Genomic DNA, 115,343 nt, shown 5'->3' on the forward strand with positions numbered 1-115,343 from the left:
TTGTCCGACACGCTTCCTGTTATCGTAACTTCCTTCAGCTTGCTCACATCTGGCGCTTTCACTTGCAGCACAGGAGCCCCGACACTGAATTCGATGCTCTTCGTCACCTTAGAAGACTTGCCAGCTTTATTAGTCGCGCGAATCGTAAATGTATTCACACCCTCCTTAAGCTTAACCTCTTGGGAGAATGCACCGTTGTAGCTCGCTACGTACAGCTTCTCATCGTTCAAGTATACCGTTGGATAGCTGTCATTCTTGTCTGTAACCGTACCGCTGATCGTGATCGTCTCGTTCGTTGATACTGCCGGAAGATCATTCACACGCAGTACAGGACCATCGGCGTTGAATGTAACCCTCTTAGTAACAACCGTCTCTTTGCCATTTTTGTTGACCGCTTTGAATACGAATGTATTCTCGCCGTTACGGAGCGTGTACTCTTCTGAGAAGCTGCCATTGTAACTGCTGACAGATACCTTTTGATCATTAATATAGAGCGTTGGATAGCCATCGTTCTTATCCGTTACCGTACCAGAAACCGTCAGCTTCTCATTCGCCGTTTGCTCTGGTATGGAGTTCACTTGGAGGTTAGGACCTCCCGCATTGAACGTGATCGTCTTCGTCACAACAGTGGACTTGTCCTGCTTATTAACTGCGCGAACAACGATCTTATTCACGCCTTCTTGCAGCTTTACTTCCTCCGAGAAGGAACCGTTGTAGCTGGATACAGACACCTTCTCATCGTTCAAATATACTACTGGATAGCTGTCATTCTTATCCGTTACGGTACCGCTGATCGTAATCGTTTCTTTTGTGGTTGTCTCTGGCACATCATTCACTCTCAATTGAGGGCCATCGATCTGATAAACGATCGTCTTCGTTACGCTCTTCTCTTGACCACTCGGCAGCTTCGCTGTAATCGTGATGGTATGACGACCTTCTTCATCCAGCTTGTACAGCTCTTTAAAGCGGCCATCGTCCACCTTTACAGCTGAACCGTTAATGGTCACCTTCGCATTGCGGCTAGTCGATCCTTCAACCGAGAAGGTTCCGGTCGTAGTCTTCTCAGGTACACTCACTTCCAGCTTCAAGCCTTCTCCTTGATCATGAGAAGAATCCTTGATTACTCGATAGAGGAGCGTGGCTACTTCCGCACGCGTAATCGGATTCTCAGGACGGAATGTGCCGTCTTCATAGCCTTGGATGAGTCGATTTTCAGTCGCAATAGCTACATAGTCTCTTAGGTTATAGGAAATGCTGTCTACATCACTAAAATTGCGGTCGAGTATGTATGGATCTTGTAAATCATCAGGCGTATAGCCCAACACCTTTACGAGCGCCACTGCTACATCTTCACGAGTAGCTTTCGTAGCAGGACTAAAGAATGGCTTTCCTTTAGGCGGATAGTAGCCTGTAAGAAATTCCTTCGCTGCCTCGACATATTTAAAGGACCAACGATCTCGCTGCACATCCGAGAATGACGGAGTATCCACATCCACCAGATCCAACGAAAACGTGACAGAGATCAGCTTAGCGAATTCCTCCCGCGTGATTGGTTTCTCTGGTTTAAATGAATTATCTTGATACCCGCTGATATACCCCTTCTGAGCCATATCATAAATAGCATCATTCGCCCAGTGGTTCTGGACATCAATAAACACGATGTTCTGATTAATAACGCTGCCGTTATCCGCAATTGCCGCATTGCCCGCCGCATATACTTGCGGAGCAGCTGTCATCATCAAGACAACAAGCATGAACATGACTAATTTTTTCATTGCTCTCATCACAGTATCCCCTTCTAGTAGGTTATAAGTCCTATATATGAGTATAATAGAATACTTTCATATATTCTACAGCGATTCAATATTTAGGGTGGAGGAAATAGAGAACAGGAAAGCCCCTCTTCAGCGGACTCTGCCGGAAGACGGGCCTTCCTGATCAACGTTCTATAGAATCATAGCTTTAATAATCGCAATTCCTCGTCAGTAAAGACTCGCGAACGAGTAAGAAACCGCCGTCCCTCAGGTCCCTCCAGCGAGAACATGCCTCCTCGGCCTGGCACTACATCAATAATAAGCTGAGTATACCGCCAATACTCGTACTGCGCTGCGCTCATGTAGAAGGGGGATCCTCCAATCTCACCAAGAAGTACATCATGTTCACCGAGCATGAACTCTCCTTGAGGATAGCACATCGGGGAGCTGCCATCGCAGCAGCCTCCTGATTGATGAAACATGACTGGACCGTGCTTCGTCTTCAGCATCTCGATCAGCTCTAAAGCAGCGTCAGTGGCAAGCACCTTCTGAACATCGTTCGTCATACATCCGGCAGCCTCTTAAAAGAATCCGAGAGCATTAGGGCTGTAGCTGACTAGCAGGTTCTTCGTCTGCTGATAGTGCGCGAGCATCATCTTGTGGTTCTCGCGGCCGATACCGGAGGACTTATAGCCGCCGAATGCCGCGTGAGCCGGGTAAGCATGATAGCAGTTCGTCCATACGCGGCCAGCTTGAATGTTGCGCCCCATACGATATGCGGTTGTCATATCGCGTGACCATACGCCTGCGCCTAAGCCATAGAGCGTATCGTTCGCGATAGCCAAAGCTTCCTCTTGATCCTTGAAAGTTGTAACGGCAACGACTGGGCCGAAGATCTCCTCTTGGAAGATACGCATCTTGTTATGACCCTTGAGCACGGTCGGTTGAACATAATAGCCGTCTTCGAAATCGCCCTCCAAGATCGCTCTACCCCCGCCAATCAGGCATTCTGCGCCTTCCTGCTTGCCGATATTCAAGTAGCTCAAGATCTTCTCCAGCTGCTCCGTCGATACCTGCGCACCGATCATCGTCTCGGTGTCGAGTGGATTGCCCTGCTTAATCGCCGCTACCCGCTTCAAAGCTCTGTCCATGAATTGATCATAGATCGACTCTTGGATCAGCGCGCGCGACGGGCACGTGCACACTTCACCTTGATTCAAGGCAAACATAACAAAGCCTTCGATTGCCTTATCGAAGAACGCATCATCCTGAGCGCATACATTCTCAAAGAAGATGTTCGGCGATTTGCCGCCTAGCTCCAATGTAACCGGAATGATGTTCTGGGAAGCATACTGCATGATTAAGCGGCCTGTCGTCGTCTCTCCGGTAAAGGCAATCTTCGCAATTCGGTTGCTGGAAGCGAGCGGCTTGCCTGCCTCAAGTCCGAAGCCGTTCACGATGTTCACGACACCTGGCGGGAGCAGATCTTCGATCAGCTCCATTAGCACCATGATCGATGCAGGTGTCTGCTCAGCCGGCTTCAACACTACGCAGTTGCCTGCGGCAAGCGCAGGAGCAAGCTTCCACGTTGCCATCAGGATCGGGAAGTTCCATGGGATGATCTGCCCAACAACGCCAAGCGGCTCGTTGAAATGGTACGCGACCGTATCATGGTCGATCTGGCTGAGCGCGCCTTCCTGCGCGCGAATGCAGCCAGCGAAGTAACGGAAATGATCCACCGCGAGCGGCAGATCCGCTGCCATCGTTTCTCGTACTGGCTTGCCGTTGTCCCATGTCTCCGCAACGGCAAGCACTTCTAGATTGGCTTCGATCCGATCGGCAATCTTGTTCAGAATCAGGGCGCGCTCAGCAACAGAAGTGCGTCCCCATGCGTCCTTCGCTGCATGTGCAGCATCTAAAGCAAGTTCAATATCTTCTGAAGTAGAACGAGGAACCTCACAGAAAGGACGATTGTTTACAGGTGAGACGTTCTCGAAGTACTGTCCATTAACCGGCGCCAGCCATTGACCGCCTATAAAGTTCTCATAGCGCTTCTTGAATGTGATCTTTGATCCAATCTGTCCGGGTTGTGCATAGATCATGAATCGCAGCCTCCTTAGAAATGGTTTCACATATAGTACATAGCAATAACCATGCCATACCCGTACATGTGGCTGCGCCCAGCTTGCCTTTGAGCGCTTTATATCTATTGTGCTGTTCTGGAACGACAGCAGTGTTTCATATTGGAACACAATGGATCGTATAAATGAATAACTGGGGAAATAGGAGGCCCTTAATGTACTTAATTTAAGTTGATCATGGGGGTGTTCATGTTGCTGGAGCTCGGTTCATACGATCTGTCCGCATATGCCGAGAAGTCTCGGAGGCGTTGTCATACCTATGGTATGAAGACAAATGACCCATTCGATGACCGCATCCTATCAGGCAATCAAATCCTAGAAATTGTGAAGCAGCATCAGGTTATGGTAAAGCATGCAGAGCAAATATTGGAGAAGATGCATCATGCTATTAAGCAGACGGGACAAATCGCCCTGCTCATAGATGCTGAAGGGCATATTATACACGTCGCAGGCGACCCCGCCTTTGCCAACCGTGCCGAGATGGTGCAGCTTCAAGTAGGCGCCAACTGGAACGAGCGAAGGAAGGGTACGAACGCGATTGGCGTTGCGTTGATAGAGCAAGTGCCGGTAAGCGTGCATGCGGAGGAGCATTACTTCGAGGCTAATCACTTTCTAACCTGCGCTTCCGCCCCGATCTTCAGTCCGACCGGTGAATTGCTGGGTGTGATCAACATTAGCGGCAAGCAGGAAAATTACAGCCCACATACGTTACTGCTCGCCACTATGGCATCAGACTCTATTCAGAATAGACTCCTCCTCGAACAATCTAAGCACTCGCATCTCATCACGTTGAAAGAGTTAGACTATACCGTACAGCAATATCCGCTGCCGCTGCTCTCACTCGATTCTGATAATCGAATCATTCGTGCCAATCAGGCTGCGCTTCGTATTGTCGGAAAAGATGCGGTTGGCAAACCATTTAACGGCGCTAAAGGCTTTACGATCGACACGATCAACGACTCTCAGCATAAGGTATGGCGTTCCATCGCCATTCAGAGGCGGATATCGAATGAGCATAACTTGTACACCTTCCAAGATATTGCCGGAACATGCCCAGCACTTCTGCAGAAGAAGGGGTTGTCGCAGAAGGCAGCGTTGACCGATTATCCCGTGCTGCTGCTTGGTGAGAGCGGAACAGGCAAGGAATTGTTTGCCCAATCTATACATACGTCCAGTTCTCGATTAGCGCAGCCCTTTATCGCCTTGAATTGCGGTGCAATTCCGGACAACTTAGTCGAGAGTGAGTTGTTCGGCTATGAACGCGGTGCGTTTACAGGCGCCAATCGAGAGGGCAGCATTGGCAAGTTCGAGGCCGCCCATAAGGGGACTCTATTCCTCGACGAGATAGGCAACATGTCGCTGCGTGCGCAGGCTTCCCTGCTAAGAGTACTGCAGGAAGGCACCATCACGCCGGTCGGCAGCACGAAAAGCAAGCGAATTGACGTGCGTATTATAGCAGCGACTAATAAGAATCTGCAGGAGGAGATTAAGGCGGGTACGTTCCGAGCCGATCTATACTATCGGCTGAAAGGAATATTGATTACCCTGCCGTCACTCCGCGAGAGAAGCGATATCATGACGATAGTCGCACATCTCCTGCAGAGGCAGCAATATCCGTCGCTCTCGCTGACGACCGCGGCTGAAGCCAAGCTAAGGAGCTATGCTTGGCCAGGCAACATTCGCGAGCTTAGCAGCGTCCTCCTGCAAGCCTCATTTCTTGCCGAAGGCGGCCCTATCGGAGCCGAGCATCTGCTGTTGGAACATGAGGAGCAAGTCCCGGAGCAAGCTCCATTGAAACAAGCAGCCCCCTCCATTAAAGAGGCGGAGATAGCCGCGATCAAACAGGCGCTGCATCTAACCGGCTGGAATCTGAGCAGGGCTGCCAGCCTATTGAAGATTGGCCGAACGACGTTGTACCGTAAGCTGGAGGAGTACGGGATCGCATTGATGTAATAAAGTGATGGATAAGCGGTGTAATTTGTTGAAACGGACAGAGGAGCCCTTATTCCTTAAAAAAAGCAGCATATTGGAGGTTTGGCGGACACAGATGCCGTTATTTGCTTCGGTTCGATCGAAAATAGGCTGATTTGTCACAAATAACGGACGTACGGTCCGCGAGGATGGCAAAATAGCCGTGTTGGCTGCAAATAGCGGATCGTGTGTCCGCAGCCCTATCATCATCTGGTAGAGGCGATGGAAATATGCAATGTAATCCGCTGAACGGACAGAGGGGCCGTTATTTTCTAAGAAAAGCAGCATATTGGGAGTTTAGCGGACACAGAAGCCGTTATTTGCTTCGGTTCTATCAAAAATAGGCCGATTTGTCACAAATAACGGACGTACGGTCCGTGGGGATGGCAAAATAGCGGTTTTGGCGGCAAATAGCGGATCGTGTGTCCGCAGTCCTAGCATCATCTTGTGTTTGAGGAGAAGTATACTTCGTTATAACAAACAGACTACCTCCTAATTATAGGAAGTAGTCTGTTTTTGAATAGATTAAACTGGGTTTACTCATTATGCCAAATGACGGCCAGAGTGCCTTCGCCCGCGTGGACAGCAATAGTAGAGCTTATCTCGCCGATTACGATATCCAGGCTTGGGAAGCGGCTTTTCATTTCTTGCTTGAATGCTTCTGCTTTCTCTTTCACATTGCCATGCATAATTTGCAATTGACGAATTGTGTTCCGTTGATACGCTTCTGCGAACAATTCAATCATTCTCAAGTACGCTTTCTTCTCTGAGCGAACTCGTTCGAACAGTTCGAATGCTCCTTCGGAGTTAACTCGAATAACGGGTTTAATTCGAAGCAGAGACCCTAGCAGGTACTGAGTGCCTGTCATTCTACCGCCTTTATAGAACTGCTCCAGACTGCCTAACACGATATAATTTTCCGACTTATTAGCCTCTTGACGCAATACACCTGCAATTTCCTGGCAATCCATTCCTTCCTTGGCCATCGCGATGCCCTTGTACAGCAATGTTGTGATCGCATAAGACATCGACTTCGAATCAACGACCTCAACCTGGAAGGAACCCATCTCTGCGGCGGATTGGCAGCAAGCTAGTGTTCCACTTAGCTTCTCAGATACGTGAATAGCGATTGCACAATCATAATCAACACTTAGACGTTCGAATAATTCAGCAAATCTACCAATAGGCGGCTGCGACGTCTTAGGTATGACTGTCTCTTCTCGAATGCGTCGATACAATTGCTCTGTAGTTAGATCAATACCATCTTCGTATGCATGGTTGCCAAATATAATCCCTAGGGGCATAACGAAAACATCTGGGTTATCCTTTAAATCAGCAGGAATATAAGCCGTACTATCTGTGATCCAAGCAATCTTTTTTGTCATTGAGCTCCCATTTCTATTGATTTGACATATGATGTATGCTGAGAAGGCTCACATAAGCTATAAACACTTCATACACTTGATAAGCGTTATAGATCTCAACACAATTGCTCACCATTATATCATTCGCCATAGTAAAGATAAACGCAAATTATCCATGCTGCTAGAAAGTAACTATGCCGCTGCAATATACCAAAAAGAGCGAACACCCCGAGAGGCGTCCGCTCCTTGCAGCCTAAGCTATTATTCAATTCTGAGACACTACCTACTTTTTGTGCGGCATTGCCGATGCAACTACATTGACCTATGACTGACTGACGGCAGTTGATTTGTTTTTCTTCGCGATGCCGATAAAGACAACTAGAGCAATCATCAGTATCTCAAATCCATATTTAATGACCGGGTTAGTGAAGAACTGATCCAGTAACGGTTCGTTTACAAACATCTTGGCGGATGTCCAGCCTAATACACCAGATCCAACAAAAATGACCCAAGGAAATCTTTCGATCAGCTTCAGCACCAACGTGCTGCCCCATACAACGACAGGAACAGAGATCATCAATCCTATGATCACGAGTACAATATGTCCTTCTGCCGCACCTGCTACTGCAAGCACGTTATCAAGTCCCATGGCAGCGTCAGCGAAGATGATTGTTCCAATGGCTGCCCATATATTGTTCTTTGCCTCAATATTATGTTCTTCATGATCTTCGGTAACGAGTTTAATCGCGATCCAGAGCAGCATCAAGCCGCCTATAATGAGCAATCCAGGAATCTTGAGCAGATAAACTACACATACCGTGGCAATGATACGAATGATGACTGCACCCGCCATCCCCCATATGATTACTTTCTTCTGATCTTTCTTCGGAATATTGCGTGCGGCCAGCCCGATTACAATCGCATTATCACCCGCCAACACTAAATCAATAATGACGATTGACAATAGGCCAGTCCAGAATTCAATACTGAATATATCCAATCTAAACATCTCCTTGATATGGTATAACGTTATATAAGTTCTGTGACCTATAACTTAAAACTTCTTGTTTAAAGATCATACTCTCAATATAAAGAGACCTCAACCCAAGATGGACTGAGGTTTCTTATTCAATATGAAGCTATCATGCCATAATGTACGCTATACAAGAAAATACGCCTTTGAATCAAGTTATCCTAGGTTTTTTCAGAGACATACTATTATATTACAAATCTTCTATCTCCTCAATACTCCCTATTATATCTTATGCCAAGTGCATGGACAAGGTTTTCGGAATGATTAATCCGCTAGAGCGGTTCACCATCATTTACTAGCTGCCAAGCAGCCTAATATAACCTGGCCCCTATAACTTATAGAGCTTCTGGTGTATCCAGCGGCTCAGATCTTGACACTTTGACGGCCGTGATCCGCATATCATCAACATTTTCCACTTTAAAATGGAACCCGCTGTACTCCATGACAGGCTGCTCATCTTCATTCGGGATCCGATCCAATAGACCAATCAAGAAGCCGCTTAATGTATCATACTCATCCAGTGGAAACTCCACATCCAGATAGTCCTTGAGATCGCGCAGATTCGTTCCCCCATTGATCAAGAACGTATCTTCATCAAGCTGTTCAATCGACTTCTCTTCTTCATCATGCTCGTCAAATATGTTGCCCACGATCTCTTCGACTAAGTCTTCTATCGTCACGATACCCGCCATGTCGCCATATTCATCGATCGCAACTGCCATATAGACTTTGTCTTTTTGCATCTCTTTATACAGGTCGTCTATGTGCTTCGACGCCGGAATAAAGTAAGGTTTACGAATAATATCCTTCAGCGCGAAGTCGTTCTCACTACTCACGCTCGCATCCATAAATTGAAACATATCCTTAACATGCAAAATACCTTCAATATGATCTGCATCATCTACGTATATCGGGTATCGGGAATATTTTTCAATATTAATAATCTTCACGACTTCCTGCAGCGAAAGGTCAATCGGAATGCTGACTACAGCGCTGCGATGTGTCATGATATCGTCTACTGTCTTATTGTCGAACTCAAAGATGTTGTTGATCACCATCTTCTCCGTCTCTTGAATCGTACCGTTCTCGTTACCGACATCGACCATCATCCGAATCTCTTCCTCGGTTATTTCTTCCTTATTATCATAAGGGTCGACTCCGAACAATCGGACAATCAAGTTCGTCGAATTGGTCAGCAATTTAACGAACGGAGCGGCAATCTTCAATAGGATCGTTAATGGCAACGCGACAAACATCGCGATCGGCTCTGACTTCTTCATCGCCAAACGCTTAGGTACAAGTTCGCCTAACACTAACGTGAAATAAGACAGGATAAGTGTAATGACAATAACCGCGATCGACTCCAGAACGCCCAGTGCGATAGGCACTCCTGCCTCATAGAGCATCATCGCGATCTCGCTTGCAAAGCTCTGGGCTGCAAAGGCGCTCGCCAGAAATCCCGCAAGAGTAATACCAATTTGTATAGTGGCTAAGAAACGGCTCGGTTCGCTCAGAAGGTTGTGCAGCAGCCGGGCTTTCTTGTGCCCTGATTCCGCCATCGCCTTAATCTTATTATCATTCAATGAGATCAACGCGATCTCAGAAGCCGCAAAAAACGCATTCAGCAATATGAGTATCATTAGTATCAATATTTCTGTAAACAAGTTATTCATCCTCCATCGTAATTTTAGGTCATCGTTATTTCCAACTCGCTGTTAATTACTTAACTGATAGAGGATCTAATTCCGTCGATAATAGCTCGTTTTCCAGACATATTTGATCGTACGCCAACCGCATAATGCCAATAGCCTATCGCCCGCATCCTCTGGCCCATCGTCCATCGTCTTAGTCACCTCCTTGAATGATCCATTCCTTACATAAATCATTATATGTTCAGATAACGCTGTAAGTAAAACCACCTATTACGCTATATTTACCCCTATTATTCGAAAATGTAACTTCCATGTCCGCAGCACTTCTTCGAACGCGTTAAAACGGGAAGAACAGAGGCAGCACAGCAACCATAGCTATGCCCATCACCAGCTGCAGCGGCAGCCCGACCTTCAGGTAATGGCTGAACTTATATCGGCCAGCCGACATGACCAGCGCATTAGGCGGCGTCGAGAACGGAGAAGCGAAGCACATGCTCGCTCCGATCGATACCGCGAACAGGAATGGATACGGACTGACTCCAAGCTGTATCGCAGCGTTAAGCGCAATGGGCGCGAATAGTACAGCACAAGCTGTATTGCTGATGAACATCGTGAGTATTGACGTCGTGAAGTACACACCTGCGAGTAGAGCGAGCGGCCCATAACTGCCCAGTGAATTGACAAGTCCTTCTGACAGCAGTGCGGCCGCCCCTGTCTTCTCAATCGCGATTGACATCGGGATCATTCCGCCGATAAGCACGATGCTTTCCCAGTTGACCGTCTTATACGCTTCGTCCATACTGCGGACGCAGCCGAATATAACCATCAATACAGCCGCGATCATGACCGAAGCCACCGCAGGGACGATCTCGGTAACGAGCAATAGGACCATCAGCAGCATAATGCCGGCTGCTATCGGCGCCTTATTGTCCATCGTTACCTTGCGCGATTCTTCAAGCGGCTGTCCAACGACGACGACATCAGCCTGCTCCGCAGCCAGTAAGGCGATATCCTTCCACGTCCCCTGAATGAGCAGAGCATCGCCGAAGCGCATCTTCTCCTCTTTCAAATTATGCAGCAGGTACTGCTCCTTCCGCTGAATCCCCAGAATGTTGATACTATACTTTTCACGAAAGCCGGAGTGCTTAATGAGTTGACCAATCAGCCTCGAGTTAGGCGTCAGCATAACCTCTGCGATACCTACGTCGCTGGTAGCATACTGCTCCGCATTGGCTAGCTGCTTCTTCTCTGAGGCCTGGCGATCGAGCAGCTCCAGCTCATACTGTTCAATAAACGGCTCTAACTGTTCATAGGACCCGTTAATATATAAAATATCTTCTTCCTGAATCACGGTGTCCGGTCCGGCTATTTCTTGATTAATCGTCTTGAAGAACTGGTTCTTGGTCGATATCTTGCGGCGAATCTCGATGACGTTCAACCCGAATTGTGCGGGGATATCGAGCTCTAGCAGCGTCTTCGAGCGAATAGGGGATTCTGCTCCCACTTGAACACGAAATAGATTCTGCGACAGCTGATACTTTCGTGCAAGTTCCTTAAGCGAATGTCCGGTGCGCTTCTTGCTGCCGCCTTCTTCATTCTTAGGTAGAAATCGGCGCAGAAATATGAGCGAAACAATGCCAACAGCGAGACAGACTAGTCCAATCGGTGTAAACGAGAAGAAGGACAGCGGCTCGTAACCCGCATTGATCAGCGTATCCTGGATCACCAGGTTAGGCGGTGTTCCGATTAAGGTCAGCATGCCGCCAAGGCTGCTGGCGAAAGCAAGCGGCATCAGCAAGCGGCCGGGATTAATCTCTGCATTCATAGCTAAACTGACGACGATCGGCATCATAACGGCCACCGTTCCTGTATTACTGACGAACGTGCCGAGCGCCGCCGTAACCAGCATCACCATGATCAGCAAGCGCGTTTCATTCTTCCCTGCGAGCTGCAGCAGCTTACGGCTCGCCATCTTGGCCAAGCCAGTCTGAAATATGCCTCCTCCAACTACAAACAAGCCGACCATCATAATGACAACCGAACTGGAGAAGCCTGACAGCGCCTCGCTGGGCGTCAATATATTCGTCAGCATCATCACGATTAAGGCGCCAATCGCAACAAGATCCGATCGTACTTTACCTGAAATAAACAATGCTGACGCTGCTGCTAATATGATCAGCGTCAACAGCATTGGTCCGTTCACAGTTAATTCCCCCTCTACGATGTAACAGACTATGTTCTATGTTACGATACCTGGATCACGTTATCCTGTAACATGGATTACATGGAAAGAGCCAGCCGCTGCATATGCTAAAGGCTGGCTCTTCTCTATTCAGGAACGAGATTGCTTATTCTTCGGATCCAGCGCATCACGAAGCGCATCGCCGATAAAGTTGATAGACAACACAGCCAATATAATCATTATACCAGGTGGAATCCATAGCCATGGCTGTGACGTCAGCACAGTGAGCGACTGGGCGCTTGACAGCATATTCCCCCAGCTCGGCGTCGGAGGCTGGACTCCCAAACCGAGAAAGCTAAGCGCCGCTTCATCCAATATCGCCCCAGCGACTCCTGATGTGGCATAGACCAAGATCGGCGCCATCGTATTCGGAAGGATATGGCGGAACAAGATGATGTGCGTTCGCAAGCCGAGCACCGTTCCCGCCGTAATATACTCCTGTTCCTTAATCGAGAGCACATTGCCCCGAACTAAGCGCGCCACGCCGGGCCATCCGAGAACACCTAAGATGAGTATGATATTTAATAAGCCTGGCCCCACGATACTAGCAACGACAAGGATCAACATAATATACGGAAACGACATGAACACATCCGTAATCCTCATAATAACATGATCAACCCAGCCGCCGAAGTAGCCCGAGAGCAGTCCAAGGATCGTTCCGATGACGGCCGAGATGGCAACTGCCCCGATCCCTACGGATAACGATACTCTCGCGGCATATATAAGACGAGTAAATTGATCTCTGCCGACTTGATCCGTACCAAGCAGATGCTCCATAGATGGAGGAGCACTGAAATTCTCCGTAATTTCAGTAGGCTCATAAGGCGTAATAATAGGCGCGAATATGGCGCATAGAGTAAGGATCACAATGACGACAAGCCCCGCAACAGCAAGCTTGTGCCGTTTGAATCGCTCTACAACCGTCCCATTGGGGCTATCCACGCTATTCAGCTTCATCATACCCGCAGCCTCTTGCCGTCCGCTGCGGCCCGTGAAGTATCTTCTCATTAGATTCATTAGACCGCCGCTTTCTTCTTATTACTTAATTTAATTCTTGGATCAACCAAGACATAGGCGATATCTGTTACTAGATTCGCAACAATAACTACGACAGCTGCCACCAGATTGAGCCCCATGATCGTGGAGTAATCACGATTCATAATCGATGACATCGTCAGTTGTCCTAATCCCGGCCAAGAAAATATTTGTTCCACCACTACAGCTCCGCCAAATAGAATCGGAATCTCCAGCCCAAGCACGGTGATGATCGGAATTAAGGCATTCTTCATCGCGTGTTTATTGACAACTAGAAATTCTCGCAGGCCCTTAGCTCGTGCCGTTCGCAAATAATCATGCTCCAAGATTTCAAGCATACTTGAGCGGACATATCTAATATTGCGACCTGCCACATTGGCTGTAAGCACGATAACAGGCATGATCATATGTATGAGCACATCGGCGAAGCCGCCTCCGCCCCCTAGCTCTATCATGCCTCCGGATGGCAGAATTCCTAACCAGATCGAGAAGATATAGATAAGTCCTAGTCCAAGGAAAAAGTTAGGTACAGAAATACCGAGAAAAGCACCCGTAACCGCTGTATAATCCAGCTTCGAATACTGCTTGGTCGCGCTTAAGATACCCAATGGAATCGCAATAGCTAAGCCCAGCAGCAATGAAGTACCCATGAGCAGCAAGGTCGGTCCCAAGTGCGCCCCTATCATTTCCGATACAGGTTGATACGTTATCATGGAATACCCTAGATCGCCCTGTAACAGAAGCTTGAGCCAATTCCAATATTGGATATAAATCGGTGCGTTAAGACCTAGCTCTACTCTCTTTGCTTCTAACGCCTCTGCTGGAATGGTTGGGCTAATGAGCATATCCACGGGATTGCCCGGCGCCATATTCATAATAATGAAGTTAATGACGGTCACTCCGAACAGCACGGGAATCGCAATGAGAATTCGCCGCAGTACATAATTAAACAAATAACAACACCTCGGATCTTCATCTTAACAGCAGAAACAGGCTCATTGAATACAATAAGCCTTGTCCTCAACAGTTTAGGATTACGATATCAATTGTCTGCTTCTGCTCTGCAATGGTCATATAGAAAGCGGTTCTCGTACTTTATCTATCACGTTTATTGCTTGATATCCCACTCATGCACATTTATAAACATACCGAAATCAGTCGGCTTAGCTCCTATTACTCTCTTATTAACAGCACCTAAAGCTCGAGTAGCATAGATGGACGGCATAGGAACGTCTTGAGCGGTAATCTTCTGAATCTCGCTGTAATACTGCTTGATCTTCGCCTCATCTGTTTCAGCTCTCAAAGAAGCAAGGAGCGTGTCGATGTCTTTGTTGCTGTAGCCGTTAGGATTGCCTTCTCCTAAGAAATAAGCAATGTCCGGCAGCGGATTGATTGGCGTCATCGAAACCGTCAGAATCGCCAAGTCATATTCCATCTTCACGATAGAATCGATAAGTGTTGCTAGATCCAGCATCTGAATCTTAACGTTGATGCCTGCACCCTTGAGGTTCTCAGCTATAATATTAGCTGCTTGCTCCAACGTGCTGTCCCCAGATAAGACGGACAAGGAAAGTGTCTTAGAAGTGTCCCATCCCGATTCCGCCAGTAGAGCCTTAGCCTTCTCCGGATCATAACCGACAGGCTTCACGCTGGAATCGATATATGGGCTGATGCTCGTAAAGAAGCCGTCGACAACTTCGCCAGACCCTTTAAGCAGCTTCTCTACGATGAGTTCACGGTTCATCGCATATGAGATGGCTTGTCTTTGCTTCGCGTCAGGCACTGTTTGTTCATTAATGTACATAAATTGAGTTGCGATTGGTGCCCCGTCTACAGTCGTGATTCCTTCCATACTCTTAATCTTGTCATGCTCATCAATTGGAATCACGCCAACCGAAGGAATGTTCATATCAATCTCGCCGCTCTGCAGCTGCATAGAGATCGCATTTGGCTGCAGCACCTTGAAATTCAGCTGCTCCAGCTTCGGAGCGCCCTTGAAATAGTCTTTGTTCGCTTCCATCTGCACAAAATGATCACGGTTGTACGCTACGAGCTTGAACGGACCATTCGTTACCGTAGGCTTCTGCATAAATTCACTTTTGCTCAGATTTTCAGGAGCTATATCCTTCAGTACTGACTGAGGAACAGTGAGCAAGTATCTGCCGATCGTATCGCAAAAAATATTTATCGTAGTAGGAGCCTTCGTCTTTAATTCCAACGTATGTTCATCTAATTTCTTAACGCCGGATATATCTTCTTTACCCTCTGGCAAGTAACCCGCATCATCCAGCCCTTCCAAAATGCCAAACATATAAGTATAGATGGATGCTACTTTAGGGTTAGCCATTAGCTTCAACGTAAAGATGACATCATCTGCCGTAACTGGCGTGCCGTCCGTCCACTTCGCGTTCGGATTCAGCTTGATCGTGAAGGTTGTATGATCCTTAGTCTCTATAGAATCAGCCAGCATAGGCTTAAAGGTTAGATCTTCGTCAATCTCAACCAGCGGCAGAAACATCAAGCCTGCAACGTAGGTAGACGCCAAGCCGACTGGTGACAGCGGGTTCAAGCTGCCGGGAGAGTGCGTTATCCCAATATTGACCGTTTTCTTGTTATTTGAAGGTTGACTCCCTGCTCCGCCGCATGCTGACAGAACCAGCAAGACTCCAACTAATAGAAACACGAACGATTTTCTACTAAACTGCTTATATTTCACGTAAATTAGCCCCCTAACGCTCCAAAATATCCATATTATTCTTAAATGTATAACCTACTATTATATGTTTTTAAAAGTTTGTCAACTAAAATAATTGTTCGCCGTTCTTTGTCGGAACCTCGTTGCATCGCCCGCAACCAAACAGCCGCACAACCAGCGCTGTGCGGCTAACGAATCTATTATCTATGATGGCTAGTGCCTATTTGGATTCACGAGCTTATAAGCACTCTTAGCAGCCTAAGAGCGGACTGAAACCGCGGGCGCCTTAGATGCTTCTCTACGTAGCGGTAATCCGTTAAGATGACACCCGCATCGCGCATCGCATAGGCGAAGTCGTCATCGAAGGGCAGGCGATATTCCCATACCCGCTTCTCATAGTCCGGAATGTTCGCCAGCATCCAAGAGTCTTCCGCGCCCGGATGGATGTAGGTTTCACACACACCATCCGGCAGCTTGTACAGCTTGGCGATGATGGATCGCTTGAAGCTGTTATAGGTCTCCCCTTCCTGCAGGTGGAAGGGGTGCGACAGCAAGTAATCGGGAATCGGCACGCCGAACGTATCCGCGAGCGCTGAGGCAAGCGCGACTGGACGCTCGATTCCCTTCAACGAGCCAAGAAGCGGATCTTCCGGATGAATGTACCGGAAGAGACGCACTGGCAGCCGCCAGCGCGCCGCCTTCCACAGCATGTGCGGGATCAGACTTCGCCCTGTTTCTATTCCATACAGGCTGCCCATGTGGTTGTCGAGGTGGCTGATCTTAATACCCGACTTCTTCGCCCGTTCATATTGCGCATCGATCTCTTTCAGCACGGCCTTCGTGTCGGCGCCCTGCTCGAATTCCTTCACAGTCTTGTACTGCTTGCCGCTCTCATCGTGCAGCGAGGGATGACCTGTCAGGCTGCTCCACCGCAAGGCATCGAATTCACTTGTCATCGTCAGATGAAGCCCTACATTTCGCTGCCGCCTGCGGGCAGTCCAGGAAGCCGCCTCCTCGTACCCCGGCGCAACAGCCATGATCGTGGCCGAAGATACCTTGCCTTCCTCCAGCAGATGCATAATTGCCTTATTCATGGCGGGACTTTGCCCGAAATCATCACAATTGATGATTAGCCTTTTGACTGTGTCCTTGGTCATGACCATGCTCATTCCTCCGATTCCAAATAACCTCATAGTGTATCCTATTCATGGATTGGTTCATATAACCTTCTCCAGCATCACTGGGCTCCATCTACGAATGTCCGCAGGCAGCGAAATCATCATTTCTTCATATCTTCTTCATACTTCTTAACAATTTCTTGGAAATTGCTTCAGCTCTTGTCCCTATAATCGACTGTATCTTAATGAATAGGAACAGGAGAGACCACTCATGAAAATGAAAAATGTAGCCGTATTGTTCGGCGGTTGCTCGACTGAATATGATGTGTCTTTGCAATCGGCAGCCTCTGTTATCGATCATCTAGACCGCTCTGTTTATCATATTATTTTGATTGGGATTACAAGAGAAGGAGCATGGCTTCGCTACAATGGCACTACAGAGGATATACGAAATGATCTCTGGCATACTCACCCTAGCTGCATCCCCGCCTTCATCTCGCCAAGCAAGAAGATCGGCGGGATCGTAGAGTTGGTAGGCACAGAGTATCGCGTCACGGCTGTAGATGCCGTATTCCCCGTTCTTCACGGTAAGAACGGCGAGGACGGTACTGTGCAAGGACTTTTGGAGCTTTCCGGCATTCCCTATGTCGGATGCGACACCTTGTCATCAGCGATCTGTATGGACAAGGCCATTGCGAGCCAGATCGTCCGAGCAGCAGGCGTTGAAACTGCGCTATCAATTACTGTATTCGAGGGCGATCGTCTCGATCATACTGTTCAAGACGCAGAGAAGCTTGGCTTTCCGTTGTATATTAAGCCAGCGAAGTCAGGCTCATCATTCGGCATCACGAAGGCATACAACAAGCTGGAGTTTATGAATGGGATTCAAGCCGCCTTCTTGCATGACAGGAAGGTGGTAATCGAGCAGAATGTGAGCGGATTTGAAGTAGGCTGCGCGGTTATGGGTCATTCAGAAGACCCCATTATCGCTGAAGTAGATGAGATTGAGCTGACAGGTGAATTCTTCGACTATGAAGAGAAATATTCACTGCGCTCTTCCAAGATCCATTTGCCTGCGAGAATAGATGCGGCTGTTGCTGATAAGATCAAGGATACCGCTCGTCTGATCTATAAAACACTAGGCTGTACGGGGCTCGCTCGGGTAGACATGTTCCTTACTGTGGATGGGCGCATCGTATTTAATGAGGTGAATACGATGCCTGGATTCACCTCTGCAAGTCGATATCCGAACATGATGCGCTGCAGCGGTATATCGTATCCGCAATTAATGAATCGGCTTATTGAGCTCTCGCTAGATGCTGCGAAGGAGGTGAACTCATGCCACTAACAGATGCAGTAGTCAGTCTGAAGCGTGAGATGATTCATCATGGACACTTAATATTAGTGAATCGGGATTGGTCCTTAGCGGCGCAGCCTCAAGATGGCAGCATCATACCTGTGACAGCAATTCCGCAAGCAGGCACAGAAGAACAAGAGCTGCGTCTCGAGCGAACTTGCTGCCTGCAGCTGCGTGCATGGCTGAAAGCTTGTCATGCTGAAGACAGCATCGGTATCGTGAGCGGATATCGCACACAGGCGCAGCAGAAGCATATATACGATACCTCGCTGATGGAGCATGGAGCCGAGTTCACGGCCAAGTATGTAGCTCGTCCAAATGAAAGTGAGCACCAAACAGGGCTCGCCGTTGATGTCGGAGAGCTGGTCGAGGAAGTGGACTATCTCTGTCCTTCGCTTCCTCACGATGGGGTATTCGCGACTTTCAGGCAGCTTGCGGCGGAGTATGGATTTGTCCAGAGATATAAGGAAGGCAAAGAATCGATCACGAACATTGCGTGTGAGCCGTGGCATTACCGCTATGTCGGCGTTCCCCACGCGATTATAATGGAGCAGCATGATCTGTGCTTAGAAGAATATATCGACTTTATCAAACAATTCCCCTATAAGGGTTCGCATCTATATATGAAGTACAAGCGCCACCTCATAGAGATGTATTATGTTAGGGCCGAGGAATGCGAGACATCGATCATGATGAAGAGCGACTGTGAGTATGAATGGTCAGGAAATAACTGCGATGGGTTTATCGTTACGATCTATCATGATCACGAGTGGGTGTTCAAGTGAATCAGCCTAACTTTTACCGAGTAGATGGGTTTAGGATTATCGCTGCCTTGCTTGTGATCGCTATTCATACAGGGCCTCTGATGTCTTATAGTCCATATGCTGACTTTCTCCTTACTGGCATCGCGGCGAGAATAGCCGTACCGTTCTTCTTTATCACTTCAGGCTATTTCTTCTTCCGCAAGCTTACAGGCAATCCGATTAACGATCGAAGAGCTCTGCACCGTTACACCCGTAAGATCGGTAAGCTGTACATCATTGCTATCGTTTTGTATATCCCGCTAAATCTATACAGCGGATACTTCTCGGCTGAATTCAGCTTCGTCCGATTTATTCAGGATATAGCGTTTAACGGAACCTTCTATCATCTCTGGTATATGCCGGCGCTATTTCTAGGCATGTATGTGACTTACGCTTTGTATAGAACGACCTCAATGAATGTCATGTTGATCCTAGCTGCCGCTCTGTACATCATGGGATTGCTAGGCGACAGCTACTACGGACTAACCGTTCATTTGCCAGCGTTGAAACAGCTCTATGATGGAATGTTCATCCTATTCGACTACACGCGGAACGGCATCTTCTTCGCCCCTATGTTTATTGCTTTGGGCGCATTTGCTGCCAAGCAGTCTGCGAAACCGGCATCATTAACGTTCAACCTTGTCGGTCTGACTATTTCGGTGATTATGCTATTTGCAGAAGGCATCCTTCTTCATAGCTTGGAATGGCCTCGTCATGACAGCATGTATGTATTCCTCGTCCCTGCCGTTTACTTTCTATTGCAGTCGTTGTTGGTGGGAGCTCATAGTGAGCGGAGAGGCAATCGAACGGGAGAAACGGGAGAGAAGGGAGCTTACTTAAGACAAGTCAGCACATGGATCTATATTCTGCATCCAGCCGCCATCGTGATGATTCGCGGCTTGGCCAAAGTGACAGGACTCACCACCCTGCTCGTAACCAATAGTCTCATTCATTATATTGCTGTTTCCGTTCTATCTATCCTATTAGCTATGCTAGTCGCTCGTGTGCTGTTGCGTTCGAAGAGCAGCCCTGCGAAGGCTTCATCGCATCGAGCTTGGGCGGAGATTAGTCTGAGGAATCTGGAGCATAACGTACTGGAGTTACAGCGAGCACTTCCTGCTGCCTGCCGAATCATGGCAGTCGTCAAGGCTAATGCTTATGGACACGGAAGCATACGGATTGCGCAGGCTCTGAATAAGATCGGTGTATCACAATTTGCAGTTGCCGAGATTGAAGAAGGAATTAGCTTACGCCAGCATGGTGTAACCGGCGATATTCTGATCTTAGGCTATACATCGCCTGACCGTGTCCATGATCTCTGGCGTTATAAGCTGACGCAAACGATCGTCAACGCTGATTACGCCCTTGCCTTGGATCGATATGGACTAAAGCTAAAGGGGCACATGAAGATTGACACCGGCATGAACCGTCTAGGCGAGCCCTATCAGAACATCGATCGGATCCTATCCTGCTATAAGCTCCAACATGTGCAGGTTACAGGGACGTTCAGTCACATGTCCGTATCCGACAGTCTGGATCAAGAGCGTATCGCTTATTCGAGCATGCAAGCGGATCGGTTAAACAGCGTAGTGCAGCAGATTAGAGAGGCTGGTCTAGATCCTGGCGCTGTTCATCTTCAGAGCAGCTATGGAATATTGAATCATCCATCGATGGAGTATGATCTGGCGCGACCTGGCATTGCGTTATACGGATTACTGAGCCATGATGAGGATCCGATTATGGCGCAAGCAGAGCTGCGCCCCGTGCTTACCCTGAAGGCGACAGTCGCGCAGGTTAAGGACATAAGCGCCCAGTCTCCGATCGGATATGGGCATAACTGTATGGCTTCGCGTGATATGCGGATCGCCATCATTACGATTGGCTATGCCGACGGTATTCCGAAGACGTTGGGAGACCACGGCGGGTATGTGCTTATCCGTGGTCAACGGGCAAGCATCGTAGGAAGTATCTGCATGGATCAATTCATGGCAGATGTCAGCTCGATCGAAGGTATACAGCAAGGAGATACGGCGACATTAATTGGACAAGACGGTACGGAAGCTATTACTGCAGGTCAGATCGCCGCACGATGCGGGACGCTGACGAATGAGATCATGAGCCGTATCGGAAGTCGGGTGGAGCATGTATATACGTCCAAAGGGTATCCATATGTAAAGCAATATATACAATAATTTACTTGTCTGAGACGATGTGAAAAATAAATTAAGCTGTGCTACAATATTAGAATTGCACAGGCCATCATCTCAGGGAGGTTATTTGAATCGCCATGCTAATCATTGGTATCGCCGGGGGCACCGGCTCCGGCAAGACAACTGTGGCTCGTACTGTCATTGATCGTCTTGGATCAGATAATGTAACGTTTATCTCACAAGACAATTACTATAAGAACCACGCTCATCTCAGCTTGGATGAACGCACTACGATCAATTATGATCACCCGTTCGCATTTGACAATGAGCTGTTAATTGAAAATGTGAACCAGTTGAGAGCAGGCCAGATCGCATATGCTCCGGTATATGACTTCACAACTCATTCTCGGTTTGAGAATAAGAAGATTGAACTTCAGCCGAACAATATCGTGATCATTGAGGGGCTTCATGTGTTGTCCGACGAGAACCTCCGTCAAATGCTCGACATCAAGGTATTTGTAGATACAGACCCTGATGTGCGCATTCTGCGTCGAGTCGTACGGGATATTGAGGAGCGCGGACGGTCCATCCAGTCCGTTCACAACCAATATCTAAGTACGGTTAAGCCTATGCACGAGGCGTTTATTGAGCCTTCGAAGAAGTACGCTGACGTGATCATTCCAGAAGGCGGTCATAATGCGGTCGGTATTCAATTGCTGACCATCCTTACGGAGAAGTATCTGACCAGCGAATGGACATGCCCTGAAGCGTAATTGCAACAGTTACAAGATAAAGTCTGTATAGACCAACAAGGGGCTGGGAAGCTGAGATGTCATTATTCAGCATCTCAGCCTTATTTCGGGCTGATTTCGGAGCTGAGATGCATGTTTTCGACGTCTCAGCTTTGTTTTTCGGCTCGCCGAGGGGCTTCTGCCGGCTGAGACGTCAATTTTGTGCATCTCAGCCCTATTTCGGGCTGATTTCGGAGCTGAGATGCATGTTTTCGACGTCTCAGCTTTGTTTTTCGGCTCGCCGAGGGGCTTCTGCTGGCTGAGACGTCAATTTTGGGCATCTCAGCCCTTTTTCGAGCCGATTTTGGGGCTGAGATGCATGTTTTCGACGTCTCAGCTTTGTTTTTTGGCTCATCGAGGCGCTTCTACCGGCTGAGACGTCAATTTTGTGCATCTCAGCCCTTTTTCGAGCCGATTCTGGAGCTGAGATGCATGTTTTCGACGTCTCAGCTTTGTTTTTTGGCTCATCGAGGCGCTTCTACCGGCTGAGACGTCAATTTTGTGCATCTCAGCCCTATATCAGGCTGATTTTGGAACTGAGATGCATGTTTTCGACGTCTCAGCTATATTTTCGGCCCGCCGAGGCGCTTCTGCCGGCTGAGACGTCAATTTTGTCCATCTCAGCCCTTTTTTTGGGCTGATTCTGAGGCTGAGATGCATATTTTCAACGTCTCAGCTTTGTTTTCGGCTCGCCAAGGCGCTTCTGCCGGCCGAGACGTCAATTTTGGGCATCTCAGCCCTATTTCAGGCTGATTTTGGGGCTGAGATGCATGTTTTCGACGTCCCAACTGAGATAGACCATTCCAAGATGGTGGGCTAAATGTTGCTGTACCTAGTTGACCCATTTGTGTTGAAAGGCGGCTATAGCATGGTACTCCTCTTCCAGCAGTCGAGAAACGCGAAGGAAGATCGGAACCAGCTCTCGGTATACATTTACGTTAGATGGAATCGGTTGATGCACATGAGTAGTTCCTATCCATTCGGACACAATGGAGAAATCCTCGATCTCTCCCATTGCGTACATGCCCAGCACTACCGCCCCTAAGCAGGAGCTTTCAAAGCTCTCTGGAACATGGATCTCCTGATTGAAAATGTCGGCCATCATCTGACGCCATAGATCAGATCGCGCGAATCCGCCAGTCGCCTGGATCTTACTCGGAACGCCAATGATCTCTTCGAGCGCCAGCATGACGGAGTAAAGATTCAAGATAACGCCTTCGAGCACGGAACGAATCATATGCTCCCGCTTATGATGCAGGCCAAGTCCGAAGAAGGACCCCCGCGCATCCGCGTTCCACAGCGGCGCGCGCTCCCCTGCCATATACGGGTGGAAGAGCAACCCGTCCGCACCAGCAGGTACCCTGGATGCAATCTTAGTCAGAACCTCATACGGGTCGATACCTAGACGTTTCGCGGTCTCCATTTCAGAAGGTGCCAGCTCATCGCGAACCCAACGAAAGATCATCCCGCCGCTGTTAACAGGACCGCCAACTACCCAATGGCGCTCGGTTAGCGCGTAGCAGAAGGTTCTGCCCTTCGGATCTGTCACAGGCTTATCTGTGACTGCGCGAATCGCTCCGCTCGTTCCGATCGTAACAGCTGCTGTACCCGGCTCGATCGCATTGACGCCAAGATTGGATAAAACGCCATCGCTCGCACCGATGATGAACGGCGTCTCAGGGGAGATGCCGAGCTCCTGAGCGTACGCCTCATCCAACTTCGTGAAGATGGTAGTCGTAGGAACAGGCTCCGACAGCTTCTCTGGCGTTATGCCCGCGACTTCTAGAGCGCCTTCATCCCACTTCAACTCTTTCAGGTTGAACAGCCCCGTAGCAGAAGCAAGCGAATGATCGATCACGTAGCGACCGAACAATTTATAAAAGATATATTCCTTAATGCCAATAAATTTATATGCCCTTAAGAACAGGTCCGGATTCTCCTCACGTATCCAAGCAATCTTCGTAAGCGGCGACATGGGATGAATCGGAGTCCCCGTTCTGCTGTAGATCTCTAGTCCGTTCATTTCCGTGCGAATTCGATCCGCCATCTTGCTCGAACAGCTGTCCGCCCATGTAATGCAGCGTGTCAGCAGGTTCCCCCTATCGTCTATCACAATCACACTGTGCATCGCCGAACTGAAGGATACCAATGCCACATGATCAGCCGCATTATGATGCCCCTCCTGCTGTTGAAGCACCGCCTTAATCGTTCCGATTACGGCTTGCAAGATTTCATCAGGATCTTGTTCGGCAATGGATGGAGCAGGACTGAACAGAGCGTATTCGATATGATGTGTACGGATAACTTTGCCTTGTTCCCCGTAGAGAACGGCTTTGGTGCTTGTTGTCCCGATATCGACTCCTATGTAATAGGATCCATGCGCCTTCATGTGCTTCTCTCCTTATCATAAGCATTGACGGTTTTGATTCTTCCGATTGTAAGCTCTATACCCTTAATGGTAACGGAAAATGATTGCACATTCCAAGTTATATTTCACGATGAGCGATCATCATAGCATGTTCGCCACATGGTAGGGTTCTGCCTTCATCGACTGCGGCAGACTTGTGAAGCAGCTATTAGATGTGCCTTATGAAGGTTAGCTCTATAACCAGCCGCTTCAAGGCTCCATTGCAAATGAGCGCTTCTCGCGCAGGGGCATCCTCAAGCTCGCTAATGCCTGTTACCAACTTCTGATTTGGGACTTCGCTTCAAAATTACTGTCTAAAAAGTTTGACGCAACCTCTCCTACTATACCTGAAAACTGCAATAGCGCCATCACCGAAAAGTCATGCCTTATTTATAGACTGCTTTCGTTTTGTCTTGTTTGGTGATTTTTCCTTGTTTTGAACTCAGGTTTTTCAAAATCTCTTACCCTTCTTTTAATTGGTGATAGTGAGGAAATACTAAAATGTGCAGGGAAAGCCTCTACATAAAAACTGCACCTCCAATTATTAGATGTATCTAACAATTGGAGGTGCAATTCAAATCGACTGCCTTTACTGTTTTGTGCGAACGCATAACAGACCTGTATTTGTTGAATGACACTTCTGAATAGCCTGTTCAGCCGTTTGGATGTCTGCTCCCCAATTCACCATAAAGCGGAACTCGTAGTAACCGCCTAATGTCGCTTTAAAGTTCGTCTCCCAATAATTCGTTAGCACCCATGCATATAATTGGTCGTATTCCCCTGTTTGCTGTTGACCGTTTACTTTTCTCGTTCCATATGCAAGCGGACCAACCTGCATAAGCGGAGTATCTGGCGTTGCGATGGATAGGCCATAATCATCCGAAATATAAGCCAAGCCTTCCTGGATACTATAATAATCGAGCAATGTACCTGGCAACTGATCGATCCCTGGGCGTATAAGCGCCCCTGCTTTCTCCAGCCATAGCTGCTCTTGTGCCTTGCCTGTTCGAAGCGGCAATGCAATGTATACGTTCTCAGGTTCCCAGACACTTTCCTTATGCATTCGTACAGATACATCGACACGTGGGCTGTTCGTATATACCTTCAAGAATAAGGAGAAATAGCTCATCCCTTCGATCTTATACGTCAGTTCCACTACACCGTATAATTTGCCGTTCGTCACTTCTTTCACACCGCACAAGCAGCCGCTCGAACGTTTAACATCGATTCCTTTGCGGTTGCGTCCCATCTTGCGTCGAACTTCAGCCATCTGGCCGACGCTAGGTACAGGCGTGACTTCATATATAGGCGTGAAAGCGCCATGTTCACTGCCTTCGCACATCATCTCGCGATTCACCTGCTTATCGTACCATGAAGTAATACCTTGACCATCTTTCCACGAAATACGGACGTACGATGATTCGATGGATGACTCTGTAATCTGCAGCCCTTGCTTCTGCTCGGGAACGAGCACGATGAGATCATTCATGTCGTATACGCCGTCATTCCCTTTCAAGCGGCTGCTTTTTGTCGTAGCGCCTTCCTGATGCTCCGTCTGACGAAGATATACGACCTTCTCCTCCTTCGGATCCAGCTTAATCTGGATCGCAATCTGGAATCCACGGCTTACCCAGTCAACTTGATGTTCATATACTTCAGAGGTCTCCGCATCGATTACTTCAACCCCTTCATTAAACATCGGAGGCTCCCAACCGTCCAGATATATATACGCCATATCCTCCACCGCATGACCGAATGGGTTGATGGCTTTGAAGCGAAACGGTCGTCCTGGTGCGAGCAGCAGCTCTCCATGCTGATGCAGCACCTCATCCAACGCAGTAAACGCAAGTCGGTTTGCCATAGCAGCATACGACTCTTTGCGAACTGCCGAGGCTTGCACCAACGGATGCCATGGCTCATAGACCGATGAATGATAGCCCCATGTATGTTCGGCATACATCGTCAGCTGATGTTCCGCTTCATCAATTACGTCTGGTCTGATTACTTCACACTTAGGGTCAAGCTGCTTGACTAATCGAAGCGTTCTTTGCGCATCTCGGAATATTTGCGTATGCATGGCGGTCGAAGCCACGCCGTCTGTCCACCAATCCGGCCAATCTCCTCGATAGACTGGGATGCTGCCTGGATCGGCCTGTTGCTTCACATGGCTGAAAAATCTGCTTAATGTTGTCATCTCAATCTCAACGACATCACCGAACTTAGCATTCCATTCATGGATAAATTCCATGATCGAGCCGTTCGGAGAGGCATTGTCACGAAGCAGCCCCATCACATTCACTAATGCAAAGTCGTACGGATAATTCTCCTTCTCCAGCTGACGGAAGTAGCGCATAATCCGATTCTCAGCCAATTCCCAATGGTTGTCCGGTACAGCGCTTCCGATAAATTCATCCCTAATGGTATAGGAAAGCACCGCTCCCGGTAAAAGACCCAAGTCGTTGCCGAGCATATAATGTTCTCCGTTCCATACGAGCAGTCGATCTCCTGATGGGGTCTCCCAATAAAATGGATACTGCTTACGGCCTGTCGCATACATGCCATGGTGTGTATGGATGCAGGACAATAGATGTTCTACGCCTGCATCAACGAGCGTCTGTGCATATCCCCAGCTATAACCGTTAATATCTGCTGTCATGGCGGAATTCAGAAGAACTCCGTGCTCTTTCGCGAACGTCGCCGCCTTCATGTGATTCTTGGTTAAGATGTCGTGATCGAGCAGCTCCGTCATATTCAGATAGGTGCCGGACAACTCAATATCTCCTCGTTTCAGCGCTGCAATGAAATGCTCTTTAAGCTCATCTGATGCTCGCGACCAGAAATTTTCGACCGCCCAAAACGTTTCACACGTCCATCTAAATCCCTTCCAGTCTTGCTTGTCCCCTGTATGTATCGCATTCGCCGTTTCAATCGCTTGGCGAACATAATCAACTTGAAATTGTTCAATCTTCTCTTGTCTCTCGGTATAACCAATGTCCGTATGAGAATGATGAATCACATACATCTTCCAGCGTTTCTGTGGTCTATTCACTATACTCATCTCGTTCTTCCCTTCCATCCATGAAATGTGTACTGCACCGAAGGCTTAATTTCATTGTAGAAGATGTGGAATAGGGGAGATATCATAATCTTTTTAGAAACATATCACATTCTTTATTTTATGGATGTTGGTATCCGCACCTGTACTCTCGTCCCTCGACCGAGCTCGCTTTGAATCGTAATTCCATACCCTTCACCGAAGTACGTTCTGATTCGCTCCTGCGCATTGAACAAGCCATAGGACTTTGATTGCTTGCTAAGCACTATAGCAGTAACCTCCTCTGCGATGCCGGGACCGTTGTCTTCTACAGTAAATACGATATCATCTTCAATAAGATCAACATCAATTCGTAATATACCGCGCCCTTCGCGCTTGTTATCAATGCCGTGCTCAATCGCATTTTCAACGATGGGCTGCAGGATCAATTTGATCATGTCATACTGCATCACTTGCGGATTAGCTTCATAAATAAATTCAAAGCTGCTGTCATGCATAATAAGCTGTAGTTCCACATAAGACTTGGTGTTCTCGAGTTCATCTTGAACACGGATAACATCCTGCCCTCTGTTGAGCGTAGTTCGATAGAATTTGGATAAGGTCGTCGTGATTCGGCTGATATCATAGGCTTCAATATTTATAGCCTTCCAATTGATGAGAGATAGGGAATTATATAAAAAGTGCGGGTTGATCTGCGCCTGCAGCGCCTTAAGCTCTGCCTCTTTCTGCACAACCTTGCTGCGATACACTTCATTAATGAGCTCATTAATGCTCTGCAGCATATCTTTAAACCTTCCGGTCAATTCACCGATCTCATCCTTAGAATCTACCATGATATAGGCCGATAGATCACCGTGAGCGATCTGTTTCATCGTCATATTCAAACGATAGATTCGTTTGACAAATGTCGCGGATAATATCCAAATCACCAGCACCAGCACCAGGAGGCATATGCCGATAGCCAGCATGGTAGCCTGTAATATACGGTTAGCATCTATGACTATGGCATCCTTTGGCACATAGAACATCATTGTCCAGCTTGTAGCTGCAATAGTCTTATTAATGACGATGTAATGGTCATCATCAATGGGATTTACTCCAGAATCAAGCCCGGGCTGATACTCAAAGACAGTCTCGTTATCTTGGTCCTTGATCATCACCCCGTAATCATCAATTGTCAGCTCTTTCAAGCTGTCGAAAGTCTTCTTACTGTCAAGTTCGATAACAGCTAGATTCTTGAGGCTGGCAATGTCGTCACCGACAATCGAGCGTACGCCAAGAAGTCGACCCTCTTCCTTGATCCAATTCGTTTGACCGTTCATCATCACCTCATCAAACCAAGGCTTATCTGTCACATGGTTGATGGACATGATCGAATATCTGCGTTCCGTTATCTCATTCTCCGTATAGACTGTCAACTGATTGATCTCATCATTTAAGAACAGGATCGTATTGAACAAAGGATCAACTATGGTATTCAGATCGTCATACATATAATAGTAGTTAGAATAGTGGTTGTTAAAGATCTCCTTAATGCTGGAGTTGGATACGATGGATTCGATAGCGGCGTTGTACTTATTAAATTTGTAATCGAGATTATTTGCCAATTCAGCAACATTGTCTGTTAGAGCCATCTTCGCTTGCTGCAGCAATAGATTCTTGGATTGTGCATAGGAATATCCTCCGAGTACAATAAGAGGTATAATGATGACAAACAAGTAGGAAATGAATAATTTATGCTTAAATCTCACGTTTGCGAAAAATTGAGTCAAATAGTGCATCCTTCGTCCACAATCCCTTCATATGACATCCCTGCACTCGTCCACTCTAAACGTAGCATTCTCGCTTTCCTAAGACAACAGAAATTGGATCGCCTTGTATACGTTTCGATAGAAAAAGCCCGAAATCTCCATAAAACGGAGATTCGAGCTTTAGACCCCTCCCTTGCCTTAAGGGGAGCATTATTCCTTAACTGCACCAAGCACTATTCCACTAACAAAATATCGTTGTAGGAACGGATAGATAATCAGAATCGGAACCATCGACACCATGACTTTTGCTGCATTCAACGTTCGATTCGATATCGAAGATAAGCGGCGCAGTTCCTCCGGATCCGTCGTATTCATAATCGAGTTCAATGATACAACCAGCTGCTGGATATAAGTCTGCAGCGGCCAATTCTCTTTATGGTTCATTAGGATCATGCCATCGAAGAACGAATTCCAATGACCGACGATTGAGAATAGCGTAACTGTCGCAAGCGCAGGCAGCGCTGTTGGTATGTACACCGAAAGCAACGTTCTCCACGGGCCTGCTCCATCGATATGGGCTGCTTCTTCTAATTCCTTCGGTACGCCACGGAAGAAGTTCATCAGAAGGATGACGTTAAATACTGGCACTGCTGTTGGAAGCACAAGCGCCCATATCGTATCGAGCAGCCCATAGCTGCTGATCGTCATATACCACGGAATAAGCCCCCCGCTGAACAGCATCGTAAAGACGACGAACCACATATAGATGTTCCTGCCAGGAAACACTCTAGTTGTCTTAGATAGAGGATACGCCATCATCACTGTAATAACGAAGTTGATCAGCCCACCGAGAAGTACTCTTATAATGGAAACACCAAATGATGTGAAGAAGGCATGATCCTCCAATACCTTCTGGTAGGAAGCCAGGCTAAAATCTACAGGCCAGAAGAATACTTCCCCGGCATTCGCAGCCGCACTGCCACTGAAAGATATCGCTATCGTATTAATGATCGGAACAAGACATGCGAATGCTGTTAGGGCAAGAATTCCGTATATAATATAGTCTGCGATATGAAACTTTCTCACCATATAAAATCACACTCACTTAGAAGATTCGGTAGTTCGCATACCTGTACGCTAATCTATAAGAACACACGATTAAGATAAAGCTTATTACCGACTTCAACAAACCGACAGCCGTCGCCAGTCCGTATTGCATCTCTTGTAAGCCAATCCGATACACATACGTATCAATAATATCCACTGAGGAATAAACCATAGGGTTATACATATTCAGTATTTGCTCGAATCCAGCATTCAGCACGTTACCTAGGCTGAGAGTAGTCAGTAATATAACAATCGGCAGCATACCCGGAACCGTAATGTACAGCAGCTGCTGAAACCGATTCGCGCCGTCAATCGCAGCAGCCTCATACAATGTCGTATTTATTGATGTTATCGCCGCTAGATAAACAATCGTATTGAAGCCGAATTCTTTCCACACGTCACTCACGACCAATATCGGCCTAAACCAAAAGTTACTCGTTAAGAACATAATAGGTTCAAAGCCGAAAAATTCTAATATCCCATTAATGAATCCGTTTAAGGTAAAGAAATTGATCAAGATACCGGACAAGATTACCCATGATAAAAAATGAGGCAGGTAGACGATCGTCTGGATACTCCGTTTGAACAGTACATGTCTCGCTTCATTTAACAGTAAGGAGAAACAAAATGGCACAATCAACCCAAGCACAATTTTACTGATTGCGATAATGATCGTATTCTTAAAGATTTGCAAGCTATCAGGCAGTAAGAACATGTATTTGAAGTTATCCAAGCCCACCCACGGGGATCCCCATACCCCTTTTGCTGGAATAAAGTCCTGGAATGCGATCACAATACCGAACATCGGAACGATACTGAACATAATCAACAGAATAATTCCTGGTATGAGCATGAGGTGATAATTGACAATGAATCGTGTATGCTTCAAGTGCTCCACCCGCCTAAGAAATAATGAATAAGGTATTCCAACATCCGATGGATATGCAATACCTTATTCGATTGGCCTCAACTAATCTAGACTCGTTATGGGTTTACTTCTATTTATGCGGATCTACTTGTTCACTTCTGTAATGACTTCTTCTCTGATCGTGTCTCCGCCAAGATTCTTCCAGTTCTCGACGAATGTATCGAAGCTATCCAATGGTTCTACTCCCGTAATAATCTTCAGGAACGTTTCGCTCTCCATCTTGGCCAGGTTCGTGCCTTTCGTAACCATAGAAGGCGTCTGTCCGTAGAATACTGGCTCAATCTTGTTCAATTTCTCTGATTCTACTTCTTGGCCGCCGATATAAAATGCAAGCTTGTTCGCATAGTGAGCAATATCCTTTTTCGGTGCCTTCTCGTCAATGACGAGCGAATCATATTTGGTTACTTGATCCGGTGCCAAGCTGGAAGAATCATGTTTTTCCAATGCAACTTTCAATGCTTCCGCATCACGATACACAGCATCCTCATAGTTCAATTGAAGATTGAACGGCCAGTTCAGCCAGCTAACACCCAAGCCCTCGTAAAGCGACTTGGCTGATTCATCCTTTAGGCGATGACCCTCGTACTGTACGCTCAGTGCTTTTACGACAGCTTCTGGATGCTCGTAGCCTTTACGTACTACCAGATACTGCCCAGAAGGTTTGGACAATAGCAGGTTTCGCTTGCCGTTCTCATCCATAGGCGCTGTTAGCGGAATCCATTCAGCGGTCGGATCGTTCTTCACCGAATCAGACAACATCCAGCCCGCGAACCAAGGAGCAAATACCATACCTGTCTTGCCGCTTGCAACAAGGGTAGCGTTATCATTCCATTTCCGTGTTACGAACTCTTTATCAATCAAGCCTTCAGCGTACATTTCGCGGAGCTTGCCAAGCGCTTCTTTCGTCTCCGGCATGATGGAACCGTTTGTAATCTCACCAGAGGAGTCCTTAACCCATTGCTGTGGGAAAGATCCATACACTGCGAATATAGGATCTAGCGTAAAGAACGCGCCATCCATATATAAGTTCGGGTCCCCCGTCAAACCAACCGTGCCTTCTCCACCCAGCTGCTGATCAACGAAGGCTTTCGCTGCCGCAGTAACTTCATCTAAGGTGGAAGGCGGCTGCATGCCAACTTTGTCCAGCCAATCTTTACGCACCCACAGCAATTGATGATTGCCCGCGAGATTCGTATCTGGCAGCGCCATCAGCTTTCCATCGATCTTGACGGAATCGAGTACCCGTCCATCAAATGAATTATAGTATTCTTTAATGAGCGGCGATGCGCTCTTCTCATAGGCTTCTGTCAAGTCTTCCAGCATATCGGATTCAGTTAGTTTCCTGAACTGTGTTTCATCTACGACCATCACGTCAGGAATGGAAGTGCTTGTAATCGCCAGATTGACTTTCTGTTTATATGCTTCTCCATCATCTACTGAAAACTCGTACTTAATCTTCACATTAAGTTTATCTTCTACGTACTTGAGGAACTGATTGTTCTCCAATGTGTCTCCAGCAGGCAAGTTATTGCCTGCGACACCTTGTCGGCCAAGTGTGATGGTTACCTGATCCTTATATGGAGTGAAGGTATCCCAATTCTTTTCTGGCGCAGCAGCCTCTGTTGAAGGCGAGCCTTCCTTATCAGCCGGTTCGGCTGCTTTATTCTCTTTCCCCCCGCAAGCTGATAGAACAACGGACAACATAAGAACTGAGATCAATAATGCTATAAATTTGCGTTTCATGCGTGACCTCCTCATTGATTTGTAGTGTTCTTCCTTCTATACAAAATTGTAGAAAATAATGTGCTATTACGAAATAATAAGTTCTTTTGAATCATATGACTATTTTTAGAGTTTCTCCGCGATCCATCAATAAACTTCAATTTCAGATAAGCCCACATGCGATCCAGTGCCTTCCTTTACTAATAGCTTCACCCAGGTCACTTCCTTAGCCGGGAACGTGATATCTTTCATCTCCCCGTCAATTGGAAGGCTGTCCACCTGGACTTCCGTACCATCGCTGAATAGAAGGATACCTCTGTTCGCGTTGTCATGTAGATTCGATCGATCGGAAAGCTTAATACGACTAATTCTTACCTTTTGACCCCAATCCAGCTGAATCCAAGGATTCAACTCCCCATTCGAAGCCCATTCACCAGTGCCGTGAGCGCCTACAATGCCGTCGACCGCTTTATTCGCATCATAGTCATCATTGTATTGCGACGAGACGCTTACCTTTGCCGATCGTGCCAGGTTTGGCGCTTCGTACACCTGTATCTCGGATAGTCCGACATTAGCCCCGCTGCCTTTCGTCACTTCGAACTTTACCCAGTTCACTTGCTTCGTATCGAACGTGACTCTTTTATCCAATCCATCATTCGGGATATCGTTAACCTCTATTGTTGTTCCATCACTGAATATCAGCTTCCCTTGCATCGCATGATCATCCAGATTGATCCGGTCATATATCACCACTTGATTGATAATGACCTTATTCGGCCAGTCTAATCGTACCCAAAGCTCTGCTTCACCCTTGGATGCCCACTCGCCTTTGCCATGAACGCCGTATAGGCCATCGTTTACGTTAGAAGCACCATAGTCAGCATTATACTGTGACGACGCCGTGACAGTGGCCAGCCCAGCTATATTGCCATCTACTACAAGCGTAGGCTTAGTCGTTACGGTCACCACGTTACAAGGCAGAGACAAATTGCCCGCATAATCATAAGCCTTAATCGTGTATTCGTACTGCTCGCCGCCCTTTGCTCCTGTATCCAGGTAGCTGTTGTAGAAAGCCGACACATCACGAATTTCATTGCCATCACGATAAATCTTGTATCCTTTCACCTTCACATTGTCGAGAGAGCGACTCCAGACGAGCGATACACGTGTGTCGCTCTGAGCATATCCGTTAGCTTGTTCCGGCTTACTAGGTGCTTGATGATCAGCAATCTCCTTGTTCACTGCAGCAACCGATTTCCCATAATCGCTCTTAATGCCACTTTTCACTGCTCGGACCTTATAGTAATACTCATGCTCACGTTCAGGCTTAACTTGTATGTCAAAGTAGTGATTTGAACTGACCGATGTCAAATAATTACCTGAACCCGGCTCAAAGTCAGCGACCGTGTCACGAAACAGCTCATAATGCACAGCATCGGAATGCTTATCTGCATTCCAACTTACCAATGTTCCGGTGTCGTCTGTAACAGCTGACAATTCGCTCACTTTTTGCGGCTTATTCCCTTTACGCTCTACACGAATAGTCTTCCATCCGTGACCCTCTATAGGAAATTTCACTTTTCCTTGATTAAGCTTAAGAGATTGCCGATCATTTTCTACCAGATCCGTTTCCGTTACTTCTTTCGGATTCAGAAGGCTTAAATCGACGGTGACCTCTGTATCGATACCAAGCGTTTCGTTAAAGCGAAGAATAATTCCGTCATCATTGGACTCAGCAGGCTTCGCTGCGGTTAACACAACATGATCCTTGTCAATCGATAGGAACTGGCCTTGATTGGCTTTTAAGGTTCGGTTCTTCTGCTCCTCCGAGATCACGGATGCTCGAAGTACATTATTGACCTCCATCCCGAACTGATCTGCTCTTCCTTGCTTCCAGTCGCCTCCCTCATGGGAAGTGAGCGAATACTTGAAGGTCACCGGTCCAGGCTGTGTTTTTTGGAAGTTAACATGCCATTTGTTATTGAATACAAAGCTATAGATCCATGGCTTCTCCATGTTGTAATCCCAAGGACCGAGCGCAGATCTCCGCTCTCCATACTGCACGATTGGATTCGATAACAGCGACATGGTGATACCATAGTCCTCCTGGTTAGATGCATTGATCCAGCGGTTCACGGTATAGTAGGCTGTGCTGGATGAGTAGAACTGCTCATTTTCAGGATTATGGATATCCGAATTCACATAAGGTCTTAAATCACCTGTCGGCATCTCATGCCGGACCATAAAGTCGGGCATGTTGAGCGGGAAGACGAAGAACGCTTCCTCATCCTGTGTCTGATAAGACGGTGCGTCAGACTTATCAACCTCGTTAATGATATCGATGCGAGGAAGCTCATCATACAGAACAACATTACGTTTCATATCATTCACGCCTACTGCGCTGCCTGTAGCCGTTATCGTACCTGATACAGATCCAACACGGTGTGTCATTTCCGAAGACTCCACTTGATGCGTTGACAGTACATCATGGCTCATCTTCTTCGTTGTGAAATAAACATATTCGTTCATCTGATAAGGAGCGGTTACATCAACCATCTCTTTATTGCCATGCAACTTATCCAAGATACTGACAATTGCTCCTGTCTCGTCAAACGTCACCTTATAAAAATCATTTTCTAACGTGTTGGACGTTGCGATCACATTGGATTGAAACACAGGATCATCGTTTCGCTCCTTAATGCTATACATCTTATATCCCAACCCTGGTACATTAGCAGCGACAAACACTACTGTGCCGTCTTCCCTTTTTTCGTACTCAACCGGTTGTCCTGTTTCCTTATCTACTATGTCAAAGTGATTGGGCAATTGTCCTGGTTCAACTGCGACGACATCAGAACGCTCCCACGACAGCGCATTATACACAGCGATCTCTGGTCCGTCTGTCGAAATGGCCTTCCCTAGAGCAGTAAGCGAGCTCTTCATAACTTGATCGGATAACTGATTGGCAGATATGGCATTATTCCGCTTCCAACGCCATTGATCATCAGGCTGAGGAAATTCACTGCCCCAGGAATGCTCATCGTAAATAATCATATTTTTGTAAGCGTTTGCGATATCTTCATATGGATAATAGGAGTCGGCAAAGAGATTCGCCATCGTCGCATAGAATTCTGCTGCAGGCAGTTTATCGTGATTCTCCTTGTTTATAGCCGTTTCCGCTGATGTCGATGATACCCCATAATTCCACCAATCTTCCATATTGCCTGTAAATGTCGGAATCTGCTCTTTATAGTTTTCTTCTACATAACTGAAATAATCACTCACTGTTGAGCTGATAAATTGAGGGTATACATAATCGCGGCCTTTGCTGTCCGTCTTTGCATTTAAAAATTTGATATTGTCCTTTACAGAAGTTGTGATACCTTGATTATCATAAGGTGTTGTGAAGTTAGTGACGATCGCGTCATAAGGATAGATTTCATTATGGTACTCCATGATCTTCTCTGTCGCCTTTGCAAGTGTCACATTGCTATTTTCATTACGGAAGTCCATCTCATCGGTGCTGTAGTGGCCATAATTATAGGTTAATAGCTTATTATCAGCGTTCTTCCCCTGATAATAGAATAGCTTAGGATAAGGAGCGAGCGGATCCGGATTCTGGCGCAGCATGGCATATTTCACCCCGGAATCTACCATCGAATCAACTGCTGCCCAAGAGAATCCAGGGCTGTCTGTCATATGAAGAACATCATTAGGACCTACACCCAACTGATCTTTCAAGTAACGGGATGAAAAATAATTGATCCGCGCTAACTCTTCCGTTCCGAGTCCGCCATACACCGTATTTACGTAGCTTCTCGGATAACTTATCATTCCATCTTTCAGATTCCGCTTTAATGTCTCGAACCAGTCCGCATCTCTCGAATAACGAGCGGAATCGTACAGCATATAGGAAGACTCGATTGGATATTTGAATCGATCCGACTCGTCCCATGATTCAGTCTCTTCAATATACCGGAAGGCATCATCTAAGTAGCCTGGAAAGATCTCGTTGTTTAATTGCTGCTGATCGTTCGTATACCCGATATCCAAGTGCATATCATGTGCAACGAACACCTTCCAATGGCGAATCTTCTTTTGAGGCTTTGATACTTCTATCACAGGCGCGCCTGTCCCCTCATCGTTGTCGTAGATCTGAAAGTGAACCGTATCTCCATCCTCATTCAGCTCTTCTACATCGACAATGACGGAGTTTTGCCCTTTGTTTAATGTGCCTAACGATTGAATGTAAGGCGGTTTTCCTTCAACAGTTATCATCGCCCATGCATCGAAGACTTCTCCACGATTATCAATCCTCAGTTCGGTCTCCGACTTCAACTGATCGCCATCTTTGATCATCCACGGCTTTTGAACAACATCCGTGATCTTGCTGGAAGTTGAGGCCGACGCCGATGGTGGAAGCGGTCCCAAAATACTCCATAACATGCTTAGTACTAGCACATAGGCTAACTTTGTCCTCATGAAATCATCCAACCTTTCGAAAGATATAGATTTCAGAATAATCGTAGCACTCCCATAAACTCAGCTAAACGCTAAATATTTTAGAAACATATCAAATAATTGAGATTGCACAAAAAAACAGCCGGTCCCAAGACCGACAGTTTTAGTATATAGCATCTATTCACCCTATCATTTCTCGATATTTCTGCGGACTAACACCATGGTATTTCTTGAACGTCAGACAAAAGTAAGATGAATTCCAGTACCCGACGCTCTCGCAAATATCGACAATCTTCATGTTCGTCTTTTGCAGCATGACCTTAGCCTGCTCCAACCGATACATCGTAATATACTTAATTAAGCTCTGCCCTGTCTCCTTCTTGAACAAGTGACTCAGATAGCTAGGATTCAATGATACTCGTCTCGCGATAATCTCCAGGCTGATATCGTTCATGAATTCTTTCTCAATCATCCGAATCACCTGCAGCACGATATGGCTCTTCGTCTCATTCGCATCGGAATAGACATTATCTCCAATTATTTCGTTTAGAGCATGAAGAACCACTTCTTTCACTTGAAGAATGGAATCACTCTTAAATATGCGTTCGACCGTTTGCTTAAAATCGACATCTTGGTTCTTGACAGCCTTATCGCAAGCCTTCTTCACCATATCCGAGCATAAATATTTCACATAGATAGCAGAAGAGTTTCCTTTGAGGCTTAAATGATTGAATAGAAGTTCAATACTCTTTGTTGCTTCCGTGTAATCATCATCATCGATATATTGATATATATTCGCCAGAATCGTATCTACGCTATCAAGGGTTGGAATGCAATCTATAAAGTCATCACCCGTATACAAGATCACATTGTCTTCAAAGAAAAATTTGTATCCTGCTGTCTGTTCAATCTGAGCAAACGAATCTCCGATAAGCTTCCAATCAGATACGACAGAGCCGTATACGATGCAGCAATACCGCTGAAAATGCCTTGAGATCCTATCTGTTAACGCCTCGCTGTATGCCTTGATCGGGATATCTTCCTGCTTGTCTGAAACATGAATAAATAGCACACTTTGACGCTCATTTATGTTCAGCCACTCATATTCGCGGTCAATCACTTCATTGACGATGTCTGCGAACGCCTCATTATGCTTATCGAATATTCGTTCTGTGAACTCGATCAGCATTAATACGACAGGCTTGCCTGCAATCGGGATATCTTGCTCAGCAAGCTTGGTCTCATGATCTGATGCCGTCCCGCTCAATAGCTCAATCAGCCACTTTTCCTTCTCGTATTCGATGCCTTTCTGATAGCCTTCCAATAGTTTAGCTGCTTTCATCTGTTCTTGCTGCTTCATCGCGCACTTCTCTATTACACTTGTCATAATGTCATTGAATTCATGTATATCGATAGGCTTTAATATATAGCTTGAAGCATTATAGTGAAGCGCTCTCCTCGCATAATCGAATTCGCCGTAAGCACTATAGATAATGATTTCCGTCGCAGGCGCCATACGGCTTACTTCTTCCGCCAACTCCAAGCCGCCTATAAATGGCATCTTGATATCTGTGAACAATATATCAACAGGATATGAACGAATATACTCCAAAGCCTTTTCGCCATTCTCCGCCTCTATCACTTGCAGATCATACTTATACTTCTCGATTAATAATTTGATTCCGTCTCTTTCGATCTTTTCATCATCAACTATTAATATCGTGAACATAGTGATCCCCCTTGGAGTAGTGGATAGCGTTTACAAGATATCAATATTCTATATTCGTTAATCATACTCATCTAGGATAACATCGTCTAGTAAGCTTCTTGTCTTTTTCTGTATGATTGTTGGTAAAAATTACCTATACCCCTATCTGACGAAGTATAGCTTATGCCCATATACGGCTCATCGTCGTCTACAAGCGTCCAAAATATTCGTACAATCGTTCCAGACACATTCCATTCACATCTTCTGTGAACAGCCGGTGGAACAGCCGAACGTTCATTTTGACCTTATCCACACGGTTCGCAGTGCAAAGACACTTGTTACATTCAAATCCTATCAGCAGATGGAGCAGGAAGAAAGAGAAATGTTCTATGAGGATCTTTTATCTGGGTCTGACTTCAACTTGCCTAATATAGTCCTGCGGAAGGATAGATCAAGAGGATAAACAATTCTCTTGAGATAAACCAACGACCTGAACACATCGTATGGACATCAAAAAGAGGCCAGAGACGGTTTAATCGTCCCTGACCTCGACCCTAACCATTTATATTAAGATGCTAATGCTGCTACATTATACGTAAGACTTGAAATGCATCTTGAATCGGAACAGCGCGTCCTCCTCGTACCATACCGGGAAGTTGGTTCCCCAAGTATTGTTGTGCAGATTAACATGCATGCCGCCAGTCAAGGAGGCGAAGGAATGATCGAACTGAAGCAATCTTCGTTCGCCTGGACATACCAATGCAGCATCCAGCATCTCGATCTGCACCTCACCGTCAGCACCTCGATACGTGATGCCTCTGTTGACGGCGTGCATGTTGCGATTGCCGCCCTTCACTACCTCGAGCGGTGATATGAGCTGTCCTAGCTTATCCATTTTCCATAGATTCGGATTGTCTACAGCAGGGTTGAAGGTGATCCAAGAAGCCTCCGGCAATCGGTTTGCATCCTTATCGAACCACATAAGCTTATATTCAACCGTGTCGGAATCCACTGAGAATCTGTATTCAACTTCGAGCTCTCTAGGCGCTCCCCGACGATCTGCCGCTTCTTTAGGCATCCGCAGCTTAAGCTTTACGATATCCTGGCCTTCCGCATGATGGTGAAGGATAGCGCTCAGTTTAGGCGTTACCGTCTGATGAGTAATCCACTCAGAAGTCAGCTCCATCCCCGGCTTGCCGAAATCCCCGATCACCCAGAAGTGCGTATTCTTCCATCTGACATGATATTCGCGATACCAGCGATCATAATCTTCTTGGGAATAGGTTTCGTAGGAAAACAGACCAATCGGATTAGAAGGGCCTGCCCATTCCTTGACGTTCTTGTCGCGAAGCTCGACGATAGAGCCATCATCAGCAAACTTAACCTTGAAATTGCCTAGTGCGTATGACTGATCGGCTTGCAATACTGCAGCTTCTGCTGAGCTTGCCGTATCACGTCTTGGCTTGAGCCCCTCCAGCGCAGCTGTCGCTTCTGCTTGTCGCTCCGGATGAAGAGCCGCAACAGCTCTCAAGATATAGTCCCGCTGCTCCTGCCAAGATCGTTCCATCATACTGTAAGAGCGCTCATCCAATCTAGATTGCGCTTCCTCGCCGAACATATCAACGATTTCACCGCGTGAATTATGCTCCAGGAAGCGATACTCCATCGGATTCAGGGCAACATCTGTCTTATCATGTTTACGCGCCTTCTGGAAATCTGCCTTCTCATAATGAGCGTAATCCGCCAAATAACGTTTAACATCTGCTCCCCAAGTGTGCTCCGCAACCATAATCAGCTCATCGCAGAACGCCTTGTATTCTTCATCCGCTGTAGTCCAAGCGCCTTCCGCTAGCCACCGGCTCTTCAGTCTTAGCAGCTCCCGATAAGCAGCCAGCTTATACGGATCTGAGGAAGATCCGTGAATCCAGCTGTCGCCAATCTCTTCTTCTACGACTGGCAGGGTATCACGGATAGCCCATATTTTCTCCGCGTAGCGATCCAGCGTCGAGGCTTCAATAACCGCATTCGGATACGCTTCTCTTAGCCGTTGGAATTCTGCCTCGATCTGCTCTACGGATGATGGTCCGTGATTATCGTGCGTATGCGCGAAGTACAGCATATCCTGCAGGCCTTCCATTTCAATGGAATCGCCGTAGTCCTTGCTGTATTGAACGATGATCTCCGATCCGTCTTGATTGCGCCATACAAATACTTCCGGCACATGAGGCACATGACTTGAGGCATTAACGCCCAGATGCACATATTTAATTCCCGCCTTGGCGAGTTGAGTGATCATCGAACGCGTATGACCGGGAACGTCGGTCATCTTGGCAGCGATCGTCTGTTTGCCGAAGCGGCGATCCATCTCTTGCGACATTTCAATCCCGTATGCCAGCAATTCGGGGTCCAACAATTCGGTATAAGTTGTAAATGGCAGTCCGTGCCATCTTAGATAACCCTTGTCGATCGCATCAGCAACCTTGCTCTTCGCTTCTTCGCTGCCATGCTTCAAGATGTGATGGATCAGCCAGGAGCCTGTTGTCCATATAAAAGACCCTTTGTCCGGGTGCTCCGCGAAGTACTCCGCCGTTGAGATGGCGCTCGGAATGAATACGTTCATGTATCGATCCGTCACACGTTGCGCCAGATCGGTATAGCCGATATCAAGATGCGTCTTGAATACGACATGGATATGCTTCTTGGATTGATTAGCCAATAATCTCACTCCCTATCTTAATTCATCTAGCTGCATCTTTACGATTTATACGTAGGACTTGAAGTTCATCTTGAATCGGAACAGTGCGTCCTCCTCGTACCATGCTGGGAAGTTGGTTCCCCAGATGTTGTTGTGCAGATTCACATGCATGCCGCCCGCCAAGGATGCGAAGGAATGATCAAACTGAAGCAGTCTTCGTTCGCCTGGACATACCAAGGCAGCATCCAGCATCTCGATCTGCACCTCACCGTCAGCACCCCGATATGTGATGCCCTTGTTAACGGCATGCATGTTGCGATTGCCGCCCTTTACTACCTCGAGCGGTGATATGAGCTGTCCCAGCTTATCCATTTTCCACAGATTCGGATTGTCTACTGCAGGGTTAAAGGTAATCCAGGAAGCCTCCGGCAATCGGTTCGCATCCTTATCAAACCACATAAGCTTATATTCAACCGCGTCACAATCCACAGCGAATCTATATTCAACTTCGAGTTCTCTAGGTGCACCACGCTTTTCTGAAGCTTCTTTTGGCATCCGCAGCTTGAGCTTCACGATATCTTGGCCATCGGCCTGATAGTGAAGAATCGAGCTCAGTTTAGGCGTTACCGTCTGATGGGTAATCAACTCGGAAGTCAGTTCCAGCCCTGGCTTGCCGAAGTCCCCAGTCGCCCAAGAGTATGAATACTTCCACATCACATGATACTGACGGTACCAACGATCATAATCTTCTTGGGAATAGGCTTCGTAAGAGAATAGACCAATCGGATTGGATGGGCCTGCCCATTCCTTGCCGTTCTTATCTCGAAGCTCGACGATAGAGCCATCATCTGCAAACTTAACCTTGAAGCTGCCTAGAGCGTATGACTCGTCGGCTTGCAATACCGCAGCTTCTGCTGAGCTTGCTGTATCGCGTCTTGGCTTGAGCCCCTCTAGCGCTGCTGTCGCCTCCGCTTGTCGCTCTGGATGAAGTGCCGCAACAGCTTTCGTGATATAGTCCCGCTGTTCCTGCCAAGAACGTTCCATCATACTGTAAGAGCGCTCATCCAATCTGGATTGCGCATCCGCACCAAACATATTGATCATGTCAGCGCGTGCACCACTCTCCAGGAACTGGTACCCCGTCGGATTCAGGGTAACATCTGTCTTATCACGTTTACGCGCCTCCTGGAAGTCTGCCTTTTCATAATGAGCATAATCCGCCAAATAACGCTTAATATCTGTCCCCCAAGTGTGCTCCGCTACCATGATCAGCTCATCGCAGAACGCCTTGTATTCTTCATCTGCTGTAGTCAAAGCGCCTTCCGCTAACCATCGGCTCTTCAGTCTCAGAAGCTCCCGATAGGCAGCCAGCTTATACGGATCTGTGGAAGAGCCGTGAATCCAGCTGTCGCCGATCTCTTCCTCCACGACTGGCAGGGTATCGCGGATGGCCCATACTTTCTCCGCATAACGATCCAGCGTTGAGGCTTCAATAACCGCATCTGGATACGTTTCTCTCAGCCGTTGGAATTGTGCCTCGATCTGCTCCACAGATGAAGGTCCGAGATTATCGTGCGTATGCGCGAAGTACAGCATGTCCTCAAAGCCTTCCCGTTCATAGGAATTGCCGTAATCCTTACTGTAATGGACGATGATCTCCGATCCGTCTTGGTTGCGCCATACTGCCATTTCTGGCACATTCGGCACAGTACTTGATCCATTAACGCCCAGATGCAAATACTTGATGCCCGCCTGGGCGAGATAAGTGATCATCGATCGCGTATGACCAGGAACGTCGGTCATCTTGGCTGCGATTGTCTGCTTGCCGAAGCGGCGATCCAGCGCCTTCGTCATCTCCATACCGTATTGGAGCAGTTCTGGGTCCATCAATTCAGTATAGGTTGTAAAAGGAAAACCATGCCATTCTAGATAACCCTTGTTGATCGCGTCTTCCACCTTGCTCTTTTCTTCTTCGCTGCCGTGCTTCAAGATGTGGTGGATCAGCCAGGAGCCTGTTGTCCAGATAAAGGCCCCTTTGTCAGGGTGCTCCGCGAAGTACTCAGCCCCTGAGATCGCACCCGGAATGAATACGTTCATGTATCGATCCGTCACACGCTGCGCTAGATCGGTAAAACCAATATCGAGATGCGTCTTGAATACGACATGGATATGCTTCTTAGATTGATTAGCCAATAGTCTCACTCCTAATTTCATTCATCTAGCTACATCGTAAGGGGTTACACGTGAGTTTACTTTTCGATTCATATCAAATAGGATTCGAAACATTAAGAATTTGAAACACAAATAAGGATCGTGCTGGTAATTCAAGAAACCTGAACTCATCGTATGGACATCAAGAAGAGGCCAGAGACGGTTTGAGCGTCCCTGACCCTGATCCTGATCCTAACCATTCTTATTAAGGTGCTACTGTTGCTGCGTTATACGAAGGACTTGAAGTACATCTTGAATCGGAACAGAGTGTCCTCCTCGTACCAAGCCCGGAAGTTGGTTCCCCAGACATTGTTGTGCAGATTCGCATGCATGCCGCCTGTCAAGGATGCGAAGGAATGATCGAACCGAAGCAATCTTCGTTCGCCTGGACATTCCAAGAAAGAATCCAGCATCTCGATCTGAATCTCGCCGTCGGCGCCTCGATACGTGATGCCTCCGTTAACAGCGTGCATGTCACGATTGCCGCCCATCACTACCTCGAGCGGAGATATGAGCTGTCCCATCTTATCCATTTTCCACAGATTCGGGTTGTCTACAACAGGGTTGACTTTTCCATTCATATCGAATAGGATTCGAAACATTAAGAATATGAAATATGAATCGGGGTAATGGTATGACGATTTCCAACAAGAACAACGAGCGGTGGGTCTATCGCCACGGTGATCATCCAATGCTGATGCACATGACGGAATTCGAGCTGTTAGGATATGACCATTTTAAGACGGCTGCTCCACTGCAGATCCATTTCCATGAAGATGCTTATGAGTTTGTCTATATTGAACAAGGTAAAGTGAGCTGGGAAGTTGACGGCGTCACGCACCATACGCATGCGCAGCAGCTATTCCTTACACGGCCGGGAGAGATACATCGAGCCAGCTTCGACTATATTGGTCCTTGCACGATCTGGTGGATCATTATACGAAATCCTGAAACACATCATGAATGGTTCACATTAGGGGAAGCAGAGCGAGAAGAATTCGTTCATGTGCTTAAACATCAACCCCGTATATGTTCAACGAACCGAGGGATTGTCGAGCCCTTCCGCAACTTGCGAAGAGTCATTGAACAGCCAAATTCGATATTAACGGCATATCAAGTGCGCCACTATATATTAGAAATACTGCTTCAGCTCATGCAATCGACGAACTCATCCTCGCAGTCTCCCGACCTGCACCAGTATTCGGTGGAGCTCGCTTCTCGCATTGAGGCGAATCCGGCTCTTCGTTGCACAAATGAACAGCTCGCGGCAGAGGCAGGACTGAGCGAGTCGCATTTCTATCGTGTATTCCGTGAAACTAATGGGCAATCGCCCGCAACCTATATGGATCGAGTGCGTATGGAGTGCGCTTGCCGGATGCTCCTGGAATCTCATTCAACGATAACAAGCGTAGCGATGGACTTGGGGTTTAAGACGAGCCAGCACTTTGCGACGGTGTTCAAGAAATATGTCGGCATGACTCCGCGCGATTGGCGCAATCGTGAGGGGAAATAAGTTGCTGCCTTCAGCATCCAGAGCGACGCCAGCCTGTGGGAAAGGGACGACCCCTCCCGGGCTGCTCCTACGATAAAGCAAGAAATGTCGTTCTGGATGCTATTCCAGATTCCATTACTTTAATATTGTCCTTTTATTACAAAAAACGAGCCCCGAATGGTTCCCGCCAGTTTAGACTTCTGCCTAGCAAACTTAAACTTCCCTTCTAACTCCTGTGGTACCTCCATCCCCTCAGAAAGCTTAAAACCAACGGCCCGCTTCTTAGGGTCATCAACCGTATACATGACATTAAGCCCAAGACCATCCTCATAAAAGACGTAGGTAAATTGGATATTTTCCACTTGAAAACGTGACGTTTCTAATGGTTTGGCCGCAAACTCAATATCACGTTCTTCTTTCAAAATTCGGTTTACGTAATCAAGGTTCTCCTGACTTTCGCTAGCTGGTACAACCGTAAATGAATGCTTGTATTTGTTCATAAAGTAACGGGCTTCATTCGCGCGTAAACCAGCAAGCGTTTCTGCTACAGGTGAAGACTCTAAACCAACCGTAGACACATTTTTAAAATCAACGATATACGACATTTCCATCCCTCGTTTTCTCTGTTTATTCCCTAATCCTCTAAACTACTAAGTATCATACCAATTATGATTCAAGAGGAAAATTTCACTGGTAAATTTGTAGATTTGTTAGATGGTGTTCTATAGACTGGTATTAACAACTATCTCTTTAAATATACGGATATTGCTGGCGGGAAGAAAGGTGGTTACAGAGGGAGTCAGTTGTTCAAAATTTTGACCACCCGAACACCGGCCTCAAAACCTTGCGCATCCAATAAGCGATTATCGTCCCTGCGTTCCATGAACCGGGATTCTGCAAATACTGCATGTATTGATCGTTGATAATATAAGTCCAAGTGGAAGTAGGACTCTTCAGCCCAAACTTTTCCCACATAGCCGGATCATTCGAACCTCCGAGCTTTACGAGCATATTTGCCGACTCTCTATTTATTTTTTCCGGAATTCGCTCGTATGCTTGGATGATTTGCGCATGAAATTCATCGATCGGATTGCGGTCAGCAAGGCTCGTCAAATGGATGCCTTCACGAATGTAAGAAACGTATGCCAGATGGTCCGCCCAGAACTTGTCGATATAATAAAGCCGTACCCGCTGCTCCGAAGGGCTCATCGGCGTCTCGCCTTTCAAAATTCCGAGCCGCTCCTCGTATAGAATACGCCTCTGTTCCTCCACCATATCCGAATAACAGTTCAGTTCCTGGCGGATATCGAAGTTTTGGCCCATAATAACGCGCTGAATATGCGCAATATCGCTGCGGAGCACCGACTCTTCGAGAGCCTCATCCTGCCTAAGATCACGTATCGCTTTATCGATGCCGAACCTTAGCATCAACTCGTCTTCCAAGCTTACGAAAAATACGGAGGCTCCCGGGTCACCTTGGCGGCCAGAACGCCCGCGCAGTTGGTTGTCGATCCGCACGCTTTGGTGCATATGCGTACCAATCACGTACAACCCGCCCAGCTTGGCGACAGCCTCTGCTTGTGTAGGGTCGCCGCCGCCGAGCCGAATGTCGACGCCGCGTCCCGCCATATTCGTAGACACCGTGACGGCGCCGATTTCTCCCGCTTTGGCGATGATCTCGGCTTCTTTTGCGTCGTTTTTCGCATTCAGAACATGGCAAGGTACGTCGGCTATCGCTAGCGCCTCCGCCAGCATGTCAGACTCCCCGACGCTTGACGTACCAATGAGAATCGGACGTCCCGTTGAATGGACGGACAAGATTTCTTGTACAAGTGCCTTATGTTTGGCTTCTTTATGGGTATAAATTCGGTGCGAATGGTCGATCCGTATGTTTGGCCGATTCGGCGGAATTTGCACGACCTCCAGCTTATAAATCTCTTCGAATTCCATAGCGGAAGCTTGCGCAGTAGCCGTCATTCCGCAAATCTTCGGATATAGGCTAAGGAAGTGTTGAAGGGTGATGGTACCGAGAATTTTCCCGCCGGCTTGCGACTGCAGCCCTTCTTTGGCTGCAAGCGCGGCTTGTAACCCGTCGGGCAAATACCTGTTCTCCGCCACACGGCCGGTGTATTCGTCGATCAGCTCAATTTTACCGTTCCGGACAATGTAATCGACGTCTTTTTTCAATAACAATTCCGCATGCAGTGCGCAATTTAACGACATTAACAAATGACTATTATGGCTCTCGTACAAATTGCCGCATCCCAGCAGCGATTCCGCCTTCGTTGAGCCTGCTTCATTTAAATAGACGTTCCGATTGAACTCATCGAATTCGCAATGCTCATCTTGCTCGATCTGCCTAGCCACTGCTGCGAAACGAATGCCGTCGTTGCCGGATGAGCCCGGCTCGCCCGCGATAACTAGAGGCACTCGCGCTTCGTCAAGAAGCAGTGAATCCGCTTCGTCTACGATGACGTAGTGGAAAGGACGATGCACGGTATCGACTTCGTCGAGAGCGATCGTGTCGCGCAAATAATCGAATCCCGCCTCTTTGGCCGTAACATAGGTTATATCCGCAGCGTACGCTTCCCGTTTCTCAGATAAGCTCATTCCCGCCTGAACCGCTTTTACCGTTAACCCGAGGAAACGATAGATCGGGCCCATCCAATCCGCATCTCGATTTGCCAAATAATCATTAAAAGTCAGCACATGAACGCCTTCGCTGGTTAGCGCATGTAGATAAGCAGGCATGACAGCAGAGAGCGTTTTTCCTTCGCCGGTATGCTGCTCGATCAAAAATCCTTCATACAGAGCGATGGCTGCCATGATCTGGACATCGTAGGGCTGTAATCCGAGCGTTCTCTTCGCTGCCTCACAAACTAGCGCATAAGCATCGACAAGCAGCTCGTCCAAAGGCGTACCCGATTTCGCTTCCTTTCTCAGCCGAAGAGATTCCGCTTGCAGTTGCTTGTCATCCCACGCTTCCAAATTCCGTTTCCTGATGAGCTCCGCTTTGTCCCGATAGCCTTTCAGCTTACGCTGGGTATCGCGGTCTTTGAATTCTCGCATCAACTTGACGACTAAATTCATCGGAATTTGATCCCTCCTCGGTAGAAATACGCGATTCTATAGTGGCTAGAGTATAATCAAACCCCATAATAATAGCAAGATTTGGAATAAAAAAGAGCGTGTCCCTAAGTAGAAAAAACCACTCAAGGGACATGCTCTTCTTCGAATTAATCTTCTTGCTCTACGTTATGGTATACCTGTTGAACATCGTCCAGATCTTCCAGCGCATCGATCATCTTCTCGAATTGCGCCTGCACGTCTTCTGGAATCGTTACATAGTTCTGAGGAATCATGGAGATCTCCGCAACGGTAAATTCCGTGACGCCTTCATTCTTGAACGCTTCTTGGACAGCATGGAACTGATCCGGCTCAGCATATACGATAATCGTATCGTCCTCTTCCATAATATCGCGAACATCTACATCCGCGTTCATTAGGATTTCCAACGCTTCATCGGCTGTCTTACCTTCTAAACCAATGACCGCAGTCTGCTCAAACATATAGGATACAGATCCGCTTACGCCCAAGCTGCCGCCATTCTTGTTGAATGCAGAACGGACTTCAGACGCTGTACGGTTTACGTTATTCGTCAATGCGTCTACGATAACCATCGATCCGTTAGGGCCGAAGCCTTCATATCGAAGCTCTTCATAATTCTCATCGGAACCGCCCTTAGCCTTTTCAATCGCACGGTCGATGATCGCTCTTGGCACATTATAAGTCTTAGCACGCTCAAGCACGAACTTCAACGCCTGATTGGAGTCAGGATTCGGTTCGCCCTGCTTCGCAACTACGTATATTTCTCTTCCGAATCTGGCATATACGCGGCTCGTGTTGGCATCCTTGGATGCTTTCTTTTCTTTAATATTATTCCATTTACGTCCCATACTGAATTCGCTCTCTTTCTGCAAAAATGTGCATAATTATTATAATTATATTTCGAAACGGTGACTTGAGCAAATCGAATTGTTCACATGGAATAAATATACAAAATAGACACTCTGCTCACACAGAGTGCCTGTACGGTCTCATTGAATAGTCCTAGCCCTAAGCATTCTTCTTAAGCGGGCGGCATTTGTCTCCCGGGATCGTTAGTGTCACGAGATCTTTCTCCCGCAGCAGCCGATGCTCCGCATTATTCAAAACATCCACGGACACGTCTAATCCATCAACGTTTACCTGATAACGCACCACATTGCCCAAGATAGACAGATTGTTGATCTGCCCCACGGCCTGCATGTACCCAACAGCTTTCCGATCCAGAGCCGTTTGCGGCTGAATCGCAATGACCTCCGGGCGAACAGCAAACAGCTCGCCGTGAGGGATGTGTGAGAACCCCGCCTGCTCCAGTTCACCTCGATGCCACACATTATAGCTGCCGATGAAGCGCGCGACGAATTCCGTATCCGGAGCGGCATAGATTCTCTCCGCCGTCCCTTGCTGCTCGATCTCGCCGTGATTCATCACGATAATCCGGTCGGATATGGTCAGCGCCTCTTCCTGATCATGCGTGACGAAGATCGTCGTCATGTTCAGCTTCCGCTGAAGCTGGCGAATCTCGCTGCGCAGCGTCCGACGAATCTTCGCATCCAGCGCGCTTAGCGGCTCATCGAGCAGCAGCACCTTCGGACGCTTCACGAGTGAGCGCCCCAGCGCCACACGCTGCTGCTGGCCCCCGGATAGCTGATGCGGATATTGATTCTCCTTGCCCTTCAGATCGGTAATCTCGATCATTTCTTCTACCAAGGAGGTGTACTCCGCCTTCTTCATCCTGTCCATCTTGAGCCCAAACGCCATGTTCTCGAACACGGTCATATTCGGAAACAGCGCATACGATTGAAATACCATTCCCACTCGCCGATCCTTCGGCGACAACGCCGTAATATCTCGATTACCGATGAACATTTTACCGGAGTCAATGGGATGTAACCCTGCAATCGCACGCAGCAGCGTGCTCTTCCCGCAACCCGATGGGCCTAGCAGTGTGAGGAACTCTCCCTCATCCAACGTAAATGAGATGTCCTTCAGTACAGCAAGCTCATTGTAGCTCTTCCTTACCCCTTCAACGCGTACAAAGCTCATGATTCTTCCTCCTGCACCGACGTCTTCTTGTACCCTTGCGACTTCCAGCCGCCCAGCTTCAGAACAAGCCCTGACAGCAATAATATTAATAGAAAATAAGTCATGACGACCGCGCTGGAGGACTGGCCGGACGTCTTCATCTGATTGTACAGATACATCTGGATCGTCTCGTAATCACCGCCAACGAGCATACGCGACATGACGAACTCTCCAAATATCATGGAGAAGGACAGCAGGCTGGCTACTAATGTGCCCGGCAGGATATTGGGAAGAATGACTTTGCGAAAGGCTGTCATCTTGCTCGCTCCCAGCACCTCTGCCGCATCCACTAAATCGATCGCATTGATCGTGTCGAGACTGTTCTTTACACTCTGATAAATGAAAGGCTGGATCATGACGAAGTAGACGCCGAGCAGAATCCAGATCGTACCCGTGATCGCAACCGGCTCCGAGGAATAGATCTTAATCAAGCCGATGGCCGCTACCACTGGCGGGAAGGCAAACGGAAGCATAATCGAAACTTGCAGAAGCTTCTCCCACTTCGGATAATACACATGGAGCACGAAGATCACCGGGATCATAATCGTAAGTGTAATCGATACCGTCAACACACTGACAAGAACCGTTCTGCCCATCGCCGCATAGAATCTCAGATCGGTCCAGAGCTGCCCGTACCATTTCAGCGTGTACGCCGTAGGGATAATGTCGTTCTGCCATTCCTTGGCCAATGAGAATAGTAAGGTGCCGATAATCGGGAGAAACAGATATAAGAGCAGCACGACAATAACCGACACATGCCATTTCCCGCTTCTCCCGGCTTGCCTCGATGTCTTATGCCGCTTAGCGGCTGTACCTGTCGATTTCACAGACCTCTCCTCCTCGACCAGCGCGACATCTGTTCACTGATGAACAGTGAGATCAGCATGATTAACGCCAGAATGACGGCCAGAGCGCTGCCCAATTGGAAATTAGGGAAGATATCGCCCGACACCAGAGCTGCGATGCGAATCGTCAGCAAATTGTAATTGATGCCGGTCAAGGCATATGCTGTCGCGTAGGCGCCCAGCGAATTGGCAATGAGAATGCTGAACGTACCGAGCAGGCTTGGCAGCATAACTGGGATGCCTATATGGCGCCAGAACTTCCAAGGTGCAGCGCCAAGGAGGGAGGCTGCCTCCTTCCATTCATCGCGAATGCCGTGGAAGATCGGGTACACAAGCAGAATGGCAAGCGGTGTCTGGTAATAGGTGTAAGTCAGCAATAGGCCGGTTCCCGAATAGAGATCGAAGCTAGCGAGTGTACTCCAACCCATTTCCTTGGCTAATAGGATGAACGCGCCATTACCTCCGAATAGAATCATATAGGCAAAGGCCAGCGGCACACCGACGAAGTTCGTAATCATGTTGGAGATCATCAGCATGATATCTCTTACCCTGGTCGTAAAGCGAGTAATGGAATATGCGCACACAATAGCGATGATGATGGCGATAACACTGGAGAAGAGGGATACTTTAACACTGTTAATGATCGCCTGCTGATAGAGCGGACTGGAGAAGCTCTTAACATACTGACCAAGGGAGAACCCTTGGCCAGCATCATCCTGAAAGCTCATGACAATCATACCCGCGATTGGGAGCAGCTCGAACGCACTGATCCAGAGGATAAGCGGGAGCAGGACAAGCAGCATCATTTTACTTTGGATTGCACCTGTTCTAGCCATAATTGCGGCAACTCCTTGAGTGCATTTTCCCATACTTTAAAGTCTTGAATCGGTTTAACGTTCGCGTACTCTTTCTCGTCGATCATCTTAGCCGATACATCGTCTGGAAGCTTCACGCCCGTACGAATCGGACGAGCAAAGCCTTTAGCCAGATTAACCTGGCCCTCATCGCTGAATATGTAGGCTCGAGCAAGCTTCGCCGCATTCGGATTAGCTGCGTTCTTGTTGATGACCGAAGCATATCCGCTGATGACACTGCCTTCTGAAGGGATATGCACATCGAACTTGGCTGGATCAATCTGCTCCCGGTAGCCTAATGAGTTGAAGTCCCATAGCAGGATGACCTCGCCTTCACCCTTCTGAATCGTTGGCACGCTGACGTCCGTCTTCGCAATTCGTCCTTGCTCTGCCAGCTCTGCGAAGAAATCAAGCCCCGGCTTCAAGTTGCTCTCACTGCCGCCGAATGCAAGAGCCGCCGCCAACACCGCGTGCTGGGCCTGCGATGCCTTCGTCACATCGCCGACCGACACTTTATACTTGCCTGCTTTGATGTCAGCCCAGCTCTTCGGGCAAGTATCCACCAAAGTTTTGTTGCATAGGAAGGAGATAGAACCGGTGTAGCCAACTACCCAGTCGCCATCATCATCCTTGGCCCAGGCAGGTATCTCATCCCAGTACTGCGTCTTATACTTCAGCGTCAGTCCCTTCTGTTCTGCTACCGGACCGAATGCAATTCCGACATCGCCAATATCCGGAGGATTGTTCTTCTCCGTCTCGAACTTCGCCAGCTCTTCCGCGCTGGACATATCGGTATCTGTGTGATCGATGCCGTACTTCGATTTCAGGTCGTCCCATGTTCCTTTCCAGTTCGCCCAGGAATCCGGCATACCTACGCTTGCGAGCTTCCCTTCCTTCTTAGCCAGAGGCACAAGCTCTTCAAGCGTAAGATTATCCGATGCCGTGGAAGTACCGCCGCCGTCACTCTTCTTGGAGCCGGAACTGCACGCAGCAAGCAACACAACCAAGACTAGAAGCAGTACCATTAAGCCTCTCTTCTTCACGCCTAACATTCCCATTCCTCCTGCACCTCCTCTTCCCCTCCAAATGTCGATTAAACTCGCTTCCGATAACCGTGAATTGGTATTTCCACCATGTGCTCCGATACTGGGATGTCCAGTAGCGCGCACATAAGGGGCGCGAGCGCCAGTTGTGGCAATTGTTGAACCGTATAGTTGCCTGGCTCAAAATGATCCCCGATTGCGATGAGACCTACGTCCCGCTCCGCTTCACCTGTCCCTCCGTGATGACCATCGGTATTCATACCGTGGTCAGCCGTGATCAGAATGTTATAGCCCTCCACCTTCCATTGCGGTAAGAGCATCGCCAGCAACTGGTCCATCTTGAGCGCGGCGCCGCGATACTGAGCGGAATTGGAGGTGAACTTATGACCCATATCATCGATATTCATGGAATGTATGTACAGAAAGTCAGGATCGTACACTTGTCTCAGATGCTCCGCATCCGCTAGCAGATGAGAGTCCGGGTAGTGATCCTCAAAGTAAAACATCCCATGCTGAATAGGCATGTTCTCATCATGCTGAATGCGGTCCGTGAGATAATCGAACGGTGCCTGCTGGTACAACTCACTCACCCAATAATATGCGGCTGCGGCCGTTTTCAGCCCATGTTTACGCGCCAAATGAAAGACGCTCGGAAACGTGGATTTTCTGACAACTGAATTGGCCGTTATGCCGTTCATCCAACTTGGCGTACCGGTAAGCAGCACCTCATACAAAGGACGCGACAGACTAGGAAGCTCAGACTTTACCCTGTATAGCGCAGCCAGCTTCTTCTCCAACAAATGGTTTACATATCCCATCGAAGAGACCATAACGTCATAACGAAGCCCATCCAGCACAATAACGATCGTCTTGCTCATAAAGGAAATCTCACCTCTGTCCTTATAGTAATGATGAAGACCTTAAGTTGATTCCTTTGATATTACGCTCGTTATTTCGGGTCTAATACACTTAGTGAATGATTCACTCCAATAAAAAAGACACCTGCGCGGTGTCTTTTCAATTCAATCCGTATTCTTCTAAAAGTGAATGATCCTGTCCTCGCCGGCACCTACACGCACCAGAACCATTTCGGAGCTGGCTAGATCGACTGTGATAATGTCGAACACGGTTTCCGAAGCCGTCCCCTCTATCCTCTCTGGTGAAATTTCGAACTCCTTATGTGTATAGGCATTATTCGTCGAGATCATCTTCATTCCGTCTCTCTCTATCGATTGGTCGTAATGAACATGTCCGAACATGCTGGCGATCACCTTCATAGAGCCTTGCTCTGTGAAATCAACGGCGATGTCGTATGCAAAATCTTCATTCCCGCCAGTCGATGCGGACGTATACGGAACCCCGTCATGGAAGGCGCGTATGAGATCCCACATGGCCTCGCCATTCGTAACGCCGATATCACTTCCGTACACATCGTCCAGCACCAATGAGACATGTGAAAAGATGAGTACATGCCACTGTTCCCGGTCAGGCATGCTGCTAAAATCAAGCGCCTTATTCGCAACCCAGTTCAGCTGTCTGTTGGAGAAGAGATAATCCCATTGACCATGATATGTCAATGCGCCTTCAGGTGTCGTCACATACGGAATATCAATGCAATTAAGCACGATGACACGCGTTCTCTTGGATGGAATGTCCATGTAATAATACAAGCCAAATTCATTGCCCGTATCGAACGTCGCTCGGCCTTCTAATTGGCGAAACCCGTATTCGTACAATTCGGAAGGAAAGATGACATTCTCCGTACTGTTCGACTTGTTCATACAATCAATGATGGAATTATCGTCATGATTGCCGTTGACGGTTAGTAATGGTACGGGGGTGCCACCCAAACAGCCCAAGATTTCCTTCTGCGCGGCGACTACCGCATCCTTACCCCCATTTATGCTTAAGTCCCCTCCGCATACGATAAAATCTAGAGGAAGTGTCTCCGCAAGACGCTGAATCGCTTGCGCCGCATATAACTGGTTGCCGCCGAGGGTATGATGCGGGTCGGTAATAAAGATGAAGTTCAACAATTGATCGTTTTGCTTGGCGGCTGTCTTTTGCAACGCATGTTCAATCATTTCCGTATAATACGCCGGCATTGTACTCATCTAATCCACTCCCATCTTACTCTAGCTCCTGGATCTCATATACGCCCTTTATAAATTGATAAGTCCAATCGTATAGCTCTCTGTGCTCAGGATTCGTGCTGCGAGCGCTGTCCAGCAATGAAGTGTTCCCTTGATAATACCCTCTCAAGGTATTCGTCATATAGCCGTACTTAACGCCTCCGTTCAGGTACTCTATATACCTGCGGCGATATGCGGGATCCTCATTCATCCTTTCATCGCATTCCATCTCGACGCCTACTCCATATAGCTGGGCCAAATAAGCCGTATCTTCTATACGCTCTTCCTTCGTACCGTTAAAGAAGTGATTCGGCTGCAATACGACAGCATCGAATCCCAGCTCTCTCCAGTCAAAGCTGCGTAAGCCGTAGAAAAATGGAATCCAGAAGAAATGCAGGCCCTGTTCATGCACGAGCTCACTCATATAGCGGATCAGGCTATCTTCCTGCGGGATGTCAACACTTACGCCTTCGCTCAGCCAATAGATGCCTGAAAGTTCCAAATGATCGTAGCCCTTCGAGCTCCATCTGGTCATGAGTTGATCCATATACCAGCGCATCAGCATCTTCTTCATGGCAAGCTCTTCCGCCACACTGAGCGGACCGCCATCATAAGCGGCTAATTGGCCATCCTTAATCTCGAACGAGGAGCTAAGCGTGCCTGGGTTAGGCAGCATGAGTACGACTTTCATACGTTTATCCGATTGCTCTAGCTGTGCAGCCGTCTCTTTCACCGCTTCATTCAATTGATGAAGATCACCGTCATCACCAAAGGTTTTATTGAGATACCATTTCCATTCCGTCTCGATCACCGCGGTTCCCGTTTCAAAGCTGAGTCCGGAAGGACTCAACAATCCAAGATATAACACGCCGTCAAACATCCAATCGACAGACTTGCCCTGTTCATCGACATAGCTGATATAAGGGATGATGTTATCCTTCGTCCATACTCCATTGCCGTTGGAATAATGTCCATTGTAGAGCAGCACCAGGTCATGGATGCCAGCCGTATGTTCTCCCGGAGCCATATACCCGGACAGATACGATTCTGTTCTGCCCGTTTCATCCGTAACCGCGTCTGTTCCCCATACCTCCAGCTCACTAGCCATGAGATTGAGATCGGCTGTAAGAGTTACCTTCAAGTATCGTGCCGCGAAGGACTTCGCTTCCTTATCTCCCGTACGCAGGCCATCCGCTTTACCGTCCCATACGTAGAGCTGGTCATGCGGCGGACCGGCATGCCACATTGGCTTCCGGGTAGGAATGTGAGCGGCAAGCTCCCATTCCTGTCCGTCCGCGGATGCAAATACGGATACGGTAGCCGGGAAAAACACCTTCTTATCCGTATACTGCAAGAACCGGATTGCAACACGCTCAATCGATTTCTCGTCACCAAAGTCAAGGATGATTCCGTGTGTAGTCCCTTCTGAGAAGCGAACCCACCGTGGATCATCCGGGTCCAGTTCCGCCCGTTGTCCGTCCGTCAATAGCGTTTGCTCCAGGATCGCCGCTCCTCGCACCGAATCTAATTGATAGGGCAAGCCAGCCGCTAGATTGCGTTGTAGCATTTTTATCATCCCTTCATCCTCTTAGAAGTCTTACGTCCCTTTCTATCCAACAATACCTGAACGTTCTACGCTCTCGACAAACTTCTTCTGCAGCAGCAGGTAGAAGATGATCAATGGGATAATGACCAATACAATACCCGCATTGAGTCGGTACGAGTTCAGAATAGGCTCAGAGCTGTTTAAGCCAAGCGTACCTGGCAGAGCTGACAATTGCATGGACAACACGGATGATTCCGTTAAGAACATGGATACGTAATAGGTATCGCTATACTGCCATACAAACGAGAACAGCACGACGGTTACGATAGCTGGCACCGCATTCGGCAGCATAACGCTTCTGAATGTTCTGAAAGGTCCCGCTCCATCTACTAGGGACGCTTCTTCCAGCTCATTCGGCAGAGACCGGAAGAACTGGCGGAATATAAAAATATAAAGTCCGTTCTTAAGACCAGTCGCTGTCAGGTACGACAAGATAAACGGCCACTGTGTATTGAGCAGATTAAGCTCAGGCTTACCGGTCAGCAATTCGACTAGTCCTAATAAATCGAAATAGCGATAATGCAAATAAGTAGGAACCATAATCGTTTGCGGCGGCACGATAATCGTGAAGATGACCATCACAAACAGAACGCTGGATCCCCAAAATTTCAAACGCGCAAATCCGTAGCCCGCCAGCGCACATGAAATGGTTTGCAGAATAGCCGCCATAGCCGCTATGAAGAGCGTGTTCATCAGCGACCCCCAATAATTCATCTTCTCCATAACGTAGATGAAGTTATCGAATGACACATGCTTAGGGAACCAGAAGATCGTCTGATCAAACATATCCTCTTGTCCCCGAAACGCAATCGATATTTTGAGAAGAATGGGATAAAGGATAACGTAGCTGATTCCAACTAGGAGCACGGTGCGGAATATCTTCCACAGCCATTCTTTGCTCTTATTCGACACTGCCGGTAAATGTCTGTGAACTGATTCCGCAGCCTGTTCGACCTTCTCGGTGACAGAGAACTCTTGCTTACGAATCATAGTAGAACACCCTCTTTGAAATAATGAGTGTAAACAAGCCAAGGAGCACCAGTATAGTAAGGAAATAAACCCAGGACATGGCCGCGCTCAATCCAAAGTTGTAAAGCCTAAAGGATGTGGTCTTCAACAAGCCTGACATCGGGCTATTCAAGAAAGAGTCAATGATCGAATAGATGGTGTTTGTCAGGATGAGCGGTGTCATTTGCGGAAACGTAATTTTCCAGAAATTCTCGTACGCCGTCGCTCCTTCAATCCGCGAAGCCTCATACAATGACGGTGATATGGATTGAAGCCCTGCTAAAAAGATGATGATCTGCACACCAGAAGCACTGATGATCTGGTAGATGCGGTTAACCGCATCTGAGAGATAGTGGATCAATCCAGAGGGGACGCCCATCTGGAACAGAATTCGCTCCAGCTCGAAATTCTTCAAAGCTGTCAGCGTTCCGCTTGCACTATCCGCAATCGAGCTTCCCTGTGCGGCTTGGCCCATGAAATCCGCCCAATCCAGACTTGATATTAGTCCTGTTGAGATAATGACCGGCAGGAAGAAGATTGCGCGCGCAAACGAGCGTCCTCTGAACTTCTGGTTCAATATCGTAGCTATGAATAAGCTGAAAAAGATAATCAAGGGTACATTGATCACCATATTAATTACCGACTCATACAGCACTCGATTGAACGTCGGATGAACGGTAAAGACTTCAATATAGTTAGCCCAGCCTATGGGATTCAGCGACAGCCCCGTCTCCCCCATCTTCAGATTGCTGAAGCTGTACTGAAGGGATTGGAGCAGAGGAACTGTAAATAAGAATACGAAGCCAAGGAACCAGGGCAGGACGAACAGCATGCCCATCATTGCCTTCTTGCGCGATAAAGTTAGGCGAGATTTACGCATGTCAGTTTCCTCCTACCTTATAGCCCAGTCCATCTATCGATATGCCATCGACGGAAACAGGCCATTCGTTATAATTCACGTAAATTTTAGTGCCGTCCTCATAGGTGGTACAATACACACGATCCGACAGTTCTGAATGTCCGGTTATCGTCATATGCCGCACCCCTTTTAAGGCCTCGTTGACTTCTTGATAGGTTTGAACTGCTTCATCGATCCAATTTTGATAATGATTCGCATACAGCATATTGGCGGTCGTCTTCGTCAGATCTGTACCCTTCTCATATATCCAGCGATAATACACGTTGCTGCCGGTTTCAATTGCCTTCAGTACATTCATCCGACTCGACTGATCCAACGCTTCATTAAATGGTGCGGCGGAGATATCCACGTAGCCATGCAGAACCAGTTGATAGAAAGGAACGGCTTCATCTGTGATGTTGATGCCGTTGTTGCCGTTAGGCGCGTTGACAACCGCCTTCACATACGGAAGCGTGTACGCATTTCCTCCGCTAACCATCAGATCTGGAAATGACTGCTTCGCTTTCTCCAGCTCCATTTCTACGATTGCAGCGTTATGTTGACGTGTCGCAGGTCTGCTGTTATCAAAGTTGGAGTTCAAGTCTTCTCCCAGATCGCGGAAGGACAATCCTGTGACAGCAGTCTTGCTCATCTGCTTCGTGAATGATTCCATCAGATCTGGAAGCCGATGCTCAGCAAGCGGGTAATAAGAGAACAAATCTTTTATGTGCAAAAAGGTTGGCATATCAACATCATAGACTGAAGCTGGCAGCTGCGACATGTACTTGATCGTATCCTTGGATGAGCTGAAACCAGCTCCCTCCTTATAGATCCGATTAAACGCCGCATCAGGATACACGCTGACATTGCGCTTAGACGCCTCCTGTACGAATCGGTTGAATTCCTTTGCACTGCCTACGGCTCCATCAAAATCTACCTTACCTGGAGCGGAGTGAAAGAGCCCTCCGTTGAACCAGCCGCTGTATCGAAGCTTTATCGCATCGATCTGCTTATCCTGCAGCTGAGTGATAATATCCAACGCTTGATCATATGTCGTCAAACCTTCCACCGCGTCATAAGGAACACCGAGAAATGATCTGAATGTCTCTGTTCCGCCAACCAATTCCAGTGTGAAAGGTGTGTTCGGCTGCGGCTCCAATGGAGTCAAGCCATGGCGATCAACCAGATAATTGCGGTACATCTCGGCCATCCCGGCATAATTCGCTTTCTCGCCATGAAGGAAACCATAGCTGACTATAAGGTCCCCCTGATATGGATGCGTCTGACTAACAACGTTGGAGGTTGATTTACCCGCACCGGTAATAACCAGGTTGTCTTGGCTCTTCAACGTAAAGCGCGGAGCCACGATATTGTAATCGTGGAGTCGGCCGCTTACATCCGCCTTGATAGTAGCTATCGCATCCCCCTTCTCGATGATCGCAAGCCAAGCATCGTCCCCTTGCTTCATGCCATATACCGGCATCCGTATCGGTTCCAGCACATTCAGCTGTTCCGTTGGCATAATGGCTTGATCAACACCATATACAGGCGCGATATAAGCCGGAGAAGCGGTCTTGCCGTTGTTATTGTGAATGAGCGCGCCTGAGCCATCCGGCACAAACATATATCCCGACTGTTTGCTGTCCGCCGCCCCGAACATTTCCATCACCGTTATCGTTTGAATCGGCAATGACCCAAGCTGTTTAATGTCGGCGCTGTTGATCCGAACGTTCAGACGATCACCGGCGAGCTTGAATTCAACCGGAAGCTCATACTGCGCAAACTCTTTCGAACTTCCTCCTTCAGCACCGTTCTCAGCTAAATCATAAGCAAGGTCTTCCTCGGTATATCCGGCCTCGTCTAGAATCGCCAATACCGAATTGATCGCAACCGAGCTTATTTCTCTGCGCGTGTACGTTTCAGTTGCCTCATCGTACTTGAAACGCTTCTTGATCTCCGATTGCTTCTTCGTATCTGTCAGCTTGTTAAGAATCTTCTCCTCCATCCGACTCTTGCTAATCACCATGGGGATTGAATCCAAGCCGCGCCCCATCACTCCGATGGTATAGGTCGCCTTCACGCCGTCTTGGATACTTTCCAACTTCACTTGACCTGCCTCGACACTGTCCGAGAAGCTGTTCATTTCCACAGGCTGACCATTCTTTGTTGTAGTGGTGACGCTGAAGAGTGCGGACAGCTGCTTCTTATTAGCTCCCGAGGCAATCGGGTCATTCTCGCGTCCCTCCGGGTTAGAACGCCATATCTTGCCGCTATCCTTATTCTTGATGGCAATCTCTGTCGTCTCCCGGTTCATATACAAGACTAACTGCTTTGTCTCAGCTTCCTTCGTAAAGCCTGCCGGCGCAGCTTTAGGATCGGGCTTCCAATCAGCCTTTGCCTCATCCGACATGGCGCTCACCGAGGCAAGGTCTGCGGACATCCGCTGTTCAGCAGCCGCCATGGCCTGTTGATAGCTGTCGTCATTCCGTTCGAACAGCAGCCATATGACCAGAAGCAGGAGACATGCCGACACCGCGGCAACTATGAGGATTATTCGTTTGTTCATGGCTCCACCTCGTTAACGTAATGACAATTCCCTATAGACTGTTGTCGCGAATATGACCAACTGCTGTACCAAGCTGAAGAACAATAACGTCAAGAAGATGATAATTCCAATCACGACAATCGTAAGCAGCATCGTGATGACTGTTTTGAGCGGTGTATATTGGTGCGCTGTCATCGTGCCGACAAACAGCAAGCCGATAAACCATAGCGTGGCGATCGATTCAAACATTAAATAGAAGGCTATCTCATCTATTGTAAGGAACCAACTGAAAACCAGTTGAATCACGGATACCACGAGCAGCGGCAGCATCGAGTAGCCAGTAGCGATCACGATATCCTTAAAGGTGCCTTCACCGTCCATTAACGTCGTTAAGGACCAGTTGGCAATACACCAAACGAGGAATGGGATGATGATAAAAGCGGCTTCCTGCAGGCTGTTCATATATTGGCCGGAGTCACCGTATATAAGAAAGCCGGAATAGAAGGCTCGCATCACATTCATGAAGGCTAAACCGGCAACAATGCCGAGAGCCACCCACACTTTGCCTTTCTTCTCATACTTGAGGTCCCAGAACATGGAGAACGGCCTTATGCATGTGCGGAATGCCAGTCTGATCGGACCTCCGTCCTCAGCCGTCAAACGCGGCAGCCGCTTCCTCGCGAATAGAGCAGCCGCGATAAACAGCACGACACCTATAGCGATGTAGGCAAAGTTCTCCCACATAAATTCCTTGCGATACATGCCGAAAGCACGGGAATAATAAGGGAAGGACATCCCTGTTTTAAAGCTTTCTATAGCCTCTTTGCTATCGCCGGCCTCCAACTGCGCCTTACCGATACCGACATGCGCCAGCTCCAGGTTATTGTTCAGCTTAGATACTTCCGTCCATAGCTGCGCCGCATCTTTCTCGCGGCCCTCTTGATAAGCTGAAGAGGCATCCAGCAGCAGGCTGCCGTACCGAGTAGGTGTGAATACCGTAATTCGACTCAGCGCCTGGTCGAGAACCAGCACGTTTTTGCCGGCCCATTCCACCGCGACAGGGGCGCGAAAGTTACCTAACTTATCCCCGACCTGACCGAATTGGAACAGCGGATTACCATCATCGTCATATACAAACACCCTGCCTCGTTTGGAGTCAAGCGCTGCATATATCCCATTTTCATATACGGAAATGGATACGAAGGTTGAGCTTCCCTGAATACTGCCTGCCTTCGTATTGCGGTAATCACCAATAACCGGGAAGTTGTTGTCTTCCCGCAGCACATCGATACCAGATGGATTCAAACGCTTTACCATCTTGGTCTTTATGCTGTTCTCCGACGTCGTTGCATAGATGAAGCCATCCTTGTCAATGTCTAAGTTGTTGAATTCAATCGGAATGAACAATGCCATCTGCTCACGCTGCGCGTCGGTCGAAAATCGCTTCCAGAGCATATCGGCCGCATTGAATTTGACATCATTTCTTCCAGTAAAGCCAGTGAAGACGCCGTTGGCATCGTATTCCACGATCCCGTCATATACACCCTGGCTAATAACGAATAATCGGCCTGCTCGATCGGAAGTCAGCTTGGTTGGTACCAATTTAAAATCTTCCCTTACCACATCAGCTTCCGGTGCATTCACGATACGAATCAGCTTACCCTGTTCATCCAGAATAACGACCCTGTTATTGCTCGTATCCGCGACATAAATATGGTTCAGTCCATTCACGAACACTCCACGCGGCTGGTTGAATGTATCCTTGCTGCCATTATTCATAAAGGAATCGATGATGCGAGTTTGCTTCCATTGCTCATTCAAGACCACGATGCGGTTATTGCCTGTATCCGCGACATAAACTGCCCCATCCGGCCCTACAAACAGATCCTCTGGACTTTTAAACTCTCCGGCACCTGTATCCTTACCGTAAATAACGGTATCTGGCAGATACGGCAGAGGAGCCGGAGCTGCTTCTCCATAGCTCGTATACTGATAGCCGTAGTAGGGAGCGGACGAGACCACAGAACCGAACGGCAACGTAAGGATGAGCATAGTAAAGACCAATTTCCATAACCGTTTCATTGAGTCGTCCCACCTTTCAATCCTTCATTCCAGAGGTAGACATCGTCTGAATGACATTGCTCTGTGTAATGAGGAAGAGGACAATCGGCACTGAAATCATAAGCAGTGTCGCCGCCATAGAAGGTCCCGTTCTGACGATCCCCCCCGACAATATCTGACCTAGCGCATAGTCAATCGTCTTCAATTGTTCACTGTAGATGTACACCTTGCCTGAACCTCCGCTTCCCCACAGCCCTTGAAAGGAGAAGATGATGAGCGTCATCCAAGCCGGCTTGACCATGGGCATCACAATCTTCCAGAAGATTCTCACTTCGCTGCCTCCGTCGATTCTCGCAGCTTCAAGCACACTGTCCGGAATCATCTGTTCCATAAACTGCTTCATGAGAAATAGTCCGAGCGAGGAACCGAAGGCCGGGATAATGACAGCCCAATAGCTATCCAGAAATCCGAGCCAAGACATCGTCATGTAGTTCGGAATCGCTGTAACGTTCGCAGAGAACATGAGCGATAGTACAACGAACGTAAACAGCACTTTCTTGCCTGGAAATTGCTTCTTCGCGAGCGGATAAGCGGCAAGCGAAGCGAGAATAACATGCCCCGCTGTTCCAACAACTGCGATAAAAACGGTATTGAATATATACCGTGTATAGGGGACCCAGAACGCTGCCAGCAGATGATAGAGATCCTCGAAATTTTTCAAAGTCGGATAACGGACGAAAAACTTCGGCGGGAATATAAAGATCTCATCGATCGGCTTAAACGCGTTGCTAATCACAAAGACTAGCGGCATCGCCATAAACACTCCAACTGCAGACAGCAGCAGGAACAACAAAATATCTACAGGCATAGAACGGTTAAGGCGCTTTCGGCGAAATCGAAGTAATTTCATCGTTATTCACCGACTTTCCGCAGCAATTTTTGAACGATCAGGTTCGAGCTGAGCATAATCACAAACAGTACAGTAGCGATTGCGGATGCGTAGCCCATCTCGAAACGAATGCCGCCGTAATCATCTAGATGCGTTACAATCGTATGGCCGGCATACTGAATGCTCGGGAAGCCCGCGATTTGCTTGGATACTTCCGAGATGGCGAAGGAAGCTGTAATCTGAATGACCGCTCCGAACATAAGCTGCGGTCTCATGGATGGCAGAGTAATATACCACAATTCCTGCCAGCGATTGCGAATACCGTCAACTGCTCCCGCTTCATACAGTGTCTTATCCATACCTTGCAGACCGGCGATGAATGCGAGAAAGCTCGTTCCTAAGCTAAGCCACAACTGGACGATAATTAGAAGCGGCAATATTAAATCTGTTCTTGTCGACCACAAGATAGGATCCGATATAAAACGATTCTCCAATAGAAACGCGTTGATATAGCCGTACGAATCGTCTGAAAAGAGCAGCTTCCATACGATAAAGGCGCTGCCTGACAAGGATGGCGCATAAAAAACGAGCGTTACGAACGCGCGCACTTTTGGAGACAGCTCGTTTATGAGCCATGCCAGTATGAAGCAGGCAATGTAGCTGACCGGTCCGGTAATGGTCGCGAGTATGATCGTATTTTTAATAGCGATCAGAAATACTTCATCCGTTATAAACAGCCGAGCATAGTTCTGAAGCCCAACCCAATCGGGAAATTGAAGCATATTAAAGTCAGTGAAGCTAAGCAGCATGGACATTAATACCGGAAATACAGTGAACGTGAAAAAGATTAAAAAATACGGCGCCAGCATGAAGTAAGATTGCCGGTTCAATCTCATCTGATGAAGCAGCTTGCCTGTTCTTAACTTCAGACCGCGACGCTTGGCTTCTGCTTTTGGTTGAACCATGTTCATATTTCTCGACCCCTATTCAGCGATCGGCAGACCAAATTCCCGCCGTTTAACCGTGATTTCCTGATTAATGATTCGCACATAGTCCTTCAATGTCTCGCGCGGATTCGATCCGTGGTTCAACACTTTGAAATAGGCATTGTTCAAATGACGCTGCGTCGAATATGCTCCCGGCACATCCGGCACACCGCGCACCCACTCCATCTGATCCATTAATGCGTTGATATCCTTAACAGGCCATGGAAGCTCTTGAAGCGCTTCCAGATTTGCTGTCGGATATCGTCCCGAAGCTCCCAGTATCGCCTCCATCTCCCTTCCGTAGGCTAGCTGTGCTTCCTTGCTAGTCCACCAGTCGATGAATTGCCATGCCTGCTCCTTGTTTTTCGCCGATTTGAACATTACAGAACCTTTTGTACTCGTTACGGTTTCTCGATGAATCTTACCATCACTGTCCTTATAGCCGGGTATCGGCATAAAGCCCCATAGTCCTCGAATCTCAGGCGCGAATACAGCCAACGAATTATAGGTTGTGTAATCGGCAATACCGATCGGCATCTCACCGACACGGAAGCGGTTAAGGAAGTCAAAGGTTTGCGGTGCCTTGTAATTCCGGTATAGATCCGTCCACTGCTTAAACGCCTGCATCGCTTCTTCCGAATCCAGCGCCGACTTAATCCCGTCACCCTCATAATAGCTGCCGCCGTTCTGGAAGAGGAGCGTATCCATGGTCAATTGCGGTGTCAATCCGATATTCATATGATGCTTGTTCAACACAGGGATCAAATCGTACATATCTTCCCAGGTCTCAGGCATCTCGACTCCGAGCTCATCCAGCACGTCCTTGCGATAAAACAGCATCGGGAATGTCTGCTGTTCAGGGATCGCATAGATACCGCCGTTAAATTGGAGCGGAACGAAAGCTTCTGGATGGAAGCGTGATTTCACCTGTTCAAAGGTATCGAACTGCGAGAGATCTATGATTGCATCCCGTATAGCAAAGTTGACTACCTCACCGTGCATAAGGGCTACGTCCGGACCCGAGCCTGCTAACGTGGCAGGAAGCATGACAGATGGATCAACAAGCTGCAAATTGACCGCAATTCCCGACTTCGGCGTGAACTCTGTCTCGATCATCGTCTTGATAACCTGCGCCTGATCTCGTCCTCCCGTGATCCATACTTCCACTGCATCATCGCTTGCCGCACTCGATCCCACACTGCTGTAATCGGTAAAGAAGGAATAGACGAATGACTTGCTTTCGTGCCATACCTTTTCATACCAAGCAGCTTCCGGATCAGGCAGCTCGGTACCGTCAGAAGTCAATAGAAGATAATCAACTTCCAGCGGCAGCTCCTTCGCAGTCAAGATCCATGTACCTAAAGCAACGATATTGTTCTTAAATGAACCTATGCGATTCACGATAGACTCCGGATCCCTGGCCAGCTCGCTCAATTGAAACTGGAAGGTCTGGATGACAGCTGTTCGTTCGCCAAGTCCTCCAGACATTCTCTCCAACTCAGTGACGATAGCATGGAGCTTATCTGCATGCATCTGGAATTGCTCTTGCAGATCCGGTATCCGTTTCGTCATCTGATAATCGCGATAAGGGTCTGGTGAAGCCCCCGTAATCATGATGATCTGGCGATACAGCTTGTTAAGCTCTAGAATCGATGATTCCACTTGACTCAGAAGAGGCTTCATGTCGCCCAGTGTCACTTCAAGCGTCAGCTGATGCATGCCCTTCTCGAGGTAGAACCAATACGGCTCTTCCTCGCCGCCGACCTCCATCATCTCCCAACCGGAACTTGGCTCAAATATGACCTGACTTGCTTCCTTGAATGGCACCTTGCCATCAATCGTCAGCCTGCGAGGAACATTTTGAGACTTAACGAGGTTCTGTCTATACTTAATGGCGATCTTGTACAGACCATCCTCCGGTGCTTCAATGCCCCATGTAATCGACTGACCAGGCATACGCCAATTGTTTCCGCCGATCGTGTTCAGCCGGATGGCACCGACATCATAAGGCTCAGTTGCAGGGCTGGATCGATCTGATGTTGGATACAATGTCGGGCTCGATGTATAGATCGGCTGTTCACCTTGTATCTTCAGCTGTATGCCTTGTTTCTTCTCGTATCCTTTATCAGTAAAGACCTGCTCCCATTCCGCATATGTCAGCACTGGCTCCGACTTCTGAATCTCAATGTAATCAATAAGCATGGGCTCTCGTTCCGACTTCAGGGTTAGAACATGCTTTCCTGCAGTAAAATAGAAAGAAAATGGCTCATCTACATAGCCATCACTATCCTGAAGCTTCATATCGCGCCATGCCGGCTTCTCTACCTGCGATGGACGAAGATCGTTTCCATTCATATCCTGCTTGATGGAATCTTGCTTATTGCCCCAGATACGAGGGAATAACATACGATCCGCCTCTTTAAACGGCGACTCTCCGTCGATGAGCAGCTTTCTCTCAATGGATTCATTTCTTCCCGCCACTGGATAATAACGAAGCGCGATATCATACAAGCCGCTCTCTTTGACATCAAACTCCCAGCTTATTTCACCAATTTCATCAGTAAGTACCCCATTTGTACCGTCCATACTCATTGGTTTAGGAGTCATCTCTGCAGAGCTCTTATACTGCTCTCCTTCAAGTCGAATAGTCGCCTCAGGACGCGCCTCATTCTTGAATCGATCCTCATAAGCGGCATATGATCGCGGATCCGTTAGTGCAATGCTAGCGTCGCCGTCTGACTTCTGCTTTACTTCTTCTTCCTCAGCAGAGCTATAGTTTCCAAGCAGCAATACTGAAAAGAGCAGTATCGCTAGGACGACGAATATCACACGGTTGCTAATAACTCTAGCTCTCATGCATATCCCCCTTTGGTGTCAGCAAAAAGGCTCTAATAAACCGGAGCGGAACCAACATGAGGTACCATGTCCGCTCCGCCCGCCCATTCGATCCGATTTACAACCTTGTTATTCTGCCGCTTTTATCAAGCCTTCCAATACAGGTTTAACCTTCGCCATACCTGTTTCAGGAGTCTCTTTTCCTGCACCGATGTCGTTCCATGTTTGTCTGATTGTAGCTCCAAAGTCTGGAATACCGCCCCAAGATACCAAATTAATATAATCGGCCATTTTGATACTATTTTGTAAGCTCTTCTCATCAGCGAACTGCGCTTCTACCCAAGCGTCTACTTCACCTGCTGGAGGTGCGGTTTCGAACAAATAATCAATAAACAGCTTTACTGCATCCTGATTAGCGCCCTTAGGCACCCACCACATGCCTACAGCATCTGTGGAGTACACGTAATCTTTAGCTTTTGGTCCTTTAGGGTAGAAAATAAAGCCGTAATCATCACCGATACTGTTTTTGATGCCTTCACCTTCCCAGAACTCGCCATAGCGCATCGCGATATTGCCTGTATTAAAGGAATTGATATAATCATCCCAGTTGCCGTCTTTATTAGGCTTAACAACCTTATGAACTTGGTACAAGTCGTTAAAGAAGTGAAGCGCTTCCATAGCCTCGGGATTTTCACCGTCATAAACAAGTTTGCCGTCTACGAACTTTGTTATGTCCGCTCCATTCGAAGCTATCAAAGCACGAGTAAAGCTGTTCGCATCGAGGGCTATGCCGTATTGATCAAGCTGACCATCACCGTTTGTATCTTTCGTTACCTTCTTCGCAATGTTGAGGAAGGAATCCCAATTCCATTGGCCCTTCTCCATTAGCTCTTGTGGATCTTCCAGCCCTTCCTTCTTAATGAGGCCGCGGTTGTAGTATATGCCTGAGCCTCCGCCAAGACTTGTTGTGAAACCGTATGCTTTACCGTTATAGCCGCCAATATCTTTCATTTTCGTAGGCCACTTCGGATCATTTACATCCAAGAAATCACTGATTGGTGTCAACATATCGTTCTTTACCATTGCAGGAATCGCACGATTGGTTTCAATCAAAAAGATATCAGCAATTGGTTCGCCTGCCATTACCGAGGTCACAACTTTATCGCCAATGTCATTCCAAGTTGCTTGAACATGTTCAAATTTCGTGTTGTACTTGGTTGACATTTCCTTTTCCAGCGCGATCTTCTTCTCACCTAATTCTGAGCCCGCTTCACCGAAAGGAAATCCCCAAGACATAACGCGGATTGGCTTGCCTTTCATGTCGATGACTACTTCTTTAGGTGGTTCTGGTTGCGGATCCGGCTGCTTATTATTGTTCTCCACTGCAGGCTTATTATCGTTGCCTCCAGCCTGATCTACTGGCTTCTCACCGCCACCTCCGGAACAGGCTGTCACTAACATCATCACTAACACAATGGATAGTACGGAAAACCGCTTCGCTTTTTTAATCACAAATCCCAACCTCCCAATTTGATATGCTGACATTCAACCATCACACAGATACGGCTTGGGCTCTATACATGGGTGTGAAATTATACCGTATCCAATAAAGCATCATGAGCAGCATCCCCCCTTTCAAGCGGTTCAGTCCTAAAGACTAACTCCTTCAATTTACTACCAAAAACATCCATTATACATGTAAAAAAATATGAAAAATAAGGAAAATTGTTAATTTTGTAGAATAATTTCTTTCGAAATTGAGAGTGATATTGAATATATCCTCCAAAATACTATAAAAAAAACACCCTTGTTACTCTGATGGTTATCGTTTTTGTAAGCGCTTAACAATCATAGTAACATGGATGTAATTTTTTTCATTTCACTATTGTATAAAAAAATTGGATTATCGTACGATATTGCATCTTGTTATCGTATGGCTTGCTTTCGATAGTAAGCCGGAGAAAGCCCCGTGTATTTTTTGAATATTCTGCAAAAATAGGGCAGATCATTAAAGCCCGCAGAATAACATACCTCCGTTACTGTTAATTCTGGCTGTTTTAGCAGTATGGTTGCATTTCGAATTCGAAGGTCGGTTACATAGCGGTTGAACGTCTTGCCCGTCCATTGTTTAAACAAATTGCACATCGTCGACCTCGACAGCATCGCGATTGAGCAGACGGTTTCCAGCTTTAAGTCTTCATGATAATTCTGATGAACATATTCGACTACTTTATTCATTGTGTCCTTGTATTTTTCCGTTTTCTCGAATCCAGCCTTGACCAATTCCCCATTCACCTGACGAATTAATATCGTTAATAAACGCAGTAAATTAGCTTTTAGCATCAACTCGAAGAAGGGAGAACGCCGCTCATATTCAGCAAGCATCTCCTTCATCACATGTTCAATTGTCTCCTCCATTGTGTCCTCTACTGCAATTTTATATCGTATACCGCTCTCCATATGCAGAAAATTTCTCAAAAATCCCATATCAAAAAAAGACGGATCAACAGGCATCTCTTCTAATCGCTCATTGATAAACGACGGCATGAACTCACATGCTAGAATCTCGACATCTTGTTCTGGAGCAATATAAACGCTGTGTAATGTAAACGGTGGAACAACCGATATAGTGCCTTTCACCATCTTATACTCTTGATTATTTACCGTATGCGTAAATTCACCTTTGGCCACATACCAGATCTGAAAATAGTCATGGAAGTGAGTCCATAAGCTTTGTCGAAGCGTAATCTTATACATTTTGCACGATAGATTGTTCAGCATTTCCATCTCAGAGTTGAAGTAGACATATCCCACACGCGTTAGCTCTTCAATATCTATGTTCATCCATTGAGCATTCAATGACATTCGCTCCTTCGCTTATAATAGAGATGATATTCAGCTTCGAGGAACCTATAACTTCATATATTATTAAAAAACCGTTCAAGAATACGAACGGTTTAAAATGTGTATGAAATAGACTTATCCTAATAATCAATATATTACCATAATTTATACCTATCATTAAACTTCTATCTTTTAATCATTTATACTAATAGTTGATGAAGCTGGAATTTACATAAGGGGACGTGAGTCAAAATGCTATCTGTACATACACTAAGCAAACAATATGGTAACCACATCATCTTAAAGCAGATCTCATTCTCCATTGAACCTGGACAAGTTATGGCCTTAATCGGACGTAATGGCTGTGGCAAGAGTACGTTATTGCGGATCTTAACAGGACTGACTTCACCTACACAGGGGAAGATAGAATGGCAAGGAAGCTTTCAGAATAGACGGATCGGTTATGTGCCAGACCGCTTTCCAAAGCAACGATTAACAGCTGCAGAATACTTGACCTCTATGGGGAGCATTCAAGGAATCTCGCAACCCGCATTGGAGCAAAGGATCGACGAGTTGCTAAGCTACTTTCATATGATGAATGCTAAGCATCAACGGATGGGGCACTATTCCAAGGGAATGCTGCAGAAGATCAACGTCATTCAAGCTCTGTTGAGCACTCCTGACTTGCTTCTGCTAGACGAACCGCTGTCGGGCTTAGATCTGCTGTCCCAGCAAGATATGATCATGCATCTGCAAGGCTTGAAAGAGCGCGGAGTCACGATGGTGATCGCCAGCCATGAGCCGGAAATAATCTCAGGGATCGCGGATCGAATCATCCGTATTCAAGATGGAGAAGGCGTTGAAGAGGCTGTACATATCTATGAAGATACTTCGGCGATGTACCATATTTCATTTATACCTAAGAATCCTAATTGGAATGAGAACTTGCAAGGTTATGAGCTTATGTATGAAAGCAGTGAGAAGATCAACATTCAAGTGAAGCAGCAGCATAGCAATCTGATCCTGCGTCAGTTGATAGATCGAGATTGTCAGATTATCGAGGTATGGAAGGAGAGCGATTAAACTGCCAGTTCCAACGATTCGTTATTTGCTGCGCAACTATGCGCGTTCTAATCGTTATTTCCCGCCGTGCGCACTGTTTCTCATGTGGGTGATGTTTCAATATTCGATACAACCGAATCCGATCTTGGACAGTCTGACCGTAACTGCAGTGTTGCTCCTCTTCATATCGGCATGGGTGAACTATAGTTTCTTTGAGACAGAGGATTCCGTACAAGAGCACATTACCATTCTTCAGATTGGAAGCGTTAAGAAGTATCTATTATGTAAAATAGCTGCTAGTTTACTTGTCAGTTTCCTTCTTAGCCTATTTGCAGTCTTGTATCCGCTGCTCTTTAACAAACTCGACGGAGAAGTAACTATATCCAATCTCAGTATGGGTTGGATTGCTCATATGGAATTCGCGCTGCTAGGCACAGCTATTGCCGCCTTGTTCAATTCCAGGCTAGTTGCGAATACAGGCACTGCACTGGGCTGCATCATCATTATACTTATCGTATCCCTTGGGCAAGGAGCCATTCTTCACTTATTACCGAGTGGATGGTCTTTCATCCAATGGCTGCTTCCGCCCGTCTATCCAATCGTTCAATATATGGCGAATATGGAGACTTACTCAAGTTTGCAAGGACTCTTCTTCTTCGTCTATCCGCTTCTGTATGCCGTAATCTTGATCGTGGTGTATGCTCGATTGATGAAGAATAGAATGTAAGGCGCAGAAACCGCTCACCTAGTCGATGAGACTGGATCAGCGTTCTTTTTATCCGATAGCACATACAGTGACTGCAAGGTCGTATGACCCGTGCTTGAACGGACACAGATGACGCTATTTGCTTCAAAACTAGCACTAAACGGCTTATTCGGGTCAAATAACGGCTCTACTGTCCGCTAGTATGGCGAATTAGTGGTGTTTGCTGCAAATAGCGGCTCGTGTGTCCGCCCCAGCTCATGTGAGGGCTGAGGCGTTAAAAAGTGACGTCTCAGACGCCACAACCGCATCGGCGAGTCGAAAAACAGGGGGCTTTCCCAGGTAGAAAAAATCTACTATTGGGACAGCCCCACCTGTTCTTACATATAAATAGCAATCACATTCAGTCCATCGGTCAGAAGCGCATCCAACTCATGACGCTTAATACGCATGCCGCCCTGACGGTAGCGGTTCGCCGTTTCGAACGAAGCGGCTTCTTGCCCGTTAATCGTGATACCTCTGTCAGCTTGCTCTGCAAGATGATATTCGAATTGAACGGGATGTCCCATAAACGTGAATTGGAACTGCAATCCCTCTAGCTCCCGCGGCAGCACCGGATCGATGACGAGATCGCCGCCCTCTTGTCGTATTCCAAGGCAATTCGAAATGAGCTGATTCATATAAATTCCTGGGCCGCTCGAATATATTCTCCAACCGCCCTTGACGGGTACGCTCCCCTCACGCAGCTCGCCAAATCGGCTCTGGGCCTCGTAACGGGTGTTGAACTTACCGTCTGAGCTGCTGAAGTAGGCATTTCTTTGTCTAAGCTCGGCATTCGGAACAGCATCCCGAAGTCCGACCGGATTGATGATATGCAGCCCGTTCCACACCTCGTCCACTTTGCCCAGCTTAGCCATTGCTTCTATATAGCGGATGTGGGCATGAACGTATTGCAAGCCGATTTCCCGTCCGAAGTTGGCTGCCTGCTCCGCTCGCTTGAAGTGCGTGCTGACGCCGCCCTCATAATGGGCTGGCCGATTCATCAGGCGAACTCCGTCCGGGCAGAACAATTCTCGCTTAATCAGCTGATAATGATCTTCCGCCTGCTCCTCCGTGAGCAGCTCGCTAATCATGCTGCGAGTCATCGGAAGGAGACGGTATTGAATGCCCGTCTTCGTATCTGTAGGATGCACCATCAGCTCCGCTTGTCCCGGTTCCTCCATATAGACGAATCCCGGAATGACGCCGGTCGGCAGCATATAGCGGTTAAAGTCTTCACGGATACCCGATGCCAGTTTCCTTATCTCAGCCGCGACCGCTTCGTCGTAGTTCACCAGAGCTTCGGACAATTGATTGAATACTTGATACGTCAGCGCCACGGTCCAGCTGCTCGCCATATATTGTTTCAGCTTCGCATTAGCAGGCTGGAGCGTATCATCCCAATCCCCGTCCCCATACGAAGACAAATGCGTATCGTGCAGAAAATGCTGCTTGATATATTCGATCTCCTTGTTGGCGTGCTCCAGCAAAGTTGCGTTCGTCTCGGTAAAGCCGAGGCCTCCCCGCTTCGAATACGGCACCTCTTCTTGCAGGATGCTATAGTCGCCGGTCACGCGAACATAATCACTCAGTACCTTAAGCGGCCAGACGATAATGTCTCCGTGGCTCTCGTTCTGCTGTATCCGCCAATAATGGTCGAACATGAACCATTGCGGCCAGTTCCCATCGTCCTCAAATTGATGTGCAAACACGGTCTTGATAATTTCCCGTACTTGATCATATTTCTGCGTCGCCATAAAGTATTCCGTCGGTCCTTGGCAGACGTCGCGAGTACCCCATGCGGCTCCGCTATACTGTTCGAGTCCGTGCGGAACGGAGTAATGAACCAGCATGTTATGGGTATACCACCAGGCGAGCGAATTGAACTTATCAAGCTCAGACTGCTTCTCCCTATCGCGGTGTGATAAATGGAAGCCATTCATGACGTCCTTATAGAAAGCGCGATAACGGGAAATTTCAGTCTCCGCATCCAGCTCCCGAATCGGCTGATGCTCCCCCTTAAGCAGCCCTTGCATCATCAGCTTCCATTCATGGCTCGCACTCAATTGGAGCACAACTAGCGATGCCGATCCCGACTGCACGTGATTGGCCAATACGGTTTCGTCAGCAACGGTCCCATCCGCACCAGCAATGTCCATGCGATAGCACAGATGCGGCAGCGTGCCGCCGCTCTCCGATGAGGCATCCGCATGGAACGACAGAACCGAGCCTTTCTGGTCCAACTGATACGGCACATCGTATTCATTGCTGTTCATCGTGATCTGATTCGTTACGATAAATCGGTACGATATGCCGCTCTCGGAACGGACGTGCAGCTGCAATTCTGGTGTATCCAACGCCGTGAAGTTGGTAACAACGAGCATATCGTCCTCCGTCTTGTAGTACCAGCGGGCATAGTTGAAGCCCATCTCGAACATGGACGGCATCGTCAGCAATCGGTATGTGCCGTGCTGTTCCACATAAATACGCTGTCCTGACGTCTTCATCACATTGAGAGCGTTGCGGGCATTGGACATCCATTTGTTGAATGAGGTGTTTCCAACCACCACTTGAGCATTGAATAAACCGTACATATATGAAGTAGTGGTAAGAACCTGCTCATTCAGACGGTCGTTGTGTCCTGTCATAAGGATGTGACCGTGCGGCCGTTCAACCCGCAGCTCCTTCGCCTTCAGCACGACATGTTCATGCGTTTCTGTGAAGAAGGACAGCAGCTCTTCGCCTTCCCATTCCTCTTGGCAGCGCCTCGGGAAATAACGGTTCAGGTCTTGCGAGGTCAACGCTTCCGTACGCAATGGCGCTCCGATGTGCGCTGCCAGGGTTACCTTGTCCACACTTTGACCCGCAGCTGCTGGCTGTGCGTCCACCTGCTCCCACGCGTGCAGCACTTCTTGTCCATACTCCAACGATGCAATTGCCAACGGGTGATCCGGCTTGATCAGCCCATAAAATACGAATCGTGCCGAACTATGTAGACGAATTCGCTCCGACTGCAGTGCTGTATAAGCGAACTCATATTGGTACACTTCATTATTCAGTGTATCCCGAGTCAATGCTTCGGGCTCATTCGTTTCCTTGTAAGACAATCCGAAAAATTGGAATCCATCCGTCGAATAACCGACCACTTTCGTCAGTGCACCCTGCTGCATATACGGGAATCCAGTGGACTGCGGTTGATTCTGACGGGAGCAGACTGCGTACCCGCGCTGCTCGTGTTCATACACGGCATGGTCAACATATTGGGCTACATACGATTCATTATTACGAACGGCGCCTTTATTCGCGAGACCGATATCCTGTCCATAGATAACGTCCACGATCTCGCCGTCGCCGTTGATCGCAACGTCCCAGAACCAGATGCCGTGCTGTGTAAGTGTAAATGTGACCGTATACCTGATCCCTTCTGCTTCACCTTCCCATATCACCTGGGAGTCCGTAAACCGCACTTCACTCTTAGAACGTATGCCCACCATCGGTACAACATGAATGCTGCCGTCGCGGTGAATGCGCAAGTAGATATTGTTCATGGATCCGTCAAGCGGATTGGATATCACTTGGTTCACCATCATGTCGCCATGCATAATATCGCGGATATCTCCGCTCTCCATAAACGTAAACGTTATGTTGCCTGCTTGAATCGGAATCAGATCTCTTGTCGTCGTTGTCATGATGTTCCCTCTCTTTCTCTACTCCATCAATGTGATTCGAAGCTCTTGTACTTCCTCGCAGTTCAGAGTGAACGATACCTTAAGGCATTCTCCTGACTTCAGCCCGATTGTGTAAAACGCTTTCAATTCCTTCAACGGCCAAACAACAGGTTCACCTTGCGGACGCCCATGCTGACATACTGATAAACATTGGCGAAACGTTTCAACTGTCCTAATTGGAATTATAATGTTCTTTCATTTTATAGTCAACTATTGCTATAAATGCGTTTTTATTGTAATTAATATGTTCAATGCTAGATAGAAATTTAGTTTTCCTAAGGTCAAAAATTGAAACATTACACTTATATGCGGTTAAATAGCGGCATAGAACGCCCTTCTAAACATTCACACACTCCTTAACCGCACCATGATTTAGGTCTTTTAACCTTTGTGAAACGTTTCAACTCAATTGATTCGAATCTTACACCAAAATGATAGTGTTCCTCCCAAAAGTTCCTTATTTTACTATCATGGACGAAGGACAGTTGTCCACCTATACAAAACAAAACTTAACTAAAGTCCTTACTGAGTGGTCGAAATGGATGTTTGTCAAGGGGGTGGCTAGTTTTACCTCTAGGATTACAAAACAGGAATTTGTATACTATTATAGTTGCACCTAAACAGTAGAAAAGACCGCATTTCATCAGGAATAGCAGACATACAGGACAGGCCCGCAAGGCAGATCACGTTCTGCTAAGTATGCGAAACTTCGACACATGCGTGTACCTGACGAAATATTACATCTAGACTTTGCAAAAGAAAGGAAGCTTGTATATCAATGAATGACAAAGAAGCTAAAAAGCTGCGATGGTATAATATCGCACTAATGGCCTTCGTGTCCGTATGGGGATTCGGCAATGTTGTCAACAACTATGCGAACCAAGGTCTGGCCGTAATTACTTCGTGGATATTAATCATCGCACTCTACTTTATACCGTATGCGTTAATGGTTGGTCAGCTCGGATCCACCTTCAAAGATGGCAAGGGCGGCGTCAGCAGCTGGATTAAGGAAACGATGGGCGCTAACATCGCCTACTTTGCGGCATGGACTTACTGGGTTGTACATATCCCGTATTTGGCTCAGAAGCCTCAATCTATCATTATCGCACTTGGTTGGGCAATTACTGGTGAGGGGACACTCGTTAAAGAATTCTCTACGATAACGCTGCAAACCATCACTTTGATTATCTTCCTGGCCTTCTTGTGGATCGCATCACGCGGTATATCCTCGTTGAAGCGTATCGGTACGATAGCAGGTATCTCGATCTTCGTGATGTCGCTCTTGTACATTGCACTCGCGGTCACAGCGCCAGCGCTCACAGGTGTTCAAGTGGCTACTGCGGATATGTCGGTATCATCCTTCATTCCTGATTTCAACTTTGCATACTTCACGACCTTGTCCATGCTTGTGTTCGCAGTTGGCGGAGCAGAGAAGATCTCGCCTTATGTCAATAATACACATAATGCGTCCAAGGAATTCCCGCGCGGTATGCTCATATTAGCAATTATGGTCGCGGTATGTGCGCTGCTCGGATCATTCGCAATGGGAATAATGTTCGACTCGAACAATATTCCAGCCGACTTGAAGATGAATGGACAATACTATGCGTTCCAAACTCTTGGTGAATACTACGGCATCGGCAATTCATTGATGATTGTATACGCTCTGGCTAATACGTTGGCGCAAATCTCGGCGTTGGCATTCTCGATCGATGCGCCGCTCAAAGTGTTGCTGTCTGACGCGGATGAGCGCTATGTTCCACGCACATTGCTTAAGACAAACGAGCGCGGTACGCCTGTGAATGGTTATATCATGACAGCGATATTGGTTGGTATTCTGATTATGGTACCTGCGTTTGGTATCGAAAACATGAACACACTGTTCAACTGGCTGCTAGATTTGAACTCTATCGTTATGCCGATTCGTTACCTGTTCGTATTCTTGGCATTCATGGCCTTGATGAAGATGTCTGATAAGTTTGTTTCTGATTATAAGTTCGTCAAAAACAATAAAGTTGGCTTCGCGATCGGCTTATGGTGCTTTGTATTCACAGCTTTCGCTTGCCTTATGGGAATGTTCCCTAAAGTCCCTTCATTCACGAGTGAATGGTACTTCCAGCTCGCGTTGAATGTCGTGACTCCGTTTGTATTGCTTGGTCTCGGTCTCATCTTGCCAATGATCGCAAGACGTAACCGCAGCTAATTCGAACGTCAAGCATGATACTTTGAACCATATATCCCTTGGTACTCCTAGGTGGAGCGCCAAGGGATTTTTTGTTCTCGCTCGAGCATGCCGCGATGGCACATACGGGGACAGCAAGGTCGTATGACCCGCACTTGAGCGGATACAGGGGCCGCTATTTCATGATTTCGGGGTATTTTTTAAGGGCTTGCGGACACAGATGACGCTATTTGCTTCAAAACTAGCACTAAACGGCTTATTCAGGTCAAATAACGGCTCTACGGTCCGCTAGTATGGCGAATTAGCGGTGTTTTCCGCAAATAGCGGCTCCTGTGTCCGCTCCCGGTCCTTGTAGATAGAACTAGGAATGGACAGCCTTAAGCTCGCCATCATCGAAAAAACTATCTCAGATATGGTTAAGGATATTAACATCTATTAGAGTTAATGACCTTATTTACGCTTTTACGCTTACACTTGTTTAAATTCGATCCAGTCGATCTGCATGCCCGGTTTGACAAAATCAAGCTTTAATTCATAAGAGCCTGCTTCCAGTTCGACTTTCACTTGCTTCAGCTTGATCCATCTGCCTTCTGTCCCATTGGTCTGAACGGTCATCATCGACTGATCGTTTAAGGTCACATGACATGCGCTCTGAGCCAACTCGGTATCTGGAGACATAACATGGGCAAAAATCCGATATACCCCAGCCTGTTCTACTTTCATCCAGGTCGATCTAGTTGCGGAAACTTTAACCTGTGCATGATCGGATAATGCTTGCGCTTGCTCCGCTGCAGGAGATGGATTCGCTTTGAAAGTATGGACTGTTTCTTCAATCACTTGTTTTCTAGAGAACACCGGTGCGTGCATCAAGAACTCACAAATATTCATGGCACAACGCTGCAGCTCTCCTCGGGTTAAGGAGCCATTTTCTAGGGACTCAATGGTATTGTCTCCCCAAGCATTGGTCTCCGCACCATAGTTGCTCACAACCATATAAAGATCGTTTTGTGCACGGACCATATAGTTCGTATATTTCCGATCCGCAGAGCCTCCATGAACAACATCATTCATGATAGCCCACCAATCCGTCATCACGATGCCTTTGAAGCCCCATTCTCCACGAAGAATTGTAGTGTTCATATCATAATTAGAAGCCGCCCAATGCCCGTTGATAGGATTATAGGAGGTCATAATCGAATTCGCGCCGCCCTGTTTTACCGCGATTTCAAAGCCTTTCAGATAAATCTCCCGCAGAGCGCGCTCAGACACGACGGCATTTACCTTGCTGCGATGTTTTTCCTGGTTATTGCATGCAAAATGCTTCAACGTACCATTCGAGCCGCCTTTCATAATGCCGCTAACGCATGCTGCAGCAAACTTTCCTGAAATCAGCGGATCTTCCGAAAAATATTCAAAGTTGCGTCCATTCAGCGGACTGCGCCGAATATTCATGCCGGGGCCAAGCAAAGCGTCAATGTTGTAGCTTAATAATTCCTGGCCTTCCATGACATAAAGTTCTTCGACCAATTCGGTGTTCCAGGTTGCGGCAAGCAAGGTTCCAATAGCAACCTGAGTCGCCTGCTGCCCGCTATCCATCCGAATTCCGGATGGTCCATCAGCCGTACAAGCAATCGGAATTCCGTAACTTAATAACGGATCACTTACACCCCCGAAAGCCGAAGCCGTACCTGATGTAACCAACGTACTACACATGCCTTCTCCTCTGACAATCGCTGCTAGATCCTGATCGCTGAGCTGAGCAATAAAGGCCTCCATGCTTACTTTCCCGTCATATACATCTCTTAGCTTATACCCCTGATTACCGGTTTGCTCCAAGGTTCTTGGCAGATTGTTCTCGATTCGTTCCGCAAGCGAAATCTTCCGTGTCGGCACCTCTTCAAAGGTCAATTCGTATGTACCGTCTTCCTTCCGGTCACCCGGTTTCATTCGCGTAAAGCTTTCCGTTGGCGCCATTGCCTCTTGCAACTGCTCCACGACTTGAAGAGTTTCCACGACGTAACCTTCTTGTCCCTCAACGCCGATCTGCACTGAATTCTTGACACTGTTCCCCACAAATAGTCGATACGTTCCGGCTTCCAAGACATAAGCGTAAGGATGCCCTGTCACACCAGCGTCATCATAGGAGGCTAAGGATCGAACAGGGATACTCACGGTAAGATGCTGCGATTCACCCGTCTGAAGTTCTGTGGTCTTCACGAATGCTGCTAGAGCTTTAGCTGGTCGGCCCAGCTTTCCTTGCGGTGCTTCATAATAAACTTGAACGACCTCTTTGCCTGCAAAGTCGGTTCCGATATTTTGCACGGTCACGCCGATTTCAACGTATGGTTCTCCTTCTTTAACAGTCAGTTTAGCTTCGTCAGGTTCTATTCTAAATTGGGTATAAGATAGACCATAACCGAATTCAAACTGGACCTTTTCCCGTCGAAACGTTTCGAAAAAACGGTAGCCCAAATAGATATCTTCCTCATAAACGCTTCTTAGCTCATTTCCATAATTGCGAGTCGAAGGATAATCGTTGATCGAATATGCGATTGTATCTGTTAATTTTCCACTCGGTGTCACATCCCCAACCAATACATCTGCAATGGCATTGCCGCCTTCCATTCCACCATGCCAAGCATAGATAACACCTCGGATCGGATGCACATAGCTTTCATCGTTCAGCCAGCTCATATCCATAATATTCGATACATTCAGTACGACGACAGTTTGTTCAAAATAGGTAGTTACCTGCTTCAGCATTGCTTTTTCGTCTGCTGTTAACTGGTAGCTTCCCGGCTCATTGGCATTATCCTTATCTTCTCCCGCCGTACGCCCGATCACAATAATCGCTTTGTCGGACCTGTTTCTTGCTTCCGACACCAGTTCATCGGTCAGAGGCATTTCCTTCTGATGCCACGGCTCAGCTGCCCAGCCGCCTCCGCCATTATCAAATGGATTCTGCTCAATCCATTTCTCATATACCGCTGCTAGCTTCTCGTTGACTGTAATATTCTGTTTACTCCGAAGACCGTCTAACAGATTCGTTGTATGGGTAACATGGACGCTGCCGCCTGATCCTGTACCACTGCGATAATAATTAATCTGAGTTCTGCCGAAAATTGAAACGTTCTCACTCTTGCGAATGGGGAGAACATGACCTTCATTCTTTAACAGCACGGCACCTTCTGCGGCAACTTTCCTACTAAATTCAGCAAAACCTTCTAATGGAGCTCCGATTTTTTGTGTGCTCAATTGATTCCCTCCGGATGGTTAGTTCAATTCATCTTCTAGTTACCTATCATTGGTATCTAGCTTCATAGTACCAAATCTATAGAAAATATAAACATAAAAAATGCACCCCCTATATATTCATCGGTTACTAACACCATGAGTGTTTATCCAATGTCTACTATAGGGGGTGCACTGTATCTTATTATTGCCGTTACTTTTGGTGGCCTTTGCCTGGATTTTCTTTTTCGTATTCGAAGGTCACTTTCACAGGCTCGCTCATATCACTTGTGGATAGATACGCTTCATTGATTCCTTTCAAGTTACCCGTCACCTTGAAGGTGAATTGAAAGCTTCCCGACTCTGTAGTCTTCGCCCGAGCTTCGAGATGAACCTTGCCCTTCGAATTAATCACCTTCAACTTTACATCTGCAAGGTTGCCATTCATCACGAATCCATCAATCGTTACTTTTTTCGCCGCTTCGTCAACCGTTACTTGTACGCCGTCAATAACCTGCACGTCCACAGCTTCTGAGAGATTATATACACCAAATTCGTAGAAGGAATATCCGTAATCTGTAGCTCTTTTAACACCTTGGAATTTGATGTATCTCGCCTTGATTGGATTGAACTGAACTGTTTCCTTGCCATCATGTGCTTTAATGATTCCGTCATTCGCCATCACATTGGTCCAGGTCTGCTTATCATTAGACACAAGGATCTTGTATTGGTCAGCGCGAGCATACTCCCAATCGATTCGAACCGTATCTACCATCTGCGCTTCACCGAGATCGACCTGGAACCAAGTATCGTTCACATAATCACTCGCCCATCTGGAAGCAGGGAATCCATCGACGGCTTTTGCAGGTGCATAATTCGGATTGCCGCCTTCAGTCGAAGATGCTTCTACCGCTTTACCTTGCGCCATATTGCCGATGAGGTAATAGATATTATCCTTCAGCGTATTGTACGCCTCATCTTTAATAGTGCCCGCTATCTTCAATTCATCCAGCTTTGCGTTAAAGGCTCTTAGATATTTGTTGACTTGCGCCGCATCTTTCCCTTCGTAGCGCTGCATCATATCCAAATAAGTGTTCAAAGAACGCACCGCTTCGGCACTCGTGAACTGCTGGGCCTTATCAAAGCGATCCACTAACATCTTCATACCGGATGCATTCGTAGTTGCTTCGATTACGTAAGATATTTTCTGCGATTTGCCCGATGTTGCCGTGATGACCAGCTCATGCTTACCCAGCTTGCCAGCCAGAGGAATGACTGTCCCTGCGGTATAAGGCTTTCCATCATAAGTAGCCGTTACTTTCGTAATTCCATCGTCCTCTTTTAATTTCCATGTAAACTGAATGGATTCCGTGTCCGGCAGGGTGATTCCAGATTGGAACGGTAGACCGTTCATTTGCACTTCCACTTCTGGAGGAGCACCATTGTTGACTTGGTACGTTCCGTTTACATACTGATACAACCAATCATATAGAATGCGGTTGGCAGGATCTGTGCTTACCGCACTATCATACACCGCATCATTTCCTTGATAATAAGCATTGAAGCCATTGGTCATGAGACCTGTCTCCACGCCGCTGTTCAGATAATCGATATACCGTTCACGGTACACGCTATCTGTCAGCATACGATCATCGAACTCAAACTCATTGGTCATGCCATATCGTTTTGCGATGTTCGCAGCGTCTTTCAGACGGTCATAGTCCATCGGCTCGAAGAAATAGTTCGGTTGGAAAGCTACGGCATCAAATCCGACATCCTTCCACATGTAGCTCTTGTATGCCAAGAAGTGCGGGATCCAGAAAAACTTCATATTGTTATTGCCGGAAACATTCATGCTATGAACTTCATCGCTTACCGAACGAAGCAACTCCGGTCCTTCCGCACTTGTACTGATCTGCTCTTCCAGCCAGTACATGCCCACTAGCTCAAGATGGGAATAATTCGCTGCTTCCCACTTTTGCTTCACTTCGTTCAAATACCATTGAACCGCTTTTTCTCGATTTGCAAGCGCTTTCTCTTTTCCGACTGCTGAAGCGCGGAAATTTAAATTCTCACCATCAATGACTCCGAAATTCGTGATATACTCGCCTGGATCCGGAATCATCAGAACAACCTTTTCCTTTTGATTAGGCTGGCCTAACGCTGCTCCTACTTCCTTCGTCGCTTCATTTAGCTGATACATATCGCCTGTTGGAGCAAAGGTTTTGTCCAGATACCATTTCCAGTCCTCCAGGTATGCATTTCCGCCAAAATCACGATTTGGTGTTGGTGGACTAATTCCGAGATACAGCACACCGTCAAAGAGCCAATCTACAGGTTTCCCTGTCTTATCGACATAACTAATGTTCGGAATGATCCGTTCCTTCGACCAATCTCCTTTACCATTCGGGTAATGTCCGTTATAGAGCAATCCGAGATGCTTAATCCCAGCTGTTGCCTCGCCCGGCTTCAAAAAGCCAACAGGATCAGCAGGAACCGTTACCGCTCCTTCCACTTTTCCGTCTGTACCTAAAATCTCTATTTCATCAATAAAAGTCATTGCTCTCGTGTGCATCGAAAAAGTTACTTTTACATAACGAGCATAGGCTATCTTCGCATCAGGGCCTGCGCTTGGAATTCCATCCTTGCTTCCATTCCACGCATAAGTCTCCTCGTATTGTCCATCTCTCCATAACGTCTGGATCGCGTTATGCGAGAGCAATCCCCAATTCTCCTTGTCGTCGGAGACGTACATGGAGACCGTCAGCGGCATAAGTACATTGTTGTTTGGCCAATCCTGCAGAAAATGAGCTTTAACACCCGAGATCGACTTGGCTTCGCCTAAATCGAATACGACTTCGCGCGTCATCTTCTTGTGATGTCCTACCCACGCTGGATCTGAGATATTCTTCGTCCCATACTTACCGTCGGTAAGCTTCGTACCATCATCTGGATACGCTGGTTCAGGGCCTTGCGACCATTCATAAGGAAGACCTTGAGCCAGATTATGAAGCTCTCCATACACGACTGGAACCACTCCTTCAGTCTCCGTAGCCGGAGCTTGCTCTTCTGTTTGTGCTGGCGGCAGCGCCTCTTCCGCATGCACCATCGGCACCATTGTCAACAACATGGATGTAATCATGATAATAGATAACCATCTTTTATTCCATTTCATTCATGCTAGCTCCCTTCTTGTTCTTGAGTAAAGAAACATCATCAAACTTTTAACCATACCTATTTCATTTCAAGCTGAGTTAGATGCTCTTTCCTCCTTCCCTTCTGTTCGTGATCCTATCACGATATTGAGAAGCATAAGCAATGGCCTACTGTAACAGTAAGAAACTTAAACCCTATTTCAAATAGATAAATCATTACCTTTCATATACATTTCTTTACCTTTTACTTATACATATCTTCAGTGTTTAACCAATCCTCCGAACCTACTAAGACCATAAGACTAGGCTGTCGACAAGATGTCCATCTTTTAGAGTAGCCCTATGAGTCGTAGGTAACTATTGTAAGAATGGTCGCCAACTCAATGACCTATGCCTTTAAACATTCATCGCAAATGCACAAAAGACACCACTGAGGTGTCTTTTTAATAATGGTCGAAACGAGAGTAGTTAGGTATTAAAATCTATCATTCCACCGGAATGCTTTCGATAGCTGTAAAAAATACATCAAGAAGGTCTCGATCAAACTTTGCTTTCACGTAGTCGGATATACGGTCAAGCTCTTCCTTGCTGTCATACTCTAGGCATGCACGCCCTTCGCACCAAAGTACTGTACATTGAAATTCCTGTCTCAGGTGCTCAATAACATAATCCTGCTCAACGGACTCACGGATGGCTGTCAACGGTCTCACGCCCCTTCTACATATGAATATCCTCACAATAGTTGTTATCCTTATTATTCAAAATTTAGATTTATGTTTTCGAGGACATTTGTCACATATGTGAAAATGAGAGGGACGATGATCGAGTTGAACTTACTTAGTAATAACAACGTTAAACGTGAATGGGTTCGTTGGCACCTTGCTGCCACCCTTAGGCTCGATACTGACGGCAAAATTCTTAACCGTCTGCGGCAGTCTGCCATTGAAATATAAGTAGGCCTTTCCCTGGTTATATCGAAGCAGTCCAATATTGGTCTGATTGTTCTTGGTTACAGCCCACATCTGATAATCATGCACTTGAGAAGGCGCTAATCCATCAAATAAGAACAACAATTCATGGGACTTGCCCTTGATCCAAGCGTAGCCGTCCATATTGAGCTGTGGAAGTCGTTCGATCCGATAGATGATAGTCTGCGGATCCCCTATCAATGAGCTTCCTTCAATATTGTTCATTTCTTGCGTCCACTGTGGCGGTTGAACCTCCTGAATCACATCATTCGCTTCAAATGAAGCGACGATCAAGAACAACACTAAACAAGCGGCAATCGATACGGTGGTAATCGGACGTTTCATCACGTACACCAGTTTGTTAAGCAATACCTGAAACATCAATTTTCTCTTAATACGTTTAGAAGGCATCATAAGGGATTCCTGTTGCTGCAGCTGTGGATCATCATGAAGCGCAGCTTGAGTCCCGGTTAAGGTTTGCTGCCACATGAGTAAGCCTTGCTTGCAGGAATGACAGGTTTGCAGGTGATGAGTCAATTGATCGCGTTTATGCTCAGGAAGCTTGACCAGCACATAATCGATCAGATCTTCTTCTTTCCAGTTGCATGTTGTGTTATTCATTACGCATCACCTTCTTCTTGGGATCCCCCCAACCCAAACTAGACATCTGTTTATGTAAATTATGAAGACCGTATCGCACGAGCGATTTAACTGTACCTAATGGAATATGCAGCTCAGTCGATAGCTCCTGCTGGGTGCGTGAACCCAGGTACATTTCAGTAACGACTTCGCTCTGTTTACTAGGAATGAGCTGAAGCGCTTCTCGGAGCGCCTCGACTTGCAGCTTAGCCATGACCGAGTCTTCAACGTCAGGTGTAGATGACCTACAGCTTATTGCAGATTCAACTGCTTCCGATAGCTCCCCTGTTGCGTTTCGCTGCCTTTTTCTCAAGCTGTCAATGCAACGGCTTCGCGTCATAATGGCGATCCACGCTTCCAGACTGCCTCTCGAGGCATTATACTGGTCTGCTTTTTTTATGATTTCAAGAAATACATCCTGACAGACGTCTTCCGCTTCCATCCTGTCTCCCATAATACGCAAGGCGATTTGCATGATAAATGGAGAATACTTCTGATAGAATCGGTCAAATGCGTCTATGGATCCGTTCTTTATTTCTTGCAATAGCTCTGCCATACTGCGGTCTAAATCTGACACATACTCTCACCCCAATCATAGATGTCTAAACCATATGTATCAAATATTTCGCAACGTGTGAATACCAGCCTTGATTATTTAACTCGATTTAAGCTTGTTTTAAGGTTGTTTTAAGCTAATTTTTATGTAAAATGATAAATCCAAACGGCACTCCCTGGGCGTACTTAGAGTGTATAACTTTCATCCAAGGAGGTCTATGATTCTATGTTACATGCTAGTAAAAAACGAGTTGCATCGCTGCTCATCTTTATTCTGACATTTGGAATATTGAGCATGAGCCCAGGAATGGGCAGTACCGCATACGCTGCAGGAGGAGTATCGCTATATACCACGTATACAAGCCTCACGGCACCGCCTGGAGAGGAGATCAGTTATTCAATCGATGTCATCAATAACACCGATGAGATCCAGAATGTAGGGCTAAGTGTCGATACAGGAGCTAGTAAATGGAGTTATGAATTATCCTCCGGCGGCCATCAGATTCAACAAATCGCGGTTAAGCCGCATGAATCGCAGACTCTGAACCTGCAGCTAAATGTTCCTCTTGAGGTGAGTAAAGGGGATTATACATTTTCCGTGAAGGCCAGCACAGGATATACGCTTCAGTTAAAAGTTAAAGTTTCCGAACAAGGTACCTATAAAACGGAGCTTACTTCCGAACAGCCGAACATACAGGGCCATGCTGAAACCACATTCAACTTCAGTGCAACCTTGCGGAATCGCACAGCTGAAAAGCAGCTCTATTCTTTGCGCGCGAATGCCCCTGCAGGCTGGGATGTTAAATTCTCGGTTGCAGGAAGCGATGTAGCATCCGTCAATGTTGAGCCGAATGCTACGGAGGAAATTAGTATAACAGCCGTTCCTCCTAAACAGGTACAAGCAGATACGTATAAGATTCCGATCCAAGCGGTAACCAATTCCACGTCGGCAGAAACAGAGCTTGAAGCTGTTATTACCGGCACATACGGCATTAAACTAAGCACACCTAATGATCTGCTCAGTACTTCCGTCACATCCGGTTCTTCTAAGAATTTGGATCTGGTCGTGACCAATACAGGAACCAGTACATTGAAGGATATTCAGATGAGCTCAGCAGCACCGGTTGATTGGGAAGTGACGTTCGAGCCTAAAACCATTGCGAGCCTGGATCCTGGTCAGACAGCAAGTGTGCAGGCCACAATCAAAGCAGATAAGAAAGCGATTGCAGGCGACTATGTCGTAAACATGACGGCGCAGAGCGTAGAGAAGTCTGCAGATGCTCAATTCCGAGTAGCCGTGAAAACCTCCATGCTATGGGGCTGGCTCGGCGTACTGATCATCTTAGCCGTCGCGGGAGGAGTATATTATCTTTTCCGTACCTATGGGAGGAGATAAACCGTGGAACAATCGATTATCGAACTAAGAGACTTAACGAAGCAATATGATAACCATACGGCAGTTGATCATCTTGACTTATCGATTCAGACAGGTGAAATATATGGACTGTTAGGCCCTAACGGTGCGGGAAAATCGACAACGATTCTGATGATGCTCGGGCTGACCGAACCAACCTCCGGTTCTGTACGTGTCTGCGGATTTGATTCAACCAGACAGCCGCTTGAGGTGAAGAGCCGCGTTGGCTATATGCCAGACGACGTGGGTTTCTACGAGGATCGCACGCCGCTTGAGAACTTGATATATACAGCAAGATTGAATCGTATTCCTCTTAAGCAAGCGCGAGAACGGGCCGAGCAGCTCATCGAGCGCGTGGGGCTATCAGAGGCGATCTCGAAAAAGGTAGGTACCTTCTCACGCGGTATGAGACAACGGCTGGGACTGGCAGATGTACTGATCAAGCAGCCGGAAGTGATCATCCTCGACGAACCTACGCTTGGCATTGACCCCGTAGGGGTTCGAGATCTGCTTCATCTAATCAAACAATTACGAGATGATGAAGGCATTACGATTGTACTCTGTTCGCATCATCTGCATCAGGTGCAGCAAATTTGCGATCGTGTCGGCTTGTTCGTCAAGGGACAGCTATTAGCAGAAGGTGACGTAGCCAGCTTATCCAGAGAGTTATTTGCAGGAGAACCGGTGCGTGTCAAAGTAAAGGCTGATCCGATCACAGCAGAATTAATTGAGTCCCTCTATAAAGTTGACGGAGTCATCAATGTTGAACTACAAGAAGGTTGGCTTGATATTGATTGTTATAGCAATCTAGCAGGTGTGATCTCTCAATTGATCGTACAATCTGGAGCTATGTTGTCTCATATCAGTACCAAAGAGTATGGACTGGATGAAATCTATCACCGCTATTTTGAAGGAGGTGATCCTGATGAACCAATTGCTATCCAAGGCAAAGCCAAAGCTAAACCACAAGCTCAAGTTTCACCGGAAGCCGCGAACAGAACGTGATGCTGTTCCTCATCCATTTTGGATCATGGTGCAAAAAGAGATGACCGATCATATCCGCAGCTGGCGGTATATCGTTCTGTTGGCATTAATTGCTCTGACTTGTATCGGCTCCATATATTCGGCGATAACAGCACTAAAGAGCGGTGCGGCAACTGAAGGCGCGAATACGAACTTTTTATTCTTAAAAATATTTACAGCATCGGACGGAACGCTCCCTTCTTTTGTTACCTTTGTGAGCTTCCTGGGACCATTGATCGGTATTGTACTTGGCTTTGATGCCGTTAACTCAGAACGGAACAAAGGTACATTAAGCCGCGTTATGTCTCAGCCGATCCATCGCGACTATTTTATTAATGCTAAATTTGTTGCAGCGCTGATTATGATCGCGATCATCTTCTTTACGTTAGGATTTCTCGTTATGGGATTCGGGATGATCACGATTGGGTATCCACCGACACTGGAAGAGTTTTTGCGGGTTATCATCTATCTGATCATGACGGTCTTCTACGTTGGATTCTGGTTGAATCTATCGATTCTATTCTCGGTCTGGTTCCGTCAGGCGGCTACATCAGCGCTTTTGTCTATTTCCGTCTGGCTGTTCTTTACCGTTTTCTTTGGACTAATTCTCAATCTAGTAGCCGGTTTGATCGCGCCTACTGATGCTTCCAATGTCAATCAGATTCTGAGCTATCAAAGTACAGTACAGAATATAGCGCGAATATCACCAGCACAGCTGTTTGATGAAGCGACGATGACGCTGCTCATGCCAAATGTCCGTGCGCTCGGACCATTGACGATGCAGCAGCTAGTAGGTGCGATACCGGACAGTCCGCTGCCGCTTGGGCAAAGCATTCTGCTTGTCTGGCCGCAGTTGACCGCCTTGATTGCGGAGACGATGATTTGCTTTGGACTTTCTTATGCCTTATTCATGAAGCAAGAGATCCGTTCCCGCGCATAGGGGTTCGACTCCCTTACTTCGCCCATGCATGACAAAGGAGCTGTCCCGAAAGTAGATTTTTTCTACCTAAGGGACAAGCTCCTTTTTTATCAGCATCCAATCATATTCCAATTTCCCGCATTTTCTCCGTGACTATTTTCGTTCTGTCATCAAGAGCTATGCCGCTGAATTTCTGAAGCCGAATTTCGTTCACGATGTGACCATCGTGCATAAACATAATTCGCTCCGTCCGCGCCGCAATCTTTGCGTCGTGAGTGACAAGCATAACCGCCGTACCGTGCGCGTTGATTTCGGAAAAGATGTCCATAATCTCCTGTGCGGATTGTGAGTTGAGCGCGCCAGTCGGCTCATCACCAAAAATAATTTTCGGATTGCTCATAAGTGCGCGGCATATTCCTGCACGCTGAAGCTGTCCTCCCGAAACCTGTGTAATATCACGCTTTTCCAGCTCTGCAATGCCTACCTTTTTCATAAGCGTTCTTGCTCTCTCAGTAATCTTCGCAGCGTTTTTTCTGTTGTCGCGCATAGATGGAAGAATGATGTTGTCGAGGATATTCAGGTTTTTCAGCAAAGTAGGCTGCTGAAAAACAAATCCCATTTTAGTTCTACGAATATCGGAAAGCTCATTCTCTCCGACCGTCGATAGATCCTTACCGTCAAAAACGACCTTTCCGCCATCAACGCCATCCGTTCCGCTCAACGCAAACATCAGCGTCGATTTTCCTGAGCCCGAAGGTCCCATAACCGCAACGAATTCGCCCTCGTTTATTACAACAGACACCCCTCCGAGTACATTGCGCTTTTCATTGCCCTCGCCGAAGGATTTCACTATGTTTTCACCCATAATAATCTTCTTCATAAGCTACTCCTTTATATGCTCGGATATTTTGATTAGTCCCGCGCCAGATGTGCCGATATTGGTTGCAATAAGTACCGAGCATGCCATCATTAAGGGACACAGCAGATACGCCGAAACTGGATTGACTATAAACTGAAACGACGACGCTCCAAATGAGGAGATAACCGCGCCCGCAAGTACCTCTCCGAGTGTGTTTGCCAGAAGAGTGCCGAGAACTATGCCGATAATCAAAATGAATACCGAACGCGAAACATACTGCGCCTTAATATCCGAGTTAGTAAAACCGATCGCTTTCATTACGGCAATGGAATTTACATTCTTGGTGACAAGCATTTTCATAAACAACAGTGTAACCAGTATCGTTATCATCAGCGCAACGACAATTGCGGCAAAGGAGGCCTTCCCGACGGAGCTTATTGTCGATCCGAATGTCTGTTTAACATAGTTATCAATACCCGAAATCTTTGCATAGCCAAACTTGTCCACATATTCCGAAACCTTTTCACCAACAAGAGATTGATCCGAAAGTTCCGCACAGATAACGGACCATAGCATGTCCGAAGAACTATCGTTGAACATAGCCTTTGCGGTTTTGCCTCCGTTGGTAATGTCGGAATAAATCCCGCTTACTGTGAGATTTTTCTCCTTCCCATCAATCACCAGAGTAATGCCTTCACCGACCTTCTTGCTCAACTCATCTGCGTTCAAAGCTGAAAGCGCGATTTCGTCTTCTGCAGTGGGTGCTCTGCCTTGGGAATATTCGATAGGGAATGTCGAATGGTCGCCGAGCTCAATTTTTATATTTTGTTCCGGGCCGTCCTCCGTCTTTACTTTGAACGTTTTGGTTGTAAGCACGGCATACTGTGATATGGCACTGTCGCTTTTCATAGCCTTGACTATTTCATCGACTTTTTCAGATATGTTGTCGGTCTGCTGAATGTCAATGCGCATATCGTAGTTTCCTATGCCCATATATTTGATGAAGCCCTTCGAGGAGACCGTGTTGTACAGGTTCTGCGGAACAATAATGATAAATGCCGAAATCACAAGCACTGCAAGCATTGTAGCGTAAAGTCTTTTCCTTGCGAGAACATCCTTAATGCCGAGGAAAATATTCGTGCCAAACAGCCTATTTCCGCTCAGGGAAAAATGTTTTGCGCCTGCGGTTTTTTCTTGTGAAGTGCCAAAGCGTATGGCTTCTGCGGCAGATATTTTCCGGAAACGCCTCAGCACTCCATTTACATAGGCAATAATGGCGAGGAATACAAGCAATATGCCGATTATTCCTAAAGCCACGGCAATAGATGCATTATCGCTTTCACCCATATAAAGTCGTATATTTTCAAGAAGCAGGCCTTTAAATACGAACGAGAGTGCAAAACCGAGAACGCAGCCTGCCGCTGCAATAGCCGCGTATTTGGCAAGATAAATCTTCTTTATGTCGGAAATACGCAGCCCTATTGCATTCATAACGCCTATTTCTCGGTAGTCGTCTTCGATCTTCGCTAGGAGCGTAAAGCGTATGCACATAAATGCGATAGCTACGACAAGCACGCTAACAAGAAGGATTACCCCAATCATCATCCCGTCGGAAAGTGCGTTGATCATTTTAAATAGCGGATATGTAATCGTTGGTCCGTTCGCTTCAAGGCCTGCAGAGGCATAAGCAGTTTCGAATGCGCCGAGCGCCGACAAATCCTTTAATCTGAACTCAATCAGATACTCCGTACTCCCAAGGTCCTTAATTTCCGCATAATCATTTGCACTAACAAGAAATCTCTTGGAGGAGGAGAGCGTGGAATTCATCTGCGAATCGCGAAGAAATCCCGCAACGGTAAATTCCTTTCCGCTTATGACGGCCTTGTCGCCGACCTTTGTGGTGTTGTCCCTCATATAACATATTGGAACATATAGCTCACCATCGGATACGTTTATGATGTTTCCGTCAAGATCGAGAAGATAGTCGAATTTTTCACTCTGGATACTGAAACCGTTATCCTGAACATTATCCGTAAGCGAGTTATCGCCTAAGATAATCTGTGCGCCGTCAATATTAAGAAATTCTAGCACCTGAAATTCATCGACATTGCTGTTCTGATTTGCAAATTTCGTTAGTCGAGCAGTATCAATTTCACCCGTATGCATCTGCATAAAATGTGGAGTCTCCGCCCGCATCATAAGCGTATCTATCGCGCCCGAAAGATTGACGACGAGTATCGCTGCGAGAGAAACAAGCATCGCCGCGGCAGCAACAAATATCATGGTTATCAACGTGATCAGTTTGCTTTTGGATATATCATTTCGAATTATTCTGTAGTACATAGGTCACCTTTTTTCAAGTGTATTCAAGCTTATTAACCGATTTTAAGTGATACAGAATTACAGAAGTCACACATAACAACATCCCAGCGATTATAATGAGAAATCCCGTCCCTCTGCCGCTGCCCGTGCCGATGATCTTTCCCACACTGTCAGCAAGCGCTCCGCCGTCAACTAATAAAGGGGTGAACACATAGTCCGCCAGCAGACCCGAAAATGCATAAGCGGCAACAAATCCAAGCTGAGAAAGGATTCCGATAAGTGCCCAAGCTCTGCCCTGAACGGAATTATCAATGTTGGTGCGGACCAGAAAATCCAGGCTTACGTTTGCAAACGGCATCATTGCAAAAAAGAGAAATCCCGAAATGCAGATCAAGATAATATTTTCGCGAAGTCCGAACCCTGCCATAAAGATTCCAACACAGAACAGCGAAATCGAAAGAATTTTCAGATAGCCCTTTCTTATTGGAAGAAATCCTATGATCACACTTGATACGAGCATTCCCGAAGCGACAATGGTTTCAAGCGTCCCTACTACGGAACTGTCCGTAAAAGCAAGCAACATCGGTATGGAAAGTGTTTCAATAACCCCTAAGAAAAATGTCAGCACCGATGTCATGATCACAAGGACAAGCACACCTCTGTTTCCTGAAACTGCGCTCCAACCGTCTTTGAATTCATGAATAAACGATTTTGTCTGTTCGTATGTCTTGGAAGCAAGACCGCTGCGTACAGCAAGAGTAGAAGCAACGGTGACAAAAAAGGTGCAAATGTCGATTACAAGCAGCAGCTTTATATCCGAAACGGTAAGCAAAAATCCCGCAATTACAGGAGAAATCAGAAATTTTGCCGAGCCCGCCACCTGGACAAGACCGCTTGCCTTCGTGTACTGTTCCTCACTGAGTAAATCCGTAACCGTAGCCTTGTATGCGGGTTCAAGCAGCGATGAAAACACCGAGCTTATTGTAACTCCAACGCATATCTGCCATAGCTGTGCTTCTCCGTTAAGCATACAAATTAGAATGAATACAAGTCCTATCGCGGAAAGACTGTCGCCTAACACCATTAATAGTCTGCGGTCATAGCGGTCGGCTAGCACTCCCGCGAAGGCGCTTAAGAGAAGCGACGGCATAAAAGCAAGCAAGGTTACAAGTGCCATGGCCGATGCCCTCCCCGTCTGCTGGAAGACATAAATCCCAAGCCCGAACGAAGTAAGCCCGCTTCCTATTGCTGAAATAAGCTGTCCCGACCATAAGAGAAGAAATTTTCTGAAGGACTTTCCCGATTTATCCATAGCTGCTTCCATCTCCTCCACCTCCCCTAGCAAATATCTGCATAGCGTCCATAAGACTTCCACTTTCTGCACCAAGCAGCCTTTCTACGTTGCAAATAAATGCTAGCATTCGTGAACCGCGCTCTTCGTTCGTCATGACAACCATATCATCATCAAAAATGGTATTCGCATAGATTACAACCATTTCCATGCACTCATACGGAAACGGTGTGCTAAACATTCCCTGCTCGATGCCCTCGCGGATAATTTCCGTCAAGATCGGTGTAACGCCGTTGATGATTACCCTTTGTATCTTCTGATGCATAAGCGCGTTTTGCGGCTTGTGAATGTGCTCCATAATCTCCTTGCTGCTTCCGCCGCTTATGTTCAGTGCCATTACAACGCGGATAATGCGCTCGACTACGGGTATGCTCTTGTCTGCGGCAATTTCCTGCGCCGCGCCTAAAAGGAGGACATTGTACCGCTCAATCAGCGCGTCCATAATATCCTCCTTCGACTTGAAGTGATAATACAGCGTTCCCCGCGCAATTCCGACCTTTTCGAGAATATCGTTTGTACTTGTACCATCAAAGCCCTTCTGACCGAATAGCTCATCCGCCGCGTCAAGTATTTCGTTCCTGCGTTCTTCTGCTTCTTTTACAACTCTCATTTTTAAACCTCCATTTTATACCGACCGACTGTCTGTCGATATAAATGTAACATATTACCACGCGAAGTCAAGAGAGTTCTAATTCTCGTCTTAAATAAGCCATATTAAATACAAAAAAGACAGTTAAGATACTTTCATCTTAACTGTCCGAATATTTAACATCCATTCTCCATCAACAAGCACGCATATGTTAAAACGTTGCTACAGCAGCAGCTTCTTTGTCATTGCTTACCTCATAATACTGTGCTTGAGCGTGCCAGAGCTCATGGTACTTTCCGCTCTTGTCGGAAACGAGCTTATCATGGCTGCCCCTTTGAATCAACTGACCTTCGTGGAACACGGCAATATCGTCGCAGAAGCGGCAGCTGGACAGGCGGTGTGAAATGTAAATTGCCGTTTTATTGCCGACGATCTCGTTAAATTTCGAATAAATCTCAAACTCAGCTATCGGGTCGAGTGCGGCAGTCGGCTCGTCGAGGATAATAATCGGCGCATCCTTATACAGCGCGCGTGCCAGCGCAATTTTTTGTGCTTCTCCGCCGGAGATCTCCACGCCCTTTTCGTCAAAATCCTTGTATAAACAGGTTTCCGATCCGCTCGGCATTTCGCTATACCGCTTCTCGAAGCCGGCCTCCGCAAGGTATGCCTCAACCTTGGCCTTGTCGTAATCGACTCTAGCCGCGACATTCTGACCTAAACTGAACGAAAATAGCTTGAAGTCCTGAAAAACAACCGAAAATATCGACATATACTCTTCATGGCTGTACTTCTTAATGTTAATGCCATTAAGCAGAATTTCCCCTTCTGTCGGGTCATATAGACGGCAAAGCAGCTTGATGAAGGTCGTCTTACCGCTTCCGTTCATCCCTACAACCGCAAGTCGCCCTCCGACTTTAAATTTCAACGATACGTTACGCAGCGTCTCCTGTTCTGACAAAGGTATTTGAAGGACACATTTCGAAATTCGATCTCGTAATCATTATCGCCATCATCGCATAGCGCACGCTTTTCAACGGGGAGCGAACCCTGGTACATTTGTGAGGGGATATCGAGAAAGTCGAAATAAACCCTCATACATTCGTTATTCGCGCGAAGTGCAGCGAGCTCCGTCATGAAGCTTGTAAAAGCGCCGGTGAACTCATTGATGCTTCCCACATACTTTACAATAGAACCGACACCGAACAATCCCGCCAATGCTTTTAATCCGACAAACAGATAGACTAGGGTCGTGATCAAAACAGTCGAAATCGTAGTAATGCCCGAATACTTCATTTGATTTTTAGACAGCTTGTTAAACACGACATTAATGTCATCGTACAACGCCATAGATTCGCTTTCGATTAATGCCTTCTGGTTATAGATCCGAATGTCTTTTCCTGCGTTATAGGCAGGGAGATAGCTGCTAAAATAATAACTGAATATCCGGTTGAATGGGATGATTCCATTCATAATTTGATACATCTTTTGAGTCATGTTTGCGTTTGCGTACATACTGATCATGACGTTTGCAAGAATGCACGCCCCCAAGACAATCGAAGAAATCGGCGATGCTGCAAAGCCATATATCCCCGTCAATTCGTGGTCGGCGTTTAGTGTAAACAACGAAAAAGTAAGCGATACCGAGAAGACGATGACAAACAGGCTCTTGATCATCTCCTGAAATGAATAAAATAGCCTCCATATTCCTCCGCCGTTCATATTGCGGATTTCATCAATCTTCACTCTCAGACGGTGTGTCTCAGGATTTTCGACGCTGGTGTAGTCCATGTTAATAATTTTTTGGCTCAATACCATTTCATATCGGTGGTTAAACTCCGCCTCCAAGATCGAAATGAGTCTGCTCATCAACCTGATAATCAGAGCAACTATTAGGTTTAATGAAATGGTAATGGCAGCATATTCGATTAAAAGTTGAAAGGATTGCCCGCCAACGATACCGTCAATAATAAGCGCGGACATATAAATATTGACAAAGGGAGAAACCGCATTAAAAATCGCCCTGATCACAATCAGAGAAAGCAGCCACGGACGGATTCGGCGGATTTCCTGCAGCCCTTTGACTATGTAGCGAATATCATCTATCAAAAGCCTCATGCTTCCACAACCTCCTTATAGTAATGACTTTGAAGGTTGAACAGATCGGCGTATTTGCCTCCAAGCTTCATAAGTTCGCTATGGGAGCCTTCCTCGACGATCTCACCATGTTCAAGGAAGAATATTCGGTCGCAGAAGCGTGTGCTTGATAAACGGTGGGAAATGAATACCGAAGTTGCGCCCGATGTTAATTCGTTGTACTTCAAATACATTTCGTTCTCCGCAATCGGATCAAGTGCGGCAGTCGGCTCGTCTAGAACGATGATCTTGCCGCCTTTGTACAGAGCCCTTGCCAGCGCAAGCTTTTGATTTTCCCCGCCTGATAAATCAATCGCGTGGTCGTGAACGCTTTTTAGCAGCACGGTGTTTTCGTGTTTCGGCAGACTCTGCACCTTCTCATACAATCCCGAAAGCTTCAACACCTGTTCAAGCCGCTCGCTGTCTATTTGCTTTTCCTCGCACAAGGCAATATTTTTCGCAATCGAAACCGGCAGCAGACTGATATCCTGGAATACAACCGACAGTAACGTGTAATATTCATCACGGTTGTACTCGGTAATATTCACATTCCCTACCTTTACAGCCCCCTCTGTGGGTTGATATAGACCGCACAACAGCTTAACCAGTGTCGTTTTACCTGCACCGTTGAGTCCGACCAGCGCAATTTTTTCGCCTTTCTTCACCTTAAAGTTCAAGTGCTTCAAGGTAACGCTTTCGCTATTCGGATAGCTGAAGGAAACATGATCAAATTCAATTTCCGGGGAGCTTGTCGGCAATTCCACACCTTCTCCGCGATTGAAACGATCGGGCATATCGAGGAACTCGCGTACGTCGCAAAAGCCGAGACTTGTCTTCTGAATCTCATTGTAGGATTCGACCAATCCGAGCAGCCAGCCGGAATATTGGGAAATCAGCGCAAAGTATAGCACAAACTCCGCCGCCGTAATCTCGTTCTGGGTGACTTGGTAAATTAAGACCCCGTATGCGACCCCATCTCTGATAAAGGTCATCATGGCCGCCAACCCATCAATGCCAAAGCCGCGTTTTTCGGTTTTCTTGATCCAATGCATCCGATCTGCTAGCAGCCTTGCGAATACATCTTTGAACCAGTTAGACATGCCGTAGAGACGCATATCCTTTGCAGCCTCAAAGTCCCCAGCCTTATTGCTGATGTATCCGAGTTTTCGATCGATCGGCACCCATTGATCTTTGTTCCGATGTACCCAATAATTGTGGGCCTTATTGACGTAATAATTGGCTATCGTCATCACGCAGAGCAGCAGCACAAGCCACGGGCTGAGCGCAATAATCAAGGCCGAATACGTGACAAGACCGATCGTATTAGCACAAATATTGCCGAATTGAGAGAAAATTTGCTGTGTTCCGCTGCTATCGTTGCTAAGCGTATTTGAGGCTTTTTGGATTTTGGTTTGCCCGTCAGGGTTTTCGATATTGTCATAGTCCGTATCCATGATTTTATTGCTGCTCATATTAATATATAAGAAGCGATTGCCGAAGGCTCTCCATGCGATTATGGAGCTGATATAGTTATTCAGCAAGTGAAGCGACAATAATGCGGCTGATATATACAACACATAAGTAATCAAGGTTCCTGCAGAGGAACCATTCGACACAAGCTCCACTACAAATTTGGATAAATAGGCTCCGAGCAACGGCAATAGCACGACTATAGGGATACGCGTCAAGATCCCCAAGAACAGGGCTTTGTCCAGCTGCCACGATTTACGCAGCAGAAATAGGACATTGCTCGGCAAAGAATACAATGGCTTTGTTTTCTTCTCTTTCTTCATCGACATACCTCCTTGCCATCAGGGTAGCATATCATAGAAAAGGACGACTGATTATTGCACGAATGGTCCGTATCGGAGCACGAATGGTTAGAGCGGCAGCATAACCTCTGTAGCAAACACACCTTCTTCGTGCTGACGGTTGACATAACCGTTGTATTTATCAGCGATCCGATCAATCCGCATCAGCCCGAAGCCATGGGTAGCGCTGTTTTTGGTCGAGATAAAGGTTTTGCCGTGTTTAATCACTTCTCCGCTTACTGAGTTCGATACCGAAATATATAATTGCTCTTTCAACACACCGATATATACTCGGATATAGCGTTCGGATGGAACTGGTTGTTTCAGACATGCTTCCATAGCATTATCTAGCAGATTCCCGATGATCACGCAGAGGTCGATTTCAGAGATTTGAAGCTTGCCTGGCACGGTTGCCTTTGCGTTGACGGCAATATCTTTCGTGGCAATAAGCGAAAGCTTGCTGTTAAGAATCGCATCTACTAAAACATTGCCTGTCTGGAGAACCGTATCGACAGAGGATAAGTCCGTATCAAGCTTACTTAAATATTCCTGAAGCTCGGTCGTTTGACCGAGTGCAAGGTGCGCCTTCATGGTCTGGATATGATTATGGTAATCATGTCGCCAGCCGCGCATCTGCATGTATATATTTTGCACTTCGTCGAAGTGCTTGGTCATAAGATCATTTTGATAGGCAGAAATACGGCGATCAAGCATTCGGCCAAAAAGAAAATTGGCTAGTCCCATCTTCATTCCCCTTTGAAATATTGGATAAAAGCCTGATTTACCTTATCATACGATCGGCGTGAAAGCGGCAATGCCCTGTTGTTGTCAAGTATGACTTCGGTTTTGGTGATGCGCTTTATATGCTTAAGCCCGACAATATAGGATCGATGGCAGCGGATAAAGCCTTCCTCAAGCTGATGTTCGATCTCGGTAATGGATTGCTTCACATTGTATAGACCGTCTGTCGTCTCAATCGCGACAGCATGAGCAAACGCCTCGACGCAAAGGATGTTACTAACGGGAATTCGTACGATCTCGCCGTTGATGTTCAGCATGATTACGCGTTCTTTTTTATTTAAACTCTTGCACGCCTTGTCGAGCACGGAGAACAGTTTTCCTTCATTCACAGGCTTCATGAGATAATGCAAAGCCGATACCTCGTAGCCCTGCGCCATGAAATCGGGGAATCCCGTTATAAACACGATTTGCATCGATTCGTTGTCACACCGAATATGCTGCGCAAGCTCCACGCCGTTCATTTTCCCCATCTCGATGTCAAGCAGAAGTATATCCGTATTCTTGTCTTCTGTATATCGAAATAGAAACGCCTCGGCAGATTCGAAGGTTTCAACAACCACTCTGTGCTTGTTGGCCACAGCCCACTTATTTATAAGCGTCGTTAAATATTTGATTTCAACTTGTTCGTCGTCACATATTGAGATATGAAGAGTCATGGCTTGTCCTCCGCTGGTGAAATCACGCGTCCATAATCTCGGTATTCTACCTACCATAATTTATCACGCATTTAAATATGATTATAGCAGACTCCCTTCATCTCGCCTCAACACAAAAAACCGACCTCATGCGGGCCGGCTTAATAAGGGTTCCTCATCCAACTTGTTGTAGAAGCCTATTCATCTCTAATAAACGAGTGGAAATTTAAGCATCAACGAAAAACGCCTATCACTCTCATGTAGGATCAATTCTCCCTGCTGCTGTTTCATCAATCTCTTTACATTTTCCAACCCTATCTTTGTGCTTGCAATTTTCTCACTTTGCTCATAGATCTGATTATCAAACTGAATAGTGCAGTAATGTTCATCAGCTTCTATGGATACCCGTATGTTCTCTGTTCGATCCGCATACTTCATCAAGTTAGAAAAGATATTATCGAAAATACGTAACAAAGAGCTTATGCATACCCTAACCTTAAAGTCCGTCTCAGCTACCGATATGGTAAAGGAAAACCCGTCCTCTTCCATAAGGAGTGTATGTTCAGAAATTAACTGCATAAATAGTTCAAGCCCGTTAAATTCCTTCAACTCTATTTCCGGCTCATCCCTATCACTTTTAAATGCCAAAAAGTATTCAAATAACCGGTCAGACATCTGCTTCATCTGCTCACAAGTGGCAAGACATTTTTCTACATACCGATCATGTTCCTCTTGTGTTGACCAATGCTTTTCCTTTAGGATCTCTAAATAACCCGTCTGTGTAGTCAGTGGTGTGCGAAGATCATGAGACAGCGCGGTGATCAGCTCCTTGTTAGCAAGTCGCGCCTTTTCCTCTGTTTCGATCTGATTGATAAACGATACCCTCATATCGTTAAGACTACTTGCCAAGGACGTTAGTTCATCATTTCCTTTGACGGTGATCGCATACTTTAGATTCCCGCCCTCTAGTATTTTGATCTCTTTCTCCAGCGTAGTAATATAATTCAGCTTATTGCGTATCAACAGAGTAAGTATGATAATAAACAGCAGAACAGACATTACCAACTCGGCATAATAATAATTCACATATGTCTGGTAATCAAAGAAGCCCATAAGATATGCAGTCGCTTCTATGTCAGAAAAAGTAATCGTGTACTCTTTGAACCACGGCATACTTTCTTCAAAGGCATATCTGTCATAATCCGGTGTATTGTACTGAGAGGAATTAAATACAATTTGATTATCAACGGATATTCCTACAAAAACGACCTTTTGTTCCTTAACCCATTTGAGAATGGTATCGGTATCGGTAACCGCTAGATTATGTTCTGTTACATATTGTTGAAGTTCCGAGGCTGCTTCGTCGGTCTTGTCATCCAAGTAGTCTGATGTTTCAAAATAATGATCAAGAATGGAGCTTGTTGCATATTGTATGACACCAAAAAATGCAGCAGAAAGAACCAACGCAACCGTCGCTGCCAAGATGAGTTCCAGATGGAGTTTTCCAAACCAGGTTCTTTTTTTACTCAATACGATACCCCTTCCCCCATACTGTAACAATACGCTTTGGGTTTTGTGGATCGTCTTCCAGCTTAAGGCGCAGCTTTCGGATATGTACCATGACTGTTCCATTCGAACTGTAGAAATAAGGCTCGTTCCATACGCTCTCGTATAACATTTGTGTCGAAAAGATCTTTCTAGGATAACTTGCCATCAGTCGGAGTATCTGATATTCGATCTCGGTCAGATTTATTTCTTCTCCATTAAGAAGAACCTCGTTAAAGTCCTTGTTGATTCTCATGTCAGCAATGCTTATATAATGATCACGTTCGGCAGTATCCTTGCCCCTATATACATGATATCTGCGCAGCAATGCCTTTACCCTTGCGGTCAGTTCATAATGGGAAAAAGGTTTCGCAAGGTAATCATCTCCTCCCATCAGAAGCCCCATTGATTTATCAGAATCCTGTGTCTTCGCAGTCAGAAATAGAATAGGAACATTATAGTTTTCTCTGATCCTCTCACATGTCTTCAATCCCGATATCCCCGGCATCATAATGTCCAAAATAACGAGGTCAATCGATGGATTCAGCATTTCCAAAGCTTCTGTTCCGTTTTCTGCCTCAATGACATGGTATCCTTCACTTCCCAATAACACTTTGAGTATTTCACGGATTTCCGGGTGATCGTCAACGACTAGAATGTTTTTTTGATCCATTATCCTTACCTTTCTCTCTTGCAGAATTACTTCATGACCCTATTTCAAAGCAAAAGCACCGAAAAATATACTATATAGTATAATGCACCATGGCTTCGCGGTAATAATAATCCATGTAAATTTCTTTGCGCTCATCTTGGTCAGGCCCGAAAAATAGCAAAAGAAGTCATCCGGTGCAAACGGCAGTAAGATCATTAGCCACAGCGCCAGCGAATAGCTTTTTTTGTTGCTGATCCAACCTACATACTTCTCATATTTATCTTCTGCAATGATACTCTTCACCAATTTAACGCCGTATTTTCTAGCAAGCCAAAAAGCCATAATAGACCCTGCACTAATTCCGATAAAATTACAAATGAATCCTCCGACAGGTCCAAACACTACCGCTCCAACACCGCATCCTAACCAACCTGGAAGGATGGGAATTACCACTTGAAACGCCTGAAAGAGCGTCAAGGTAATGGGACCCCACAAACCAAGCTTCCCGATATATATTTGAAAAGCTCCTAAAGAGCTAAAAGCCCCGTCAACATAACCTTTCAAAATAAACAGGGCGGGAACTAAAAGTAATACAACTGATGCAATCAGGAACCCTTTTTTAATTCTGCTACTTGCCTCCAAGCTGCTATTTCCTCCTTTGTTTCTGTCGATTACAGAAATCAATACTACAGGAAGAAGTTTAATAGAATGTCTATATAATTCTTAAAGTTTCTTAACCTTGATCACGAAATATGACCTATAGTTCATAATCAATAAGACATGTATAATTGTAACAACAATTGAATAGTATGATAAGGAGGGGATATTAGTGGACAAGGTGATCGAAATGGAGCGGAAAGTAACCAAATTTGGAAACAGTCTCGGCATTACAATGACCGAAGCATTGAAGCAGATCGGACTCGAACTTGGTGATTCTGTGAATATCGAAGTAAGAGAAGCCAATGGAGAAATCATCATTCGCAAAGCCAATAAAGTAGTATTGCCTGCGGGGATAAGCACTGATTTCCTCGATACACTGTCACATGTCATAGACCAATATGATGAGACGTTGAAGAATCTAAAGGATCGTTGATATGAGGATCCGTTACTTAACAGCCCAAGAGGTTATTGCGATTAATGTCGCTATGATACAAAGATACAGTCCGGGAGAGGACATCGGGATCAAGGATTACGGCCTGTTAGAGTCTGCTGTTGCTCGTCCCCAATCATCAGCGTTCAGTGCGGATGCCTATCCTTCATTGTTCGAGAAAGCCGCTGCGCTATTCGAATCACTAGGAAAGAATCATCCTTTTCAAAATGCTAACAAAAGAACCGCCTTTACTGCTCTCGTCATCTTTTTGAAAATGAATGGCTATCATTTAATAATAGACCCAAAACAAGCCGAAGATTTTGTCGTCGATATGGTGAACCATAAGTACGAATTTGTTGAGCTTGCACATCTGATTCAGCAGCATTGTACAAATGAACAATAGGCTAAAAGCCGACCTCACGTGGTCGGCTTTTGCTTTGGAAACGAACCGTGGCACTGTGGCAACACAATTAGCCGCCCTATCATCGACGAGTTCATTAATTTTTTGGCTCAATACTATTTCATATTTGCTTTCTATCTATTTTTCGTTTTTACCTTTTTCAACATAACTCATATCATTTACAGACTCCACTGTGTACTTGCCATTATCATATACGATCTTTGATATACTAGCATTCTCAAGACCAGCTTCAAGTTCATCTAATGCTCCCGGATCGATTGCATATAATAATGACATGATTGATATTCCATGTGATACTACCAAGACCTCTCCTCCGCCATTTTCATAAGTATCTTTTGCAATCTGATCTATGGCGGATTTTAATCTGTTGGAAACGTCTTCAGAAGTTTCTGCCATTTTGCTTGTATCCATTTTTGCAGCAGTATCCAGCATAATCCCCACATCAAAGACTTCCATAAACTCATCCATACTCATGTTATTGGCTTCAGCAAGTTTCGCATGAAACGTTTCATTTAACTCCCCTTCAAATTCTCCAAAACAAGCTTCTCTTAAATCTTTATTTTGAACGAGTTCTAAATCCTTTTGTCCACTTTTGTCCAGCACGATCTTTGCCGTTTCTATAGCTCGTCCGCTATCGCTGCTGTAAGCCCTTTCAAAATCAATGTCCTTTAAACCTTTACCTAGGTACTCTGCTACTTCGATTCCTTTCTCTGTAAGAGGAGCATCTGCCCATCCTTGTACTCGATCTGTTGTGTTAAGCATCGTTTTCCCGTGTCTTGTCAGATATATTTCAACCGGCTTTTTTTCTTTTCCTTCTAGAGATTCATTGGTTGAGGTTGAGCAACCCATTGCTGTAACTAATAATATCCCGACTAAAAACGATAATAAAATTCTTCTTTTCATTTGGATCCCCCTAGATCACAATAGTATGATGAATCTATAAATATCTGATATGTTAAATCTAATCCCCAGTGTCGAAAATAACCATAAACAGAAAGTTGCGGGGGGCAAACTAATAGTTAATCCAAATAATACTATCAAAGCCAATTCAACGAGGACTAAGTGAGGGATTAGATAATGATCATTAAAATGACAGATGCCAATATGGAGGATTTTAACAAATCAAACGAAAGCTTTATTGTTTTTGGGAGGATTATACCGAAATACGAAAACGACACCTGGACATATACCGAGGAGATTTATTCTGAACCATATGAGAAACAATACGCCAATGACGACATTGACATAAGCTATATTGAGAAACAGGATAGAGCTGTGTTTTTGTATTACAATGACGATAAATGCGTCGGACAGATAAGGCTTCGTTCCCATTGGAATGGCTATGTTTTTATAGAGGATATTGCGGTTGCACAAGAGTGGAGACATAAAGGTGTCGGAACATCATTATTAGAAAAGGCTGCCGAGTGGGCAAAGCAGAATCAACACATTGGTCTTATGCTTGAAACGCAGGATGTCAATCTATCAGCGTGCCGATTTTATGCTAAGAACAAGTTTATAATCGGTGCAGTTGATACGATGTTGTATTCCAATTTTCCGACAGCTAATGAAAGAGCGATATTTTGGTATAGGGTGTTTTAGAAAACCTCAAAAAAGCATCGTCCCACCTAAATGGAACGATGCTTTAATCAAGTTGGAACGCCGCAGCGATCAGTCGAATCGGATTATCCTACGACGGCATGAATGAATTTTTCCAGTGGAGCTATATCTGTTATATTCTTGTTGCAAGCGTCACTGTTTACGCACATATAGTTGCCGATCGCTTTATAGTAGTCAGGCGATGCGTTAGCCGGTTTCGACTTGGTAATCGCCGAAAACAACGCAACCTCTTCATGCCGGTTACACAAAAAGCAGACGCTTTTTCTGTTCACTGGCGTAAATCTTCCTTCTATGCCGACAAGTTGCCCGTTCAGATGATAAACGATATACAATTTGTTCGTCGCGATGTCGGTCCAGCCGAGATACGTGACATAGCGATAATCGATCGCAGTTAGATCGGGAACCTTTAATTTTTTGCTCTTTGGAAATAGCTTCTTCAGCTGCTTATCTGTCACTTGCGCAAACTCCGCCAAATAAGGCTCCAACGAAAGCAAATACTGCCGGAAATCCCCATCCGTTTTTAACGCCGAGATCTGTTCCAGTGATTGCCTTTGAAGTTCCGTTGCATCCGGGAACTCCTCTATGATCTTCGAACTCGCGCTGAATCTTACCGATTCCACGACTTTCCGATCGGAGACCGTATTGCAGGCATGCTGCAATATACCGACCTGCTTCTTAACTAAGTTATATTGATGGTTTCTAATAAATGGTGCGCTCATACTTGTCAGCCCCTTATTCATATTGAAAGTGCAAATAAGGTGCAAAGCCCATGATTAGAAACGAATCAAGCTCTCTCGGGCGACAATATTAACAGTAAGTGTCTGGCCCCACGCAAAGAATCGCCCCTATTCTAGGCTTTGCATGAGTCGTCGCCAGCTCTGGTAACGTGATTTACCATCCCCACCGACCTCCTTTATATAAAGCATTATAAGGAAAACTTGTATCGAAGTCCATTATGAGATGAGCGGAATTAGGGTGAAGCAACCTCGTGATGAAGTAGAGGAATGCTCCGCCAGTTTTCGGATCTCGCGCGAGCTGAATTTGGAGCTGATGCAGGGGCCCGGAGCGGACACACGAGCCGCTATTTGCAGCAAACACCACTAATTCGCCATACTAACGGACCGTAGAGCCGTTATTTGACCCGAATAAGCCGTTTAGTGCTAGTTTTGAAGCAAATAGCGTCATCTGTGTCCGCTAGCCCTCAAAAAAAACCCCGAAATCATGAAATAGCGGCCCCTGTGTCCGTTCAAGTGCAGGTCACACGGCCTTACTGTCACCGTATGTGCTATCGGACTCCCGAATGTTATCTTTGAAACCAGGATAATGAGGGGATTGAAAAAAGCTTTGTATATCCGCTTGTTTATTCGTATCTATTTGCTAAATTATGGGTTATTATGTAATGAAATATATATCCCGAGGTGATGTAATGCAGAATAAAACAATATACTCACTTTTAATAGTTATATTATTAATGGCGTTAGTAGGATGTTCTAAAGATGACGAAAAAACAACTCCTATCGAAGAAGTATTCGACATTAATAATGTTATTGTACCAAGTATCGGATACCTATATATTGATCACAAGATTTATACACTATATCCAACTACTGAAGAATCTCCAATTAAGGAAACAAAAAAGCAAATTGGTGAAATTAAAAGGGTAGTTGAAAAAATAGAATACCCTGGGGATGCGGTTCTTAAACAAAATGAAAGAAACATCAATGTTAGTGTTGGTGATCCTATATACAGCGTAAAGGAATTTCCAGGCAAAGAAGTGTTATATATAAAAACACAAGATGGAATTATCATGACAGTTCTTATTATGATAATAAAGAATTGAATCGAATTATTACCTTGGAAAATTCAACTCCATTGGCCCGTACTGCTAGCCTTGCAGGACGGGCCATTGCTATTTGGCATGAAAAGGACTTTACGACGCTATTTCCAATACTGTATAATTTATACATGTCACACGTGTGGCATCCAAGTGAAAAACCAATACCAAAGGAGGGGGCGGATGGTTAAATTACCAAGGAAGATCAGGGTGTTCTACTCGCTTGGGCAATTAGGCTGGTCGATTCTAGCAGGAATCATGGGAACATGGCTCATCTATTTTTATTTGCCGCCGGAAGAGTCCGGCATTCATGTGGTGATCCCGCAAGGTAGTGTGTTTTTGGGCGTTACGATCATTGGCGTCATCATGGGGATCTCTACGTTGATCAACGCAGTGTCCGACCTATGGATTGCGAACATGAGCGATAGAAGCAGGCATCGCCTTGGGAGACGGACGCCGTTTTTGAGAAGAAGCTCCCTGCCTTGTGCCATTTTGCTCGTGTGCATATTTGTCGTTCCTTTTCAAGACGGCATTCATACCATCAACTCCTTATGGCTTCTTATCCTTCTGCCTCTATACTTTGTTGCTTTTACTTGTTATGTGATACCCTACACAGCCCTTCTAAGCGAATTGGGCCGCAGTGCGGAAGAGCGAATAGATCTGTCGACGTATATCTCGGTTACTTGGTTTCTGGGACTGATTATCGCAACGTTCGCACCTAACATTTGGGATACCGTCATGACGATCTTCGAGATTTCCAAAACCGCTGCGATTCAGTGGACCTTTACCGGACTTGCAGCCATTGCATTAATCCTTATGCTCATACCGGCCTATACGATTGATGAGAATCTGTATGGTTCCACAAATGCGACAAGCTTGGACATCAAAACATCCATTAAGACAGTATTTCAAAATAGAGATTTCAGATTCTTCTTAATGAGCGAGCTGGGGTATTGGTTCACGAACAGCTTCTTCCAATCTTCCCTTGTTTACTACATTACAGTGCTTGCAAGGCAGAAGGAAACTCACGTCGGTCTGATTGTGACTGCCGTCGGCGTACTCTCGTTCCTGCTGTATCCGTTGGTCAATAGATTAAGTAAAAGTTACGGCAAGAAGAAGCTGATGATCGTATCGTTCGTTTCTCTTATCGTTTCTTTCATCTATATCTCGCTTATGGGGATGTTTCCGTTTGACGGATTTGTACAGTTGTTTCCCATTATTCTTCTCTCAGCAGTTCCCGCGGCCATATCCGGCATATTGCCGAATGCTATCGTTGCGGATTGCGCCGTATATGACGCCAGTTCGAGCGGCGATAACAAAGAAGCGCTGTACTTTGGCGTACGCTCGTTTCTAACGAAATTTGGAACCGCTTTATCCGTTATAATCTTGCCTACCATACTAGCAATCGGGAATTCGGTTAATGATGATTCCGGGATACGGATATCTGTCGTCATAGCTGCCTTTGTTGCCCTCTTATCTTTGCTCGCTTTTCTGAAATATGATGAGAAAAAAATCAGCTCCAGTACTTATCCGATCGAGAATATAGAAGCTCAAGAACCCACCCACCACGCGTAAGTTGAAATTCGGATTTATCCCATTTGAATAGAAGAACAGGAGAGGATTGTATGTTTAAAGTAAAGGGAAAACCATTCATGCCGATGGGGGGCCAGTCCAAAAACTCCAGCGCCTATACCGCGGAAGAATTGGCATCTGCTATCGCTGGTGTTAAGGCATTGGGAGGCAATACGCTGGAAGCGCCGGTCTATTGGGAACAAGTCGAGCCGCTAGAGGGGCAATTTGATTTTTCTTCGGTAGATATGCTGCTGGAGGAGTGCCGGAAGAATGACTTGCACCTTATCGTATTATGGTTTGCAACCTGGAAGAATGGCGAGATGCGTTATTGTCCCGGTTGGATAAAGACAGACAAGAAGCGATTTTTCAGAGTGCTTCGCAGCGACGGTGTCCCTATGAATGTACTTTCGGCTTTTTGCGAGGAAGCGCTTCAGGCGGATACAAGAGCGTTCCAGGCTTTGATGGGGCATCTGAAAGAAAGGGATAGCGAGACTGAGACGGTTATTGCGGTGCAGGTGGAGAATGAACCGGGCATTCTTGGCTGTGACAGGGATTATGGTCCTGAGGCAAATGCTGCATTATCCGGAGCTGTACCCTCCGCACTTCTCGAACATGTAAAAGGACTTGGTGAAGGCAGTGTCTGGGAGGTCTTGCAGAAGAACGGTTCTAAAGAACAAGGGAGTTGGGAGGAGGTTTTTGGCGTCGCGGGCGGAGAGCTCTGCACAGCTTGGTCTATTGCCAAATATATCGATCATATCGCCTCAGAAGGCCGCGCAGTATACAACCTTCCCATGTATACCAACGCTTGGCTCTCTTTTCCGGGTTGGCCGATTCCTGGATTCTATCCTTCCGGCGGGCCTGTCAGGGGCACGTTAGATATTTGGAAATTCGCAGCGCCTCATCTGGATCTGATCGCACCGGATATTTACTCGGTTAATTTTAGCGACTACAAGATTGTGTGCGAAGACTATCACCGACCCGACAACCCTTTATTTATTCCGGAATCCAGTCCAGACGGGCTTAATGCGAGAAATATGCTCCGGGCTCTGGCTGACTACAACGCGATCGGTTACTTTTGTTTTGGCGTAGACAGCATTCTTGATATGGAGGGCAATCTACTGGACGATGCCGTACTATTCGCCGAAAGCTTCCGCAGTGTGATGAGTCTGTTACCGTTGCTTCACAAGTATCGCGGTACAGGCAAAGTTCATGCCGTTGTAGAAGAGGATTACCAGATCAATCAAAGCTTTGTGTTCGAACAATACATTGGGGCAGTACCTTTTATCAATTTGGGTATCACGAGCGAGAATAAGGATCATAGACATGCCCGTAATCCTCGGTTGATTGAAGGACGACCTAAACACGGGCTTATCATTGAAGCTGGACCGCGGGAATTCTACCTGGCTGGCAACTTTCATCTGTTCATGGTTCCCGGGTCAGGACCTGCGTGGCTTGACGCTATGAAAATGCCGATGGTACTCACCCCTGTGGACTATCTTTCCGTAGAGGAAGGCTATCTGACAGAGACAGGCGAGTTTGTACCTACACGCACCAGAAATGGCGATGAATCCGTGTTCGGAGGTTTCTGGGTTACCCCGTATTGCGGTGTTGTAAGGGTCGTTCTAACGCCATAGCTATCGAATATCAGCCGATGCCGCGCACATGGAACCGCAGTCGATAAACTCCGGTATTCATGTGCGCTGTATTCCGCTGAGCACAATATTTCGAAATGATTTGCGAAAATCAATATTATCGCAGTATTCACGCTTCAAGTGGTTTTCTCTCAGAATTAGACGTTGGAAGAGGGAAATAAAGCTATGGCTAATAAAGTGGTACAGCTCTTCGACCGTCAGATCGTTACGAATAGAGCCATCTGCCACCCCTTCGCGAATATAATGAAACAGCGGGTCCCGCTCGGGATTTAAAGCTTCGATAAACGATTGTTCCAGCTCTGGGTTCGGATAATTCTCCTGAAAATACCTGTCGAACTCAGCAGTGAATTTAATCTGTTCTTTGACTTTATCCAGATCAACCCGATAGAAGTATGCTTTTACTTTTTCAAAGCCCGTTTTGCCGGTCGTTTCCCCGATATCCAGTGTAAGATAGTCCTGTATTTGTTTCATCACCAGGATTTCAATTTCGAAAGCTAATTCATCCTTCGTGGGGAAATAACGATACAGTGTTCTCCTATTGATGTTTACGGCCGACGCAATATCTTTCATCTGTGCATTTGCAATCCCGAGTGCTATAAATTGTTTTTCTGCTTCGATCAGGATACGTTCCCTTGTCGTTTGCATATCTATTCCTTCGTCCCCTCGTCTAATCCCTAGATTAATCCAATATTAACCATCATTTTAGCATACTTTATATTAATCTAGCTGTTCAACAAGGAAGGATTAGATATCTGAATAATTTAACCTATTCCTTACAATAATAATGAAGGATATTCAAAACTATAAATAGAAAACATACCAAATGATTTAAGGAAGTCAAAAACTAGGAGGAGATCATGGGCAGATTAGTTCATTTCGAGATTCATGTGGATGACATGGAGCGTGCTAAGAAGTTTTATGGAGAGGTATTTGGATGGACATTTGAGGATTGGAGCGACTATGCTGGAATGCCTTATTTCGGAGCTGTAACTGGCGATGCAAAGGAGCTTGGAATTAACGGGGCTTTAATGCAGCGTCAAGGCGCTTCTCCAGAACCAGGCCAGGCTATGAATGGCTATGCATGTACAATGGGAGTGGCAGATTACGATTCTACTGAAGCAAAAATTCTTAGTCATGGAGGCAAACTCGCAATGCCGAAGTATGCACTCCCTGGAATGGCGTGGCAGGGATATTACATAGACACTGAAGGAAATATATTTGGTATTCACCAGCCAGATGAGAACGCAAAATAGCATGTTTTGTTGCAAATAGATAAACATCAACATTCAGGTACTTTTCTTTAATAAGAAGAGTGCCTTTTTCTATTAGAATTTGACGCATGGCTAAAGGGTTATTCGAAACTATGTTTGTAGATAAAGTAAAACCCACAACCTCATGGGGTTGTGGATTTGTACTATGCAGGATTATGCTGGGGCCTAGATCACATTATCTTTTGTATGCTTTCTGTAATTCCGCAATATCAAATTTCTTCATTTTAAGAAATGCTTTTGTTACGGAAGCTACTTGCTCCGGTGTACCTTTGCTCATCATCTCGTCCATATCTCTCGGCACGATTTGCCAGGACACTCCATACTTATCTTTCAGCCAGCCGCACTGCTCGGCTTCAGGAACCGCAGAGAGCTTTTCCCAGTAGTAGTCAATTTCATCTTGTGTGTCGCAATACACCATGAATGAAATTGCCTCGTTGAAACCAAATCTATGCTCGTGCGCGCTGTCCATTGCGGTAAACCACTGATTTTCAAGCATGAAATCAGCGAACATGATCGTCCCTTCTTTATCGGGTTCCATGCCTTTGGGGTAGCGAGCAGTAAGACCCTGCTTTGAGTTCTTAAATACGGATAAGTAAAAATGAATCGCCTCTTCCGTTTTACCGCAAACATCACCGACAAACAATATCGACGGTATTATCGTAGGGCGTTCTTCGCCTTCTGGGTTAGTAAGAATTAACTGCCACGTCAAACCATACTTGTCCTGAATCCAGCCATATCTCTCACTGAACGGATACTTGTCCAGCGGCATTAACGCTGTGCCGCCATCAGATAGTTTGTTCCAAACTTCATCAATTCTCCCTCTCGCATCTTTGTCTCGAGATGGATCAAAATTAACCATGAAAGACACAGACGGATTGATTTTAAAATAGGGTCCTGCGCTAATCGCCATGAATTTTTGACCCCATATTTCAAAAGAAACTAGATCGCTATCGCCTGATGGTGTGTTATGTAATGTGGTTACATTCGTAATTTTTGAGTCCGGGAACACGGAAGCGTAAAACTCGGCTGCTTCTTTTGCCTCTTTGTCGTACCATAAATGCGGAACGATTTTTTGATCTGTTAAACTAATTGACATGATTCAACAGCCCCTTTACGGAGGAATTTTGATATCCCTATATGTTATATACCATAATTGAGCCGTTCAAACACTGTTTGCGAATAAATAGATTACATCCTCTGCAAACCGCGTTAGGAAAATATTGAATACGCCCGTTCCCTTATCTCCGCTCCTACATACAATGTTTTAGCCCATCAATTAAGGAGTGACAAGACCATGTCATTTACCCCACCTCCAAGTCCCCCAGGATTCCCGGGATTTCCAGGATTCCCAGGGCAACCGGGACCACCAGGACCGTCAGGACAACCGGGACTTATGGGACCACCCAGCACACCTCCCCCGGGATTCACCCCTCAGCAGCCTGCGGTTTCGCCCTTTGCTGTCGACCCAGGAGCGATTGCTGGTTGTTTGTTTCGGATGACGTATGTTTGGCTCGTGAATAGAGATCAATTCTGGTTTTTCCCGGTTTTCGTAGGGCCCACCTCGGTTGCAGGGTTTCGGTGGAACGGAAGGTTTTGGTTGTATACCGGATTGGGCTTGCGATCCATCCAATCCTTTACATGTTTCTAAACAAACACGCGAAAAAGCTCCGTTTCACTAGAAATGGAGCTTTTTCGCGTCACCTTCTCTAACTCTCCACATAGGCTAAAGAATAGAACGATAAGGAGGGGTATTATGAGCTATTATCATTGTCCCATATGCGGCTATTGGCGATATGACCATACCATCATCGATGAATGGAATGCCGTAATCCCCCCACCTGCACCTGAATTAAAAGCAATCTATCCTGACCCCAAAAGTACTGCACTCCTAATCTTAGATATGGAGAATTCTATATGTAACAAACATCGCTGTATTTCGTCCATCCCTAGGATCAAGAGCTTATTGAATAAGGCACGTCAGGCAGGAATGTTAGTTGTCTATAGTCTTACGCATACAGGGAATGTATCCGATATTAATCATCAATTAAGTCCTTACCCTACAGATCCCATTGTAAAATCGAACGTAGATAAATTCTACAGAACAGACTTAGAAGATATTTTACGAAAGTACCATATTCAAACCGTTATAATAACTGGTTACTCGGCAAACGGAGCTGTCCTTCATACG

General features: G+C 46.5%; 85 protein-coding genes (2 of these 85 running past the window's edge). 22 read left to right on the forward strand and 63 right to left on the reverse strand.

All coding sequences use genetic code 11. The features are described 5' to 3' along the window. From ACXX53_RS13860 to adh, 3 genes are all read right to left on the reverse strand, one after another. On the reverse strand, positions 1 to 1,784 hold the 5' portion of the coding sequence (locus tag ACXX53_RS13860; protein WP_458569238.1) for an S-layer homology domain-containing protein. Its footprint begins 715 nt before the window's first position; only the first 1,784 of its 2,499 coding nucleotides appear in the window; the start codon lies at positions 1,782 to 1,784; the stop codon falls past the left edge of the window. Between the two features lie 170 nt (positions 1,785 to 1,954). Next, positions 1,955 to 2,320 (reverse strand): DUF779 domain-containing protein, encoded by a 366-nt coding sequence (locus tag ACXX53_RS13865; RefSeq protein WP_458569239.1) that lies wholly within the window; start codon positions 2,318 to 2,320, stop codon positions 1,955 to 1,957. A gap of 15 nt (positions 2,321 to 2,335) precedes the next feature. Next, positions 2,336 to 3,856: an aldehyde dehydrogenase gene (gene adh, locus ACXX53_RS13870; RefSeq protein WP_458569240.1), complete on the reverse strand. Its 1,521-nt coding sequence runs from the start codon at positions 3,854 to 3,856 to the stop codon at positions 2,336 to 2,338. Positions 3,857 to 4,072: 216 nt separating this feature from the next. Between adh and ACXX53_RS13875 the strand changes: the two genes are divergently transcribed. After that, positions 4,073 to 5,848, forward strand: a complete 1,776-nt coding sequence (locus ACXX53_RS13875; protein ID WP_458569241.1) for a sigma-54-dependent Fis family transcriptional regulator — start codon at positions 4,073 to 4,075, stop codon at positions 5,846 to 5,848. 554 nt (positions 5,849 to 6,402) lie between these two features. Here the strand turns inward: ACXX53_RS13875 and ACXX53_RS13880 are convergent. From ACXX53_RS13880 to ACXX53_RS13915, 8 genes are all read right to left on the reverse strand, one after another. After that, entirely contained in the window at positions 6,403 to 7,251 is an 849-nt protein-coding gene (locus ACXX53_RS13880) for a DegV family protein (protein ID WP_458569242.1), read from the reverse strand. A 301-nt stretch (positions 7,252 to 7,552) separates the two neighbouring features. Then, entirely contained in the window at positions 7,553 to 8,230 is a 678-nt protein-coding gene (locus tag ACXX53_RS13885; RefSeq protein ID WP_458569243.1) for a TerC family protein, read from the reverse strand. A gap of 368 nt (positions 8,231 to 8,598) precedes the next feature. Next, a complete protein-coding gene (locus ACXX53_RS13890; protein WP_458569244.1) occupies positions 8,599 to 9,927 on the reverse strand; it encodes a hemolysin family protein in 1,329 nt (442 codons plus the stop codon). A 325-nt stretch (positions 9,928 to 10,252) separates the two neighbouring features. After that, positions 10,253 to 12,118, reverse strand: a complete 1,866-nt coding sequence (locus tag ACXX53_RS13895; RefSeq protein ID WP_458569245.1) for an SLC13 family permease — start codon at positions 12,116 to 12,118, stop codon at positions 10,253 to 10,255. Positions 12,119 to 12,247: 129 nt separating this feature from the next. Beyond that, the gene (opp4C, locus tag ACXX53_RS13900; RefSeq protein ID WP_458569341.1) at positions 12,248 to 13,120 is read right to left on the reverse strand and encodes an oligopeptide ABC transporter permease; all 873 of its coding nucleotides are present in this window, start codon (positions 13,118 to 13,120) and stop codon (positions 12,248 to 12,250) included. A 56-nt stretch (positions 13,121 to 13,176) separates the two neighbouring features. Continuing rightward, positions 13,177 to 14,148 (reverse strand): ABC transporter permease, encoded by a 972-nt coding sequence (locus ACXX53_RS13905; RefSeq protein WP_458569246.1) that lies wholly within the window; start codon positions 14,146 to 14,148, stop codon positions 13,177 to 13,179. Positions 14,149 to 14,303: 155 nt separating this feature from the next. Beyond that, positions 14,304 to 15,911: an ABC transporter substrate-binding protein gene (locus ACXX53_RS13910; protein WP_458569247.1), complete on the reverse strand. Its 1,608-nt coding sequence runs from the start codon at positions 15,909 to 15,911 to the stop codon at positions 14,304 to 14,306. A 209-nt stretch (positions 15,912 to 16,120) separates the two neighbouring features. After that, positions 16,121 to 17,047, reverse strand: a complete 927-nt coding sequence (locus ACXX53_RS13915) for a polysaccharide deacetylase family protein (RefSeq protein WP_458569342.1) — start codon at positions 17,045 to 17,047, stop codon at positions 16,121 to 16,123. Between the two features lie 232 nt (positions 17,048 to 17,279). Here ACXX53_RS13915 and vanG point away from each other — a divergent pair, with 232 nt between their 5' ends. The 4 genes from vanG (at position 17,280) to udk (ending at position 22,091) form a co-directional block, all read left to right on the forward strand. Continuing rightward, positions 17,280 to 18,356, forward strand: coding sequence for a D-alanine--D-serine ligase VanG (gene vanG, locus ACXX53_RS13920; protein ID WP_458569248.1), 1,077 nt, complete (start codon positions 17,280 to 17,282; stop codon positions 18,354 to 18,356). Continuing rightward, positions 18,347 to 19,150 (forward strand): D-alanyl-D-alanine carboxypeptidase family protein, encoded by an 804-nt coding sequence (locus ACXX53_RS13925; RefSeq protein ID WP_458569249.1) that lies wholly within the window; start codon positions 18,347 to 18,349, stop codon positions 19,148 to 19,150. The genes vanG and ACXX53_RS13925 overlap by 10 nt, the downstream gene beginning before the upstream one ends. After that, positions 19,135 to 21,360, forward strand: a complete 2,226-nt coding sequence (gene vanT / locus ACXX53_RS13930; RefSeq protein WP_458569250.1) for a serine racemase VanT catalytic subunit — start codon at positions 19,135 to 19,137, stop codon at positions 21,358 to 21,360. Before ACXX53_RS13925 ends, vanT begins: the two co-directional genes overlap by 16 nt. A 95-nt stretch (positions 21,361 to 21,455) precedes the next feature. Continuing rightward, positions 21,456 to 22,091 (forward strand): uridine kinase, encoded by a 636-nt coding sequence (gene udk, locus ACXX53_RS13935; RefSeq protein ID WP_458569251.1) that lies wholly within the window; start codon positions 21,456 to 21,458, stop codon positions 22,089 to 22,091. Positions 22,092 to 22,941: 850 nt separating this feature from the next. On the opposite strand, the gene gntK is transcribed toward udk, so the two are convergent. The 8 genes from gntK to ACXX53_RS13975 form a co-directional block, all read right to left on the reverse strand. Beyond that, entirely contained in the window at positions 22,942 to 24,498 is a 1,557-nt protein-coding gene (gntK, locus tag ACXX53_RS13940; RefSeq protein ID WP_458569252.1) for a gluconokinase, read from the reverse strand. A 607-nt stretch (positions 24,499 to 25,105) separates the two neighbouring features. Continuing rightward, on the reverse strand, positions 25,106 to 27,574 hold the full coding sequence (locus ACXX53_RS13945) for a glycoside hydrolase family 38 N-terminal domain-containing protein (protein WP_458569253.1): 2,469 nt from the start codon (positions 27,572 to 27,574) through the stop codon (positions 25,106 to 25,108). Positions 27,575 to 27,687: 113 nt separating this feature from the next. After that, a complete protein-coding gene (locus ACXX53_RS13950; RefSeq protein WP_458569254.1) occupies positions 27,688 to 29,322 on the reverse strand; it encodes a sensor histidine kinase in 1,635 nt (544 codons plus the stop codon). 210 nt (positions 29,323 to 29,532) lie between these two features. Further along, entirely contained in the window at positions 29,533 to 30,411 is an 879-nt protein-coding gene (locus ACXX53_RS13955; RefSeq protein ID WP_458569255.1) for a carbohydrate ABC transporter permease, read from the reverse strand. 16 nt (positions 30,412 to 30,427) lie between these two features. Continuing rightward, positions 30,428 to 31,318, reverse strand: a complete 891-nt coding sequence (locus ACXX53_RS13960) for an ABC transporter permease (protein WP_458569256.1) — start codon at positions 31,316 to 31,318, stop codon at positions 30,428 to 30,430. Between the two features lie 123 nt (positions 31,319 to 31,441). Next, complete coding sequence (locus ACXX53_RS13965; RefSeq protein ID WP_458569257.1) at positions 31,442 to 33,100, reverse strand: extracellular solute-binding protein; 1,659 nt, start codon at positions 33,098 to 33,100, stop codon at positions 31,442 to 31,444. Positions 33,101 to 33,226: 126 nt separating this feature from the next. Beyond that, entirely contained in the window at positions 33,227 to 37,561 is a 4,335-nt protein-coding gene (locus tag ACXX53_RS13970; protein ID WP_458569258.1) for a DUF7402 domain-containing protein, read from the reverse strand. A 160-nt stretch (positions 37,562 to 37,721) separates the two neighbouring features. Then, positions 37,722 to 39,269, reverse strand: a complete 1,548-nt coding sequence (locus ACXX53_RS13975; protein WP_458569259.1) for a response regulator transcription factor — start codon at positions 39,267 to 39,269, stop codon at positions 37,722 to 37,724. Between the two features lie 112 nt (positions 39,270 to 39,381). Between ACXX53_RS13975 and ACXX53_RS13980 the strand changes: the two genes are divergently transcribed. Further along, the gene (locus ACXX53_RS13980; protein ID WP_458569260.1) at positions 39,382 to 39,711 is read left to right on the forward strand and encodes a hypothetical protein; all 330 of its coding nucleotides are present in this window, start codon (positions 39,382 to 39,384) and stop codon (positions 39,709 to 39,711) included. A gap of 126 nt (positions 39,712 to 39,837) precedes the next feature. On the opposite strand, the gene ACXX53_RS13985 is transcribed toward ACXX53_RS13980, so the two are convergent. The 3 genes from ACXX53_RS13985 to ACXX53_RS13995 all read right to left on the reverse strand — a co-directional run bounded on the left by ACXX53_RS13985 (position 39,838) and on the right by ACXX53_RS13995 (position 44,756). Next, a complete protein-coding gene (locus ACXX53_RS13985; RefSeq protein WP_458569261.1) occupies positions 39,838 to 41,964 on the reverse strand; it encodes a DUF5054 domain-containing protein in 2,127 nt (708 codons plus the stop codon). 45 nt (positions 41,965 to 42,009) lie between these two features. After that, the gene (locus ACXX53_RS13990; RefSeq protein WP_458569262.1) at positions 42,010 to 44,136 is read right to left on the reverse strand and encodes a DUF5054 domain-containing protein; all 2,127 of its coding nucleotides are present in this window, start codon (positions 44,134 to 44,136) and stop codon (positions 42,010 to 42,012) included. A gap of 245 nt (positions 44,137 to 44,381) precedes the next feature. Next, positions 44,382 to 44,756: a hypothetical protein gene (locus ACXX53_RS13995; RefSeq protein WP_458569263.1), complete on the reverse strand. Its 375-nt coding sequence runs from the start codon at positions 44,754 to 44,756 to the stop codon at positions 44,382 to 44,384. Between the two features lie 14 nt (positions 44,757 to 44,770). Here ACXX53_RS13995 and ACXX53_RS14000 point away from each other — a divergent pair, with 14 nt between their 5' ends. Beyond that, complete coding sequence (locus tag ACXX53_RS14000; RefSeq protein WP_458569264.1) at positions 44,771 to 45,667, forward strand: AraC family transcriptional regulator; 897 nt, start codon at positions 44,771 to 44,773, stop codon at positions 45,665 to 45,667. Between the two features lie 119 nt (positions 45,668 to 45,786). On the opposite strand, the gene ACXX53_RS14005 is transcribed toward ACXX53_RS14000, so the two are convergent. The 19 genes from ACXX53_RS14005 to ACXX53_RS14095 all read right to left on the reverse strand — a co-directional run bounded on the left by ACXX53_RS14005 (position 45,787) and on the right by ACXX53_RS14095 (position 71,403). Next, a complete protein-coding gene (locus ACXX53_RS14005) occupies positions 45,787 to 46,251 on the reverse strand; it encodes a phage tail protein (RefSeq protein ID WP_458569265.1) in 465 nt (154 codons plus the stop codon). A gap of 202 nt (positions 46,252 to 46,453) precedes the next feature. Continuing rightward, positions 46,454 to 48,736 (reverse strand): preprotein translocase subunit SecA, encoded by a 2,283-nt coding sequence (locus ACXX53_RS14010; protein WP_458569266.1) that lies wholly within the window; start codon positions 48,734 to 48,736, stop codon positions 46,454 to 46,456. Between the two features lie 146 nt (positions 48,737 to 48,882). Beyond that, entirely contained in the window at positions 48,883 to 49,602 is a 720-nt protein-coding gene (locus tag ACXX53_RS14015; protein ID WP_458569267.1) for a YebC/PmpR family DNA-binding transcriptional regulator, read from the reverse strand. Positions 49,603 to 49,762: 160 nt separating this feature from the next. Then, a complete protein-coding gene (locus ACXX53_RS14020; protein WP_458569268.1) occupies positions 49,763 to 50,797 on the reverse strand; it encodes an ABC transporter ATP-binding protein in 1,035 nt (344 codons plus the stop codon). Continuing rightward, complete coding sequence (locus ACXX53_RS14025; RefSeq protein WP_458569269.1) at positions 50,794 to 51,663, reverse strand: ABC transporter permease; 870 nt, start codon at positions 51,661 to 51,663, stop codon at positions 50,794 to 50,796. The genes ACXX53_RS14020 and ACXX53_RS14025 overlap by 4 nt, the downstream gene beginning before the upstream one ends. Then, positions 51,660 to 52,517 carry an ABC transporter permease gene (locus ACXX53_RS14030; RefSeq protein WP_458569270.1) on the reverse strand — a complete coding sequence of 286 codons (858 nt, stop codon included), beginning with the start codon at positions 52,515 to 52,517 and terminating at the stop codon, positions 51,660 to 51,662. Before ACXX53_RS14030 ends, ACXX53_RS14025 begins: the two co-directional genes overlap by 4 nt. Next, complete coding sequence (locus ACXX53_RS14035) at positions 52,484 to 53,593, reverse strand: ABC transporter substrate-binding protein (RefSeq protein WP_458569271.1); 1,110 nt, start codon at positions 53,591 to 53,593, stop codon at positions 52,484 to 52,486. The genes ACXX53_RS14030 and ACXX53_RS14035 overlap by 34 nt, the downstream gene beginning before the upstream one ends. A 35-nt stretch (positions 53,594 to 53,628) precedes the next feature. Continuing rightward, positions 53,629 to 54,456 carry an alkaline phosphatase family protein gene (locus tag ACXX53_RS14040; protein WP_458569272.1) on the reverse strand — a complete coding sequence of 276 codons (828 nt, stop codon included), beginning with the start codon at positions 54,454 to 54,456 and terminating at the stop codon, positions 53,629 to 53,631. Between the two features lie 159 nt (positions 54,457 to 54,615). Further along, positions 54,616 to 55,692 carry a metallophosphoesterase family protein gene (locus ACXX53_RS14045; protein WP_458569273.1) on the reverse strand — a complete coding sequence of 359 codons (1,077 nt, stop codon included), beginning with the start codon at positions 55,690 to 55,692 and terminating at the stop codon, positions 54,616 to 54,618. Between the two features lie 16 nt (positions 55,693 to 55,708). Continuing rightward, positions 55,709 to 57,286 (reverse strand): DUF4855 domain-containing protein, encoded by a 1,578-nt coding sequence (locus tag ACXX53_RS14050; RefSeq protein WP_458569274.1) that lies wholly within the window; start codon positions 57,284 to 57,286, stop codon positions 55,709 to 55,711. Between the two features lie 33 nt (positions 57,287 to 57,319). Next, positions 57,320 to 58,306, reverse strand: coding sequence for a carbohydrate ABC transporter permease (locus ACXX53_RS14055; RefSeq protein ID WP_458569275.1), 987 nt, complete (start codon positions 58,304 to 58,306; stop codon positions 57,320 to 57,322). After that, positions 58,296 to 59,204 (reverse strand): carbohydrate ABC transporter permease, encoded by a 909-nt coding sequence (locus ACXX53_RS14060; RefSeq protein WP_458569276.1) that lies wholly within the window; start codon positions 59,202 to 59,204, stop codon positions 58,296 to 58,298. Before ACXX53_RS14060 ends, ACXX53_RS14055 begins: the two co-directional genes overlap by 11 nt. A gap of 1 nt (position 59,205) precedes the next feature. Further along, a complete protein-coding gene (locus ACXX53_RS14065; RefSeq protein ID WP_458569277.1) occupies positions 59,206 to 61,788 on the reverse strand; it encodes a DUF5696 domain-containing protein in 2,583 nt (860 codons plus the stop codon). Positions 61,789 to 61,800: 12 nt separating this feature from the next. Continuing rightward, positions 61,801 to 63,849 (reverse strand): YIP1 family protein, encoded by a 2,049-nt coding sequence (locus ACXX53_RS14070; RefSeq protein ID WP_458569278.1) that lies wholly within the window; start codon positions 63,847 to 63,849, stop codon positions 61,801 to 61,803. A gap of 16 nt (positions 63,850 to 63,865) precedes the next feature. Next, complete coding sequence (locus ACXX53_RS14075; protein WP_458569279.1) at positions 63,866 to 64,738, reverse strand: carbohydrate ABC transporter permease; 873 nt, start codon at positions 64,736 to 64,738, stop codon at positions 63,866 to 63,868. Positions 64,739 to 64,740: 2 nt separating this feature from the next. After that, positions 64,741 to 65,688 (reverse strand): carbohydrate ABC transporter permease, encoded by a 948-nt coding sequence (locus ACXX53_RS14080; protein ID WP_458569280.1) that lies wholly within the window; start codon positions 65,686 to 65,688, stop codon positions 64,741 to 64,743. A 12-nt stretch (positions 65,689 to 65,700) separates the two neighbouring features. After that, positions 65,701 to 68,559: an extracellular solute-binding protein gene (locus ACXX53_RS14085; RefSeq protein WP_458569281.1), complete on the reverse strand. Its 2,859-nt coding sequence runs from the start codon at positions 68,557 to 68,559 to the stop codon at positions 65,701 to 65,703. A 108-nt stretch (positions 68,560 to 68,667) separates the two neighbouring features. Then, entirely contained in the window at positions 68,668 to 70,050 is a 1,383-nt protein-coding gene (locus ACXX53_RS14090) for an ABC transporter substrate-binding protein (RefSeq protein WP_458569282.1), read from the reverse strand. A 414-nt stretch (positions 70,051 to 70,464) separates the two neighbouring features. Then, positions 70,465 to 71,403 (reverse strand): AraC family transcriptional regulator, encoded by a 939-nt coding sequence (locus ACXX53_RS14095; RefSeq protein WP_458569283.1) that lies wholly within the window; start codon positions 71,401 to 71,403, stop codon positions 70,465 to 70,467. 231 nt (positions 71,404 to 71,634) lie between these two features. Here ACXX53_RS14095 and ACXX53_RS14100 point away from each other — a divergent pair, with 231 nt between their 5' ends. Both ACXX53_RS14100 and ACXX53_RS14105 read left to right on the forward strand, forming a co-directional pair. Beyond that, complete coding sequence (locus tag ACXX53_RS14100; protein ID WP_458569284.1) at positions 71,635 to 72,465, forward strand: ATP-binding cassette domain-containing protein; 831 nt, start codon at positions 71,635 to 71,637, stop codon at positions 72,463 to 72,465. A gap of 25 nt (positions 72,466 to 72,490) precedes the next feature. Next, entirely contained in the window at positions 72,491 to 73,171 is a 681-nt protein-coding gene (locus ACXX53_RS14105) for a hypothetical protein (protein ID WP_458569285.1), read from the forward strand. A 356-nt stretch (positions 73,172 to 73,527) separates the two neighbouring features. On the opposite strand, the gene ACXX53_RS14110 is transcribed toward ACXX53_RS14105, so the two are convergent. Then, on the reverse strand, positions 73,528 to 76,875 hold the full coding sequence (locus ACXX53_RS14110) for a GH36-type glycosyl hydrolase domain-containing protein (protein ID WP_458569286.1): 3,348 nt from the start codon (positions 76,873 to 76,875) through the stop codon (positions 73,528 to 73,530). An 817-nt stretch (positions 76,876 to 77,692) separates the two neighbouring features. Here ACXX53_RS14110 and ACXX53_RS14115 point away from each other — a divergent pair. After that, positions 77,693 to 79,117 carry an amino acid permease gene (locus ACXX53_RS14115; RefSeq protein ID WP_458569287.1) on the forward strand — a complete coding sequence of 475 codons (1,425 nt, stop codon included), beginning with the start codon at positions 77,693 to 77,695 and terminating at the stop codon, positions 79,115 to 79,117. Positions 79,118 to 79,564: 447 nt separating this feature from the next. Here ACXX53_RS14115 and ACXX53_RS14120 read toward each other — a convergent pair whose 3' ends face one another. The 5 genes from ACXX53_RS14120 to ACXX53_RS14140 form a co-directional block, all read right to left on the reverse strand. Continuing rightward, entirely contained in the window at positions 79,565 to 82,351 is a 2,787-nt protein-coding gene (locus tag ACXX53_RS14120) for a glycoside hydrolase family 3 C-terminal domain-containing protein (protein WP_458569288.1), read from the reverse strand. Positions 82,352 to 82,541: 190 nt separating this feature from the next. Continuing rightward, positions 82,542 to 85,502, reverse strand: coding sequence for a DUF4855 domain-containing protein (locus ACXX53_RS14125; RefSeq protein WP_458569289.1), 2,961 nt, complete (start codon positions 85,500 to 85,502; stop codon positions 82,542 to 82,544). A 465-nt stretch (positions 85,503 to 85,967) separates the two neighbouring features. Continuing rightward, complete coding sequence (locus ACXX53_RS14130; protein ID WP_458569290.1) at positions 85,968 to 86,192, reverse strand: hypothetical protein; 225 nt, start codon at positions 86,190 to 86,192, stop codon at positions 85,968 to 85,970. Positions 86,193 to 86,315: 123 nt separating this feature from the next. Further along, entirely contained in the window at positions 86,316 to 87,071 is a 756-nt protein-coding gene (locus tag ACXX53_RS14135) for an anti-sigma factor domain-containing protein (RefSeq protein WP_458569291.1), read from the reverse strand. Continuing rightward, positions 87,064 to 87,645 carry an RNA polymerase sigma factor gene (locus tag ACXX53_RS14140; RefSeq protein ID WP_458569292.1) on the reverse strand — a complete coding sequence of 194 codons (582 nt, stop codon included), beginning with the start codon at positions 87,643 to 87,645 and terminating at the stop codon, positions 87,064 to 87,066. Before ACXX53_RS14140 ends, ACXX53_RS14135 begins: the two co-directional genes overlap by 8 nt. 225 nt (positions 87,646 to 87,870) lie before the next feature. On the opposite strand from ACXX53_RS14140, the gene ACXX53_RS14145 reads away from it, so the two are divergent. From ACXX53_RS14145 to ACXX53_RS14155, 3 genes are read left to right on the forward strand one after another with little or no spacing between them, the layout of a single operon-like run. Then, the gene (locus ACXX53_RS14145) at positions 87,871 to 89,040 is read left to right on the forward strand and encodes a COG1470 family protein (protein WP_458569293.1); all 1,170 of its coding nucleotides are present in this window, start codon (positions 87,871 to 87,873) and stop codon (positions 89,038 to 89,040) included. 3 nt (positions 89,041 to 89,043) lie between these two features. Then, the gene (locus ACXX53_RS14150; RefSeq protein WP_458569294.1) at positions 89,044 to 90,063 is read left to right on the forward strand and encodes an ABC transporter ATP-binding protein; all 1,020 of its coding nucleotides are present in this window, start codon (positions 89,044 to 89,046) and stop codon (positions 90,061 to 90,063) included. After that, positions 89,984 to 91,021 (forward strand): ABC transporter permease, encoded by a 1,038-nt coding sequence (locus ACXX53_RS14155; protein WP_458569295.1) that lies wholly within the window; start codon positions 89,984 to 89,986, stop codon positions 91,019 to 91,021. The genes ACXX53_RS14150 and ACXX53_RS14155 overlap by 80 nt, the downstream gene beginning before the upstream one ends. Before the next feature lie 100 nt (positions 91,022 to 91,121). On the opposite strand, the gene ACXX53_RS14160 is transcribed toward ACXX53_RS14155, so the two are convergent. The 12 genes from ACXX53_RS14160 to ACXX53_RS14215 form a co-directional block, all read right to left on the reverse strand. After that, the gene (locus ACXX53_RS14160; protein ID WP_458569296.1) at positions 91,122 to 91,880 is read right to left on the reverse strand and encodes an ABC transporter ATP-binding protein; all 759 of its coding nucleotides are present in this window, start codon (positions 91,878 to 91,880) and stop codon (positions 91,122 to 91,124) included. Positions 91,881 to 91,883: 3 nt separating this feature from the next. Then, positions 91,884 to 94,202 carry an FtsX-like permease family protein gene (locus tag ACXX53_RS14165; protein WP_458569297.1) on the reverse strand — a complete coding sequence of 773 codons (2,319 nt, stop codon included), beginning with the start codon at positions 94,200 to 94,202 and terminating at the stop codon, positions 91,884 to 91,886. 13 nt (positions 94,203 to 94,215) lie between these two features. Then, on the reverse strand, positions 94,216 to 95,493 hold the full coding sequence (locus ACXX53_RS14170; protein ID WP_458569343.1) for an MFS transporter: 1,278 nt from the start codon (positions 95,491 to 95,493) through the stop codon (positions 94,216 to 94,218). Then, positions 95,486 to 96,142, reverse strand: coding sequence for a TetR/AcrR family transcriptional regulator (locus tag ACXX53_RS14175; protein ID WP_458569298.1), 657 nt, complete (start codon positions 96,140 to 96,142; stop codon positions 95,486 to 95,488). Before ACXX53_RS14175 ends, ACXX53_RS14170 begins: the two co-directional genes overlap by 8 nt. 190 nt (positions 96,143 to 96,332) lie before the next feature. Further along, complete coding sequence (locus ACXX53_RS14180; RefSeq protein ID WP_458569299.1) at positions 96,333 to 97,079, reverse strand: ATP-binding cassette domain-containing protein; 747 nt, start codon at positions 97,077 to 97,079, stop codon at positions 96,333 to 96,335. Further along, the gene (locus ACXX53_RS14185; RefSeq protein WP_458569300.1) at positions 97,043 to 98,236 is read right to left on the reverse strand and encodes a hypothetical protein; all 1,194 of its coding nucleotides are present in this window, start codon (positions 98,234 to 98,236) and stop codon (positions 97,043 to 97,045) included. Before ACXX53_RS14185 ends, ACXX53_RS14180 begins: the two co-directional genes overlap by 37 nt. After that, a complete protein-coding gene (locus ACXX53_RS14190) occupies positions 98,233 to 100,047 on the reverse strand; it encodes an ABC transporter ATP-binding protein (protein ID WP_458569301.1) in 1,815 nt (604 codons plus the stop codon). The genes ACXX53_RS14185 and ACXX53_RS14190 overlap by 4 nt, the downstream gene beginning before the upstream one ends. 87 nt (positions 100,048 to 100,134) lie before the next feature. Beyond that, on the reverse strand, positions 100,135 to 100,809 hold the full coding sequence (locus tag ACXX53_RS14195; RefSeq protein WP_458569302.1) for a sensor histidine kinase: 675 nt from the start codon (positions 100,807 to 100,809) through the stop codon (positions 100,135 to 100,137). A 2-nt stretch (positions 100,810 to 100,811) separates the two neighbouring features. Continuing rightward, positions 100,812 to 101,522, reverse strand: a complete 711-nt coding sequence (locus ACXX53_RS14200) for a LytR/AlgR family response regulator transcription factor (RefSeq protein ID WP_458569303.1) — start codon at positions 101,520 to 101,522, stop codon at positions 100,812 to 100,814. Between the two features lie 186 nt (positions 101,523 to 101,708). Continuing rightward, positions 101,709 to 103,031 carry a HAMP domain-containing sensor histidine kinase gene (locus ACXX53_RS14205; protein WP_458569304.1) on the reverse strand — a complete coding sequence of 441 codons (1,323 nt, stop codon included), beginning with the start codon at positions 103,029 to 103,031 and terminating at the stop codon, positions 101,709 to 101,711. Continuing rightward, positions 103,024 to 103,719, reverse strand: coding sequence for a response regulator transcription factor (locus ACXX53_RS14210; RefSeq protein WP_458569305.1), 696 nt, complete (start codon positions 103,717 to 103,719; stop codon positions 103,024 to 103,026). The genes ACXX53_RS14205 and ACXX53_RS14210 overlap by 8 nt, the downstream gene beginning before the upstream one ends. Positions 103,720 to 103,758: 39 nt before the next feature. Beyond that, a complete protein-coding gene (locus ACXX53_RS14215) occupies positions 103,759 to 104,340 on the reverse strand; it encodes a TVP38/TMEM64 family protein (RefSeq protein ID WP_458569306.1) in 582 nt (193 codons plus the stop codon). 187 nt (positions 104,341 to 104,527) lie between these two features. On the opposite strand from ACXX53_RS14215, the gene ACXX53_RS14220 reads away from it, so the two are divergent. Both ACXX53_RS14220 and ACXX53_RS14225 read left to right on the forward strand, forming a co-directional pair. Beyond that, positions 104,528 to 104,791 (forward strand): AbrB/MazE/SpoVT family DNA-binding domain-containing protein, encoded by a 264-nt coding sequence (locus ACXX53_RS14220; protein WP_458569307.1) that lies wholly within the window; start codon positions 104,528 to 104,530, stop codon positions 104,789 to 104,791. A gap of 1 nt (position 104,792) precedes the next feature. Next, positions 104,793 to 105,191 (forward strand): type II toxin-antitoxin system death-on-curing family toxin, encoded by a 399-nt coding sequence (locus ACXX53_RS14225; RefSeq protein WP_458569308.1) that lies wholly within the window; start codon positions 104,793 to 104,795, stop codon positions 105,189 to 105,191. Positions 105,192 to 105,326: 135 nt separating this feature from the next. On the opposite strand, the gene ACXX53_RS14230 is transcribed toward ACXX53_RS14225, so the two are convergent. Continuing rightward, complete coding sequence (locus ACXX53_RS14230) at positions 105,327 to 106,112, reverse strand: histidine phosphatase family protein (protein ID WP_458569309.1); 786 nt, start codon at positions 106,110 to 106,112, stop codon at positions 105,327 to 105,329. Between the two features lie 174 nt (positions 106,113 to 106,286). Between ACXX53_RS14230 and ACXX53_RS14235 the strand changes: the two genes are divergently transcribed. Next, the gene (locus tag ACXX53_RS14235; protein ID WP_458569310.1) at positions 106,287 to 106,808 is read left to right on the forward strand and encodes a GNAT family N-acetyltransferase; all 522 of its coding nucleotides are present in this window, start codon (positions 106,287 to 106,289) and stop codon (positions 106,806 to 106,808) included. 83 nt (positions 106,809 to 106,891) lie between these two features. Here the strand turns inward: ACXX53_RS14235 and ACXX53_RS14240 are convergent, their stop codons facing one another. After that, the gene (locus ACXX53_RS14240) at positions 106,892 to 107,545 is read right to left on the reverse strand and encodes a FusB/FusC family EF-G-binding protein (protein WP_458569311.1); all 654 of its coding nucleotides are present in this window, start codon (positions 107,543 to 107,545) and stop codon (positions 106,892 to 106,894) included. Between the two features lie 707 nt (positions 107,546 to 108,252). On the opposite strand from ACXX53_RS14240, the gene ACXX53_RS14245 reads away from it, so the two are divergent. The 3 genes from ACXX53_RS14245 (at position 108,253) to ACXX53_RS14255 (ending at position 111,866) form a co-directional block, all read left to right on the forward strand. After that, the gene (locus ACXX53_RS14245) at positions 108,253 to 108,666 is read left to right on the forward strand and encodes a hypothetical protein (RefSeq protein ID WP_458569312.1); all 414 of its coding nucleotides are present in this window, start codon (positions 108,253 to 108,255) and stop codon (positions 108,664 to 108,666) included. Positions 108,667 to 108,843: 177 nt separating this feature from the next. Then, a complete protein-coding gene (locus ACXX53_RS14250; protein WP_458569313.1) occupies positions 108,844 to 110,235 on the forward strand; it encodes an MFS transporter in 1,392 nt (463 codons plus the stop codon). Positions 110,236 to 110,285: 50 nt separating this feature from the next. Further along, complete coding sequence (locus ACXX53_RS14255; RefSeq protein ID WP_458569314.1) at positions 110,286 to 111,866, forward strand: DUF5597 domain-containing protein; 1,581 nt, start codon at positions 110,286 to 110,288, stop codon at positions 111,864 to 111,866. A gap of 57 nt (positions 111,867 to 111,923) precedes the next feature. On the opposite strand, the gene ACXX53_RS14260 is transcribed toward ACXX53_RS14255, so the two are convergent. Beyond that, positions 111,924 to 112,529 (reverse strand): TetR/AcrR family transcriptional regulator, encoded by a 606-nt coding sequence (locus ACXX53_RS14260; RefSeq protein WP_458569315.1) that lies wholly within the window; start codon positions 112,527 to 112,529, stop codon positions 111,924 to 111,926. A gap of 212 nt (positions 112,530 to 112,741) precedes the next feature. Here ACXX53_RS14260 and ACXX53_RS14265 point away from each other — a divergent pair, with 212 nt between their 5' ends. After that, the gene (locus ACXX53_RS14265) at positions 112,742 to 113,137 is read left to right on the forward strand and encodes a VOC family protein (protein ID WP_458569316.1); all 396 of its coding nucleotides are present in this window, start codon (positions 112,742 to 112,744) and stop codon (positions 113,135 to 113,137) included. Between the two features lie 193 nt (positions 113,138 to 113,330). On the opposite strand, the gene ACXX53_RS14270 is transcribed toward ACXX53_RS14265, so the two are convergent. Next, positions 113,331 to 114,251 carry a VOC family protein gene (locus ACXX53_RS14270; RefSeq protein ID WP_458569317.1) on the reverse strand — a complete coding sequence of 307 codons (921 nt, stop codon included), beginning with the start codon at positions 114,249 to 114,251 and terminating at the stop codon, positions 113,331 to 113,333. A 198-nt stretch (positions 114,252 to 114,449) separates the two neighbouring features. On the opposite strand from ACXX53_RS14270, the gene ACXX53_RS14275 reads away from it, so the two are divergent. Then, positions 114,450 to 114,803 (forward strand): collagen-like protein, encoded by a 354-nt coding sequence (locus ACXX53_RS14275; protein ID WP_458569318.1) that lies wholly within the window; start codon positions 114,450 to 114,452, stop codon positions 114,801 to 114,803. 105 nt (positions 114,804 to 114,908) lie between these two features. Then, on the forward strand, positions 114,909 to 115,343 hold the 5' portion of the coding sequence (locus ACXX53_RS14280; protein ID WP_458569319.1) for a cysteine hydrolase. 162 nt of this gene lie beyond the right edge of the window; the window shows 435 of its 597 coding nt (coding positions 1–435); its start codon is at positions 114,909 to 114,911; its stop codon lies beyond the right edge, outside the window.

The sequence above is a fragment of the Paenibacillus marinisediminis genome (genome assembly GCF_054343325.1).

Excerpts from the sequence above, each read along its gene's own strand:
- ACXX53_RS14155 (WP_458569295.1), top strand. The coding sequence starts at position 89,984 with ATGAACCAATTGCTATCCAAGGCAAAGCCAAAGCTAAACCACAAGCTC.
- ACXX53_RS14230 (WP_458569309.1), bottom strand. The coding sequence starts at position 106,112 with ATGAAAAGAAGAATTTTATTATCGTTTTTAGTCGGGATATTATTAGTT.
- ACXX53_RS14185 (WP_458569300.1), bottom strand. The coding sequence starts at position 98,236 with ATGAGGCTTTTGATAGATGATATTCGCTACATAGTCAAAGGGCTGCAG.
- ACXX53_RS14160 (WP_458569296.1), bottom strand. The coding sequence starts at position 91,880 with ATGAAGAAGATTATTATGGGTGAAAACATAGTGAAATCCTTCGGCGAG.
- ACXX53_RS14020 (WP_458569268.1), bottom strand. The coding sequence starts at position 50,797 with ATGAGCTTTGTACGCGTTGAAGGGGTAAGGAAGAGCTACAATGAGCTT.
- ACXX53_RS13955 (WP_458569255.1), bottom strand. The coding sequence starts at position 30,411 with ATGGTGAGAAAGTTTCATATCGCAGACTATATTATATACGGAATTCTT.
- ACXX53_RS14200 (WP_458569303.1), bottom strand. The coding sequence starts at position 101,522 with ATGACTCTTCATATCTCAATATGTGACGACGAACAAGTTGAAATCAAA.
- ACXX53_RS14270 (WP_458569317.1), bottom strand. The coding sequence starts at position 114,251 with ATGTCAATTAGTTTAACAGATCAAAAAATCGTTCCGCATTTATGGTAC.
- ACXX53_RS14240 (WP_458569311.1), bottom strand. The coding sequence starts at position 107,545 with ATGAGCGCACCATTTATTAGAAACCATCAATATAACTTAGTTAAGAAG.
- ACXX53_RS14195 (WP_458569302.1), bottom strand. The coding sequence starts at position 100,809 with ATGGGACTAGCCAATTTTCTTTTTGGCCGAATGCTTGATCGCCGTATT.
- ACXX53_RS14190 (WP_458569301.1), bottom strand. The coding sequence starts at position 100,047 with ATGAAGAAAGAGAAGAAAACAAAGCCATTGTATTCTTTGCCGAGCAAT.
- ACXX53_RS14060 (WP_458569276.1), bottom strand. The coding sequence starts at position 59,204 with ATGCGTAAATCTCGCCTAACTTTATCGCGCAAGAAGGCAATGATGGGC.
- gntK (WP_458569252.1), bottom strand. The coding sequence starts at position 24,498 with ATGAAGGCGCATGGATCCTATTACATAGGAGTCGATATCGGGACAACA.
- ACXX53_RS14095 (WP_458569283.1), bottom strand. The coding sequence starts at position 71,403 with ATGTCATTGAATGCTCAATGGATGAACATAGATATTGAAGAGCTAACG.
- ACXX53_RS13975 (WP_458569259.1), bottom strand. The coding sequence starts at position 39,269 with ATGTTCACGATATTAATAGTTGATGATGAAAAGATCGAAAGAGACGGA.
- ACXX53_RS14165 (WP_458569297.1), bottom strand. The coding sequence starts at position 94,202 with ATGTACTACAGAATAATTCGAAATGATATATCCAAAAGCAAACTGATC.
- ACXX53_RS14175 (WP_458569298.1), bottom strand. The coding sequence starts at position 96,142 with ATGAGAGTTGTAAAAGAAGCAGAAGAACGCAGGAACGAAATACTTGAC.
- ACXX53_RS14170 (WP_458569343.1), bottom strand. The coding sequence starts at position 95,493 with ATGGATAAATCGGGAAAGTCCTTCAGAAAATTTCTTCTCTTATGGTCG.
- ACXX53_RS14005 (WP_458569265.1), bottom strand. The coding sequence starts at position 46,251 with ATGTCGTATATCGTTGATTTTAAAAATGTGTCTACGGTTGGTTTAGAG.
- ACXX53_RS14115 (WP_458569287.1), top strand. The coding sequence starts at position 77,693 with ATGAATGACAAAGAAGCTAAAAAGCTGCGATGGTATAATATCGCACTA.
- ACXX53_RS14225 (WP_458569308.1), top strand. The coding sequence starts at position 104,793 with ATGAGGATCCGTTACTTAACAGCCCAAGAGGTTATTGCGATTAATGTC.
- opp4C (WP_458569341.1), bottom strand. The coding sequence starts at position 13,120 with ATGATGAAGCTGAATAGCGTGGATAGCCCCAATGGGACGGTTGTAGAG.
- ACXX53_RS14075 (WP_458569279.1), bottom strand. The coding sequence starts at position 64,738 with ATGAAATTACTTCGATTTCGCCGAAAGCGCCTTAACCGTTCTATGCCT.
- ACXX53_RS14135 (WP_458569291.1), bottom strand. The coding sequence starts at position 87,071 with ATGAATAACACAACATGCAACTGGAAAGAAGAAGATCTGATCGATTAT.
- ACXX53_RS14250 (WP_458569313.1), top strand. The coding sequence starts at position 108,844 with ATGGTTAAATTACCAAGGAAGATCAGGGTGTTCTACTCGCTTGGGCAA.
- ACXX53_RS14015 (WP_458569267.1), bottom strand. The coding sequence starts at position 49,602 with ATGGGACGTAAATGGAATAATATTAAAGAAAAGAAAGCATCCAAGGAT.
- ACXX53_RS14125 (WP_458569289.1), bottom strand. The coding sequence starts at position 85,502 with ATGAAATGGAATAAAAGATGGTTATCTATTATCATGATTACATCCATG.
- ACXX53_RS13980 (WP_458569260.1), top strand. The coding sequence starts at position 39,382 with ATGATTGTTGGTAAAAATTACCTATACCCCTATCTGACGAAGTATAGC.
- ACXX53_RS14045 (WP_458569273.1), bottom strand. The coding sequence starts at position 55,692 with ATGAGTACAATGCCGGCGTATTATACGGAAATGATTGAACATGCGTTG.
- ACXX53_RS14000 (WP_458569264.1), top strand. The coding sequence starts at position 44,771 with ATGAATCGGGGTAATGGTATGACGATTTCCAACAAGAACAACGAGCGG.
- ACXX53_RS14040 (WP_458569272.1), bottom strand. The coding sequence starts at position 54,456 with ATGAGCAAGACGATCGTTATTGTGCTGGATGGGCTTCGTTATGACGTT.
- ACXX53_RS14070 (WP_458569278.1), bottom strand. The coding sequence starts at position 63,849 with ATGAAACGGTTATGGAAATTGGTCTTTACTATGCTCATCCTTACGTTG.
- ACXX53_RS14145 (WP_458569293.1), top strand. The coding sequence starts at position 87,871 with ATGTTACATGCTAGTAAAAAACGAGTTGCATCGCTGCTCATCTTTATT.
- udk (WP_458569251.1), top strand. The coding sequence starts at position 21,456 with ATGCTAATCATTGGTATCGCCGGGGGCACCGGCTCCGGCAAGACAACT.
- ACXX53_RS13880 (WP_458569242.1), bottom strand. The coding sequence starts at position 7,251 with ATGACAAAAAAGATTGCTTGGATCACAGATAGTACGGCTTATATTCCT.
- ACXX53_RS14235 (WP_458569310.1), top strand. The coding sequence starts at position 106,287 with ATGATCATTAAAATGACAGATGCCAATATGGAGGATTTTAACAAATCA.
- ACXX53_RS13925 (WP_458569249.1), top strand. The coding sequence starts at position 18,347 with ATGCCACTAACAGATGCAGTAGTCAGTCTGAAGCGTGAGATGATTCAT.
- ACXX53_RS13915 (WP_458569342.1), bottom strand. The coding sequence starts at position 17,047 with ATGACCAAGGACACAGTCAAAAGGCTAATCATCAATTGTGATGATTTC.
- ACXX53_RS14055 (WP_458569275.1), bottom strand. The coding sequence starts at position 58,306 with ATGATTCGTAAGCAAGAGTTCTCTGTCACCGAGAAGGTCGAACAGGCT.
- ACXX53_RS14265 (WP_458569316.1), top strand. The coding sequence starts at position 112,742 with ATGGGCAGATTAGTTCATTTCGAGATTCATGTGGATGACATGGAGCGT.
- ACXX53_RS13865 (WP_458569239.1), bottom strand. The coding sequence starts at position 2,320 with ATGACGAACGATGTTCAGAAGGTGCTTGCCACTGACGCTGCTTTAGAG.
- ACXX53_RS14210 (WP_458569305.1), bottom strand. The coding sequence starts at position 103,719 with ATGGATCAAAAAAACATTCTAGTCGTTGACGATCACCCGGAAATCCGT.
- ACXX53_RS14085 (WP_458569281.1), bottom strand. The coding sequence starts at position 68,559 with ATGAGAGCTAGAGTTATTAGCAACCGTGTGATATTCGTCGTCCTAGCG.
- ACXX53_RS13945 (WP_458569253.1), bottom strand. The coding sequence starts at position 27,574 with ATGAGTATAGTGAATAGACCACAGAAACGCTGGAAGATGTATGTGATT.
- ACXX53_RS14035 (WP_458569271.1), bottom strand. The coding sequence starts at position 53,593 with ATGGGAATGTTAGGCGTGAAGAAGAGAGGCTTAATGGTACTGCTTCTA.
- ACXX53_RS14140 (WP_458569292.1), bottom strand. The coding sequence starts at position 87,645 with ATGGCAGAGCTATTGCAAGAAATAAAGAACGGATCCATAGACGCATTT.
- ACXX53_RS14010 (WP_458569266.1), bottom strand. The coding sequence starts at position 48,736 with ATGAATTTAGTCGTCAAGTTGATGCGAGAATTCAAAGACCGCGATACC.
- ACXX53_RS14255 (WP_458569314.1), top strand. The coding sequence starts at position 110,286 with ATGTTTAAAGTAAAGGGAAAACCATTCATGCCGATGGGGGGCCAGTCC.
- vanG (WP_458569248.1), top strand. The coding sequence starts at position 17,280 with ATGAAAATGAAAAATGTAGCCGTATTGTTCGGCGGTTGCTCGACTGAA.
- ACXX53_RS14260 (WP_458569315.1), bottom strand. The coding sequence starts at position 112,529 with ATGCAAACGACAAGGGAACGTATCCTGATCGAAGCAGAAAAACAATTT.
- ACXX53_RS14110 (WP_458569286.1), bottom strand. The coding sequence starts at position 76,875 with ATGACAACGACGACAAGAGATCTGATTCCGATTCAAGCAGGCAACATA.
- ACXX53_RS14030 (WP_458569270.1), bottom strand. The coding sequence starts at position 52,517 with ATGGCTAGAACAGGTGCAATCCAAAGTAAAATGATGCTGCTTGTCCTG.
- ACXX53_RS14065 (WP_458569277.1), bottom strand. The coding sequence starts at position 61,788 with ATGAACAAACGAATAATCCTCATAGTTGCCGCGGTGTCGGCATGTCTC.
- ACXX53_RS14275 (WP_458569318.1), top strand. The coding sequence starts at position 114,450 with ATGTCATTTACCCCACCTCCAAGTCCCCCAGGATTCCCGGGATTTCCA.
- ACXX53_RS14050 (WP_458569274.1), bottom strand. The coding sequence starts at position 57,286 with ATGATAAAAATGCTACAACGCAATCTAGCGGCTGGCTTGCCCTATCAA.
- ACXX53_RS14080 (WP_458569280.1), bottom strand. The coding sequence starts at position 65,688 with ATGAACATGGTTCAACCAAAAGCAGAAGCCAAGCGTCGCGGTCTGAAG.
- adh (WP_458569240.1), bottom strand. The coding sequence starts at position 3,856 with ATGATCTATGCACAACCCGGACAGATTGGATCAAAGATCACATTCAAG.
- ACXX53_RS13875 (WP_458569241.1), top strand. The coding sequence starts at position 4,073 with ATGGGGGTGTTCATGTTGCTGGAGCTCGGTTCATACGATCTGTCCGCA.
- ACXX53_RS13995 (WP_458569263.1), bottom strand. The coding sequence starts at position 44,756 with ATGTTTCGAATCCTATTCGATATGAATGGAAAAGTCAACCCTGTTGTA.
- ACXX53_RS13965 (WP_458569257.1), bottom strand. The coding sequence starts at position 33,100 with ATGAAACGCAAATTTATAGCATTATTGATCTCAGTTCTTATGTTGTCC.
- ACXX53_RS13970 (WP_458569258.1), bottom strand. The coding sequence starts at position 37,561 with ATGAGGACAAAGTTAGCCTATGTGCTAGTACTAAGCATGTTATGGAGT.
- ACXX53_RS14245 (WP_458569312.1), top strand. The coding sequence starts at position 108,253 with ATGCAGAATAAAACAATATACTCACTTTTAATAGTTATATTATTAATG.
- ACXX53_RS14100 (WP_458569284.1), top strand. The coding sequence starts at position 71,635 with ATGCTATCTGTACATACACTAAGCAAACAATATGGTAACCACATCATC.